Below are 100497 nucleotides of genomic sequence, written 5' to 3'. Positions count from 1 at the left end.
ACGCCCGGTCCCATTCCGAACCCGGAAGCTAAGACCCACAGCGCCGATGGTACTGCATCCGGGAGGGTGTGGGAGAGTAGGTCACCGCCGGACAATATTTGGCAGAGAAGTTCAGGCCCGCACATTGTGCGGGCCTGAACTGTTTAACACGGCAGATAACTCACAGTGCCCGTCGTCCGCTGTAAAAACGGCGCCGGGACGCAGCACCGGAAAGTGGAAGCAGGACCCGCGCACTGGAGCGGAACCGGGCTTTCGTCTACTAGGCTTGAGTGCATGCGTATTGCTCGATTTGTACTAGACAGTGACCCAGCGTTCGGCGTCGTGGACGGTGACGAAGGCCAGGAAGAGATTGCCGTCATCAAGGGTGATCCGTTCTTCTCCGGAGTGCAGCTCACGGGTGAGCGGCACAAGCTCGAGGACGTCCGGCTCCTGGCGCCGATCATCCCCCGCAGCAAAGTGGTGGGCATCGGACGCAACTACGCGGACCATGCCAATGAAATGGGCAATGAGGTGCCTCCGGCTCCGCTGATGTTCCTCAAGCCCAACACCTCGGTGATCGGCCCCAATGACCCCATCGTCCTGCCGGCCTTCTCCGACGAGGTCTCCTACGAGGCTGAGCTCGCCGTCGTCATCGGACGCATCTGCAAGGACGTCCCGCTGGAACGGGTGGACGAAGTTGTGTTCGGCTACACCTGTGCCAATGACCTCACCGCACGCGATGCCCAGCGCACCGACAACCAGTGGGCCCGGGCCAAGGGTTTTGACACGTCCTGTCCGCTCGGACCCTGGATTGAAACGGAACTGGACACCGATGATGTGGCCGTCCGCGGCTACCTCAACGGTGAGCTGGTTCAGGACGGCAACACCAGCGAGATGATCTGGGGAGTAAAGGAGCTCGTCTCCTACGTGTCACAGGCCTTCACTCTGCTCCCCGGTGACGTCATCCTTACCGGTACGCCCGCCGGCGTCGGCCTGATTTCCGACGGAGAGCGGTACGAGGTCTCCATCGAAGGCATCGGCCGCCTGTCGAACACCGCCCGCAGCTAAACGTGGGCACCCCCGGCGCCGGACCCGCGCGCAACCGCGCATCGGTCCGGCGCCTTTTGCCGCCCGGAGCCGTGTGGGCGGCTGCCCTTTTCGCCGCGCCTTTCCTGAACGACGGCGGGGCATCCGCGCTGATCTGGGGCGCAGGCTCCGCGGTGCTCATCGCACTGTTTCCCTGGGCCCTGGTCACCATCCTGGACCGGCGCGGAGATCTGCGCCGCGGAATCGAACGGCTGGGCGCACCCCCGGTCATCCTCGGAGGACTCGGCGCCGCGTACGTGGTCCTGCGCATCATCCAGTGGACGGACGGCCCGCGGGCCCTGGCCGCCGTCGTCTTTTCCCTGATCGCCGCCTACACCCTGACCCGGGTGCTGGCACGGGCGGTCCGGCTGGAATGGGCCAGCGTCACGTACGGTGCGGCCGCCGTCGTACTGCCTGTCCTGCTTTACCTGCTGATTCCCGGTGCCGCGGGCATTGCCGCGGCTGCGGCCGCGCTCGTCCTGTGCCTCGCCGGACTGCTGGGCAGCGGCCGCCATGCCGGAGGGAAGACTGCCGCAGCGGCTGCCGCAGGTGTGCTTGCCGGCGGGGGCGTGTTCCTTTGGCTGCTCTCCTACAGCTTCTGAACGTTCGGGCGAACGCAGCAAGAGACTAAACTGGAAGCATCATGACTAACCTGCCTTCACTTGCCGACCTGCCCACCGTCGATGACAACACGCCAGTGCGCGTGCGGTTCTGTCCCTCACCTACCGGAACCCCGCACGTGGGCCTCATCCGGACTGCCCTGTTCAACTGGGCCTATGCCAAGCACACCGGCGGAAAAATGGTGTTCCGCATCGAGGACACTGACACCGCCCGCGACAGCGAAGAGAGCTTCCTGCAGCTCCTGGACGCGCTGGACTGGCTGGGCATCACCTGGGATGAAGGCGTCAACGTTGGCGGCCCGCATGAACCGTACCGCCAGTCCCAGCGCGGCGAGATCTACCAGGACGTCATCGCCAAGCTCAAGGACGCCGGACACCTGTACGAGTCCTACTCCACGCCGGAGGAGATCGAGGCCCGCCACCGTGCCGCCGGCCGCGACATCAAGCTCGGCTATGACAACTATGACCGCGACCTGACGCCTGAGCAGATCGAAGCCTTCAAGGCCGAGGGCCGGCAGCCGGTGCTGCGCGTGCGCATGCCCGATGAGGACATCACGTTCAACGACCTCGTGCGCGGCGAAATCACCTTCAAGGCCGGCACCGTTCCGGACTTTGTGGTGGTCCGCGCCAACGGCGCCCCGCTCTACACGCTCGTGAACCCGGTGGATGATGCGCTCATGGGCATCACCCACGTGCTTCGCGGCGAGGACCTGCTGTCCTCCACCCCGCGCCAGATTGCGCTGTACCGGGCCCTGATCGACGTCGGAGTCGCCCAGTACATGCCGCTTTTCGGCCACCTGCCCTACGTCATGGGCGGCGGCAACAAGAAGCTCTCCAAGCGCGACCCGGAGTCCAGCCTCTTCCTGCACCGCGAACGCGGCTTCATCCCCGAAGGCCTGCTTAACTACCTCTCCCTGCTGGGCTGGTCCCTGTCCGCGGACGAGGACATCTTTACCGTTGACCAGCTGGTGGAACACTTCGACATCCACGACGTCCTGGCCAACCCGGCCCGCTTTGACATCAAGAAGGCCGAAGCCATCAACGGCACCCACGTGCGGATGCTGGATCCCGAAGACTTCCGCAACCGTTTGGTGCCGTACCTGCAGCAGGCCGGGCTGGTGGGGGAGACCCTGACCGCCCGCGAAGAGGAAATCCTCACCGAGGCCGCCCCGCTGGTCCAGGAACGCATCACCCTGCTGGGTGAGGCTCCGGAGATGCTCGGTTTCCTGTTCAAGGCCGACGACGCCATTGACGTGGCCGACGACGCGCGGAAGGGCCTGCCCGAGAACGTCACCGAGGTGCTGGACGCCGCCATCGCTGCGCTGGAGCCGGTTACTGAGTGGACGGCCGAGAACATCCAGGCCGCGCTGCGCACTGCCCTGGTGGAGGAGATGGACATCAAGCCGCGCAAGGCTTTCGGCCCGGTCCGCACCGCTGTCTCCGGCCGGCGCATCTCGCCGCCGCTGTTCGAATCCATGGTGATCCTGGGCAAGGACTCCTCGCTCGCCCGCCTGAATGCCTTCCGCAACGCAGGCTAGCAACATGTCCCGCCGCCCGCAGGTCCGCGGGGTGCTCTTCGACATCGATGAGACCCTCGTGGACCTGCGGGCTGCCATGGGTACCACCCTGCAATTGGTCAGTGCGGAGGACCTGGCGCACTTCACGCCGGGGGACTGGGACGCTTACACGTCCCTTTTCGCGGCCGATCCGCAGGGACACTATGACGCGTACCTTGCAGGGCATCTGAGTTTCGCCGACCAGCGGGTGCTGCGCGTGCAGCACGCCCGTAAGCAGGCAGGCCTGGCACCGCTGGACAGCGATGCCGCCCGGGTCTGGAACGAAGCCTACGAAGAGATGCTGCCGCTGCACTTTCGGGCGTTCGACGACGTCGTGCCGCTTCTGGATGAGCTGGACGCCCGCGGCATTGGCTACGGGGCGGTGAGCAACAATGTCCACGACTATCAACGGGCAAAGCTCGACGCCGCAGGACTGCGGCGGATCAAGATCCTCGTGGGCACCGACACCGTTGGGGCCGCCAAGCCGGATCCGGCAATCTTCCGTGAGGGAGTGCGGCTGCTGGGCACCGGGGCAGCGCAGACACTTTATGTGGGGGACAACCTGCGCGTGGATGCCGAAGGGGCCTGCGCGGCAGGTCTGCAGGGTATCTGGCTGGACCGTGCCGGAAATCCCTCGCCGGTAAGGGGTACCGGCAATGTCTTGGTTTCCGGGGATGTTGTCACCGTGCGCTCCTTGGCCGAAGTGCCGGATTTGCTCCCGGGCTGACCCGGACGGCAGCAGCCGAGAGGTGCAGATCAGTCGTTTTGTACTTCCTCCGGAAGGCGTGTATAGTTGTATCTCGTGCTGAGGGGTTGCAGCAGGGAATAACTTCTCTGAAGCCGCCGGAAAAGCGCAGTGGGATATGGTGTAATTGGCAACACATCGGTTTCTGGTACCGACATTCTAGGTTCGAGTCCTGGTATCCCAGCGGTTCTCATTCGATAAGAAATTATCGATTTGTTGAACAACGGTAAGTGTGAAAAACTTATTGAGCTCAATTTGAAGTTGAGCAAACGGAAAGCAGGACGCCTTCAGGGCAGATTGCTTGTACCTGGCCCCATCGTATAGCGGCCTAGTACGCTGCCCTCTCACGGCGGTAACGCGGGTTCGAATCCCGCTGGGGTCACAAATTAGCCGGCTCCGGACATTATGTCCGGGGCCGGTTTTGTTTTGCCCGGATATTTCTCCGTCCGCATCGTTGCGGCAGTGCCTGCGGGCTCCGCTTCGGGCATGCTAATTTCGAAACCTTATCCGCTCCGTAAACCCGAGGAACAGCCTGTGCCGTCCGATCCCCTGACCGTGGACCAGCTCGATGAAAAGGCGCTCCTGGCCCGGATCTTTCCGCGGCTGGGACCGGACACCGCGCTGCTGGGCCCCGGCGATGACGCAGCGGTGATAGCCGCCCCGGACGGCCGGTCGGTGATTTCCATCGACACCCTGGTCCAGGACGCTGATTTCCGGCTGGCCTGGCCTTCGGGCTACCGGACCACGGGGTTCGACGTCGGGTGGAAGTGCGTGGCGCAGAACGTTTCCGACATCCGTGCCATGGGCGCCGTCCCGACGTCCCTCGTCGTCAGCCTCACCCTTCCCGGCAGCACGGAAGTGGGCTGGGTGGAGGACCTGGCGGACGGGCTGGCTGCCGGCATCTCATCCCTGGCACCCGAGCGCTGCTCCGTGGTGGGCGGGGACCTGGGGCGAGGCAGCCAGATAGTGGTGACAGCGGCCGTCACGGGTGATTTGGAGGGCCGGGCCCCGGTGCTGCGCTCAGGAGCCCGGCCGGGCGACGTTCTGGCCCACATCGGCGCGCTGGGGCTTGCTGCGGGCGGACTGGCTGTGCTGGAGAGCGGCGTCGACATGACACATCCCGGGGGAACCGATGATCAGGAGCTTGCCGGCCTGCTCATGGCGCAGTGCCGGCCCCGGCTGCCCCCGACCGGATCCGGGCCCGCCGCAGCGGCTGCCGGCGCCACCGCCATGCTGGATGTTTCCGACGGGCTGGTGCGCGACGCCGGCCGGATCGCCCGCGCCTCCGGAGTGGGCATCGATCTCGACGCCGGCAGCCTCCGCACCAGGGCCGGGTCCCTGGCACCGGCAGCAGCCCGGCTCGGTGCCGACCCGCTGGCCTGGGTCCTGGGCGGAGGAGAGGACCACGGCCTCCTGGCGGCCTTCCCTCCGGACGCTGTGCTGCCCGAAGGTTTTGTCCGAATCGGCACGGTGCACGACGGCGGGGGCGTCACTTTCGGCGGACAGGCCCCGCCGGTGACCGGCTGGGACCACTTCGCCGGCTGACAGCTACCGCAGGATATGCCGGTTTCGGATCCGCTCCGCGAGGGCCAGGAGCTCTTCGCGGGAAAGGTCCGGCAGGTTTTCCATCTCGCTGATCAGTTCATCGAGGCTGGTGTTGGCGCGGGTGCGGAGGATTTCACTGTAGTAACCGACAATGACACCGGTGGCCAGCGCCACCACCAGGATGCCGTAGAGCGCCACGATAACTGTGATGAGACGGCCCAGCCCGGTGACCGGAACAATGTCGCCGTAGCCAATCGTGGTGAAGGAAACAAAAAGGAACCAGAGGGCATCACCGAAGTCCTCGACGTCGGGTTCCAGCCGGGGCAGCAGCAGCGCCGCTGCCCCGAGCACCACGAGGAATCCGGTGAAGACCCCGTCCGCTCCGGTGGTGCGGACAATGTTCCAGAGCAGGCGCAGCCGTTTCATGGGAACTCCTCGGAATCGGAAGAGTCCCAGACTAGGGCTAGTCGGCGCTCTTCCGCAGTGCTTCAGTCAGCTGTGCGGCAGCCTTGGAGACCACTTCGGCGTGGATCCGGCCGGGCTGGCGGGTCAGGCGCTCGATGGGACCGGAGATGGACACCGCGGCAATGACGCGGCCGGACGGGCCGCGCACGGGAGCGGACACCGAAGCCACGCCGGGCTCGCGTTCGCCCAGGCTCTGTGCCCAGCCGCGGCGCCGGACACCGGCCAAAACCGTGGGGGTGAACCGGGCGTTGTGCAGGCCTTCGAGGAGGCGGTCATGATCCTCCCAAGCCAGCAGGCACTGTGCGGCGGAACCGGCCTTCATGGACAGCTGCGTGCCCACCGGGATGGTGTCCCGCAGGCCGATCGGCCGTTCAGCGGAGGCCACACAGACCCGCCATTCACCCTGCCGCCGGAAAACCTGCGAACTTTCGCCGGTGGCGTCGCGCAGGGCCAGCAGCACGGGTCCGGCAGCAGCGATCAACCGGTCCTCGCCGGCGGCCGAGGCCAGCTCCACCAGCCGGCCGCCCAGCACAAACCGCCCCTGGATGTCACGGCCCACCAGCCGGTGGTGGGCCAGGGCGACGGCGAGCCGGTGCACCGTGGGACGGGCAAGTCCGGTGGCGGCTACCAGCTGCGCCAGGGTGGTGGGCCCGGCCTCCAGCGCGTCGAGTACGAGGGCCGCTTTATCAATCACGCCGACGCCGCTGGCCGAGGCTTCTGTTGTGTCCATAGCTTGATACTGCCGTCTCATTATTTGAGATGCAAATCGAAAAAGTAGCGCCCATGCAGCTGCGGCTGGTTGTGTTGAAAACATCGGCTTTGCGCGGCCCTCTTTTTGGTCCGCGGAAGACACTTCACAAGGAGCATCAGGCATGGGTGAGTACGCAGCAGGCAGGACGCTTGCAGAAAAGGTCTGGGACGAACACGTTGTCGTCAAGGGCGAAGACGGAGCGCCGGACCTGCTCTACATCGACCTTCACCTCATCCACGAGGTCACCTCACCGCAGGCCTTTGAAGGGCTTCGGCTGGCCGGCCGGAAACTGCGGCGCCCTGACCTCACCATCGCCACCGAAGACCACAACACCCCCACCCTGGATATCGACAAGCCCATAGCGGATCCCATCAGCCGCACCCAGATTGAGACACTGCGGGCCAACTGCGCGGAATTCGGCGTGCGGCTGCATCCCCTGGGCGACGCCGAACAGGGAATTGTGCACGTGGTCGGACCGCAGCTGGGCCTGACCCAGCCCGGTCTGACCGTGGTCTGCGGCGATTCCCACACCTCCACCCACGGCGCCTTCGGAGCGCTGGCCATGGGCATCGGCACCTCCGAGGTGGAGCACGTCATGGCCACCCAGACACTGTCGCTGAAGCCCTTCAAGACCATGGCCATCACCGTGGAAGGCACCCTCCGCCCCGGTGTCACGTCGAAGGACATCATCCTGGCCGTCATCGCCAAGATCGGCACCGGCGGCGGGCAGGGCTACGTGCTCGAGTACCGCGGATCAGCCATCCGTTCGCTGTCCATGGAAGCCCGGATGACCATCTGCAACATGTCCATCGAAGCAGGCGCCCGCGCGGGCATGGTGGCCCCGGACGAGACCACGTTCGCCTACCTCAAGGACAAGCCGCACGCGCCGCAGGGCGCGGACTGGGATGCCGCCGTCGAGCACTGGACGTCGCTGGCAACGGACGACGACGCCGTGTTCGACGCCGAAGTGTTCCTGGACGCCGACGCCCTGGAGCCGTTCGTCACTTGGGGCACCAACCCCGGCCAGGGCGTCTCGCTCTCGGAATCCGTTCCGGACCCGGCGGACTTTGGCGACGAGAATGCCCGTGCCGCCGCGGAACGAGCCCTGGCCTACATGGACCTGGCTGCCGGCACGCCCATGAAGGACATCCGGGTGGACACGGTGTTCCTGGGCTCCTGCACCAACAGCCGGATCGAGGACCTGCGCATTGCGGCGGACATTATCCGCGGCCGGCAGAAGGATCCGAACATCCGCATGATGGTGGTGCCCGGCTCCGCCCGGGTGCGGCTGGAAGCGGAAGCTGAAGGCCTGGACCGGGTGTTCAAGGACTTCGGTGCCGAATGGCGCTTTGCCGGCTGCTCCATGTGCCTGGGCATGAACCCGGACCAGCTGGCCCCGGGGGAGCGGTGTGCCTCCACCTCCAACCGCAACTTTGAGGGCCGCCAGGGCAAGGGCGGCCGCACGCATCTGGTGTCGCCGGTGGTCGCCGCTGCCACCGCCGTCCGCGGCACCCTGAGTTCACCCTCGGACCTCGAGCCGCTTTCCTCCGCCGGCTCTGCCGCCGCCCCCGCCTACGTCCAGCCCGCCCGCTAGGAGCCCGCCATGGAAAAGATCACCACCCACACCGGCATTGGGGTGCCGCTGCGCCAAAGCGACGTGGACACCGACCAGATCATTCCCGCCGTCTACCTCAAGCGGATTACACGCACCGGTTTTGAGGACGCCCTGTTCGCGGCCTGGCGCAAGGATGAGAACTTCATCCTGAACCGGGCGCCCTACAGTGCCGGATCCGTCCTGGTGGCCGGGCCCGACTTCGGCACCGGCTCGTCCCGGGAGCACGCCGTCTGGGCGCTGAAGGACTACGGGTTCCGCGCTGTGCTGTCCTCCCGTTTCGCGGACATCTTCCGGGGCAACGCAGGCAAGCAGGGGCTGGTGGCTGCGCAGCTGGCACAGGATGACATTGAACTCATCTGGAAAGTGCTTGAACACTCACCCGGCACCGAAGTGACAGTGGACCTGGAAGCCCGCACAGTGGTGTGCGGATCGGTGACCGCCCCCTTCTCCATTGATGAATACACCCGCTGGCGGCTCCTTGAAGGGCTGGATGACATTTCCCTCACCCTCCGGAAAGAGTCCAATATCACAGAGTTTGAATCCCGCCGCCCTGCATTCAAGCCAATAACGCTTCCGGCCCTCGCCTAAAGGGCGCTGCGGCAGGATTTGCGCCCCGCCCGGTTTCGTAGCCGGCGCGGAAAATCAGTATTATTGATGGGCCCCCAGCCGGGGGCCCATCGTCTTTTCCGCAACCGGTACACCTGCGCCGGAGTGCGGGCCGCCGGCCCGCCCCGGGGACGGCGATATTTCAGTATGCGGACGCTTGCTCCTATGCTTGAGTGCAGTCTCTCTTTGTTGATGGGGCATTCCAGGAAAAAGAAATTAGGTGTTCATGGGTAGCGTTCTAACCATCCGTGGTGGAGTTCCTCTGACAGGAAAAGTGCCCGTCCGCGGAGCTAAGAACCTTGTTCCCAAGGCCATGGTTGCGGCGTTGCTTGGCAATAGCCCTTCACTGCTGCGCAACGTTCCGGAAATCAAGGACGTTGAGGTTGTCACCTCGCTGTTGAAGCTGCACGGCGTTGAAGTAACCAAGGATCCCGTCACCGGGGACCTGACCATGGATCCGCAGAACGCCAAGACGGCTGCGTCCAAGGATATTGACGCGCATGCCGGCGATTCCCGCATCCCGATTCTGCTGTGCGGTCCGCTGATGCACAGCCTGGGTGAGGCCTTCATCCCGGACCTGGGCGGCTGCAAAATTGGTGACCGGCCCATCGACTTCCACCTGCAGATGCTGCGGAACTTCGGCGCCGTGGTGGAAAAGCGTCCCGGCGGAATCTCCATTTCCGCACCCAAGGGCCTGACCGGCGCCAAGCTGGAACTGCCTTACCCCAGCGTCGGAGCCACTGAGCAGGTGCTGCTGACCGCGGTGAAGGCCGTGGGCATCACCGAGCTGCGCGGTGCCGCTGTGGAACCCGAAATCCTGGACCTCATTGCCGTGCTGCAGAAAATGGGCGCGATCATCACGGTCCAGACTGACCGGGTTATCCGCATTGAGGGCGTCTCCGAGCTGACCGGATACAACCACCGTGCACTGCCTGACCGCAACGAAGCTGCCTCCTGGGCCTCCGCCGCACTGGTGACCAAGGGCGACATCTACGTTGAAGGCGCCTCCCAGCAGGACCTGACGGCGTTCCTGAACACCTACCGCAAGATCGGCGGCGCCTTCGACGTCGACGACGGCGGCATCCGCTTCTACCACCCGGGCGGGGCACTGAACCCCCTCGTGCTGGAAACCGACGTCCACCCGGGCTTCATGACCGACTGGCAGCAGCCGCTGGTGGTTGCACTGACCCAGGCGCAGGGTGTGTCCATCGTCCACGAAACCGTGTACGAGAACCGCTTCGGTTTCACTGATGCACTGATCCGCATGGGTGCGAACATCCAGGTTCACCGCGAATGCCTCGGAAGCGTGCCCTGCCGGTTCGGCCAGCGCAACTTCCTGCACTCGGCAGTCATCTCCGGCCCCGTCAGCCTCAAGGGTGCCGAGATCGACATTCCGGATCTTCGCGGCGGCTTCAGCCACCTCATTGCGGCACTGGCCGCGGAGGGAACCTCGCGGGTCACGGGAATCGAACTGATCAACCGGGGCTACGAGCACTTCCTCGAGAAGCTCGAAGCCCTCGGCGCCGATTTCGACGTCGAGGTCCTTCAGGCAAGCGGCAGGTAAGCGCAACCATGGCTGAGTCGGTCAAATCACGGGCGGCATTCGCCTTCCTGGCGGGCACCATGCGGCCGGTAATGAACCTCCTGCTGCGCAAGCAGTGGGAGGGACTGGAAAACCTTCCCCGGGACACCGGGTTCATTGCCTGCCCCAATCACGTGACGGAGATCGACCCGGTGGTAGTGGGGCACTTCTTCTACAACCAGAAGATCATGCCCCGCTACCTGGCCAAGGCCTCGCTCTTCAAGCTTCCGGTTCTGGGTGCCGCACTGCGCGCCACCGACCAGGTTCCGGTGCAGCGCGTCACCGCGGGCGCCTCGGCGTCGCTGAAGAGCGCCCGAACAGTGATCGACGCCGGCGGTGCGCTGATTATCTACCCCGAGGGAACGCTGACCCGCGACCCCGACCTGTGGCCCATGCGCGGACGCACCGGAGCGGCACGGCTTGCCCTGCAGACCGGAGCTCCCGTGGTGCCCGTGGCCCACTGGGGAGCCGAAGCGGTGCTGCCGCGCTACAGCAAGCGCATCCACCTGTTTCCCCGCAAGACGGTGCGGCTGCGCGTCGGCACGCCCGTGGACCTCTCGGACCTCCGCGGACAGCCGATGACCAAGACCGTGCTGGACACCGCCACGGAACGCATCATGGACAGCCTTACCGCCCTGGTGGGCGAACTGCGGAACGAAACTCCGCCGCCCGTGCGCTGGGATCCGGCCCTCAAGGGCCAGAAACCCACCGGCAGGGATTTTGATCAGAACGGAACGGACAAGAATGAGCTGGCGTAACAACACCTATCCAGGGGCGGTGGCCGTTCTGGGCGCCGGCAGCTGGGGGACCACCTTCGCGAAGATCGTCGCTGATGCCGGCGCCGCCCGCGGAAGGGACGCACTCGGCACGAGCGTCCGCATCTGGGCGCGCCGCCCGGAAATCGCCGAAGAAATCAACGGTCAGCACCGCAACAGCCAGTATCTGAAAGACACTGTCCTGCCCGCGGGCCTGACCGCGTCCGCGGACCCCGCTGAGGTGCTCGCCGGTGCCGAACTGGTGGTGCTCGCCGTTCCGGCGCAGACGCTTCGCGCCCAGCTGCGCAGTATCCGGCACCTGATTCCGGAGGGCGCCGTCGTCGTTTCCCTGATGAAGGGCCTCGAAGTCGGCACGGACTCGCGGATGAGCCAGGTCATTGAAGAGGAACTGCACTGGCCCCAGGACCGCGTGGCTGTTATCTCCGGCCCCAACCTGGCCATGGAGATTGCCAACCGGCAGCCCACCGCATCGGTGGTGGCCTGCTCCGACCTGGAGACTGCTGCCTGGATTGCCCGGGCCTGCACGGCACCCTACTTCCGCCCGTACACCAACACGGACGTGGTGGGCACCGAAATCGGCGGCATCGTCAAGAACGTCATTGCCCTGGCCGTTGGCATCTGCGAAGGCAAGGGCATGGGGGACAACACCAAGGCCTCGGTCATGACCCGCGGCCTGGCCGAGACCACGCGCCTGGCCCTGGCCCTGGGCGGCAACGCCGAAACCATGGCCGGCCTGGCCGGGATGGGCGACCTCATTGCCACCTGTTCCTCCCCGCTGTCCCGCAACCACACCGCCGGCCGGCTGCTGGCGCAGGGCCTGACGCTGGAGGAGGTCAACGCCTCCATGAAGCAGACCGCCGAAGGCATCAAGTCGGCGCAGGCCGTGCTGGACCGTGCCACCCAGCTGGGCGTCAACATGCCCATCACCGAAAACGTGGTTGCCGTCCTGCAGGGCGAAATCACCGTTGATGAACTGGGACCGCGCCTGCTGTCCCGCGAACTGAAATCCGAAGGTGTGCAGGTTCCGTGAGTACTAACCCCGTAATTCCCGATGCCGCCGGCGGCGGACGCCCCCGCGTGGCAGTCCTCTTCGGCGGACGGTCCAGCGAGCACGCGGTGAGCTGCGTAACGGCCGCCGGCGTGCTGGAAGCCATCGACCGCACCAAGTACGACGTCGTTCCCGTGGGCATTGCGCGCAACGGGCAGTGGTCGCTTGTCTCGGCCGACCCCGCATCATGGTCCCTGCGCTCCGAATCCCTCCCTGAGGTTGCCCCCGGCGCTGAGAGCATTGTCCTGTCCGCGGACAGCAACGGCTCCGAGCTGGTGGCCCACTCCGAGGGGTCGCTGCCGCGCAGCATGGGCCGCATCGACGTCGTCTTCCCCGTGCTCCACGGTCCGTTCGGCGAAGACGGGACGCTGCAGGGGATGCTGGAAATGGCGGATATCCGCTACGTGGGCGCCGGCGTCCTGGCATCCGCCGTGGGCATGGACAAGCACTACATGAAAGTGGTGTTTGAATCCGCAGGGTTGAAGGTGGGCCCGTACGAGGTCATCACGGACCGACAGTGGGAAAAAGACGCCCAGGCCTGCCTGGACCGGTCCGCCAAGCTGGCGTTCCCGCTGTTCGTTAAACCGGCACGGGGCGGTTCCTCCATGGGCATCACCCGGGTGGCGGATCCTGCCGGGCTGCGGGCCGCGATTGAAGCAGCCCGCCTGCATGACCCCAAGGTCGTGGTCGAAGCCGGAATTGTCGGCCGCGAAATCGAGGTGGCAGTGCTTCAGGGCCGCGGCACCGAGGACCCGCGCACCAGCTCTCCCGGCGAGGTGGCCGTCCAGGACGGCGGGCACGAGTGGTATGACTTTGAGGCGAAGTACGTCGACGGAACCGCCGCCCAGCTCAGCTGCCCGGCGGACCTTCCCGAAGACATTTCGGAGCAGGTCCAGAACCTGGCCGCTGCCGCCTTCGAGGCAGTTGGCGGGGAAGGGCTGTCCCGCGTGGACTTCTTCTACACGCCGGACGGCGAGCTGATCATCAATGAGATCAACACCATGCCCGGCTTTACGCCCATCAGCATGTATCCGCAGATGTGGGCCAAGTCCGGCCTGCCGTACACGGAACTGATCGATGAACTGATTTCCCTGGCGCTGGCCCGCAAAACCGGTCTGCGCTGACGCCGGCTGCCGGTGCTACTGCGCCGGCAGCTCGAGATCGCTGCTGCTCACGCAGCTGCGGGTGGGTTCGATCCGGGCCACCGAATTCTCCAGCTGCACCAGAAGTGTTGAAGAAGACACTTCCTCCGGATCGAAAATGACTTCAACCGCCGGTTCCCGGCCGTAGGTGGTGGCGGTCCACGTGGCATCGTCTTCGCGCAGGATCCAGTCGACGCCGTTAACCGTGGCGCACTCGTCGGTGGTTGGCCCGGGAACCGGAACTCCGCAGCGCAGAATGATCTTGGACGGATTTCCCCAGGCCGAGCTGGCCTGGCTGTCCGTTTTGCGCTGTTCCTGGCCGGCGAGTTCCGCGGGCAAAGCCACCATCACCTCGGCGCAGTCCGGGTTGCCGGCGTCCGGAGCCGCTTCAATGTCGGCAACCGGAGAGCAGGCGGTCAGGCCGGCGGCGAGGGCAAGGACGGCCGCCGTCAGGGCAGCGCGGGAGGAGAACATGCCTTAAAGGTTATCTTCCCCGGGTCCTCCCAAAGGAATCCGGGGTTTAGCCCCCGGGCCGCCAGGCTCATAGCTCGTTAGACTCAGGGAGTTTTTATGACGCAGTACGTTCACGGCCATGAGCAGCCGGCAGCCCGCCGGCGGCATCCGTTGCGCAACACCGTGATGGTTTTGCTGGTGCTCCTGATCACCGCGGCGCTGATAGCCGGCGGCTATCTCTGGAGCCTGGCCCGCAGCTTTGACAACGGCACCACCACCATTGAAAACGCCCTCCCCGCCAACAGTCCCCTCAAGGACCCGCGGGCGGGGAACTCGCAGAACATCCTGCTGATCGGCACCGATGAGCGCGACCCCGGGTCCGAGGCCGCCCGGTCCGACACCGTGATGCTGCTTCACGTTCCCAGCGACGGAAGTGCCGCCTACGTCATGTCCATCATGCGGGACACCTGGACGGACATCCCCGGCTACGGCGAGCACAAAATCAATGCGGCCATGGCCCTGGGCGGGGTCCCGCTGGTGGTGGATACCGTGCAAACCATGTTTGACGCCCCGGTTGACCACGTGGCCATTGTGGACTTTGAAGGATTCAAGGGGCTCACCGATGCGCTGGGCGGGGTGGAGGTGGATAACCCGCTGGAGTTCTCTTCCAGCATTGCCGACGACCATTTCCCGGCTGGAGTTGTCTCCCTGGACGGAGACTCCGCCCTGAACTATGTGCGTGAACGAAAAGCCTTCGCCGAGGGGGACTATCAGCGGGTCCGCAACCAGCAGACATTTGTCCGGGGATTGATCTCCTCGGCCCTGTCAAAGGAAACACTCCTGAACCCGGTCCGGGTCAGCCGTGCGGTGTCGGAAATTTCCCCCTACCTCAGCGTTGACGAGGACCTCGACGCCGCCGCTGCGGGCCGGCTTGCCTTTTCTCTGCGCTCAGTTCGCGGCGGAAATATTGAAATGTTTACCCTGCCCACGGTGGGCACCGGAACTTCAAGCGACGGACAGTCTATTGTGATCAAGGACGAAGCGTCCATTGCCGAGATTGCACAGGCACTGGACACTGACACAATGGCAGAATATCTGGCAGCTAATAGTGGGGGCATATAGCGTGAATGCAGGGCTCTGGCGGCGACGGGCCGGAACCGCCGCGGCGGTTGCCGTGCTTTTCTCATCCGTGGCAGCGGGACCGGCGCTGGCGGTTCAAACCCCGCCGCCGGGTGTGCCTACCCCAGGGCCCAGTGTTCCGCCGGCACCCACCATCCCTCCGCCCGTGGCCCCCGCCCCGGAGCCTCCCGTGATTCCGGTGCCTGCTCCGCCTCCCTCCACGCCCGCTCCGGCCCCCGTGCCGGACCCGGTCCCTGTTCCGGAGCCGGAACCCGCGCCGGAGCCCGCCCCCGCGGCCCCTGCCATTGATCCCGCAACCGGATACGTGATCGACGCCGCCACCGGCTATCTGGTGCATCCGGAGACGGGCTGGCTCATTGAAAGCGGAACCGGATATCTCATTGAACGCGGGAGCATGCTGTACACGGACTATCGGTGGGATCCGATGACCGGTGTGGTGCAGCTGGGGGCAGAAGCCACTCCTTCCCCCACGCCGTCGGCAGCTCCTTCCCCCACGCCGTCGGCCTCAGCAACCCGCGCCTCCACGCCCAGCCCTTCACCCACCCGGACAAAGGCCGGCGCGCCGGCAGCGGGAGCGGGATCGGACAAAACCCCGGTGGCTGCGGAATCGGCGGCGGCAAAAGATGAAGCCGGTTCGGACTGGGTGATTCGGAGTTTGGTTATTTTGCTGCTTTTGGCCGGCGGCGCTGTTTACTATTCAAAAATGCGCGGATCAGGCGCGGCGGAAACATTAAATCGTTCAACAAGACGAGAGTAGACTAGGCAGATAAATTATAGTCTCGGCGTAAGTCCGTAGTGCATTGGGGGAATGATTGTGCGGGTTCTGCTACTAACGCACTCGTATTCACCCGAACACAGCCCGCCCCAGCGGCGCTGGACCCAGATCATCCGTACCTTCCGGAAACTGGGCTGGGACGTCGACGTCGTCGCTCCGGTTGCGCATGCCCCGCACGGACGGCGCACCCTGCCGCGTACAGAAGCCGGCCGCGCCTTCCGCCGCGACACAGGCGTATACGGTGAACGGATCCGCCGGGTTCCCTACCTCTGGCACCGCACCACCCGGCTGGGACGGCTGGCGGACCATCTGGTGTCGGCAGCCTGCACCGTGCCCGCGGCGCTCATGGGCCCCAGGCCGGATGCCGTCATTGTCACCGTCCCCAGCCTGCCGATCCTGGGCTCCGGCTACGTGGCCGCACGCCTGCTGCGCAGGCCCCTGGTCGTGGACATGCGGGATGCCTGGCCGGACATCGCCCGGGACGCACGCCTGGTCCCCGGCGGCGCCAAGGGCCTGGCCGAACGCGCCATCACAGCCATCCAAAACCGCGCGGACCTCGTTGTCACCGTGACGTACGGTTTTGCGCAGACACTTCGGGACCGCGGACTGGGCAACGTAGCGACCGTCAGCAACGGCGTGGACGTGTCAGTGCGTGAACTGCTTCTGCCGCCGCCGGAGAAGTCGGATTTCCTGAACGTGCTGTACCTGGGCAACCACGGCGAGAGCCAGCGCCTGGACGTTGTGATCCGTGCTGCCGCCCTGGCCCGGGACTGCGTGCGGTTGAGCCTCGTGGGGCACGGAGTGCAGCGGCGGGAACTCATCGCGCTGGCGAAAGAACTGAATGCGCCGGTGGTGTTCCACGATCCGGCTGTGGGCGCCGAGGTGATGGAACACTACCGCCGCGCGGACACCTGTGTGGTCTCGCTGCGGGACGACTGGAAGTCCTTCGAAACCACCATTCCTTCCAAAACCTATGAAGTCCTCGCCGTCGGCCGGCATGTGACCGCGATTGTGCTCGGCGAAGCCCGCAAGATCATTGAGGAATCCGGAGCCGGGGACGTAGTTTCGGCGCACCCCGAAAAGGTGGCTGACCTGTGGCGGGAACTGGCGCAGGACAGATCCAGGCTGCTGACCGGTACCGCCGGACGTGACTGGGTGCACGACAACGCCAATGTGGATGCCCTGGCCGAGTCCTATGCGGAGCTGCTGACCACGCTGGTAGACGGGGTCTCCACTCCGTGAACCGTTTGGGAATCCTCCTGCGCAACCTCCGCCTGGCGGGAGGAACCGCCGTCGAGCATTTGGGCGATGACCCCGTGGTGCTGGCGCTGCAAGTTTCCCGCCGCCTGCCGCCGCGCATGCTGCAGCGGCTGCTGGACGCCGCCGCGCATATCCCCGGCCGCGGAACCCTGCCCTCACTGGAGGCACTGCTGCGCGGTGACATCTCCCGGCTTGAAAAAAACCTGCGGGACGGCTTGCAGAACCCCGCCCGTGACGGACGCCGGCTGCACCGGGCAGACCTGGCCACCGCAGCCGGACTGCCGGACCTGGCAGCCGAACTTCTGAAGGAAGTGCGGCCCGACGCTCCGGGACGCAGGGGAACCGCGGCCCGGCTGAACTGGTACAACGGTGACATGCAGGGCGCGGTGACCGCCCTGGACGGCGGGTCCGCCCGGGAAAGAGCGCAGCAACGGCGGCTTGCGGCCGAGGCACGTGTTTTTGCCGGCTGGCAGCCGACCCTGCCGCCGGTGCAGGGGTACCGCCCGCAGCCCCGCACCGTGCTCCACGTCCTTACGAATTCCCTGCCCCACACCCAAAGCGGCTACGCCCAGCGCACGCACTCCATCCTGAAGGCCCAGCTGGACCTGGGCTGGAACGTCCATGCTGTGACCCGGCTGGGCTACCCCGTACAGGTGGGCAAACTCCGTGCCCGCGACACCGACGTCGTTGACGGCGTGACCTACCACCGGCTCCTCCCGGCCCGCATGCCCTTTGGCATGGACCGCCGCCTGCAGCGCCAAGCCGAGGACCTGCTGGCACTGGCGCGCGTGCTGCGGCCAGCTGTGCTGCACACCACCACGCACTTCACCAACGGACTCGTGACCGCCGCCGTGGCCGAGGCACTGGGGATTCCCTGGGTGTACGAGGTCCGCGGACAGCTGGCGGACACCTGGGCCTCCACCCGGTCCGACGCCGCCCGCAGCACCCAGCGCTACCTCGAGTTCAAAGCCTGTGAGGGCCGGGTGATGAACCGTGCCTCGCTGGTGCCCACCCTGGGAACGGTGATGGCCGCGGAAATTGAGGCAGCCGGAGTGGATCCCGCCAAGCTCCTGCTCCTGCCCAATGCCGTGGGGGAGTACTACCTGTTGGAACCGCTGACGCCACGGCAGGCCCGCATGGAGCTGGGATTGCCCGCGGATTCGGCAATTATCGGAACGGTCAGCAGTCTGGTTGACTATGAAGGTTTGGACGACCTGCTGAGGGCGTTTGCCCTGCTTGCCCCCCGGCATCCGCAGCTGATGTGCCTCATTGCCGGAGACGGCACGGCTGCACCGGGACTTAAAGCCCTGGCCGCGGAGCTCAGGATTGACGGGCGCGTTCTGTTTCCCGGACGTGTTTCCCGCGAGCAGGCGCATTTGTACCATCAGGCACTCGATGTTTTTGTGGTGCCTCGGAAGGACTTGAACGTGACACGAGCGGTTACCCCGCTGAAACCGGTGGAGGCCATGGCCTGCCGCACCCCTGTGGTGGCCAGCAGGCTGCCTGCCCTGGCAGAACTGGTGAACGACGGCAACAACGGATTATTGGTGCAACCGGAAAACCCGGCAGCCCTGGCACAGTCGCTGGAGAGCCTGCTCCTGGACGGGGACCTGCGGAACCGGCTGGGACACAATGGCCGCACCGAAGTCCTCGCCACCCGCACCTGGCAGGCCAACGCCGGCCTCTGCCTGGAACACTACGAGAATCTGGGTGCTGCCTGATGAGTTCGGCACAAACTGACGCGTCAACGGCAGCCCGGGTCCAGCCGCTTTCCGTGAACGTGCGCGGCCTCCAGCGAGTCGGGGCGCGGCCCGGATTTGTGGACTATCTGGTCCAGGTCTGGAATTACCGCGAGTTCATCTTTTATGACGCCAAATCCCGGGTTCAAAGCGGCAACCGCCGGGACCGGCTCGGCAGCATCTGGCTGATCCTGAACCCGGTGCTCAACGGTCTGACCTATTTCCTGATCTTCGGGCTGATGCTGGGCACCGGTGCGGGGATAGAAAACTTTGTCGGCTACCTGGTCATCGGCATCTTCCTTTTTCAGTACAGCTCGCGCGCCATCACCAACGGCGCGCGGTCCATCCAGCAGAACCGGGCCGTGGTCCAGGCATTCAGTTTCCCCAGGGCGACCCTGCCCATATCGGTCAACCTGCGGGAACTGCTGGCCAACATCCCCGGGTTCATCGTCATGGTTCTCCTGGTGCTGCTGATGCCGCCCACGGAGAAAATCTCCTGGCTCGGCCTGCTGATCATCCCGGCCATTGCACTGCAAACCATCTTCAACCTGGGCGTCGGGCTGATTCTGGCCCGCGTCATCTCCAAGGTTAATGACGTGGTGCACCTCCTGAGTTTCGCCCTCCGGGCCTGGATGTATGCGTCAGCCATTTTTTATTCCTATGACCGGTTTATCGACCAGCCGGTGTTCCTGGAAATCATCAAGCTGAATCCTCTGTTCAACGTCCTGGACATCGTCCGCGACGTTCTGCTCTACAACACGGTGCCCAACTGGCAGTCCTGGGCCATCCTCAGCTGCTGGGCGTTTGGCGCGCTGGCCATTGGGGCCCTTTATTTCTGGCGGGCGGAGGAAACCTATGGACGCGGCTGAGGACCTGGACTATCTGCTGGAGGATCCCTGCATCGTCATCGATGAGGTGAGCATGCGTTACCGGGTGCCCTCAAGCGAGGCACCGGCCTACGCGGACAGCAGAAACACCGGTGCAAAGATGTTCCGCAGGCTGACGGCCAAGCCCAACCTCGTCACTGTCGACGCGCTGAACCCCATGTCGCTGGTGGCAGTGCATGGTGAATCCATTGGCATTGTTGGCCGCAACGGATCGGGCAAGAGCACCCTGATGAAGCTCATAAGCGGACAGATCAAACCCACCACGGGAGCCGTCTACGCGGTAAGCACCCCCGTCATGCTGGGGGTCAACGCTGCCCTGGTGCCGGAACTGCCGGGAGACCACAACGTGGTCCTGGGCTGCCTGGCCATGGGTCTGAACCGGGCGGAGATTGCCGAGCGCTACGACGAAATTGTTGAGCTGTCCGGCCTGGAGAAAGCCATTCACCTGCCGATGCGCTCCTATTCCTCCGGAATGGCCTCCCGCCTGCGCTTCGCCATTGCCGCCAGCATCGATCCGGAGATCCTCCTCATCGATGAAGCTCTCAACACCGGTGACGCCCAGTTTGCCGACCGCAGCAAAAAGCGGATGGACGAGCTCCGCGAGAACGCCGGCTGCGTGTTCCTGGTGAGCCACAGCCTGGAAACCATTCTGGAAATGTGCACCCGCGTCGTCTGGATGGACAAAGGGGATCTCATCATGGACGGCGAGCCCCAGGCAGTCGTCCAGGCCTACCGGGATTTCACGAAGCAGCTCTCACAGGGCAACAACATTACGGCCGGGAAAATGCGGAGGGCCGCCATCAATTCGCTGACGGTCACCCGCGTGGTGGGCCGCGGCACCGGACGCCGCAGCACGGAGATCCGGTAAATGGGACTGCTCGCCGAGGTCCGCACCGGGCTCTGGCACCTCAGGGCCGGCGGTCCCGCCCAGGTCCGCGACTGGAGAATCCGGAGCCGCGCACAGCGCAGCTTCGCTGATCCCGCCAACGCCCGCGGGGTGGAAGCAGGATGGATCGGCCGCGGTTCCGCCCGGCGGCTGTCCATTCCGGCTGCTTCCCTGCCGGCTCCGGCTCCGCGCAGGAGTGACCTGACGGTGGGCGTCATCCTCGACGAATTCTCCGCCATGGCCTTCGCCCATGAGTGGAACACCGTTGCCCTGGACCCCGCTTCATGGCGGCAGCAAATGACGGATGCCGGAGTGGAGCTGGTGTTCATCGAATCCGCCTGGGCCGGCAACAACCGGCTGTGGCGCGGAAAACTCGCCGGGCCGGCAGGTCCCGCCCCCGAGCTGGTGCAGCTGCTGCAGTGGAGCCGGCAGCAGGGCATCCCCACCGTCTTCTGGAACAAGGAAGATCCGCCGCACTACGAGGACTTCCTGCCCGCGGCAGCGCTCTTTGACCACGTGTTCACCTCCGATGTGCTCCGGGTGCCGTTCTACCGGCAGGACCTCGGCCACGACAACATCGGGGTGCTTCCCTTCGCCGCCCAGCCGGCCATTCACAACCCGGTCCGTCCCCGGCACGGCAGGCATTCCCGGGACATTGCCTTTGCCGGCATGTACTTTGCGCACAAATACCCGGAGCGCCGGGCACAGATGGACCTGCTCCTGGGCGGGGCGATGGATGCCTCGGCAAAGCTTCCCACGGGGTTGGAAATCTTCTCCCGGAAGCTCTGTGGGGACCCCAATTACCAGTTCCCGGCCCCGCTGAGTGCCCGCGTGGTGGGATCCCTGAGCTATCCGCAGATGCTCTCGGCCTATAAGGCCTACAAAGTGTTCCTGAACGTCAATTCGGTGGTGGATTCGCCCAGCATGTGTGCCCGGCGGATCTTTGAAATCAGTGCAGCCGGCACCCCAGTCATCAGCACGCCCAGCACAGCAGTGGAGCAGTTCTTCACTCCCGCGGAAGTTCCGGTGGCAGCCACCCGGGAGGAAGCGGCCGCGCTGAGCCGGGCTCTGGCCTCAAATCCGGAGTACAACGACCGGACCGTGCACCTGGCCCAGCGCCGCATCTGGGACCGGCACACCTACGCGCACCGGGCCGAAGCAGTTTTGCAGGCGGCCCTTCCCGCCCGCGCCCGCCCGGTGTCCCGCCCCTCGGTCTCGGCGCTGGTGCCCACCATGCGCCCGCACCAGCTGGATAGCCTGTTCAGCACACTGGGCCGCCAGCAGGGCGTGGACCTGGAACTGGTCCTCCTGACCCACGGTTTCGAACCGGTTCCGGAGCAGATCAAGGCGCTGCAGGTAAAGCACGGGCTGGCCAAAGTGACGCTGCTGACCGCTGACCGCACAGTATCCCTGGGCGAATGCCTGAACCGGTGCGCCGCCGCCGCCACGGGGGAGGTGGTGGCCAAGATGGACGACGACGACCATTACGGCCCGCACTATCTCAGCGACCAGCTGCACGCCCTGGAATATTCCAAGGCGGACATTGTCGGCAAGCAGGCCCATTACATGCACCTGCGCAGTTCCAACGCGACGGTGCTGCGCTTCGGAGCCCGGGAGCACCGGTACACGGATTTTGTCATGGGACCCACCATCGTGGCCCGCCGCAGCCTGGTCCTGGAGCTGCCCTTCCCCGCACTGGGCCTGGGTGAGGACACCGGCTTTCTCCGGCAGGCAGCCGCCGCCGGCAAGCGCATCTACTCAGCAGACCGTTTCAACTACTTTCAGGTCCGGGAAGCAACCGGGCACACCTGGCAGGTCGACGACGCCACCCTGTTGGCGTCCGGCGATCTGAGATTCTATGGGGGACCACATGAGCACACAGACATATAAGGCCGGCGAGGCCGCCACCGAAATCTCCGCCGTCGCCGTCGTCGGCCTCGGCTACATTGGGCTGCCCACCGCCGCCATCCTCGCGGCCAAGGGCCTGGATGTGATTGGAGTGGATGTCAATCCGCTCACCGTGGAGGCCGTCAATCAGGGACGGGTGCCGTTCATTGAACCCGACCTGGGCATCCACGTGGCCGGTGCAGTGAGCCAGGGCCTCCTCACGGCGCAGGAAACCATGCCGGAAGCGGACGCCTACATTGTGGCCGTGCCGACGCCGTTCCGGGAGGACAAGACCGCGGACCTCGTTTATGTGGCGCAGGCAGCCCGGAGCATTGCCGCCCGGATCCGGCCCGGCAACCTGGTGATCCTCGAGTCCACGTCACCTCCCGGCACCACCCGCCGGATGGCTGATGTCATTCTGGAACTGCGCCCGGACCTGGCCGCGGAAGCCAACGGCGGCAGGGACGCCGTGCTGTTTGCCCACTGCCCGGAACGGGTGCTGCCCGGACGGATCATGATTGAACTGGTCACCAATGACCGCATCATCGGCGGACTGACGCCGGAAGCGGCAACCGCCGCCGCCGGCCTGTACAGCACGTTCTGCCAGGGCAGCATCCACCTCACCGACGCGGCCACCGCTGAGATGGCCAAGCTGGTGGAGAATGCCTACCGCGACGTGAACATCGCGTTCGCCAACGAGCTCTCCGTCATCAGCGACAATCTCGGCATCGACGTGTGGAACCTGATTGAGCTGGCCAACCACCATCCGCGCGTGAACATCCTCCAGCCCGGCCCCGGTGTGGGCGGCCACTGCATCGCGGTGGATCCCTGGTTCATTGTGTCTGCGGATCCGGAGAACTCGCGGCTGATCCGCACTGCCCGCGAGGTCAATGATGCCAAGCCCGGACACGTGGTCGCCGAGGTAATGGCAGCCGTGGAAGGCATGGAAGCACCCGTCATCGCCGCCCTCGGCCTGGCCTTCAAAGCAAACATCGATGACACCCGTGAATCTCCCGCGGTGGAAATCGTCCGCCGGCTGGCGCTGGAAAACCCCGGCTACCGGATCCTCGCCGGCCGGTCCCTGCTCGGCGCGAAACTTCCGGAGGAGCTTGAACCGCTGCCGAACGTCACCTCGGTGCTCACGGACGACGCCGTAGCCGCCGCGGACGCCGTCGTCCTCCTGGTGGATCATGACGCCTTCCGGGAGATCCGGCCCGAACAGCTGGCCGGGAAGGCCGTCATTGACACCAGGGGATTCTGGCGCACCACGGCATGAAAAATCTTGCCCGGCGGTTCAGCGGTGCCGCCGCAGACCTGCATCCGGCGCTGAAGGCACGGATCCGGCGTGCCTCGGGGCGGGGGCGGCGTTCCGGCCGCTCCGACCACGGGCTGCTGAGCGTGGTGGTGCCGATGTACAACGTGGCGCCGTATCTGGACCGCTGCCTCACCAGCCTGGTGAACCAAAGCTATGCCCGCCTGGAAATTATCGTCCTCGACGACGGATCAACGGACGAGTCGGCAGCGCTGGCTGCCCGCTACGCCAGGTATGACCGGCGGATCCGCCTGATCAAACTGCCGCACGGGGGCAACGGGCGGGCGCGGAACACCGGCATCGCTGCTGCCCGCGGGCAGTTCCTCACCTTTGCCGACGCCGACGACGTCGTTCCTCCAGATGCCTACGAACTGATGATGGCCTCGCTGGCCGCAACCGGGTCGGATTTCTGCGTGGGTTCCTACGGCAGGATCCGCGGCGGCAGGAAGACTCCGGTCCGGCTGGCCGAGCAGCTCCATGCCCGGGCGCGGTCCCGGGTGAGTGTTACCGATGTTCCGGAGATCATCGACGACGTCTTTCTCTGGAACAAGGTTTTCCGCCGGCAGTTCTGGGACAAGCACGTGGGCGCCATGCCGGAGGACATCCGGTACGAGGACCAGGAAACCACCGCCCGGGCCTATCTGCGGGCCACCTCCTTCGATGTGCTGGCGGACGTGGTCTACTGGTGGCGGATCCGCGAAGACGGCTCCTCCATCACGCAGGCCAAGTATCTGCTCGAAGACCTCTGCGACCGCCTGACCGTGGCCGGTGACGTCACCTCCCTTATGGAAGCCGAGGCTCCTGCGCCGGTTGCGGCCCACTGGCACCGGCGGCTGCTCGGCTCGGACCTGATCCCCTACATCGAACAGGTCCCGGACGTCAGCGAGGAGTTCTGGCAGCTGCTCCGGGACGGCGTTCAAAAGTTCTGCACTGCCGGTGCGCCGTTCCTGCCGGATCTCGATCCGCAGGCGCGCGTGCTGCTGCATCTGAGCGCCGAAGGCCGGCGCGAGGACATCCGCCGCGCCGTGGCGGACCGGATCAACAACGGCACCGCGAGCCCTCTCGTCTTTGACCGGGAACGGATCTTTGCTGAGCCGCCGCTGCTTCGGGTTCTCGATTCCGCCGTGGACCGCGACCTCCTGGAAGTTCATCCGGAGGCCCTTGAACTCGTGGCCGCGCTGGAACCCCCGGTATTGGAGGACGACGGCGGTGCCTGCGTCCGGGGGCACGCCTACCTGCGCAACGTGGACCTGCGCCGCACCGTAGTCCGGCTTTCGGCCGGTGTCACCGGACCGGGTGGTTTCCAGGCACTGCCGATTCAGCACCGGACGGATCCGGACCTGGACGTTCTTTCCGGTGACCGGAACTGCAGCTATGCGGACTCGGCGTTCAGCCTGCGGCTGGACGCACCCGTGCCGCCGGAGCTGATCCTGCGCGCTGAAGTCGACGGACACTGCGTGGAACGAACGGTGCCCCTGCCAGCCGCAGCCCAAACGGCCCGGGAGATCCCCGTTTCCGGACCCGAGGTGACGGCCCTGCACACTGTACCGGACACCGACACGGTGGAACTGGTCCTGGCCGGCGCCCCCGCAACGGCGGGCTACGCCCTGGTCACCGCCCGCTTCCGGATACCGGCCGCAGCGGTCACCGCCCTGCCCGACGGCGGGCTGCGGCTGAGCTTTTCGATGGCCGCGCCGCGGTGGGGCAGGGAGCTGCCGGCACCGCCGTCGGGCGCCTACACACTGCGCTGGCAGGCCGGCGGAGGACAGCCGGGCCCCTCGGATCCGGCAGTGCCCGTTGCCGGCGGAACCGCTTCATCCTTCCGGTCGAGCCTGCTGAGCGCCGTGCGCGTACGCGGAATCCGGACCGCGTCGGGCGCCATGGCCGTGAGCATCGCCGCACCCCTGGCAGATGATGAGACCGGAACCTTCCACCAGTACCGGCTGCGCCGTGAGGTTTTCGGCGGGGATCCGGCACCCGAGCTTACGCCCGGAGTCCTCTTCGAGAGTTTTGGCGGAAAGAGCTGCTCGGACAGTCCGCGGGCCATTTCTGATTACCTTGCCGCCAGTGGTTTTAACGAACCCCTTTATTGGTCGGTCGCGGATCGTTCCGTGGAGGTGCCGGAGTACGCGGTGCCGCTGCTGCAGGGCTCGGCACAGTGGTACCGGAAGCTGGCGTCCACCCGGCGGTTGGTCAACAACAACAACTTCCCCTGGTACTTCCGTAAGTCACCCGGTCAGTTCTATCTGCAGACCTGGCACGGAACGCCGCTGAAAAAGATTGGCTTGGACGTGCCACAGCGGGTGCTCTCTTTGTCCTACCGGGATCTGATGGCCCGGGAAGCGCAGTGGTGGGACCTGCTGCTGGCGCAGAATGACTTTGCCGCCAAGGTTCTTCCGGCGGCCCTGGGCTACACGGGGGACGTGCTCACCATTGGATACCCCCGCAACGATTCGCTGCTGGATGCGGATGCCGGGGCAACCCGGAACCGGGTGCGCGGTCTGCTCGGCATCCCGGCCGGTCAGAAGGTGCTGCTCTACGCTCCCACCTGGCGCGACGCCGTGCGGGACGGTTCCGGGCGTTCGGACTGGACCGGGTTCCTGGACGTGGCCGAAGCCGGCCGAAGGCTGGGCCCGGGATGGACCTTCCTGATCCGCGGCCACCACAACGTGGCCGGCCAGCGGCGCCTGGAAGAGCACCCGCAGGCCGTTGACGTGACCGATTACCCCGAGGTGAATGATCTCTATCTCGCCGCGGACGTACTGGTCACAGATTATTCGTCAGCGATTTTCGACTTTTCCGTGCTCGGCAAACCAATTGTTTTGCTGGTTCCCGATCTGGCAGAATACCGGCAGTCCCGGGGGTTTTATCCGGATCCGGCGGATGTCTTCTCTCTGCTGCCGACGGTCTCTGATACAACCGAACTTACGGGCGTCCTCAGCGCTTTGGACCCGGGAAGATCCGGGTCCGGCAATGTCGCGGACCGGTATGCGTCCGCGGACCGGGGCGCAGCGGCCGAGGCAGCTGCCGCTGCACTGCTGGCAGTTCCCGTCCCGCTCGTCAATCCAACCGGAGGCCTACGTGGCTAAGGGCCAGTTTTCCCTCATAGTGGCGCTAATATGAAATTGAGCTTGATTATAAAGCGCTATTCGGAGGATAACAAGCCCTGAGCTCAGGGTCCTCTGATCATCAAATCTGAGTAAGATACCGCTATGAGAATAGCGATGAAATACATTCGGCCCTTGTTGGTGGAACACCGAATATTTCTAATGGGGCATGGGGTGGTGACTTTAGAAGCCAGTGGTAGTACTTACAAAGATGATGCGATGATCGATATTCAGCCCGGCGTCGTTATGGAGCCTTACTCAAGCTATTACGCTGGCAGCGGCACCCAGATGGTGACGATGGGATCCTTCTCCTATGTTCTTAGTCGCATGCACCCGGCAGTCAGTATCGGACGTTATACATCCATCGCTCTCGGTATGCGAATCATGGGAAACAAGCATCCATTGAAAAGAGTTTCTACCAGCCCTTCTTTCTATAAGTATGGTCTTGTGATGAAGACATTCGAAGCGGACCGAGGTGCAAAGTCTAAATATGAGCCATTTGATGAGGGCATTGAAAGAATTGTAATTGGAAATGATGTTTGGATCGGTGAAAACGTTACACTTGCACACGGTGTGACCATCGGAGATGGTGCCGTCGTCGCGGCTAACTCCGTAGTAACTAAAGACGTGGCTCCATACTCCGTTGTCGGTGGGGTCCCCGCTCGTAAGATCAAGGACAGATTCTCACACGCCGTCATTGCCAAGCTTGAAGAACTGCAGTGGTGGCGATATTCACCGGAATCAATATCAGACCTTGATCTCGAGAACCCTGAGTATTTTTGTGTAAAATTTGCTGACCGTATGAGTTCCAACGACATCGCGCCCTTTGTGCCATCCAAAGTGCTTACCTACAGCGACTTCGAAAACCTGCGGCCCTAGAGGTGTTCATGGTTAGAGATGCCGCCAAGTTATTGCGGGCAAGCGGGTTTGGACGGGTCTCGTCCAGTTCGGACGTGACAGAATACTTCGAGATGATTTACGTACGTACTGCCTTGGGTGTGGCGATTGGCTGCCCGGCGGGGCGACGCGGGACGATAGTATGTATTTAGACAGGGGCTGGTGGTGTTGATTGTGGAGCACAAAATAGTGCTGGTGCATCGGAGTGATGTCGAGGTCTTCTGCGCAATCCATAGAATGTGACTGGAGAGTAACGTGGCTAAGGGCCAGTTTTCCCTCATAGTGGCGCTGTACAACGTGGCCGACTATGTTCCCACTTTCCTCAAATCCCTGGATGCCCAGACCTACCCGGTGGGGGACTTGGACATCGTCGTCATCGATGACGGATCGACGGACGAATCTGCGCGGGTGGTGTCCGAATGGGCTCGCGGCCGGTCAAACGTGCGGCTGGTCCGCAAGGACAACGGCGGGCCAGCCTCGGCCCGCAATGTGGGGCTGGACCTGGTGCGGAACGACTGGGTGACGTTCTGCGATCCCGATGACGCCTTCCATCCGGGCTATTTTGAGCGGATTGCGGCGTTTCTAAGCCGTGACACCCAGCAATCGGCGCAAATGCTCACGGGCCGCCTCGTGCAGTTCAATGACGCTTCCCTGCGGACCTCCCAGGGGCACCCGCTGAACCGGAAGTTCCGTCAGGGTGACCTGCTGGTTGATCTTGATGCGAACCCGGAGTATTTCCACATGCACGGGCCCACCACCTTCCTGCGCAGGGATGTCCTGGAGACGCACCGCCTTCGTTTTGATGAGCGGATCCGTCCCAAGTTCGAGGACGCCAACCTCATTGGGCGTTATCTTGCCGTAGCGGAAAAGCCCGTGGTGGGCCTCGTTGCCTCAGCCACCTATTACTACCGCCGCCAGCGCGCCGGTGCAGCGTCCCTGGTGCAGGGGACGTGGGGAGATCCCCGCGCGTACAGCGACCTGCCGCAGTACGGCTGGCTGGGAATGCTCGAGGCCATCCGCTCCAGCGCCGGAAGGGTTCCCCACTGGGCGCAGTACATGGTCCTCTACGACCTGGTGTGGTTCTACATTGATGACAAACGCATGCACAGCGACACCGGCTCAGCCACACCCGAGCAGCAGGCCAGCATGCACGAACTGCTGGAACGCATCATCTCCCTGATCGACGAGGACGTCGTCAATACGTTCAGCGTGGTCAGCCAGGGATGGCTGTTCCACAACATTCTCCGTACCCATTACAAGGGCATCCAGTACGCCGATCCGCTAGTAGTGCAGGGCAAAACCGATCCGGTGCAGCAGGTCACCACGTATCACTACCTTTTCCAGGGGGACCTCCCGCAGGAAGGGTACGTAGTGGACGGTGTTTCCCGGACGCCGGTGGCCGCCAAGGTCATGGAACACCGGGTACTGGGAAGAATTTTGATCCGCGAGCGCATCCTTGTTCTTCCTGCGGGGGAGAGCACCGAGATCGTATTGGACGGGGTTGCGGCAGTTCCCACCACCGACAGAAGGGTGCCCCTGCAGCCAGGGCGCAGGCCCCTGCCGGCTCCCTATCTTGAACTGGCCGCCGGACCCGCTCAGGGGCGCCTGGCTCGGAGAGCCGCCGGAACCCGGGTTTCCCGGAGCCTGGCGCGGGTCCGAACGGGGCTGACGGCCCGGCAGATCCTGTCCGGACAGTCCCGCCCCCGCACCCTGGCAGCGGCAGTACTGCGGGTGCTGCGCCGGCAGCGCAAAGCCGCCGAAGCCAGGAAGCGGAAAGCTGCGGACCAGGCGCTGATCGCTTCGGCTGCCTCCGAACCGGTGCGCTCGCGGTACAAGGATGCCTGGCTGCTGATGGACCGGATTGACCGGGCCGACGACAATGCGGAGCACCTCTACCGGTACCTCATGAAGCACCGGCCGGACATCAACGCGTTCTTTGTCATCGAACAGGACTGCGAAGACTGGCACCGGCTGCGCGGTGACGGTTTCAAGCTGGTTCCCTACGGCTCGGACGAAGCGGTGCTCCTGGTGCTGAACGCCGCCTATAAACTCTCCTCCCACGCCAACTGGAACGTTGAATACCCGGTAAACCGGAAACGCTATGGCAGCGGCGACGCCAAATTTGTCTACCTCCAGCACGGCGTCATCAAAGACGATATGTCGCGGTGGATCAACGGCAAGGACATCGCGGCAATGGTCACGACCACCCGCAGCGAGCACGAATCGATTGCGGGCAACAACAGTGTGTACCGTCTGTCGAACCACCAGGCCAAACTCGTGGGGCTTCCCCGCTACGACGCCCTGCGCGCAGCAGCCCTGGCTTCACCTGTTCAGGAACGCCGTCAGGTCCTGATTGCCCCCACCTGGCGGCAGTACGTGAAGAAGGTCATCGAGGTCTGTGCCACGCCGGCTGAGGCAGCCCGGGCCTTTGAAGCGACGGACTTTGGCGGAACCTGGATGACATTGCTCCGGTCCGCCGAACTGAAGGAATTGAGCGTCAACCAGGGCGTGGACGTGGTCTTCATGCCGCATCCCGAGTTCGAATTCGTGGTGCCGTATCTGGACCTGCCCGAATTTGTGCGGGCGGCGCGGTACCGGGACGTGAGCGTCCAGGCTGAACTCACCAAAGCCCACACCCTGATCACCGACCATTCCTCCATTGCCTTTGACGCCGCGTATGCGGGGAGCAACCTTATTTACCTGCAGTTTGACGGCGACGAGATTTTCCGCGGCAAGCACGTGTACCGCAAGGGGTATTTCGATTATGCCCGGCACGGCTTTGGCCCGGTGACCTCCGATGTGGACGGAGCAATCAGGGAGCTGCAGCGGATCATCAGCGGGGGACTGGTGCGCGAGGAGATGTACGAGGCACGGGTGCGGGACACCTTCCCCTTCTGGGATTCGCGGTCATGTGAGCGGATCACCGCGGCGGTGGAGAACCTGGGACGTCCATGGGACCGGCAGCGAACCCTGGACGAACTTTCCGGCAGCGCCGCCGAATGAAGGCTGCGGGATGGCTCAAACGGGGTGTAAAACAGCTGCAGCGACGGTCTGACCAAGCCGCAGCGGCCCCGGTGCAACCGGCAGTGCCAGAATGGGCCGCCCCGCCCACGGCACCTTCGCCTTCTCCCGAAGCCGGTCGGGCCGAGCTGCACGGGTGGCTGCGTGAGGTGAACGCCGCTGCCGCCGTCGTCCATTCACAAGCTCCGGAGACTGAGGCGCTGCGCTGGTACGCACAGCGCCTCACCGATGTGGCAGCACACGTGGAATACGTGCAGCACAGCGAACCGGACCGGTTTGAGGTGCTGCAGGAGTTTGCGCAGGCCGTGCTGGAGAATCCGAGAGGCAAGCAGGCCCTGCAGACATTTCAGGGTGTCCATCAGCGGGTGCTGCTTTGGCTGACGGCACACGGCCGCCGCGGCGATGTTCTGAACGTCCTTGCAGATCTCCAAGACAATGGCCGGAACTATCCCCTGTCTCCGGGGCACCCGGTGCAGAGCATCAGCGATCTTACGGCCGCGCCGTCGTACCTGCAGGTGCTCAGCGAACCTGTTGACCCTGACCTGCTCGGTCTGGCTGAGGCGGACCTGCCCCTGGCGGCCCGACTGACCCGTTTCGCATGGACCGCGGAAGGGACCCTTCACCTCGGCGGATGGGCATATCTCCCCGGTATCGACCCTGCTGACTGTAGTTTGGAAGTCGGGCTGCGGCGCGGCGACTCAAGCACCCTAGCGGCGCTCGCCGTGTTCAGGGGACAGGATCCGCGGATTGACCTCGCCGCAGCTGACCGCTGGATGTCCTACGCGGGGGCAGCCTTCACTGCAACCGTGGATCCGCGCCTATTGGTGGACCTGAAACCGGACACCGGAGCCGCCGCACAGTGGGCGCTCCAAGTGACACTGCGTTTTGGTGGAATTGCCGTGACGGACACGATCCGCAGCAGGGATGCCGACACGGTTCCGCGGCGGCTTCCGGTGGGTCCGCTGGCCGACGAGCGCACCCGCGTCGTCGGGCTGATGGACCGCACCGATGGCCTGAGGCTGAGAACGGTTCGATACTCCTGCCGGACCGCCTCCGTAGAGGTGGCCGGAAGCGTGGTCACGGTGGGCTTCGGCGGTGCCGGCGGCACGACGCCGGCAGGACTGTTGCTTGATGTGCCGGGGGAGCAGCCCACAGAGTTTGAGCCGGTGCAGCCGGACGGGACCTTTACCGTTGATATGGCCGCTGTCCCGGGATTTTCCGGGGCCGGAAAAGACAAACGCTGGACCGTCACCGCAGTGCTGCCCAACGGGCGGACGGAACCGGTGGGCTGGGCCGGTTCCGGGCAAGAGCTGGCTGCATCCTCGAACCCCTCGGCTGCGCTGCGGGCGGAGTGCAGCGGGTTCGGTTACCTGCAGATGGTGGTTCGCCCGGCGCGTGTGACGTTGGACAGCGCCGAGATAAGCCTGGACGGGAGTGCGCTGATCCTGCAAGGGCGGACGATGCGCCCGGTGGGACAACCGGACCCTGGTCCTCCCCAAATGCTGCTCAGAACGGCCCGCAATGAAGTGCATGCGCTGTCCACTATGTGGCTGGACGACACTCATCGTTTCCGGACTGAGCTTCCCCTCGTCCAGAACAAGTGGGGACAGCAAGGCCGCGCGCTGGAAGCCGGCCACTACCGGGTGCTCTCCGTACTGTCCGATGGCCCCGGACCCGCCCGAACCGTCAGAGTGCAGGCGCTGGGACAGTTGCTTACCAAGCTGCCGCTCGCGGCGCAGCGGGGATCGGCATCGCTGGAACTAGTGGGGGAAGGCAACGATGAGGATTTGGTGCTTCGGGTTTCGGCCCCGCGAACACTCGTTGAACGCACGGCACTAAGCCGCAGCAACCTGGTCTCCGAGTATTCCGGTTACCGGGAAGCGGTGGACCAGCAGGCCGTGCTTTTCGAGACCTTCGACGGCAAGTCCTGCTCGGACAGCGGCCGTGCCATCAGTGATGTCCTGGGTACACGGAGGCCTGACCTGCGCCGGTACTGGACCGTCGCGGACTACTCCGTACCGGTCCCGCCGGACTGCACACCCGTGCTGCGGGAAAGCCGGGAATGGTTCCGCTTGCTGGCCACGGCCGGCTATCTGGTCAACAACAACAACTTTCCCCACTACTTCCGCAAGCGCCCGGGGCAGTTCTATCTCCAGACCTGGCACGGAACACCGCTCAAGCGCATCGGCATGGACACGCCTGTGTCCGGAAGCACCGCCTCCTACCGCGCCCTGATCCGCCGTGAATCATCCGCCTGGGACATGCTCCTCGCACAGAATGACTTCGCCGCAGACACTCTGGCGGCTGCTTTCGGCTACCGCGGCCGTCCCGCCGTTCTCGGGTATCCGCGCAACGATGCTCTGGCTGATGAATCAGCACCCCTGCGCCGGGAGGAGGCCCGACACCGGCTGGGAATCGCCGCGGGCCAAAAGGCGCTTCTCTACATGCCCACGTGGAGGGACGGCACATCCGCCATAAATCCGTACCTGGATTTTCAACTTGCGGCGACGCAGCTGGGCCCGGACTATGTGCTGCTCTACCGGGGGCATCACAAGATCGCGGGCCGCCGGCAGACCACGGGCCAGCGCCTTTACCAGGACGTCACTGCCTATCCGGAGGTCAACGACCTCTATTTGGCTGCGGACCTTTTGGTCACCGACTATTCATCGGCAATGTTTGATTTCTGTGTAACCGGCAAACCCATATACTTCCTGACTCCGGATCTGGAGCGTTACCGGGATACCGAACGGGGTTTCTACTTTGATTTTGAGGCTCAGGCTCCCGGGCCAGTAGCCCGCAGCAGTGAGGAACTGGTGGAAGCGATCCTGCTTGAGGAAGCGGCAGATGAACAACGATTCCTTCGCTACAAGGAATTCGCAGGCCGGTATGCGCCGGCCGACGACGGCACTGCCGCCGCTAGGGTTGTGCAGTCTGTGTGGACTAAGGCGCTGAACGGTACCGAAAACCACTAACGACTACAGACAAAGTGGTAGTCTCCCGTTTCCAAGCACAAGACACGGTCAGATGGACCCGCAAAAGCTATATTTCCCAAATGTTCGCCTTTTGTTCGCCTCCGAGTATCCTTTGGAGGGGGAATGCATGGTATCTAGATTTTGCGACGTACGGCGGACCAGCTGTGGGTCCTGACAGGGTATTCCCCTCAGGACACTTCTTCCGACGAACAGGAAAACACATGAATGTGCAAGCCGTTATTCTCGCTGCCGGTATGGGAACCAGGCTCGCACGGCCGCATCCCAAAGCGCTCACTCAGCTCGACGATGGCCGGACCATCATGACCCAGCAGGTGGAAAACCTGCACGCAGCCTTTGGGGACGACCTCCGCCTGACCATCGTCGTCGGTTACAAGCTCGAGCAAATTATGGAGCACGTTCCTAACGCGTCCTTCGTGTACAACGAAGCCTTCGATCAGACAAACACCTCAAAAAGCCTGCTGAAGGCACTCCGGAACTCCGCGGATGGCGGTGTCCTGTGGATGAACGGCGATGTTGTCTTTGATCCCGAACTGTTGATTCACATCGCTTCAAATGTTCACGATGACCGCTCCTTTGTAGCCGTCGATACCTCCGTTGTGTCGGACGAAGAGGTGAAGTACACCGTTGACACTGACGGACATATCAAGGAACTCTCCAAAGCCGTGGAAAACGCCCTTGGCGAAGCAGTTGGGATCAACTACATTTCATCGCGAGACAAGAAGCACCTCATCCAGCGACTTGACGAAGTTGAGGATCAGGAATACTTCGAGGGTGGCATCGTGAAGACGATTCAGGAGGATGGGGTTAGCTACCTTCCGGTAGCTATCAGTCGTTACTACGCCGTAGAAGTAGATTTTGCAGAAGATCTTGAGCGAGCCAACGATTGCCTCGCGGCTGACAGCCACGTAAAACAGTCCCCAGCAGCGTAAGGAAGGTATTCGGTCTCCGCCGAGCATTCACCTATGAGTCACACACCAATGATTAATGTTGCACGCTTGGCTGAGAAGGCTGGGCGGATTGGCTTGGCAACGAATTTTTACAACCGGGCCACCGCAGGACCTGCCCAACAACGGGCAGATGCCCTGTACCGTCTTGCCAACTTGGAGTCTCAAAAGGGTGATTCTTCTGACGTCCGGCGTTTGCTGGAGGAAGCGGTGGAACTCCAACCCGGTAACGCCTCGTGGCACTATCGGTTGGCAACGGTCCTCGAGAAACAGGGCGAAAACGAAAAAGCTCTGACGCACTATCGGACTGCAACAAGTCTAGAACCCGCAAATTCCACGTGGAGCCAGCGGCTTGAACGTTGCGAAAACGCCCAGCGGATAGCGAAGGCAAAGGCAGACGACGAGCGCGCCAAGAAGCTCCGGCGTGAAGGGGCACGCTGGCAGGAACTCGAAGTTCTGCTGGCAGCAACCCCTAATTTTGGCAAGTCACCCGACTGGTTCCTCAGGCTTGGCGATGCGTTGGAAACCATGAACCGGTTCGACGCTGCTGCCGAAGCCTTTGGGAAGGCAAACGCCCTTCGTCCACGCCGCTCGGACAGCCTTGCCCGCGAGGGTTATTGTTGGAAGATGGCCGGCTATTTCGAACGGGCGAAGGCCGCGTTCGATCGTGCAGTTGAATATGACAACGAGTACCAAAGCAAAACCTTGGGAGCCGGCGTCTTTTACGAGCGGCGCGGCATGTGGCACGAAGCCGCAGCGCAATATGAGCTGGACAGCGAAAACCGGCCAATGGATGCCGAGCTGCAATTCCGTGCAGGGAGGGCTTTGGAACGCAGCTACCGCTGGAAAGAGTCGGCCTACAGATACGAGCAAGCAACCCTGCTGGACCGTTCCGAAGCCCGAAATCATTTCCGTTTGGGCTACTCCTACGAGAGGATGAACGACTTCTCAGCGGCAGAAGACTGCTATGCATACGGGCTCGACCTCCAGTCCGCGGCTGCGAAGTACTGGTCGTATCGCTTGGGAGTTGTCCGTGAAGCCCAGGGGAGACTTGAAGAAGCCCTTGAAGCCTATACAGCTTCCCTCGACGTGCCGGTTGTTGCTGACCTGGCACTGGACGAGGATTCCGTTCCTCCTGTGAGTAAACGGACAGACTACGAATTAGCACTCCTTGATAAAGCAAAGAGGCTTGCACTCCGGTCGCCTGACGCTGATCATATTCTCTCTCTTGCGAGTGAATTTGAGCAGCGCGAACTGTGGGGGGAAGCCGTGGCCTGCCTCGAAGCTGCAATCGATAGAAAACAGGTCTTCACTCCGTCCATCTATCACAGGCTAGGCACTGCCTACGGGCATATGGGAGCGCTCGACGCAGCCTCGCAGGCATTCCGCATGACGAGGATCTCAGTCGCGCCGAGAGGAATCGATAATAATCGGTACAAGAAAGATGTAACTCTGCAGAAGTATTTCGAATATGCCGAAATGATGGAGAACTTGCCCCTCCGACGCAATGTAATCCTGTATGAGAGCTTCTTGGGAAAACAAATAACCTGTAATCCCTATGCGCTCTTTCAGCAGATTCTTGCAGATCCAAAATATGCAAACTTCACGCATGTTTGGTCCACTACTCCCGATACCCATATACCACATTGGATGAGGAACCTCGAAAATGTAGTCTTTGCTCAGCGGGGTAGTCATCTCTATCGCCGTTATTTGGCGACAGCAGGATTTCTCATTAACAATGTTACTTTTCAGTCATTTTTTGTTCGTCGTGAAGGCCAAAAATATCTGAATACCTGGCATGGAACACCCATGAAGACTTTGGGTAAGGATATTGGCACGGGAGTTCTGGAGCACCGGAATGTCGCTAGAAATTTTCTTCAGGCAACGCACATTCTCACTCCAAACTCACACACGACAAACGTCCTGCTCGAACGGTATGACGTGCAAACCCTCGCCACTGCCAAGGTTGGCTTCACCGGATACCCCAGGATTGACCGTACTCTGGGAATGGACGGAACTCGAAAGACCGAGATTCTTCGTGACCTAGGGATTGAGGCCGGTGACGGACGTAAAGTAGTTCTCTATGCCCCCACTTGGCGCGGCGGGGCAAAGGTCCAGCACTTTGATACGGACCGCCTGACCGCAGACCTCCAAGCGCTGTCTGAACTTGATTGTGTCGTCTTGTTCCAAGGTCACCACTTATCCGTGGAGCTGCTCCCCAAGGGTCTTCCGGTCCGTGTTGTGGCAGACGAAATTGATACGAATGAGCTGCTTGCCGTGGTCGACATTCTGATTACGGATTATTCGAGCATTCTGTTCGATTTCCTTCCCACCGGGCGCCCCGTAATCTGTTACACCTACGATCTGGATGAATACATAGCTGAGCGCGGGCTGTACTTCACTCCTAGCGATCTGGGACTCGCCGAAGCTCGTACGGGTTCGGCTCTCATTAGTTCTGTTCAACTGGCGCTTGCGAACCCCAATGCATGGGCTCCACCAAAGGATCTAATGGCCAAATTCTGCGGCCGTGAGGATGGTGAAGCGACCAGTCGGGCGAAGTCCTTCTTCTTTGAGGACGACAGCAGCGACGAGGTTCCTCAGCAGCCGACAGGAAAGCGGCGCTTCCTCTTTCATCACAGTATGATCCCCAACGGAATCTCATCTTCCCTTACCAATCTCCTCAGATCCCTTAACCCTGAGGAGTACGACATTACGGTTGTCGTGCCTGCCGGAGTGATCGAGAAGAGTGATGGCGGTGTTGGCGTACTCCGTGGGCTGCCCTCTTACGTAAAGGTTCTCGCCGATGCCGGACGTCAAGTCGTCAATATTGAAGAAAAATGGCTAATTGATTATTTCAATCGGTGGAATTTCCTGCCATCAGCGCCGCAGCGCGAGATGTATTCGGATGCCTTCACGAGAGAATATCGCCGGCTCTTTGGAGATACCAAATTTGATGTAATTGTCGAGTTTGAGGGGTACTCCCGCTATTGGACGTCCGTTTTATCCGCCGCGCCAGGCGATGCAAAGAAGATTATATACTTGCATAATGACATGAAGTCCGAGCAGCAGGTTCGGTTCCCGTATCTCCGAAGTGTTTTTGAACTATATGACAACTTCGATATTCTTGCGTCTGTGTCTCCAGCCTTGTCTGAACTAAATAAAATGGGCGTCGGGCACATGATACCGGGGGATCTCAGTAAATTTGTTCCTGTGATCAATCAGATTGATCCCCAAGGCGTGCTGCAGCGGTCCCTAGAGCCGCTGGACGAGGACTTAGCCCCTTGGTTCTCCGGGGAAACACCGACGTTCGTGACCATGGGCCGACTTTCAATGGAAAAGGACCAAGCGAAGCTTCTTCGTTCCTTGGCTAAAGTCATCAAAGAGGGATACCAAGCCAATCTCGTCCTTCTAGGTGAGGGGCCTCTGCGTCAAGACCTGGAACAACTGGTTGAGGATCTGAATTTGAGCGAACGGGTATACTTTGCAGGCCTGCGCGAAAACCCCTTCCCGGCACTGCGTGCAGCAGGATGCTTCGTCCTTCCGTCAAACCACGAAGGCCAGCCAATGGTGTTGCTTGAATCGATGGTTCTGGGTACTCCGATTCTGGCTACAGACATTCCCGGCTCACGGCAGGTCCTCTCCGAGAACTTGGATTGCATCGTCGAGAATTCTGTGGATGGTCTAGCGCGGGGAATGCGCCGAGTCATGGACGGTAAGCAGAGTGCTCGCGTGAATTTTGATGTCGAGGGCTACCGCCAAGCTGCTCGTGCGGCGTTTTTGGAAGTTGCCGGGTCGGGTAACCTCTAGGTGTTCGCAGTGACGGTGGATCTTCAGTTTCTGTCATGTTTTCTTGTCCCACACCTAGAGGAAAAGGTCTCCGGCGAATGACAAAGAATATTGCGGTTTATATCGTTGGTGATGCTGGTATCTTCTTTCCCGGGCTGGTCGCCTTACGAAGTATCCAAGACCACAACACCACAAACCCCTTTGATTACTTTATGTGTTTCGACGGGAAAGATCTTACCGGTGAAATGGATGCTGTGCTTAGTGAGAACAATATCCGTTTCGTGGATATTTCTGAACTTGAAGCATATGGATCCGTGGATGACCTAACCCCAATGAAAGAACAGCGTTGGCCGACGCACGTGTTCTGCAATTGGCTCTTCCCTTACTGGTTGGATGACCGCGGTTACCAGGAGGCCCTGAAAGTTGACTACGACCTCCTGTGTGTTGGGAGATATTACCTGCCGGAGCTGATGCCGGGAGACGCGACAGTATCCGCACTACAGTTCGACGCAGATCTTCTCCGGCTTGGGGTGACGCCGCCGGCTTTGGAAGAACTCAATATTCCAGTAATAGACGGCAAAGCCACCATTCCCTACTACAACGCAGGAGTCGTAGGAATAAACGTCAAAAGGTATGTAGGTGCCGGGACTTTTGGTTTTTTCCGGTATGCCTATTTGACGATCCAGCAAGAAGGTTCGTCAGTGGACGCCGCAGAGCAGGTGGCGCTTGCTATCGTGGCCTTCCATAGCGAAAAAGTGAAGTCAATCCCCACGTCATATAACCAAAGGATCACTATCCTGCCGGAAGTGGATTCAGATGGACGCCCGGTTTTGAAAAACATTCACTACCTCACGCAGAATAAGCCTTGGTTAGATCCCGATTACAGATATCTAAACGGATATGTTCGAGTTGGCAGGACTAGCGTTTATATCTACCGGGACATATGGCATCAGTATGCTAAAACAATTCCCGGGTACACGAAGTATGTGTCCGCTCATTCACCCGGGCCTTTGGACACTCTAGCAATGTACACTACAGTCCTTGCGGCTTATTCAAAGTCGTGATTTGAAAACAGCATATGGATTAGATGGTGAGCGTCAAAAAGGTAGCTTAAGTGTTGAGTCCCGCACGAGCACCAAATCCCATTCCATCAGGTGGCGCACACCGGCACATGTTTGTTTTCGGTTAGACGGATCTTCACCTGAGGCTTGCGATTGACCTTAGTGGTAACGGAGGAGGCAAGGCGACCAGTTCGCGGTCGCCTTCGCTGGTGGTAATGGCCTGACAAAGGACCTGCAACTTTCCGATAGCATCTGGGGCTTGAGGACCTAGACAGCGGACCATTCCTATGTCGTTATTGTGCTGGCTGAGGAGTTGCCGGAATTAGGCGGCAATGCGGCTTTCTCAGGCCCTGGACCCGTCTATGGAAACGGCAGGGCACGGACGCTGCGTCTGCAGCGCCTTGCTCAAAGTGGTTGCGGCATTGGTATCAGCATGCCCCATGCAACTGCTTGGGGGTGGGGGCATCCGAGGAGGCTGCATGCGGCACCGTGCACCCACGATCGTCCTCCTTGAGGCGTTTCCTGCTTGGTGCTCCATGGGGCGGCACTGACCGGAGGCGATGTTTACGACAGCCTAGCGTCTTGGCTGTCAGCGTATTCATGCTGGCGACGTATTGACCCTGGGGCACTGCTCGCAGGGTCAATGCCAGAAGTAGTTAATCGATGACGTAGAGACCCGCCGCGACAGGAATCGAGTATAGGTGAAAATTCATCAGTGCGGTTGCTGTATTGACGGTGTTTTGGCCAACTTGCGGGTGATCCGTGATCGCCGGATTGTGTGAGTCATAAAATGAGATTCGGGAATTTGCATTTTCTATCAGGGTGCGCGATATGTACTTATATTGAGGGGAATTGCCCGAGCAAATAACGCTCCACCGAACGGGCGCTGATTTAGGCGGTTCGGGTAACAAACTTATTTCGAGCATCATACGGTTAAATACGTCTTTTTTAGGTTCAGGGAATATGTTGTTCCCTGTGAAATGTGCATCATTGTATCGGACGATGTAATGCTCATCGTCGATGATGGGGTCGACAGCTACACATCGATAATGTCCCTTGATGGCGTGAAAAAGTGCCCCCGTGCCACCTTTTGAAGCGCCGTATAGCACCACGGAATCATGCCCTATTCCATGCTGGCGGCTAACATCTTGAATGACCTGCTGAATATTGTCAGCGTTTCGCGGCAGATGGGTCGTATTCATGTAAAACGCACCAACGACTCCGCCTAGGTCAGCAATACGCAGAATGGCAGTATCCGCGGGGAGAAACTTCTGAACTGACTTATAGTTTTGTTCAAAGTACCGCATCAAGCTAGGGGTGTTGATATTTCCACTAATGGAGGAAAATACGACTAGGAGCCTCTTCGGCCTGTCAGAACTTCTTGCTTCCGTAAGGGAATAGACTACTCCATTGGCGTGCCTTACAAATTCCTTGGACACCAGTTTAGTCCATAGTTTATCCAGGGACTTCTCACTAACAAAGCGAGTCGCATTTCCTTTGATCATGTATGAATAAAAACCGTTATTGGCGAGTGTGGCAATGAGCTCTCGAGCTTCATCACTTGTGCGAGCGAGTTTGACGAGATTGGTCCCGACCCCAATATTCTCGGGTCCGTGGTCAACGTGGATGAACCGTACGGGACAATCATCAGCCTTCAGCAGGGCGTTGAGCTGGGTCGCTGAATAGTGGTCATGCTTAATGGACAGAACGGCGTTAGACAATGAGACTCTCATTCGGTGCAGAAGTGATGTTGGAAGGTGGGCTGCCGGGCTCAGCGGGAAATTAGACGCTCGAGCGCGGTAAGACTTCGGGCAGCGGCTGACCCATCCCCGTAGGGATTCATGGCCCCGGACATGGAGCTGTAATGCTCCCGGTCATGCAGCAGGAGGCCCACTTCGCGGACAATGCGGTCCTCGTCGACGCCGATAAGCTTCACAACGCCGGCGGCGACTGCCTCGGGACGTTCGGTGTTTTCGCGCATCACCAGCACGGGCACTCCCAGGCTGGGAGCCTCCTCCTGAACCCCGCCGGAATCGGTGAGGACGATATGTGCCAGGGAAAGCAGCCGGGTGAATTCGCCGTACTCCAGCGGTTCGGTGATCAGGACGTTTTCCAGACCCTCCAAGTGCGGAAGCACTGCGCGGCGGACCACGGGATTGCTGTGGATCGGCAGGACAAGCGTCAGGTCCGGCTCTGCCCGGGCGATGCGGGCCAAAGCCCGTCCGATGCCCTGCATTCCTTCGCCCTGGTTTTCCCGGCGGTGGGTGGTGACCAGTAAGACCTTTCGTTGTGAGGCCGCAAGGTTTTCCAGCTCAGGATCGGCAAAGGGGACATTCTTTTCCACGGTGGCCAGAAGTGCATCAATGACGGTGTTTCCCGTCACCACGATGTTGGCCGGATTGATGTTCTCCGCGAGCAGGTTCTGCCGGCTGCTCTCCGTGGGTGCCAGATGCAAAGAGGCAATCTGCGAGGTGATTTTGCGGTTGCCTTCCTCCGGGAAAGGCGAGGAAGGATTGCCGCTGCGCAGGCCGGCCTCCACGTGCACAACGGGTATGCCGTGGTAAAACGCGGCCATGGCTGCCGCAGTGGACGTTGTGGTGTCACCCTGGACAATCACGGCATCGGGGCGGTTGACGTTGAAGAGTTTGTCCAGCCCGTCAATGGTTCGGGCCAGGATGCCGTTGAGGGACTGGCCCGGCTCAAAGATGTTCAGGTCATAGTCCGGCTCAATGCCAAACAGGTTGTTGACCTGGTCCAGCATGGAGCGGTGCTGGCCGGTCACCGTCACGAAGCAGTCAAGGGCGTCGGATTCCTTCAGGGCAGCCACAATCGGTGCCATTTTGATGGCTTCTGGCCTAGTGCCATAAATAGGCATGACGACTGGCATGAATTCCCCGCTTAGCTTGACAACAGCCCGATATCTCGGATCAGTCTAGCCGAAGCGAACTTTTTGGAAATAGGAAATTAATTTTAGGGTAATTCCAGTAAGTAGCCCCGCTCCGCCAGAGCTCAGCCGAAGAGAACCAGCAGCGTTATCAACGTGGGGACCGACAAGCCCACCACCGTGGTCAGCAGCATGGCGACCGCGCGCTGCTTCCGGTAGGCCTTTTCTGCCCCGGGGCGCATCGTCCGCCCGGTTGAGAGGGGACGTGGAACGGCTTCGTCCTGCTTGATACGGCGGGCGTTTCGTTCCGATTCGGGAGACGGATCCCTCAGGTGTCTCGCCGCGGGAATGTCCGCGTACCGCTTGGTGGCCATGCTTCAACCCTGCCACATTTGTGCAAATTGTTATCGGCCCGTTCAGTCTCCTGCGGTAGGCTTCCTACTGACCAAACCGGCACGACGGCAATGACGCCTCCTGTCCGGAGCAGGAGCGCCAGCATGGAAAAGGGATCACTTTGCAAACCAAAATCACCGCGAACGCACAGGCGCTGAAGCGATGGTTGAGCAAAGCGGAAGTCTCTCTGGGCAATCACAGTGACCGGCTCAATGCGATCAACATCTTCCCGGTGGCCGACGGCGATACCGGCAGCAACCTCTATCTCACGCTTTGCGCCGCCTCCCGTGCCGTGGCCGACGTCGACACCACGGACATAGGGGAACTGCTGGGAATTGCCGGCCGGGCGGCCATGGAAGACGCCAAGGGCAATTCGGGCACTCTGCTTTCCGTGTTCCTCACCGCCATGGCTGAGCCGCTGCAGGGCAGCACCCGCCTCTCGGCGCCCCTTCTGGCATCCGCGCTGCACCGGGCCCAGCTGCGCTCTTGGTCCGTCCTGAGCGATCCCGTTCCCGGAACCATGCTCTCGGTCCTGGAAGAAGCGGCCGGGGCCGCCATGGACGCTGAGGCCGCCAAGATGGGCGATGACAGCAACGCAGGCCTGGCAGCCGCGCTGCGCGGCGTCATGGACGCCGCCCTCGCCGCCGTCGTGCACACCGAAATGCAGCTGGACGCCCTGACCGAGGCCAAGGTGGTGGATGCCGGGGGAGTGGGCTTCCTGCTGGTGCTGGACGCCCTGCGCGCAGCGGCCCTCGGTGAGGAACTGCAGGAAGAGCTGCTGGACGGCCTGCACGGCTACGACGTGCAGGCCCCGCACATCCACGGTGAAATGCCCCGCATGGAAGGCGTGGAGGTGATGTGCACCATCAACCTCAGCCCGCTGGATGCGGCCACGCTGCGCCTGCAGCTGGACGAGCTCGGTGACTCGGTGATCATGAGTGCCGTGGACGCGGTGGGTGAAGGCTACCGCTGGCGGGTGCACGTGCACACGCCCGACGCCGGCAGCGCCATTGATCTGCTGCGCACCGTTGGCGAGCCCACCAACCTGACCATCACGGAGCTTTCCGCAGACGGTCACGAAACCAAGGAAATCATCGAGGACAGCGGGATCCACGAGGCCCATGAAGTCTAACGTTCCCCCCGAACTGGATTTCCCGCTCGAACGGCGGATCGGCAAGCCGTCCGCCACCAAGCTTGAGAAGCAGCTGGGCCTGAAAACCGTGGGCGACCTGCTGCACCACTTCCCGCGCCGCTACCTAGAACGCGGAGAGCTGACGCCCATCGCGGAAATTCCCTTTGATGAGGATGTCACCCTCATTGCCCGGGTCCAGAGCGCCAATGCCCGGCGGATGCAGACCCGCAAGGGCACGCTGCTGGAAGTGGTGGTCACCGATGACGCCTCCGGGGCGCTGGGCCAGCTGCACCTGACGTTCTTCAACGGCTGGAACGCGCAGAAGGAACTCACCGTAGGCACCCGGGCCATGTTTTCGGGCAAGGTGGGCGTCTACAAGAAGCAGCTGACGCTGACCAACCCCAACTATGTGGTGCTCAATGACGAGGCCGATGACGAGGAAATGGCCAAGCGCCCCATCCCCGTCTATCCCGCCACCGCAAAGCTCAACAGCTGGGACATCAAGAAAGCCGTGGACCTGCTGCTGGACACCATGGAGACCGAGCGGCTCAGCGATCCCATCCCCGAACCGGTCCGGGACGCGGAACACCTCATCGGACTGGTGGAGGCATACGAGAAAATCCACCGCCCGGCCGAAATCGGCGAGGCGTACAAGGCCCGCCACCGGTTCCGCTACCAGGAGGCCCTGGTCCTGCAGACGGCGCTGGCCCGCCGGCGCAGCGCCGCCGCGCAGGAAGACGCCACGGCCCGCCCGCCCCGCCCCGGCGGGCTGCTGGATAAATTCGATGCCGCCCTGCCGTTCACGCTCACCAACGGCCAGTTCGACGTCGGCCGCGAACTGGCCGATGACCTGGCGCAGCCGCATCCCATGAACCGGCTGCTGCAGGGTGAGGTGGGCTCGGGGAAAACCCTGGTGGCCCTGCGGGCAATGCTCCAGGTGATCGACGCCGGCGGGCAGGCCGCGCTGCTGGCCCCCACCGAGGTCCTCGCCGCCCAGCACTATGAATCGATCACCAAGACGCTGGGCCCGCTGGGACAGGGCGGCCGGCTGGGGAGCGACGACGACGCCACCCGGGTTACGCTGCTGACCGGCTCCATGGACACCGGCGGCCGCCGTGCCGCCCTGCTGGATGCCGCGAGCGGTGCCGCCGGCATCGTCATCGGAACCCACGCACTGCTTTCGGAACATGTGCAGTTCGCGGACCTGGGGCTCGTCGTCGTGGACGAACAGCACCGGTTCGGCGTTGAACAGCGGGACGTGCTGCGCACCAAGGGCCGCAGCACTCCGCACCTGCTGGTCATGACCGCAACCCCCATTCCCCGTACCGTGGCCATGACCGTCTTCGGCGACCTCAACGTGTCCACGCTGACCGAGCTGCCCGCCGGACGCGCACCCATCTCCACCTTCATGGCGCCGCTGGCCGAAAAGCCCGCCTGGGGGCGGCGGATCTGGGAGCGTGCCCGCGAGGAGATCGACGCCGGCCGGCAGGTGTACGTGGTCTGCCCCAAGATCGGGGACAAGGACGAGGAACCGGGCGCCGACCTGACCCTGCTCGACTACGGGCCGCCTCCGGAGGGAAAGACCGGAAAACCGAACCTGGCCTCCGTGACCGAAATGCACCAGCAGCTCTCCGAAGTGCCCGCGCTCGCAGGAGTGCGGATCGGCGTTCTGCACGGGCGGCTGGATCCGGTGGAGAAGACCGAGACCATGGCCGCGTTCACCCGCGGAGACATCGACCTGCTGGTGTCCACCACGGTCATTGAGGTGGGCGTGGACGTGCACAACGCCACGCTCATGGTGATCATGGATGCGGATCGCTTCGGAATTTCCCAGCTGCACCAGCTGCGCGGCCGGGTGGGCCGCGGCGGACTGCCCGGCACCTGCCTGCTGGTCACGAAGCTGGAACCCGGGCATCCCAGCCGGGAACGCCTGGAAGCCGTAGCTGCAACCACGGACGGCTTTGAGCTCTCCCGGCGGGACCTCGAGCTGCGCCGCGAAGGGGACATCCTGGGCGCCTCGCAGTCCGGCGGACGCTCCACTCTGAAGCTGCTGCGGGCCATTCAGGACGAGCCGCTGATCGAGAAGGCGCGCGCCGCCGCCACGGCCCTGGTGCAGGAGGACCCGGAGCTGAGCCGGTATCCGGCCCTGAACGAGGCGATTGAGGATTATCTGAATCCTGAAAAGGAAGCGTTCCTGGACCGCGGCTAACCTGTCCGGGCATTGATCCAAAGCCCGATAAAGTGAAGGCATGAGCCGCATCATTGCCGGAACCGCCGGCGGAACCTCCCTGACCAGTGTTCCCGGAACAGGAACCCGCCCCACCACGGACCGGGTGAAGGAAGCCCTTTTCTCCCGGCTGGAGTCCTACGACGTGCTGGCAGGGGCCCGCGTGCTGGACCTTTTTGCGGGATCCGGCGCCTTGGGCGTGGAAAGCGCCAGCCGCGGAGCCGTTTCGGTGGACCTGGTGGAACTGGCGGACAAAGCCGCCGGCACCTGCAAGCAGAACGCCAAGCTGATCAATGACGCCGCCGGCCGCACTGTAGTCAGCGTCCACCGTGCCAAGGCCGACACCTACCTGCTGCGGGTGCCCGCGGACGTCACCTGGGACGTGGTGTTTATGGATCCGCCCTATGACCTGGACGAGGATGACCTGAACTCCGTGCTCCGGGCACTGCCGCCGCACCTGGGCGAGGGCGCCGTCGTCGTTCTGGAACGCTCCACCCGCTCACCTGAACCCGCGTGGCCGGCTGGAATGGAACGCTTCAGCGAACGCAAGTACGGGGAAACCACGCTGTGGTTTGCCGAGCCGGCACAGGCCGACGACGACAATGCCGACGACGACGCCGCTGCGCAGGCAGACGGCGCCTCCTAGGAACCCGGCTAGGAACCCGACGCGAAGACGTCCAGCCGCTCACCGGTCAGGACGTCGGCCGGATGCGGACCTGCGGCAAGCAGCTGCGCCGTCCACTCTTCGGGCCAGGGGAAGGCCGTGGCAGCCAGCACAATGTTGCCCGGGAAACGTCCGGTGAACATGGATTTCTCGGCCAGCGCGGCCAGCCCCGCCCCGGGGATTGAGGACATGCCCTCCTGTAGGGCGCGGACCTGCCGGCGGGCAAACGCGAGCCCGGGATCATCTCCCACATTCACCAGCAAAACCCCGGCGGAGGAGAGCAGCGCTGCCGCCTCCGCATAGAACTCGGGCGTGGTCAGGTGCTCCGGTGCGTCCGCCCCGGCGAAGACATCCAGCACAATGGCGTCAAAGGACCCCGGTTCCCAGCGGGACAGCGCGTCGCGGGCGTCGCCGATGACGGTTTCCAGCACGGTGCCCTCCGGCAGCGGCAGATGCGCCAGCACAAAGTCCAGCAGCTCCCGCTCCAGCTCCACGGCCGCCTGCCTGGACCCCGGCCGGGTGGCCTGCAGATAGCGGGTGAGGGTCAGCGCACCGGCGCCCAGATGAAGGGTCCGCAGCGGCTGCCCGGCGGGGGCGGCCAGATCCAGCACGTTGCCGATCCGGCGCAGGTACTCGTAAAAGATTTCCTCGGGGTGGGCCAGGTTGACATGCGACTGCTCGGCACCGCCGATGCTGAGCACCCGGGCTCCGGGAGTGAATCCGTCGTCGGTGATGGTGGCGTGCGCGCCGATGTTGCGCAGCAGCCGTGACGGGGTTTTGTCCTGCGCGGCCATCAGAGCACCTGTCCCAGCTTGGAAATGCGGTTGGCTGCTTCCTGCAGCACCTCGGTTTTCTTGCAGAAGGCAAAGCGCAGCAGCGAGCTGGTCCGGCGGGCGCCGTCGTCGTGGCAGAACACCGCCACCGGAATCGCACCCACCCCCACCAGCTCCGGCAGCCGGCGCGCCAGCGCCGTGGCGTCAGTGATGCCCAGGGGCGCGACGTCGGCGTTGACGAAGTACGTTCCCTGCGGTTCGAAGACGGTCAGTCCGGCGGCGCGCAGCCCTTCGCTGAGGACATCCCGCTTGCCCTGCAGGGTCGAAGCGATGCCGGTGAAGAACTCATCCTCCAGGCCCAGCCCCAGGGCAATGGCGCTCTGGAACGGGGTGCCGGAGCTGTAGCTGAGGAAGGATTTGACGGCGCGGACGGCGGCCACCAGCTCCGCGGGGCCGGAGAGCCAGCCGATCTTCCAGCCGGTGAAGGAGAAGGTCTTTCCTGCAGAGGAGATGGTCAGGGTGCGCTCGGCGGCGCCCGGAAGGGTGGCCACCGGAACGTGCCGCGGTCCGAAGGTGAGGTGCTCGTACACCTCGTCGGTAACAATCACGGCGTTGTACTTGGCGGCGAGCTCCACGATCCGCTGCAGGGTTTCGGCGGGAAAGACGGCGCCGGTGGGGTTGTGCGGATTGTTCACCAGCACCATCCGGGTGCGTTCAGAGAAGGATTCCTCAAGGGTGGCCAGGTCCGGCTGGAAGTCCGGAGCTCGCAGCGGCGCCGTGGTGTGCGTGGCTCCGCTGAGCCCGATCATGGCGCCGTAGGAGTCATAGAACGGCTCGAAGGTCAGGACCTCGTCACCGGGGCCGGTGAGCGCGAGCAGCGCAGCAGCTATGGCCTCGGTGGCACCGGTGCTGATGATGATCTGGGTGTCCGGGTCCAGGGACAGGCCGTAGAAACGTTCCTGATGGGCGGCGACGGCGTTGCGCAGCACCGGCAGGCCTTGCCCGGGCGCATACTGGTTGGCTCCGGCACTGATCGCTTCGCGTGCCGCGTTGCTGATGACCGACGGTCCGTCCTCGTCAGGGAATCCCTGGCCCAGGTTGATGGCGTTGTGCTTGCCGGACAGGAGCGTGATCTCCTCGAAAATGGTCACCCCCAGGGCGCCGTCCGGGCCAAGCAGGTTGGCGCCGGCTGCGGTGCGCTGCCAGGGAGGGATTCCCGGCGCTGCATCGGAGCGGAGAAGCGGGGCGGGGCGGGGAGAACTCATGCCTTCCAGTATTACTGCTGGAACCGGGTAGATTCGATCTATGCGACGCGCTGTATGCCCCGGATCCTATGACCCCATCCATAACGGACACGTAGAGGTGATCGCACGGGCCGCCAGCCTGTTCGATGAAGTCCTTGTAGCGGTGTCCACGAATTACTCCAAGAAGTACCGGTTTTCCGGGACCGAACGCCTTGCCATGGCGCGGGAAACCCTCGGCGGGCTGCGCGGTGTCTCGGTGGTGCCCATGGGCGAGGGGCTGCTGGCCGACTTCTGCCGCCAGCAGGGCGTGGACGCCATTGTGAAGGGCCTGCGGTCGGTGCAGGACTACCAGTACGAGCTGCCGATGGCCGTCATGAACCGTCACCTCACCGGCGTCGAAACCGTGTTCCTGCCGGCTGAAAACCGCTACGCGCATCTGTCCTCCACCCTGATCAAGGAAGTTTCCTCCCTGGGCGGTGACGTGAAGGAGCTGGTGCCCCGCGCCTCCTACCGGCGGCTGGTCCAGGAACAGGGCGCCTAGCGGCATGTCCGGCCAGGTTCGACCCTTCCCTTCCCGCGTGTGGTCCCCGGCAAAGCCGGCCCCGGAGCCCGTGGTCCTCGAGCTGGCGGGCCTGCGGTTTCTGCTGGAGCTTGTGGAAGTGAACGACGGCGACCGCGGCTTTCGGACGGCGGTGTCCGTCAGGGCAGCGGGGGAAAGCGGCGGCGGGGTTGAAACGCCGGCACCGGATACCTTTCCGGGGGCCGCCCTGCTGCGCAGTGCACTGGTTGGCGCAGCCCGGCTGGTCCGCGATGACGGGGCCGCGGAATCCGCAGAGGCTGCGAAGACATCCGGCACTGAGCGGCACCTTTTTCCCTGCCTGCCGCAGGGGGCATCTCCCGGGGAGCAACAGGCGGCGCTCGCGGACGTCCGGCGGCGGCTGCCGGGACTGCTGACGCCGTCGGCCGGGGTGGCTGCGGGGAACCGGAAGGTGCCCGAGGGTCACGTGAACCTGCTGTGGTGGGACGAACGCAGCAACTTTGGAGACGCCGTCGGGCCCTGGTTGGTGCGTCGGATCACTGGGTTGAAGCCGGTCAATGGCTGGCGCCGGAGCCTTGACGTTCCGCCGCTGGCGGCAGTGGGTTCCACGGCAGGCTGGCTTGAGCAGGACGGCACGCAGGTATGGGGCGCGGGCCTGATGCGGGCGCTGGATGCGGCGGCGGTCGAACGCCTGGCAACACTGCGCGGAATCCGGATCCATGCCGTCCGGGGCAAGCTCACGGCTGCTGAACTGCGCTCGCAGCTGGGGTGGACAGTCCCGGAAATATACGGTGATCCTGCGCTGCTGCTTCCGCGTTTCCTGCCGGTGCCGGACGGGCAGCCGTCCCAGGGCAAAGTGGCAGTGGTGCCGCATCTTGATCATCGGGGAATCCTTGGCGCCGCCGGCCGCGGGCCTGTTGACCAAGGCCCGGATGCGCAAGACCTGGATGTGCGCGGCCCGGATGCGCGGGTCCACGTGGTGGACGCCCGGCAGGGGATGGAGCAGGTGGTCCGGGAGATCGCCGGAGCCAGGGCCTGCATCTCCAGCTCGCTGCACGGGATCATCGTGGCCCAGGCTTACGGGGTGCCGTGGACCTGGGTGCGCATCAGCGACGCCGTCATTGCGGGAGACACCTTCAAATTCCGGGACTTCTTCAGCACCATCCGGGAATCCGAGGTCTCCCGCGTTGACGTCACCGCGGCCCAGGCCGGGGAGCTGGATCCGATTTTGCTGGCACGCACTGCAACCCTGCCCCGGCTGCAGATTTCGCTGGACGCGCTGCTGGAGGCCTTTCCGCTGCCCCAGCGGGCATAGCCGCGGCAGCCGACGCCGCCGCCGTCGTGCCGCCCGCTGAGGAGGCCAGGATGTATTGCCGCAGGGGGATCAGATTCTGTTGGCGCAGGTTGGACGGAGCGCCGCGGCTGCGAGGCCGCCGGTTTCCTCCACGAACCTGCCCAGCCACTGCTTGGCCGAAAGGTCCGGATTCGTGGCCACCATGGTGATTTTCGCCGTCGAGCACTGGGAAAGGTTCGTTGCCGCACGCAGCAGGTGGTAGCGGGAGGTGACGACAATCAAATCGTCCCAGCCGTTGTCCGCGGCCAGGCGGGCTATGGCGCGGGCTTCGCCGCGTGTGGTCATGGGCTCCGGGAAGAAGCAGGTGACAGCGGCGCTGCCGGGGTCCTCGGAGACGGTGTCGCCGGCGGTGTAGTCACAGTACAAATCGGTGATTCGGTTGCCGGGGGTCTCGGTGCTGGAGAGCACCAGTTCCGGTGCCCGGCCCTCAAGGGCCAGTTGGCGTCCCACCGGGAAGCGTTCCGCCGCAGCTCCTGCGAGGACCACCACGGCGTCGGCCTTTCCTCCATCGCCGGCGTGCGCAAGGTCGCCCTCCGTCGGGTAATAAAAGAGGTTGAGGGAGGCGAAAAGCCAGATAAGGGCGGAGGAAACCACGGCGGCAACCGCCGCATCAACACTCCGCGGAACCCCGCGCTGGAGCCGCTGCACCAGGCGGTGCGGCAGGGCGCGGAGGAGGGGAAGCATGGCGTCAGCCTATGCGAGCTGGACCCCGGCCGGTAAACCGGCGGCCGCATGGGCTGTAAACTGGAACGAGCAGCCCGCACCTTGCCCTAACCGGCAGCGGAACGGCGCAGTTTGAGAGAATCGGCCGTATCAGGCTAAGATGATATGTCGGTCTATGTTCTACAGGAGTTCTCATTAGCGTTCAGTCGCGGATTTATCCGGGTTCGTCGCCCTTGGCCATTAGTGTCAAGGATCTCGGGCGCAGCCCGGGTGTCATGCGGACTATGCACGAACATGTTCCGGCACCGAAGGACTTCGGTGTTGCGCTTATCGGCGTGCCGGAAGGATCAGATCTTGATCTGGACCTGAGGTTCGAAGCCGTGCACGAGGGGATTTTAGTATCCGGAACCGTCATCGCTCCTGTTCAGGGAGAATGCGGACGGTGCCTGAAGCCCATCGCGTACGACGAAGAAGTCGATGTGCAGGAACTCTTCTACTACGAGGACGCTGAGTCTTTCGGAACAGAAGAGGAAGAAGAGCAACACCGGATCGAGCGAGATGTCATCGATCTTGAGCCGGTTTTGCGGGACGCAGTGGTCACCACCCTGCCGTTCCAGCCGGTGTGCCGGGAGGACTGCGAAGGCCTTTGCTCCGAATGCGGAGCGCGCCTTGAGGAGGATCCGGGTCACCACCACCAAACAGTGGATCCTCGCTGGGCAGCCCTCTCCGGGCTGGCTGGCAGCGCTGCAGAGAATTCTGCAGCAACAAGTACAGAGTCAGACGAGAGAGAAGAGAGTTAGTCGTGGCTGTTCCCAAGCGGAAAATGTCCCGCTCGAATACGCGTGCACGCCGGTCCCAGTGGAAGGCAACTGCCCCCAACCTGGTAAAGACCGTTGAGAACGGCCGCGTTACCTACAGCCTGCCTCACCAGGCCAAGGTCGTGACCGACTCAGCTGGTACCGCGCTGTTCCTTGAATACAAGGGCCGCAAGGTAGCGGACGTCTAAAACAGTGTTCTCTTTCCGGCACGGGCAGCCGGGCCGGGAGTTGAATACTGCTTTTCGGGTCAAAACCAAAAAGTGAAGAATACTGAAGAGCTTTTGAAGCGTCTCGGTGTCGATATCGACGCCGGGACGCTTCGTCTTGCACTCACACACCGTTCCTACGCCTACGAGCAGGGCGGCATCCCCACGAACGAGCGCCTGGAGTTCCTGGGCGACTCGATCCTGGGCTTCTCCGTGACCGACGCGCTGTACCGGGACAACCCGGACCTGTCCGAGGGGGAGCTGGCCAAGCGCCGCTCCGCCGTCGTCAGCACGCGCGCCCTGGCCGGCGTTGCCCGCGAACTCGAATTGGGCCAGTACATCCTGCTGGGCCAGGGTGAAAAGCTGACCAATGGCCGGGACAAGTCCTCCATTCTGGCGGACACCACCGAAGCCGTGATCGGCGCCGTTTACCTCTGCCACGGGATTGAAACCGCCCGTGCCATGGTGATGCGCCTGATTGGCCCGCTGCTGCGCGACGCCGACGCCCTGGGTGCCGGCACCGACTGGAAGACCTCCATCCAGGAGATCGCAGCCAGCCGGAAGCTCGGCGACATTGAATACAAGGTCACCGGATCCGGTCCCGACCACTCCCGCAGCTTCGTTGCCGTGCTCCACATCGGCGAGAAGCCTTACGGCAGCGGCGTGGGCCATTCCAAGAAGGAAGCCGAGCAGGAAGCTGCCGCCGCCACCTGGAAGATAATCTGCCCCTCGGGTTCTACGGCCGCCGGAGCCTAGCTCCGTGCCCGAACTGCCCGAAGTGGAAGTGGTCCGCCGCGGACTGGCCTCATGGGTCCGCGGCCGGACCATCACCGGCGTCGACATCCTCGACCCGCGCTCCGTGCGCCGCCATGCGGCCGGCCCCGAAGATCTGCGCGGCAACCTCGAGGGCGCCGTGGTCACCGATGTGGTGCGCCGTGGCAAATTCCTGTGGATGCCGCTGCTTGAGGACCCCGCCTCCCGTCCGGTTTCCCCTCCCTCCGCGGACCCGCACGACGACGGCGTACCCCGGCTGGCGCTGATGGCGCACCTGGGCATGAGCGGGCAGCTGCTCATGGAAGACCCGCACCTGCCGGATGAGAAGCACCTCAAGGTCCGCTTTCGCCTCAGCCCTGCCGTGTCTGCCGACGGAACCCCGATGCCTGCCGAGCTGCGCTTCGTGGATCAGCGGATCTTCGGGGGAGTCTTCCTCACTGATCTGCTGCCGACCCCCGACGGTGCGCCCGGCGGACTGTCCGAAACCGAGCTGCCGCTGATCCCCGAAGAGGCAGCTCACATTGCCCGGGATTCGCTGGATCCGGCGTTCTCCTTCGACGAGTTTTACGTCCGGCTGCGTAAACGCCGCACCGGCATCAAGCGGGCCCTGCTGGACCAGGGTCTGGTCTCCGGTGTCGGGAACATCTACGCGGACGAGTCCCTCTGGGCCGCGAAGCTGCACTTTGCCCGGCCCACAGACACCATGCGCCGAGCCGATGCCCTGCGCCTAATCGAGTCCGCCCGCGACGTCATGACCCGGGCGCTGGCCGCCGGCGGAACGAGCTTCGACTCCCTGTACGTGAACGTGAACGGCGCATCCGGTTACTTCTCGCGGTCCCTGAACGCCTACGGACGCGAGGGCGAGCCCTGTCCCCGGTGCGCGTCGCTGGGGCTGAATACCCTGATCCGGCGGGATTCGTTCATGAACCGTTCCTCGTACAGCTGTCCGGTCTGTCAGCCGCGGCCCCGGAACGGGCGCTGGTAAAGGACTTTCTTGGCTGCGGCGGGCCCCTCGTGAGTGCTTAGGGGCGCAGGGGCCGGAACCCGCCGTCTGCTGTACAGATAACGTGCTTATCCCCCCGGTTTAGGGCCGTTATCTGTACAAAGGACGCCGTCCTGGGCCCGTTACGCCCGTTATCTGTACACCGGACGCTGTGCTGGGCCGGTTTGGGCCGGTATCTGTACAACGGATGCCGTGCTGCGCCGGATACGCCCGTTATCTGTACAACGGACGCCGTGCTGGGCCGATTTGGACCGGTACGCCCGGGTTGAGGCCCTGCCCGCACCGAGTGGGATGCTCCGGCGGCGTGCCTGCGGGTGGATTGCTCGGTGGACAGCTCTGCTGACTTCTCCCTGTTCTCAACTGCCCTACCTGCACTCGGGAAGAAACGCCGACGTCTCCGCACGCCTAGGCTGCCGACCCGATCCTTCGTGCAGATAACGGCGTGTGGAAAAATCCTTCGTGCAGATGCGGGGCCTAAATCGTCGAAAATCGGCCGAATGAGCCCGGTATGTGCACGAAGGACTCCGGCAGAGCCCGAGTGAGCACTCACCGCCGGCCCGGAGGAACCGAATTAGGCGCCGCGAAGCTCCGCCAGCACACCGTCGGTGAAGGGCGGCCAGACCTCTGCGGCCCAGGGACCGAAGTCGCGGTCGGTCAGGGCGACGGCGGCAGCACCGGCGTCGGGGTCGACCCACAGGAACGTGCCGGACTGGCCGAAGTGCCCGAACGTCCGCGGTGAGCTGGTGGCACCGGTCCAGTGCGGGGATTTCGAATTGCGGATCTCGAAGCCCAGCCCCCAGTCGTTTTCCTTCTGGCGCCCAAACCCGGGAAGCACGCCCGCCAGACCCGGGAAGACCACCGTGGTTGCTTCGGCCAGACGCCCGGGAGCGGTGAGCACCGGCTGCTGCAGCTCAGCGGCGAACCGGGACAGATCGGCCACGGTGGATATTGCGCCGGCAGCGGGGGAGCCCTCCAACGCGGTGGAATTCATGCCCAGCGGAACGAACACACCCTCGCGCAGATAATCGGCCACCGAAATGCCCGTGGCCTCCTCCAGGGTTTCGCCCAGCACTTCAAAGCCCGCATTGGAATAGAGCCGGCGGGTGCCCGGGGCGAAGCGGACGGTGCGTTCGGCGAAGTCATACCCGCCCGAATGCGCCAGCAGGTGCCGGACAGTGGAACCCTCGGGTCCGGCCGGCTGATCCAGTTCCAGGGCCCCTTCATCCAGAGCGACGAGCATGCCGTAGGCGGTCAGCAGCTTGGTGACGGATGCCAGCGGAAAACGCCGCTCGACGTCGCCGTGCATGCCGGCCACGGTGCCGTCAGCCAGGACGACGGCGGCGGCAGCGTTCTCCACCGGCCAGTTGTCGATTGCCCTGACGCTGTCCATGAACATCTCCTGCTGTGTAGAGGGGTGAAATAGCCGCTTAGGCTGCGGTGCCGCCGTAGTGGGCCGCGAGCCGGCGCATGCCGTCCTCCACGGTCACTTCGGGTGTCCAGTCCAGCACTTCGCGGGTGCGGCGCTGGTCAAACCAGTGCGAGGTGGAAAGCTGCTCGGCCAAAAAACGCGTCATGGGCGGCTCATCGTGGACCAATCCGCGGGTGCCGGCGGCCAGCCAGGCCCGCTCGATCACGGATCCGGCGCTGCGGGCCAGCCAGCCCGGAACGCTCCACGCCGGCGGCGTGACTCCGGCGGCGGTGCAGATGCCGGCCAGCAGTTCTCCCACCGGACGCGGCTGGCCGTTGGTGACCACCAGGGCCTGCCCGTGCGCGTGGTCCATGCGTTCGAGGCCGCGGACAATCGCCGCTGCAGCGTTGGCAATATAGGTGGTGTCGATCAGGGCAGTACCGCCGTTGAGCAGCGGGAGCCGGCCGGACCGGGCACGGTCAATAACCCGCTCCACCAGCTGCGTGTCCCCGGGACCCCAGACAATGTGCGGCCGGATGGCTCCGACCCGGAACGACGGCGAATCCTCGGCCAGTGCGAGCAGCTCGGCCGCGGCCTTGGACCGGGCATAGAATCCGCGTGCGCGCTCCGGATCGGCGGTTCCGGCACCGGCACCGGCAATGGGTTCGCCAAAGTGGGCCACCGAGGGGGAGGAGACAAACACGAAGTCCCGGACACCGGCAGCCTTGGCCGCCTCAATCAGCGTGCGCGTGCCGGTGATGTTGGTGTCCACGAAGTCCTGCCACTCTCCGGTGAAGGAGACCTTCGCGGCCAGGTGTACGACGGCGTCCATTCCCTCCGCGGCGCGGGCTGCGGCCGCGGGGTCGGAGACGGAACCGGCAACGGATTCAATCCCGGCAGCCGCGTTTCCTGACGGAGCTGCTGTTCCGGCCGGAGTTCCGGCAGGAACAGCAGCGGCCATCGGAGTGCGCTGGAGCGTCCGGACCGTGTGGCCCTTTTCCGCCAGCAGCCGGGCTACGGCTCCGCCGAGCAGTCCGCTGGCGCCGGTCACCAGGACGCGCCGGCCGGCCAGGGGTGCGGCAGGCCCGGAAACAGAACTCATTTGCGTCCGCCCGTGCCGGGCACCTTGGCGCTTCCGCCGGCCAGGATTGTGTCAGCCCAGCAGGCCAGGGCAGTGCGGTCAATCTTGGAATTGTGCCGGATGTCGGTAGGCATGGCGGGAAGCACGAGCACGGCCGCGAGCTCGAGCCCGGCCCCGGCGGACACAGCCGTGCGCACGGCGGCGGCCAGGTCCTGCGGGGCAGTGCCGGGCCGGCGCACGGGATCTGCCAGTTCCAGCACGGCCACCGGAACCTGGATTCCGGCAGGGCCAACGCCGACGACGGCGGCACGCCCCACGGCGGCCACTGACTCGGCGGCCTGCTCGGCGGCCACCGGGGTGACCACGCCGTCGGCCGTGGTGAGGATATGCCCCAGGCGGCCTTCGACCCAGAGCCGGCCCTGCTCATCCAGATGCCCGACGTCGCCGGTGCGGTGCCAGCCCGGCAGCGACGCGCTCTTGGACTCGGTGATCCAGAGCCGGTCGTAGCGGTCCTTGACGTGCGGCGCGGAAACCAGGATTTCACCGGTGAGGCCGGGTTCCACGAGCGGAGTGTCGCCCACGGATCCGTCCGCTGACAGGGCCGCGATGGCCACCTGCGCACCGGAGACCGGCGTACCGACGCAGACACCGTTGCCGGCACCAGCGGCCCGGATTTCCTCGAGGCTGATGTCCGTCACCGGCAGTGCCTCGGTCATTCCGTACGGGGTATGCAGTTCCGCGTTGGGCGTGAGTTCGGAAACGCGTGCCAGCAGCGGCTCGGGAATGGGCGCGCCGGCCGAAAGCAGCAGTTCCACCCGCTGCAGGGCCTTGCGCTGGTCCGGATCCAGGTCCCCGGATGTGGCCAGCACGTTGACCAGGGCTGCCGGGGACGCAAACACCGTGGTGGCACCCACGGCGGCGGCGGCGTCGGCCAGTGCCGCAGCCGTGAGCGTCCGCGGCGAGGTGACGTCCATGTCAGGGGTCACCGAGGTGGCGCCCAGCGCCGGACCCAGGAGGGCAAACGGCGCAAACCCGGCGACCAGCGAGGTGCCGGCCTGCAGGTTGTAGGTGTTCTTCAGTGCGTCACGCATGGCCGTGAGCTGGCGGTGCGTGTAGACCACGCCCTTGGCCGGCCCGGTGGAGCCGGAGGTGAAGAGCACTGCGGCGTCCGCATCGGGATCGGTGTGCAGCAGCGGCACGTCGCTGTTCTCGCCGGCGGTAATCAGCTCGGGCACCGAGTGCTGAACGCCCAGGAGGCGGGCCTTCACGGGGGAGAGCGTTTCAGCGCTGATCCGGATACCCGGCCAGCCAAAGACCTTGGCACCGATCAGGGCACGCTCAATGCCGACAATGTAGGCCGGCCCGGCGCCCTTGATCGCACGTCCCATGCCCTTGGTGCCCAGTCCGGCGTCGGCGACCACAATCACTGCGCCCAGACGCAGGCAGGCGTAGATCAGGGAGGTGAGTTCAATTCCCGGCGGAACGAGCAGGTTCACGCGGTCCCCGGCTTTGACACCGGCGGCGGACAGGCCCGCGGCGAGGCGGTTCACGCGCGTGGCAAGCTCGGCCCAGGACAGGGTGGAGGGGGCGCTGCCGGCGGGGGAGCCCAGCGGTGCCATGTCGACGACGGCGGCTGTGGAGTCGTCGTCGCGCTCGTCCAGTTCGGCGAGCATGGGCCGGAAAACGGCGAGTCCGGCGGCGTCCCGGCCGCGGATCTCCTGGTTTTCCGTGCCCGGGCCCTTCTCCAGCCAGCTGAAGATGGGGGCGGTGATGTCCACGTCCTCCGGCAGCAGGTGGCTGGCGCCTTCGAAGCGGTGCACGTCCGCGTCGGGCAGGCGGTCCATCAGGTCCCGCAGGTAGCGGTCGGAGAAGACCGGATCCTTGGGGCCCCACAGCATAAGCGCGGGAACGTTCAGCGACTTGATTCCGTCGGCCACCCGGTTCAGGGTGCGCCAGCTCGGATGAGTGGACTCGGCGGGAATGTCGGCCACAAAGTTCGCGACGCCGGCACGGCGGGCAGCGCCGCGGTACGGCGCTGCGAAGGCTTTCCGCACGTCCGGAGCCAGCGCCGGTGAGGCCAGGGAATGGGTGACGCGGATGAAGGCATCGGTGGTTCGGGTGCCCCAGCCGTGGACGGCGGGATGCAGGGCCAGCTGCAGGGCCGGCGGAACGTTGAACCCGGCCGGGTGCACTGCTGTGTTGGTCAGGATGATGCCGGCGAGAGAGCTGCGGTGCTTCAGCGCCCAGCCCAGGGAAATGATGCCGCCCCAGTCGTGGCCGACGGTGATGACTTTGCCGGTCAGGTTCAGCGCATCGGTGAGGTTCCCGAGGTCGGTGATCCGGTCCTCAAGACGCCGGAAGACGCCGGTGCGGGCGGAGAAACCCATGTCCAGCTGGTCGACGGCGATGACCCGCCACGGCTTTTCCGCCGTGGCGCCTGCGGCCAGCAGGCTGCGCCAGAGGTAGGACCAGGTGGGGTTGCCGTGCACGCACAGCAGGGTGCCGGCCGGCTCGACGCCGCGGGCCGCGAGGTCCGCGCCGTTGTCCAGCACATGCCACTTGTGGACGGTTCCGGGACGGTCAACTGCCGCCGTCGAAGGCACCGGGACAAAAGAAGACCAGGATTCCGCAACGCCGGGCCAAAGCTCCGCTACCACGCAATCTCCATCATCGTGGTGTTCAGGCCCGAGCCCACGCCCATGCACAGCACCCGGTCACCCGGGTTCAGCGTGCGGGCTTCCTGGGCCAGGGTCATCGGCAGCGATGCCGGTCCCACATTGCCCCAGCGCGGGAACGTGATAGGCACCCGTTCGCGGACCAGGTCCACCGCCTTGATGATGGCGTTGGTGTAGGAGTTGGAGACCTGGTGGGTGACGTAGCGGTCCATGGAACGCCAGTTCCATCCCTGGTCATCATGGGCCTCGTTCCAGGCGTCCACCACGAGTTCCAGGCCGCCGTCCAGCAGGCCCTTGGTGTCGGTGTACATGCCGTCCACGCCGCCAACGCACAGTTCATGGTGCTGGGTTCCGGCACGGGAAACACCGCCCACAATGCGGTGCGAGCCCGGATGCTCGTCTGCCCGGCCGATCACCGCGGCGGCGGCGCCCGAGCCCAGGGTCAGCGTCGCGAACTCGCGCAGGTAGTCCTGACGCGTTGAGTCCGGGCTGTTCAGCCGCCGGAAGGTGGCTTCCTGCGTGCCCTGCGCATCTTCGCCGGCCACGATCAGGGCGTACTTGATCTGCCCGGACTCGATCATGTTGGCGGCCATGGTGATGCCGTTGACGAAGCCCAGGCAAGCATTGGCCAGGTCAAAGTTCAGGGCGGAGGAGGGCAGCCCAAGCTGATGGTGGATCTTCACCGCCACTGAGGGTTCAAGGTTCCGCCGGGTCACCGAAGTATTGATCAGCAGCCCGATTTCCGAGGGTTCCACCCCGGCTTCGGCAATCGCCTTGGCGCCCGCCTCGATGGCGGCGTCGTCGAATTCCGTGCCCGGCGCCCACCAGCGGCGTTCGCTGACACCGGCCACCCGTTCAAGGAGGCGTTTGGAAAGACGCAGCCGTTTGAGGGACGGTGCCAGCCGTTCGTCAAATTCAGCTGAGGTCATAACCACCGGTGCTTCAACGCTTGTGACGCTGAGAAGAGCCGTGTTGTTGTGCTGGAAGTTGAAGTTCCCGGTCAAAATGCCTGCCTTGTCTCTTGCTGAAGTGATCACACCTGCCGGCTGGGGGAAGCCTGGCTTCACGTCTTGATTCACTTGTTCCTTAGAGAATCCTACGTACCCCGTGAGGCCAAAGGGACGCACAGTGCGGGATTACGCTCTGCGAGTACTGCAGTTAAGTCTCAGGCACCAAGTAGATTGAGGGAATCACCCGACAGCAGGAAAGATTGGCCCCCCGTGCATTTAAAGACGCTGACCATGCGTGGATTTAAGTCCTTCGCATCAGCCACCACCTTCGAGTTTGAACCCGGAGTTACCGCCGTAGTGGGGCCCAACGGGTCCGGAAAATCCAACGTGGTGGACGCCCTGGCTTGGGTGATGGGGGAGCAGGGAGCCAAGACCCTGCGCGGCGGAAAGATGGAAGACGTCATTTTTGCCGGCACCAGCGGCCGCCCCGCCCTGGGCCGCGCGCAGGTCTCGCTCACCATAGACAACGCCGACGGCGCTCTGCCGATCGAATACTCGGAAGTCACCATTTCCCGGACCCTGTTCCGCTCCGGCGGGTCCGAATATGCCATCAACGGCGCCCCCGCCCGGCTGCTCGATATTCAGGAACTGCTCTCGGATTCCGGACTCGGCCGCGAGATGCATGTCATAGTGGGCCAGGGCCAGCTGGACCGGATTCTGCACGCCGGTGCCGCAGAGCGCCGGGGTTTCATCGAAGAGGCCGCCGGCATCCTCAAGCACCGCCGCAGGCGTGAGAAAACCGTCCGGAAGCTCGACGCGATGCAGGCCAACCTAGCCCGGCTGACGGACCTGACCTCCGAGCTGCGAAGCCAGCTTGGACCGCTGGGCAAGCAGGCCGCCGTCGCCCGCCGTGCCCGCACCGTGCAGCAGGACGCCCGCGATGCCCGGGCCCGGCTGCTCGCCGATGACCTGGTGACCCTGACCGGTTCCCTGGCCCGGGACGCCGCGCAGGAACAGGAACTGCTGGGCCGCCGCGACGCCGCTGCTGCCGCCCTGGCCGCCGCCCGGTCCCGTCAGGCCGAACTGGAAACCCTGGCCGCCCAAGCAACCCCGCAGGTCAACGCCGCCCGGGAGGCCTGGTACGCGCTCTCCACCCAGCGCGAACGGTTCCTGTCCCTGGCAGCCCTGGCACAGGAACGGCAGCGCCTGCTGGGATCCTCGGAACACCGTGAAGACACCGGCACCGATCCGGAACGGCTGCAGGCCTCCGCCCAGCGGGCCCGGGCCGAGGCGGCCGCGCTGCAGGAAACCATTGAAGAACGCCGCGGTGCGCTCGCCGGTGCCGAGGAACTCCGTGCCGGCGCCGAGAAGGCTGCCGCCGCCGAAGAACAGCGGCTGGCCGCAGTCCTCCGCGCGGCAGCGGACCGCCGCGAAGGCCTGGCCCGGCTTGCCGGTGCCGTGGGCTCCGCCCGGTCCCGGGTGGATGCCGCGGAAGCGGAACTGGGCAGGCTGCGCGCCTCCATCAGCGCCGGTGAGGAACGGCGCCGGATCGCCCAGCAGGAATTTACTGCCCTGGAGAACTCCGCGGCGGGCGCCGAGGAAGGCGAGGAAGGCCTCGACGCCGAGTACGAGGACGCGGTGGCCGAGCTGAACGGCGCTGTGTCCGCACTGGAGGAGCTGCGCCGCACGAAGCAGGACGCTGAACGCGAACGTGAAACCCTGACCGCCCGCCGGGATGCCCTGCGGGTGGGACTGGACCAGCGCGACGGGTCGGCGGTGCTGCTGGATGCCGGGGTGGAGGGCGTGCTGGCACCGTTGGCGGCGCTGCTCACCGTCCGGCCCGGCTGCGAACGTGCAGTTACGGCGGCCCTGGGATCTGCCGCGTCCGCCGTGGCGGTTGCCGATCTCTCCGCTGCGGTTGGCGCCCTGACGCACCTCAAAGAGGCCGACGGCGGGCAGGTGGACCTGGTGCTGGCATCGGGCGGGGATACTTCCGCAGGCACCGCTTCCGAACGCCCGGAGTCCGGGCGCCCCGAGCTTCCCGCCGGGGCAACCTGGGCGGCCGACGCGGCTCAGGCGCCGGCGGAACTGCGGCAGACCCTGGACCGGCTGCTGGACGGCGCGGTCATTGTGCCTTCCCTGACCGAGGCGGCGGCCCTGCTGCGCGAACACCCCGGCCTGACCGCCGTAACTTCCGGCGGTGAAGTCCTCTCGGTCTTCGCCGGCCGAGGCGGGTCCTCGTCGGCTCCCGGACTGCTTGAACTGCAGGCTGCGGTGGAGGAAACCGAGGCGCGGATCCGGGCCGCTGCCGCCCGCTCCGAGCAGGCGGGGTTTGCCCTGTCCGGAGCGGCGAACCGCCGGGACGCAGCGCAAAAGCGCGCCGACGCTGCCCTGGCCGCGCTGCATGACTCTGATGCCCGGCTGGCCGCCGTCGCCGAACGGCTCGGGTCCCTGGGGTCCGCCCTGCGTTCGGCCGTTGGCGAGTCGGAACGGCTGAAGCAGCTGGTGTCCGCGGCCGAAGCCAACCTCGCCGCGGAACAGGAAGCCCTGGCCGCTGCCGCAGCACGGCTCGCCGCGGCGGACAACACCCCGGCGGAAGCGGAACCGTCCACCGAACAGCGTGAGGCGCTTGCACTTGCCGCCGCGGCTGCCCGCCGGGCGGAAACGGACGCGCGGCTGGCCCTGCGGACCGCGGAGGAACAGCACAAAGCCGTGGCCGGCAGGGCAGCCGGGCTGGAACGGGCTGCGGAGAGTGAACGCCGGGCGCGGGCCGCAGCTGAGGTGCGCGCCCGGCGCCGCGCCCTGCAGGCGGCCAAAGCTACGGCCGTGGCAGAAGCTGCCCGAACCGTGCTGGGGTTCCTGGATGTTTCGCTGGCAGAGGCAGCGGCTGAGCGGGACCACGCGGAGGCCGTGCGCACCGCCTGGGACGAGGAACTGGCCGTCGTCCGCACCGCAGCAGCAGACGCTTCGGCGGAGGTCGCCCGGCTGACCGATTCCGTGCACCGCGACGAACTGATCCGTGCCCAGCAGCAGCTGCGCGTGGAGGCGCTGGAAGCACGCGTGATCGAGGAACTGGGCCTGACGCCGGAGCATCTGGTGGCTGAGTTCGGCCCGGACCAGCCGGTTCCGGTGCCCGTCGGCCCTGCCGCGGGAAGCTCCGGGGATAAGTGGGCGGCCCTGCACGCTCCGGTGGATGAGGAGGGAAACCCGCTGACCACCGGGGTTCCCTATGACCGGGCCGTCCAGGAGAAGCGGCTGAAGCAGGCCGAGCGGGACCTTGCTGCGCTGGGCCGGGTCAATCCGCTGGCTCTGGAAGAATTCGCTGCCCTTGAGGAGCGGCACACCTTCCTCAGCACCCAGCTGGAGGACCTCAAGGCCACCCGCCGCGATCTGCTGGACATCATCAAGGACGTGGACCGGAAGGTGGAGGAAGTCTTCACCGCGGCCTACCGGGACACCGCCGAACAGTTTGAGCGCGTGTTCGCCACCCTCTTCCCGGGCGGCGAAGGCCGGCTGGTCCTGACCGATCCCGAGGATATGCTCAGCACCGGCATCGAGATCCAGGCCCGGCCGGCCGGCAAGCGGATCAAGCGGCTGTCCCTGCTGTCCGGCGGTGAGCGCTCGCTGACCGCGGTGGCCCTGCTGGTGGCGATCTTCAAGGCCCGCCCCTCGCCGTTCTACGTGATGGACGAGGTGGAAGCTGCACTGGATGACACCAACCTCGGCCGGCTGATCACCATTTTCGAAGAGCTCAAGGAATCCAGCCAGCTGATCGTCATCACGCACCAGAAGCGCACCATGGAAGTGGCCGACGCGCTGTACGGCGTGACGATGCAGGGCGACGGGGTGTCCACCGTGATCAGCCAGCGCCTGGACAAGTCAGAGACCGGGGCGGTCGAGGCGGCGGGCTAAGTCCCGCGGCCCCTGCCGAGTGTAGAGCCCGTGCCTGATTCAGCCGCCGGGAACGGCATGAGCCCGGCTGTCGATGCTCCTACCGGGCGTAGCGGCGCACAAAGTTGCGCAGGATCAGCGGCGGCACACTGACGTCGGTGCCGCGCACGGACGCTTTGACGGCGTCGGCTTCCTCCGGCGGGAAGTAGCCGGCGTGCCGGTACACCGTGATGCGGGTCAGCAGGCCCGGAACGTCCAGCTCGGGATGGAACTGCGTGGCATAAAGGTTCTCCTTGATCCGGAACATCTGCACCGGGCAGGAGGAGGAACCGGCAAGGTTCACCGCGTTGGGCGGCAGCACGGAGACGGCCTCGCGGTGGCCCACAAACGCGGTGAAGGAATCCGGAACGTCCTCGAGCAGCGGATCCTGCCGCCCCTCACCGGTGAGCTTGATCTCCACGGCGCCGATGGCCTCACCGAACTGCCGGTCCACGGTTCCGCCCTGGTGCCGGCCCAGGGTGCCCACGCCGTAGCAGGCGCCCAGGAACGGGAAGTCCTGCTCGACGACGTCGTCCAGCAGCGTGCCCAGCTCACTTTCCACCCGCAGCTGCAGATCCGACTTGGAACTGTCCGGATCGCTGGCGTTGAAGGGACTGCCGCTGACAATAATGCCGCTGTAGTCCGTCAGATCAATGCGGGGCAGGGGACCGGCCTCCAGCCGGACACGGTGCAGCTGATCCGGCTCCAGGTTTCCAAAGCGGAGGAACGCCTCATATTCTTCGTCGGCGGCATCGTCTTCGGCCCGGGAGGCCAGCAGGAGGAAAGGCTTCATTCCTCGATCGTAGTGCGGTTGGGACCCGTCTGCGTGTCAGGCGTCACGGCCGGGGGTGCCGCGCTTTCCTGGGGCTGCAAGGTTTCGCGGGCACCGATCCAGGCAAAGCACGCCATGACCGCAATGGCTCCGGTCACGCCGAAGGCCCAGTTGAAGCCCAGCGAGTCCGCGAGCAGCCCGGCCAGGATGGGTCCCACAATGGCACCGCTGTCACTGGCCATCTGGAAGGTGGCGAGCACCTTCCCGCCGCTGCGGTCATTGCCCACCACATCTCCGACAGCGGCCTGCTGTGCCGGGTTCAGCAGCCCGGTTCCCATCCCGGCAACTGCTGAGACCACCAGGAACATGGGCACGTTGGTGCTGAAGCCGATGGCGGCTGTGGCTGCGGCGTTCACCGCCAGCCCGGTGATCACCATCGGCCGCCGGCCCCAGCTGTCGGTAAGCCGGCCGGAGAACGTCAGGACAACGGCGGTGCCGAGGGCGAAGGCGGTCAGCGAGATGCCGGCGATTTCCGGACCGGCGGTCAGAGCGGCGGCGGCGAAGAGCGGCAGCAGCGAGTTCCGCACGCCAAAGGAGGACCAGCCGTTGGCGAAGCTTGAGGCCAGTGCGGCCCGGTAGGCGGAGTCGCCGAGTGCTTCACGGACGGTGAGCACCGGACGGGCGGCGGGCTTGGGCTCGCCGCTGGCCAGCCGGGCGTCCTTGAGCTGCAGGGCGACGACGGCGGCCGCCACCACCAGCGCGCCCGCGTAGACCAGGAACGGAACGCGCAGCCCGAACCCGGCCATGAGACCGCCCGCGAGGGGCCCGGCAATGTTGCCCAGCAGGAATGAGGAGGCGTAGGCGCTGGACACCCGGCCGCGCACGGCAGGTTTGGTCAGCCGGATGATCAGGGCCATGGCCGAGATGGTGAACATGGTGGAGCCGATGCCGCCCAGCCCGCGGAAGACCAGCAGCTGCCAGTAACTTTCCGCGAAGGCACACGCTCCGGTGGAGGCGGCGACGATCAGCAGCCCCGCAATGTAGACCGGGCGCTCGCCGAACTTCTCCAGCAGGGCCCCGCCGGCCGGTGCGAAAATCAGCCGGGTGAAGGCAAAGGCGCTGACGATCACCGAGGACGCGGCAATGCCCACGTTGAAGCTCTGGGCAAACTGCGGCAGCACCGGGGCCACCAGACCGAAACCCAGGGCAATGACAAACGCCGCGGCAATAAGGACTTTGATTTCCCGCGGAATCGCGAGACGGGGTGCTCGAACCATGATGCTCTGATTCTCTCAGACCGCGGCCGCTCCCGGGCGCGGCTCGCCGCCGCCCGAAAATGGCCGGCGGGAGGGCCGTTCAGGCCATGCGGCGGGGGCTGTGCGGGTGCCCGGAAACACACCGGTGTGACATGCTAAAGAGCGTGAATGAGACTCTTGCGATTGTGATCTATGTGGTCATCGCCCTTGCTGTAGTCGGTTCCGTGGCAGCTCTGCTGGTCCGGACCCGACGAACCCCCAAGGGCATGTATCCCACCACCCGAGACGCCAATGATCCGGTAACCGGATCAGGCGCGCACGCCGCCGGGACGGACGTCCTGGACGCGCCCCCGGCGCAGACCGACGTCGTCGTGCCCGACGACCTCCGGGATCTGGACGCGACAGCGCCGGCCCCCGAGGCTCCGGCGCTGGAAACCCCCGACCCGGTGCAGGGCCGCCTGGCCCGCCTCCGCGCGCGCCTGGCCAAGTCCAACAATGCGCTGGGCAAGGCGCTGCTGGCACTGCTGGCCAGCGACAAGATTGATGAAGATGTCTGGGACGAGATCGAGGAAACGCTGCTCCTGGCGGACCTCGGGACCGAACCGACCATGGAACTGGTGGACGCCCTGCGCGAGCGGGTCAAGATTTCCGGCAGCCGGAATCCCGAGGAAGTGCACCGGATGCTCCGCGAGGAGCTCATCAAGCTCGTGGATCCGACCATGGACCGCTCGCTGGCCACCGCCCGGCATGCTGACAAGCCCGCCGTCGTGATGGTGGTGGGCGTGAACGGCGTCGGCAAGACCACCACGGTGGGCAAGCTGGCCCGTGTCCTGGTGGCCGAGGACAAGGACGTGCTCCTGGGCGCTGCCGATACCTTCCGCGCCGCCGCCGCCGAGCAGCTGGCCACCTGGGGACAGCGCGTGGGCGTGCCCACCGTAAAGTCCGACATCGACGGCGCCGACCCCGCCTCCGTGGCCTTCGAGGCCGTGAAGGCCGGAATCGACGGCGAGGTGGACGTAGTCCTGATCGACACGGCCGGGCGGCTGCAGAACAAGGTTGGCCTGATGGACGAACTCGGCAAGGTCAAGCGCGTCATCGAAAAGCAGGCCGAGGTGGACGAGGTCCTGCTGGTCCTGGACGCCACCACGGGCCAGAACGGCCTGATGCAGGCCAAGGTGTTCTCCGAGGTCGTCAACATCACCGGCATTGTGCTGACCAAGCTGGACGGCACCGCCAAGGGCGGCATCGTCGTCGCGATCCAGCGCACGCTGGGCGTGCCCGTGAAGCTGATCGGCCTGGGCGAGGGTGCCGATGACCTGGCACCGTTCGAAGCCGAGGGCTTTGTAGATGCGCTGCTGAGCTAGGCAGTCACAGCGCAAAAGGCTCCGCACTTCCGAGAGGAAGTGCGGAGCCTTTTTGTTGGTCTTTTGTGCCCGCCGGGGCCGGGGACGGGGCCCGTAAACCCGGGGTCCCGGCTCAGGCTAGAAGGTGAAGTTCAGGACCGTGACGGTGCCCGCGGTCAGGGGGAACGTCTGCGTGCTGGACCCGTACGTGAACCCCGGAACGGTCAGCCGTTCGGCGGCCGGGGTGCCCTCGGCGGCGGCGCCGTCGATCAGCGTGCCGTCTTCGGCGGTGTAGGAGGTGCCGGTCATCTGCGACATGGTCCCGGTCAGCGCCTTGCCCGGCAGTTCCAGGGTTACCGCGGCCGGAGCATCCTTTTCGGGGTTGTTGTTGTTGACCACCACCACGCTGACGCTTCCGTCCGCGTGGCGCACCGCGTACGGGTAGGCGAGCCCGCCGCCGGCGGTGTCCAGTTTGAGGAACTCGCCCGGCGGCATTTCGGCCACCATGGACATGCCGTAGTAGTTGGCGCGCTCATCCACTGCGCCGTCCGGCTGCAGGTACGCGCCGCCGGTGCAGATGGCGGACATGGGCGGGCCGCCCTTGCACGTGATCAGGGAGCTGTGGAAGGAGACCCGGGAAATGCCCATCTGCGCGGCGCTCAGCGCATAGTCGGCGCTCCACAGCGCCGAAGCGTAGGTCTTGGTGGTTTCGTTTGACCCCGGGCAGGCAGAGACACCGGTTTCCGGAATCCATGTTTCCAGGCCCGACTGCAGGGCCGGTTTCATGGCGGCGGCCCGGAAGTTGTTGGAGTGGTCATGCAATTGCCGGCTGGTTAGGTTGGCCAGGACCGGCTTTCCCAGCGGATCTGCCCCCTCGCAGGATGACAGGGGGTAGTGGTGGAAGGACAGGATTTTCCGCTGCGGCAGCTGCGTCTCGGCGAACGGCCCCCACCAGGTCTGCTCATAGGTTCCCGGACCCACAATGGGCACCTCGGGAGCGACGGCGTACATGGCTTCGGCGTAGGCCTTCAGCTCGGTCAGGTATTCGGAGATGCCGTAGCCGGAGTCGCGCAGCCCGGTCTTGGCGAACCCGTTGGGCTCATTGCCCACGGTGATGCCCACCAGACGCTCACCGAAGGCGGCGGCGGCGTACTTGGTCATGTCCGCTGCACGGGCGGGATCATAATTGCCCAGGTCCACGGTCAGGGCAATCTGCCCGTCCACGGCTTCCAGCAGCGTGTTGACCCGCTTCAGATCGGCGGGTGTCACGGCCCGGACCGGATGGGATTTGTCTCCGGAAAGGTTCCCGGGGATGGCCTCGCCGGTGGAGGTCCAGAAGAAGCGCCGGTCCACAGCGTTTCCGCCGAAGCGCAGCAGTGGCCGGCCGAGTCCTGAAATGGACTCGACCATTTCCGGGTTGTCGCCGGACAGGGACGGATCCGCCAGATCCGTGGCTTCCAGCGAGAGCCCGATCAGGCCCTCCGGCAGCGACGTGCCGGTGGTCTCCGCAGCGACCTTGATGTTCAGCGGCTCCACAGGGGTCTGCGGAGATCCGGCCGGAGGGCCCGCCTGGTTGTAGTAGGTCACGGCCGGAGCCGCAGGCAGGGTTTCAGGAGCGGGGGTCACGGTGAAGGGAGTGCCCGTGGGGGACGGCTTGGCCTCGCTTGATGCGGCGGGCACCGCTGCGGGAGCGGCGTCGTCGTTCATCACCAACGGGGCGACGACGGCGCCGGCAGCCAGCACGGCCGCGAGCGCGGTCCCGGAGATAATCCACTTCTTCTTGTTCTTGCCGGAATTTCGGTTGGGGCCGCCGTCGGCGGCCAGAGGATCTGGACCGCCCGGTGTCGGAAACTGCTCGGGCATAAAGGATTACCTCCGGTAGTGAGACTTAGGGACCATCCTAGCGGCGGGTGCCGCACCGCCAAGTGCTCCCGAAGAGGCGCGAAATGCTGCGGAAACTTTCCCGTTACGGACTTTTTACCGGGGACCGGGGTTTGTAATGTTCCGGCAACCTGCCCGGGCCGTTGCCGAAACCTTGCCCCGGCAGAGTTCTGTGTGCGGGAAGGGCCCGTGGTTGGTGAAGGGACGTGAAGATGGATCTGTCAGCAGGTCACGTCTGGGTGATGGTTTCGGCGGCACTGGTGCTGCTCATGACGCCCGGAGTGGCATTCTTTTACGGCGGCATGACCCGCGCCAAGGCAGCACTGAACATGATGATGATGAGCTTTGTGTCCATTGGCCTGGTGGGGGTTGTCTGGGTGCTGTGGGGCTTCTCCATGACCGGCGGGGACGGCGTGGGCGGGTTGTTCGGCAATCCCTTCGCCTCCTTCGGGCTTGAGCCGCTCATTGGCACCGAAGACCTCATCGGCGCCGGATTCGGTGCCACCTTTGCCATCATCACGGTGGCCCTGATCAGCGGAGCCATTGCGGACCGGGCCAAGTTCAGCGCCTGGGTGATCTTTGTGCCGGTCTGGGTCACCCTCGTCTACTGCCCGTTGGCCTTCATGGTGTGGGGCGGCGGGCTGCTGGGCCAAGAGGGAGCGGTCGGCTCCGTGGTCGGGGAGGCCATCGACTTTGCCGGCGGCACCGTGGTCCACATCAATGCAGGTGTGGCAGCCCTGGTGCTGGCCCTGATCATCGGCAAGCGCAAGGGCTTCGGCAAGGACCCGAGCCAGCGCCCGCACAACATCCCCTTTGTCATGCTCGGCGCCACGCTGCTCTGGTTCGGCTGGTTCGGTTTCAACGGGGGAGCCGCAGGCACCGCGGAGGAAGCGGGCCTGATCTGGATGAACACCATGGCCGCTCCGGCCGCCGCAATGGTTGGCTGGCTGCTGATTGAACAGATGCGCGACGGGCGCCCGACCTCCCTCGGCGCTGCTTCCGGAATTGTCGCCGGCCTGGTGGCCATCACCCCCGCCTGCGCCAACGTGAGCCCGCTCGGCGCCGTCGGCCTGGGCCTGCTGGCCGGAGTCCTCTCCGCGCTCGCCGTCGGGCTGAAGTACAAGCTCGGCTACGACGATTCCCTGGACGTGGTGGGCGTTCACCTGGTGGCCGGCATCGTAGGCACCCTGGCGCTGGGCTTCATTGCCCTGCCCGTGGACGGCGAGGGAGGCGGCCTGTTCTACGGCGGCGGTTTCGCTCAGCTTGGCGCACAGCTGGCGGCGGCCCTCATCGCGATCATCTTCTCGGCCGTCCTGACTCTGGTGATTGGCCTGGCCATTCACAAGACCATTGGCTTCCGGGTGTCCGAGGAACAGGAAATCAACGGCGTGGACCTGAGCGAACACGCTGAAACCGCATACGAATTCGGCGGCCTGGGCATGGGCGGTTCCTTCCGGCCCCTCCCTGAGACCGTCCGCACCGCCCCGAAGGAGAGCGTCAACTCATGAAACTTGTAACGGCCATTGTCCGGCCCGAGAAACTCGACGCCGTCCGCGGATCCCTGGAAAGCTACGGCGTGCAGGGACTGACCGTCAGCTCCGCCAACGGCTACGGCCGCCAACGCGGCCACACCGAGGTTTACCGCGGCGCCGAGTACACCGTGGACCTGCTGCCGAAGATCCGCATCGAAGTCCTGGTGGCCAATGAGTGGTTGAACGACATCGTGGACGTGCTGGTCTCCACGGCCAACACGGGCCGGGCCGGGGACGGCAAGGTGTGGGTGGTCAATGTGGAAGAAGCGCTCCGCGTGCGTACCGGGGAGCGGGGGGATTCCGCGCTGTAGGTTGTTGCTTCAGCCTTGGGCGGGAGCAGGAGGACCCCTTGGACCGGCCGTATGATTACGGCCGGCCCAAGGGGTTTTCTTTACAATCCCGAGCGGCTGGATTCCCACTCCGGCGGGCCCATGGTCCCGGCGGGATATGTCTCGAGCGGAACCTCGCCGTCAGCCCATGACCTCAGTACCGGATCCACAATCCGCCAGCATTCCTCCGCGATGTCCGCGCGCACGGAGACCAGCGGGTCACCCGAAAGGATGCCGTCCAGCACTTCGCCGTACGGCGTCATCGCCGATTTGTGCATGGGAGCGCTGAGCCCCGTGCGCTCCAGCTTGAACACGTTCTCCGGACCGTTGACGTTCAGCTCCAGTTCCAGCCGGGCCGGCGCGAAGGAAATCCGGAGGCGTGAGGCTTCGCCCGCGGAACCGGTGAATCCGTCGGGCAGATGGCTCACCGGCTTGAAGGTAATGACGGCTTCCTGCCGCGTTTTGCCCAGAGCCTTGCCCGAGCGCAGGACGAACGGGACACCGGACCAGCGCTCATTGTCGATCCGGATTTCCACTTCTGCGAGCGTCTCCGTCTCCCGGTCCGGATCCACCCCGGGCGATTCGGCATATGCCTCAACTTCTTCGCCGTCGATCTCCCCGGCGGACCACCGGGCCCGGCGCGTACTTCGCTTATAGTCCTCCGGCACACTGGATGCCCGAAGCGTGGCAGCGATCAGGTCCCGCACATCCCGCTGGCCGAGGGTTGCCGGAGCCCCCATCGCAATGACCGCCATGGTGTGCAGCAGGTGGCTCTGGATCATGTCACGCAGGGCACCGGCGCCGTCGTAATACTTCGCTCGGCCCTCAAGACCCAGCTTCTCGTCGAAAACAATTTCCACGCGCTCAATATGAAGGTTGTTCCACACCGGCTCCAGGATCCGGTTGGTAAACCGCAGCCCCAGGACATTCATCACGGTGGCCATGCCCAGGAAGTGGTCCACCCGGTACACGTCGCTTTCGGGCAGCAGCTTCGCCAGCATCCGGTTCAGCTCACGGGCCGAGGCTTCGTCGCCGGCAAACGGCTTTTCGAGCACCAGCCGCGTGTCCTCGGGCAGGTCTCCGGGTTTCAGCGCCGCCACGGTGGACTGCGTAACTTCCGGCGGCAGCGCGAAATAGACGGCCAGCGGTGTGTCCAGGCTGCGGATGTCATTTACCAGCCGCTCCGGATCCTTCAGATCCACCTGCAGGTAGCTGCCGTTCCGGACAGCGGCGTCGAGCGCTTCCTTCCCGTCGTCGCCGGCCTCGCCGCGGGCAGCGGCAAAGGACTCTTTCAGCAGGTCCTGCCAGGTGCCGTCGTCCCAGTCACGGGAACCGGAACCGATGACGCGGAGCTCAGCGGGGGCGCGGCTGCTGCCGATCAGCTGGCCCAGCCCCGGCAGCAGCAGCCGCTTGGAGAGGTCGCCGGTGCCGCCGAGAATCAAAAGGGTGCGCAGGGGGGAAGTTTCATTCATGGCTCCACCCTGCCATCGGGGCCGCACAACCGCTAAGGGTTTTGCGGAAGATTTCCAACTCGCCTTGGTACCCTTAACAGCTGGGCCTGCCAAACATGGCGAAGATCTGACGAAAGAAGTGCGCGGCACGTGTTCAATTCACTGTCTGACCGGTTGACTACAACCTTCAAGAACCTCCGCGGCAAGGGCAAGCTGACCGAAGCCGACGTCGACGCCACCGTCCGCGAAATCCGCCGGGCGCTGCTGGACGCGGACGTCGCCGTTCCCGTGGTCCGTGCCTTCACCGCATCCGTGAAGGAACGCGCCCTCGGCCTTGAGGTGTCCCAGGCACTGAACCCGGGCCAGCAGGTCGTCAAGATTGTCAACGAGGAACTCGTGGGCATCCTCGGCGGCGAGACCCGCCGGCTGCGCCTGGCCAAGAACCCGCCCACGGTCATCATGCTCGCGGGTTTGCAGGGTGCCGGTAAGACCACCCTGGCCGGCAAGCTCTCCAAGCACCTGAAGTCCCAGGGCCACAGCCCGCTGCTGGTTGCCGCCGACCTCCAGCGCCCCAACGCCGTCAAGCAGCTGCAGGTCAACGGCCAGCGCGCCGGCGTCCCGGTCTACGCCCCGCACCCTGGCGTTTCCTCCGAGTTTGAGGCAGCCACCGGTGATCCGGTTGCCGTCGCCCGCCAGGGCATCGAGGAAGCCCGCACCAAGCTGCATGACGTGGTCATCGTGGACACCGCCGGCCGCTTGGGCGTGGACGCCGAACTGATGCAGCAGGCCGCGGACATCCGCGCCGCCATCAACCCCGACGAAGTGCTCTTTGTCATTGACGCCATGATCGGCCAGGACGCCGTCAACACGGCCCAGGCCTTCAACGAGGGCGTGAACTTCACCGGTGTCGTCCTGACCAAGCTCGACGGCGACGCCCGCGGCGGTGCCGCACTGTCCGTGGCGTCCGTGACCGGCAAGCCGATCATGTTCGCCTCCACGGGTGAGGCCCTGACCGACTTTGAGGTCTTCCACCCGGACCGCATGGCCAGCCGCATCCTTGACCTCGGCGACGTCCTGACCCTCATTGAGCAGGCCGAACAGAACTGGGACAAGGACGAAGCATCCCGGATGGCGAAGAAATTTGCCGACCAGGAAGACTTCACCCTGGACGATTTCCTCGCCCAGATGCAGCAGATCCGCAAAATGGGCTCCATGAAGAAGATGCTCATGATGATGCCCGGCGCCGCCGGCATGCGTGAGCAGCTGGAAAACTTCGACGAGCGCGAAATTGACCGCGTCGAAGCCATTGTGCGTTCCATGACCCCGCACGAGCGGGTGGCTCCGAAGATCATCAACGGTTCACGCCGTGCCCGCATTGCCCGCGGTTCGGGCGTGCACGTTTCCGAGGTCAACGGCCTGCTGGAGCGTTTTGTGCAGGCACAGAAGATGATGAAGAAGATGGCTGCCGGCGGCGGAATCCCCGGCATGCCGGGCATGGCCGGCCCCGGCGGCTTCGGCGGCTCGCGGAAGAAGCAGCAGGCAGCCAAGGGCAAGAAGAAGGCCAAGTCCGGAAACCCGGCCAAGGCTGCACAGGAACGCGCCGAGGCGGAGGCACGGCGCGCCGGTGCCCGCAAGGCACTTCCCACGGGCAGTGCGTTCGGCGGCCAGGATGCGGACTTTGATCCGTCGTCGCTGAACCTTCCCAAGGGCTTCGAGAAGTTCCTGGGCAAGTAACAGGGAGATGATGCGCACCGCCGGGCTTTGGTCCGGCGGTGCGTGTTTAACGCATCGGCACTTTTATCGCTCCGGCCCCGCGGCGCCGGATACTGTGAGGGTGCACCGAGGAAGTCCGGTATCAGGGGGAAGAGCAGCGTGGCAGCACAGGGACTAAGCGGCTTTTACGGGTCGGTGTTCAAGCGCAGCACCGTGGCCTTTGTGCTGATCCGGACCAGTGACTGGAGAATCCTGACGCTTCGGGCCGGGTCCGGGTCCGCCGGGTCCGGGGACTGGGAGTTTCCCGGCGGTGTCGTGAAAGGCAGCGAAGACCCCCGTTCCGCCGCCCGGCGCATGGCGCGCGAGGCGCTGGGATTCCAGCTCGACGTCGGCCGCCTCCTGGTAATGGACTGCGTGCAGGGCAGCGCGGGGCAGGGCGATTCCATCGCTTTTGTGTTCGACGGCGGCACGCTGGCAACCTCCGTGACAGGCTTTACCGGAGCCGGCGGAGAGCGGGAAGCCCGGTTTTTCCCGGTCGGGGAATGCCCCGATGTTCTGGGCGGGTCCTCAGCAGTGCGGCTCGGGGCGGCACTGGAAGCACTTGAGCTGGGAACGGTGACGGAGCTGGTGGACGGCCGGCAAGTGAGTGGCGAACCCCTTGTGCCGCCGTCTTCGCAGCGCATGATGCCGCCCGTTGACGGCTTTTCCGGAGTTCTTGGACGTTAGGATTTTGCGCATGGCAGTGAAACCGGTGGTTGTGCGCCGCGCCGCGGAGACTGACCTGGCCCTGCTGCCCGCCCTGGAGGCTGCCGCGGACACCCTGCTGCACGGGCTGAGCCTGCCCGGTTCCGCCGGCGGATCCTTTCAGCTCGGTGAGCTTCCGCCGCCGGCCAGCGCCGCGGAACTGGCCTTCGCCCGCCACATCCTGGTGGCCGGGGAGCCGCCGGTTGGGTTCGCCCGCATCGAGGAAGTGGACGGACAGGCCCATCTGGAGCAGCTGTCCGTTTCCCCTGGCGCCGCGGGGGCCGGGCTGGGCCGCCGGCTGGTGAACGCCGCACTGGCCTGGGCCGCAGAGCAGGGATACCGGTCCATGACACTGTGCACATTTTCCGATGTTCCGTTCAACGCCCCCTTCTACCGGACCTGCGGATTTGAGGCGGTCCGGAATCCCGGAGGCGAGCTGGGCCGGCTCCGGGAGCATGAACGGCAGCTCGGACTGGATGCTCTGGGAAAACGCGTCGCAATGCGGTGTGAACTGCGGCGCGATCCGACGGCCACTGCGCCGTAGTCCGCTCCCGCCGTCGTCGTCCTTCTCCGGCAGCCTTGGGTTTACGTGAAGCTTCAAGTAAACTAATTGCATGAACCTTCAACTAAACCCGTCCGACCTGCTGCCCGCCAATCTGACCATGGGCACAGTGATGCTTCGTGTGGGGGACATGGCGGCGGTTTCCGCCTACTACCGCGGAGCCCTCGGACTGGAGGTGGTTGCCGAAGCCGACGGCGGCCAGTACCTGGGCCGCGGAGCCGTCCCCGTGGTTCACTTGGCACCCGCTCCCGGACTCCGCGTGGCATCGCGCGGCGAGGCCGGACTGTTCCACACCGCCATCCTCTTCGGAACGCAGGCCGATCTGGCGGCCACCGTGGCGGCGGCCGCGCAATACGATCCGGCCGCGTTTGTGGGATCTGCCGATCACCTGGTGAGTGAAGCGTTCTACTTCACCGACCCCGAGGGCAACGGCATTGAGCTGTACTACGACAAGCCCCGGGACACCTGGGACTGGGATGAAACCGCCTCCGGGCGTGAGGTTCGGATGGCCTCGCTCGCCCTGTCGCCGCAAACCTATTTCCGTGAGCATCTGACCGAGGAAGCGCTCAACTCCCTGCGCACTGCCGACGCGGGCGTGGGGCACGTGCATCTGCAGGTCGGGGATACGGCAACGGCGGCAGCCTTCTACGTGGACACGCTGGGGTTCGAACGCACCGCCGGGTTCCACGGCCAGGCACTCTTCGTTTCGGCCGGCGGCTACCACCACCACATGGCCATGAATGTGTGGAACAGCCGCGGCGCCGGACCCCGGAAGGACACCTTGGGCCTGGGTGAGGTGCTGATCAGCGTGCCAACGGCCGACGACGTCGCCGGGCTGGCTGACCGGCTGAAGGTTGCCGGTGTCTCCAACCACCACACCGGTGCTGAACTGCGGTTCGAGGATCCCTGGCGCAATCGCCTGCGCATCGCCGTCGGCTAACCCCGTCGTCCAGCGCGCTGTCGTCCAGCCGTGGGGTGTCGCCTTACCTTGCTTCCGTCGAGTGTTGAGCTCGCGCCGCTGGGGTCCGCCCAGTGTTGAGCTCGCGCCGGAATGCACCGCTGAGAAGGTCGTCAGCTCGACGATCGAATGGTCAAAGCGGCGTTATCCCGACACTCGGCACACGGTCCGCCCATGAAGTTCTGTACTGAAGCCCGCAGGGGTCGGGGGAGCATCGCCCGCCGCGCCGCCTGTACCGAGTCGCCAAAGATGAACTCATCTGGCACAATGGTCGAGTACTCGATCTGCGTGGCCCCTCTCTCCGCGCATGCATCTTGTCCTTTTTGAACCCCAACGTTATGGCCCGCCCCACGGGAGCAGAAGTACGGGTTCGCCCCATTTCAGATCAGGAGTGACCACAAAAGTGGCCGTAAAGATTCGCCTTAAGCGCCTCGGCAAGAAGTTCTCAGCACACTACCGCGTTGTTGTCATGGATTCCCGTGCCAAGCGCGATGGCCGTGCCATCGAGGAAATCGGACTGTACCGTCCGACCGAGAACCCGTCGTACATCGACATCAAGTCGGACCGTGCCCAGTACTGGCTCGGCGTCGGCGCCCAGCCCACCGAGCAGGTCGCAGTTCTGCTGAAGATCACCGGTGACTGGCAGAAGTTCAAGAACATCGAAGGCCAGGAGGGCACCCTCCAGGTCAAGGCTCCCAAGGAAGCTTTCGTGGCTCCCGAAAAGAAGTCCGTGATTGTTCCCGAGGCCATCACCCCGAAGGCCAAGAAGGACGAGGCTCCCGAAGCTTCCGCAGAGGCTGAGGCTGAGTAACTTGCTGGCCGAAGCGCTGGAGCATCTCGTCCGCGGAATCGTTGACAGTCCTGAGGACGTCAAGGTTTCCGCCAAGAGCAACCGCCGCGGGGAAACCCTCGAGGTGCGAGTTCATCAGGATGATCTGGGCCGCGTCATCGGACGCCAGGGCCGGACGGCACGTGCATTGCGCACCGTGATCGCCGCCCTCGCGAACGGAGAGCCGGTTCGCGTTGATGTAGTGGATACCGACCGCCGCCGCTGATAATCCGCGGCACGGCCGGACTGCATCAGCAGTTCACAGCACTTTTTCACAGCAGTACCAGTTGAACGCAGTTCACGGCATCCGGCCCCTGCACCAGATAATGGTGGAGGGGCCGGATGTGTTTCCGGGCCCGAAGCTGCCCAACCCCGGCTGCGGCCTTCCGCCGCACCAATACAAGGAGATCTCCCCATGCAGTTACAGGTGGCACGCATCGGCAAGCCGCACGGCATCCGCGGCGAAGTAACCGTCCAGGTTCTGACCGATGCCCCCGAAGACCGCTTTGTGCCCGGAACCGAGCTCATCGTCGAGCCTGCGTCCAAGGGTCCGCTCACGGTCATCAGCGCCCGCTGGAACAAGGACATCCTGCTGCTCGGTTTTGACGAAGTAGTGGACCGCAACGGCGCCGAGGAACTGCGCGGGGCCATGCTCTCCGTGGATACCGAAGAGCTCGACGGCGAGGATGACGACGAGGGCTGGTACGAGCATGAACTCGTCGGCCTGAAGGCCCGGATCGGCGACGACGTCGTGGGCACCGTCAGCGGCCTGCGCACCCTGACCGTCCAGGACCTGCTGGTCGTGGATGACAATGAGGGCCGCGAGGTGCTGGTTCCCTTCGTGGAAGCCATTGTTCCCGAGGTCAACGTTGAGGACGGCTATGTCCTGCTCACCCCGCCCGCAGGACTCTTTGAACTGAACCTGCCGGAAGACAAGCAGGACAAGCAGGAAAGCGCCGGTAAGGACAAGGACGCTCAGAACGAGGCCGGCCGCTAAGTGCGTATTGATGTAGTCAGCATTTTCCCGGAGTACCTGGCGGCGCTGGACCTGTCGCTGATCGGCAAGGCCCGGCAGGACGGCCTGCTGGATCTTCATGTGCATGACCTGCGGGACTTCACCACGGACCGCCACCGCACCGTGGATGACACCCCCTACGGCGGCGGCGCCGGAATGGTGATGAAGGCCGAGCCGTGGGCGCAGGCGCTGGCCTCCGTTGCGGATGCCGGGAACCCGGATGCCGCAGATGCGGCCGCGGGAAGTACGGACGCGGGAAATGACGACGGCGGCAAGCGTCCCGTCCTGATCGTCCCCTCGCCCGCCGGCGCGGTGTTCACCCAGGCCATGGCCTATGAGCTCGCTGAAGAAAAGCACCTTGTCTTCGCCTGCGGACGGTACGAGGGCATCGACGAGCGCGTGCTGGAATGGGCCGGCGAACGTTTTGACGTCCGTCCGGTCAGCCTCGGCGACTACGTGCTCAACGGGGGAGAGGTTGCCGTCCTGGCCATGGTGGAGGCCATTGGCCGGCTGGTGCCCGGCGTCGTCGGCAATCCCGAATCCCTGGTGGAGGAATCGCACTCGGACGGGCTGCTGGAGTACCCCGTCTACACCAAGCCCTCATCCTGGCGGGACCGGAACGTTCCGGAAATCCTGCTCAGCGGAAACCACGGCAAAATCGCCCAGTGGCGCCGGGACCAGCAGCTGCAGCGCACCGCAGCACGCCGCCCGGACCTGCTGGAGAAGATCGATGCGCAGCAGCTGAGCAAGGCTGACCGGGCCGCGCTCCAGGCGCTGGGATACGAAGTGACTGCGGACCGGGTCCTACCCCGCTCCTGATTGGTGGGGTTAGGTCCGGTATGGCAGAATAGATAACTGTGTCATCTGGGTCCGCACCTGCCACAGGGGGAGCGTGGCCAACAGAGTGCACACCGGCAGCCAATCCTCGGCTACGCCGGTCTCATAGCTTCGGCAGCATCTGTGCAGCCCTTCGTGGCTGCATCCTTGACTGCCGTTACCAAAGTGGATGACCTGTGGCGTTCACCAGGAGTGATAAACAATGCACATCCTAGATTCTCTTGATGCAGCTTCGCTGCGTTCAGACATCCCCGAGTTCCGCGCCGGTGACACGGTCAAGGTTCACGTAAACATCATTGAAGGCAAGAACACCCGTGTTCAGGTCTTCCAGGGCTTCGTCATGAAGCGCCAGGGCGACGGCCTGCGCGAGACCTTCACGGTCCGCAAGGTCAGCTTCGGTGTCGGCGTGGAGCGTACCTTCCCGGTTCACTCCCCGGTCATCGACAAGATCGAACTGGTCTCCAAGGGCGATGTCCGCCGCGCCAAGCTGTACTACATGCGCGATCTGCGCGGCAAGGCAGCCAAGATCAAGGAAAAGCGCGACTTCCGTCCCGCCAAGTAATCTTCTTGATCCACGCAGCATCCGCTTCCGGGGAATCTTCGGATCCTTCCCGGAAGCACACGAAACGCCGGTCCAGGTTTGTGGGCTGGCGTTTCGTGCTATGCGCCCTCGCCGCGGCAGTTGTGCTCGTGGCCCTGGTCCGCGCTTTTGTCGTGGACATCTACTACATTCCCTCCGAGTCCATGCAGCCGCTGCTGGATCCCGGGGACCGTGTGCTGGTCTCGCGCACCGAATACCACTCCGGCGGCATCCAGCGCGGGGACGTAGTGGTCTTTGACGGCCGCGGTTCCCTTGCCCCGCTCAACAACGGCGACGCTGCCCCGGTGGCAGCGGCAAAGTCCCTGGCCCGCTGGGTGGGGCTGGTTGGCAGCGACTCGGTGTATGTGAAGCGCGTCATCGGAATCCCCGGAGACCGCATCACCTGCTGCACAGCGGAGGAACCGCGGCTGCAGGTCAATGGAACTCCCGTGGGCGAGCCGTACGTTTATCCCGGAGACGCCCCAAGCGAGCAGAACTTTGACGTGATAGTTCCCGAGGGGAGACTGTGGCTCCTCGGAGACCACCGCTCCCGGTCAGCCGATTCCCGGTCCCTGCTGGGCGCCCCGGGCGGCGGGCTCATTTCCGAGGAACGCGTCATTGGGCGCGCAACGGCCATCGTGTGGCCGCTGGAGCGCAGTTCGGAAATTGAACGGCTAGAGTTAGGAGCCGAGTGGAACACGGCGAAATAAGAGGACAGCACATGGCTCAGAACGTCCCGGAAGAGCCCAGCCACAGCGCCGGACACAACAAGCAGCGCGGTTTCGGCGGATGGCTGCGCGAAGTGGCCACCATCATCGTCATTGCGCTGCTGCTCTCCTTCCTGATTAAGACGTTCCTGTTCCGGGCCTTCTACATTCCCTCCGGTTCCATGGAGGAAACCCTGGAAATCAATGACCGGATCTTCGTCAATCTTCTGGTTCCGGAACCTTTTGACCTCAACCGCGGCGACGTGGTGGTCTTCGAGGACACCAAGGGCTGGCTGCCCGAACTTGCCCCGGCCACCGAAGGCCCCGGCACCTGGATCCGCGACGCACTGATTTTCGTGGGCCTGGTTCCGGACACTTCGGAACAGCACCTGGTCAAGCGTGTGATCGGCATGGAAGGGGACCACGTCGTCTGCTGCGACGCCGACGGCCGGATCACGGTCAACGGCGAGCCGCTGAACGAGCCCTACATTTACCCCGGGGCAACACCGTCGGATGTCCCCTTTGACGTGGTGGTTCCCGAAGGCAAAGTCTGGGTCATGGGAGACCACCGCAACGCCTCCGCGGATTCGCGCGAGCATCTACAGGGTGAAGGCGGCGGTTTCGTGGATGTAGAGGACATTGAGGGCAAGGCAGCCGTGACAGCCTGGCCGCTGAACCGTGCAGGCTTTGTGGGCAGCTATCCGGAAGTCTTCGAAAACGTTCCCGATCCCTCAGCCTCCCAGCCGGCCGGCTCCAAGTGACGGCGGCTCCGGCCCGCCCCCGGACCAAGACGGGCGCCGGCAGCAAGGCCCCCACGCTGCGGCACGAGCGCTCCTTCGCCGCCGTCGGGCACCGGGTGCTGGCCGGATGCGACGAAGTGGGACGCGGAGCGCTGGCCGGCCCGGTCAGCGTTGGCCTGGTGGCCGTGGACCTGGCCACCGTGCGTTCCCTCAAGGGGGTGCGGGACAGCAAGCTGCTCTCCGAAAAGGACCGCGAACTACTGGTTCCCCAGATCAAGAAATGGGCCCGCAGCTGGGGAGTGGGCCATGCCAGCGCCGCGGAAATTGACCTGCACGGCATCATGGGCGCGCTGCGCCTTGCCGGCACCCGCGCCTGGGACCAGGTCCGCGCGGACCTGACCCCCGACGTCGTGCTCCTGGACGGCAACTACAACTGGCTCTCACCCGCGCGCCAGGCCAGCCTTTTTGACCTCCCGGGGAACGACGACGGCGGCTGCCGGGCGCCCGTGCACACCAAGATCAAGGCGGACATGACCTGCCTGAGCGTGGCTGCGGCCAGCGTACTCGCGAAGGTGGAGCGGGACACCATGATGGTGGACTACGCTATGACACATCCTCAGTACGGCTGGGAAGTGAACAAGGGGTACGCCACGGCGTCCCATCGGCTGGCGATTGACGAGCGCGGGCCCACGCCCCTGCACCGGATGTCCTGGCAGTTGGGGTCGCGTCCGGAAGCGGATGCCCGGGACCGTGAGAGCGTCGTTGGGGGATGATGGAAATATGAGTGCCGAAGACCTTGAGAACTATGAAACGGACATGGAGCTGCAGCTCTACCGTGAATACCGGGACGTGGTGGGACTCTTCAGCTATGTGGTGGAGACCGAGCGCAGGTTCTACCTGGCCAACCACGTGGACCTGCAGGCGCGCTCCGCGGACGGCGAGATCTACTTTGATCTGACCCTGCAGGACGCCTGGGTCTGGGACGTTTACCGTTCGGCGAGGTTTGTGAAAAGCGTCCGGGTGATCACGTTCAAGGACGTGAACGTGGAAGAACTGACCCGCAACGATGACCTGACCGTTCCCAAGCCGGAAGAACTGGCCTGAGCGTCCCGCCTACGGCTTGAGCAGCGGGCTGGTTGCCTCCGGCAGGCGGGCGGCGACGTCCTCCCACTGCGCCCACGCACCCGACGGGGACCGCGGATCCCCGGCAGCGAGACTGGAGACCCAGCCTTCCACCATCCTTCCCCGGTGCGCCAGAAAATGGGGAACGGCAATCGGCGGCGGAAACCCGTTGCGCCACACCGTCTTGTAGCTGCCGACGTTGCCGGCATTGGCGGACCACGTGACCACGTCCCAGCCCAGATCGTCAAAGGCGTGGGCAACGGCCAGACCCACGGCACGGGACATGAGCCCCCGGCCGCGGTATTCCGGAGCGGTGACGAAACCCAGATTTCCCGAGTTGGCCCCCTGGAAGCGCAGGTCAAGGGTTCCGGCATAGGAACCGTCCGCCTCCAGCGCCCAGGAAATCTCCGCCTCCTGCGGAACGGAAATCGCCGCCACGTAGTCCGAGGCCATCTCCCGTGTGTAGTCCAGGGGAACGGTGGTCCACTGCCGTGTCCGCGGGTCCACCGACCGGGCGAGGACGGGGTCGATGTCGGCTTCCCGGTGGGGCCGCAGGGTGAGGAAGCGGTCCGACAGGACCGGAATGGCGAAAGGCATGGCTCCACCCTAGTGCAGGTGTGAGCGGCATCTCCTAAACTGCTCCAATGGTGCTTCCCGACTCGCCGCTGGCCGGTTATCTCTCCGGCAACCGCAGACTCTATGCGCAGCTGCGTCCGGACGCTGAGTCGCTGGAGCATCTTCGGGAACTGCAGCAGGACCTGGCAGCCCGTCCGGAGGTGAACGACGGCGGCGCACCCCGGTGGATCCCCGAGCGGCAGGTCCACCTGACACTGATCCACTTCGGGAAGGTCCGGGATGTGTATGCCGTCATTTCGGCCGCGGCGGACATCTCCCGGGAGGAATACGAAGAGCTCCTGGCCGGCTACGTCGCTGAGACCGAAGCCGCCATGCCGCAGCAGCCCGTGCTGCTGGAGCCGGCCGTTTTGTCGCGGTTCGGCCGGCACGGACGGACCCTGGTCCTGGAATACTTTCCGTCCGCAGCGCTCCTGCATTCCCATACCCTGGCCTACGCAGCACTGGAGACGTTCCTGAATGCCTGCGGGATCACGGACGTCCCGGCCTTTACCGCTGAGGATCCCAACTTCATGTTTTCCTCGCGGCTGCGCCCCCACATCACGTTGGCCCGCGGGTTTACCGGTACCCTTCCCGCGCCGCAGCGCAGGCAGGACGTTCCATCCGACGGCTTGTTGCAGACGGGGCGCAGCATTACTCCTGCGCCCGTCCGGCTGGAGTCCATGCCGGTGGTCTACCCGGGAACTGCATAAGGCCGTCGTAGGATAAACCGACACGGCAGCCCGACTCTTGGGGACGGGCGGAACGGGGGAAAAGAGTGACGTCCGGATTCGGCGAGTTGGGCGCGAGGGCCGGCCGGCAGCGGGGAAACGGCGCGCAGCCGGAGTTGGCGCCTCTGGTTTTTTCGGTGTCGAAACTTCGCCTGATGGGGGTGGTACTTCTCTGCGTTCCCTTCACTGCCGCCGGCGTCTTCATGGTTTCCTCCAGCACGGACTGGGCGACTGTGCTCTTCGGCTGGCTGGCTGTGCTCTTTTTCGGCGTCGGCGGGCTCTGCATGCTCGTGGTAAAGCTGCGTAAACCGACAGTCCTCACGCTGACCGGGGAAGGCATCAGGCCGGAGTCCGGCGGTTTCATTCCCTGGGATGATTTCGACGGGGCGGGTACGGGACGAATCCCGGGCGGCCGCGGCGGAACCAGGATCATCGGGATCCGGCTGAAGTCCTACGAACGGTTCGTGCAGTCCTTTACCCCCGGAGAAGTCCGGCTGATCCGCGGAGCGAACACTGCGGCGAGACTTACGGCCGGGGTGTTGCCCAGGATTGCCGGCAGCAGCAGCAGACGCATGCCCCGGCAGGAGGCGGGCTCCGTTCCGCTGCGGGATGTGGCCCGTTCCCTGGAATGGAGCCGCGGCCTGTGCGGATGGGACATCACTTTCTCACCGATGATGTTCCGCGGCAGCAGTGCAGGAGTTGTTCAGGACATTGAAAGCTATCACCGGCGGGTTCTGGGTCTTCGCTCGCCGAAGAGCACCGGACATGCTCAGGATTCGGGCAAGGCCTGAAACCACCCCGTCCTCCACAGGCTGGTTGCGGCGCAGCGCAGGAGTAATGCTTCTCCACACCGGCTGGGCCGGGGGGTGCCGGACAGGTCTGTCCTCGGCGAGTGTGGCTGCATGAAAGCCAAAGACACCCTGGGCCGGCACGGCGAGCAGCTCGCCGCCACCTATCTGGCGGCAGCCGGAATTGAAGTGATAGACCGCAACTGGCGGTGCCCCGAAGGGGAAATCGACCTGGTGGGCATCGACCACGGCACGCTGGTGATCGTGGAGGTGAAAACACGGTCCTCCCTCGACTACGGCCATCCCCTTGAGGCCATCACTCCGGAGAAACTCGCCCGGCTGTACCTTCTGGCCGGTAAATGGCGGAAAGCGCAGGGACGGCAGTATGCCTCGTTTCGGGTGGATGCCGTCTCGGTTGTGGACGACGGCGCCGGCAACCCAGTGATCGAACACTTGAGGGAAGTGGCGCTGTGACGCTGGGGCGAACCTACGGGGTGGGGCTGATGGGATTGGACGGCCGCGTGGTGGAGGTTGAAGCGGACATCGGGCAGTCGTTGCCCTCATTTGTCCTTTTGGGGCTGCCGGATGCATCCCTGAACGAGGCCAAGGACCGGGTCCGGTCAGCAGCTAAGAACTCCGGCCTGCCGCTGAGCCGCCGCAGGATTACGGTAAATCTGATGCCGGCGGATGTCCACAAGCGCGGCTCCGGGTTCGACCTGGCCATTGTGATGGCGGCTCTTGCCGCTTCGGGAGACATCAGGTGCAGCGGCCGCCGCGTATTCATCGCAGAGCTGGGACTGGACGGCAGGCTTCGGCCGGTGCGTGGAATCCTGCCCGCCGTCATGGCAGCTGTGGACGCAGGGTATCCGGAGATCACCGTCGCCGAAGCCAACGCCGCTGAAGCCTCCCTTGTTCCGGGCGCCGCGGTCAACGGCTTTGGATCACTCGCAGAAGTGGCAGCCTTCCTCGGTGCGGATCCGGACCGGCTCCTGTTCCCTCCGCAGGCTCCGGGAGAGGAGGCGGACGCCGCTGACGATGAGCCGCCTGCGGTGCCGGTCCCCGCCCGCGACATGGCTGATGTCGCCGGGCAGTCGGAGGCTCGATTTGCCGTGGAAGTGGCGGCTGCCGGCGCCCATCACCTCCTGATGACGGGGCCGCCCGGCGCGGGAAAGACGATGCTGGCGGAGCGCCTTCCCGGGCTGCTCCCCGGTCTTTCCGACGCACACGCCATGGAAGTCACGGCCATCCACTCCCTGGTATGGGGCGGGCGTCCGTGTTCCCAGCTGCTGCGGCGTCCGCCCTTCGAGAGTCCCCACCACACAGCGTCCTCGGCAGCCATCATCGGCGGCGGCTCGGGCATCGCCCGTCCGGGGGCAGCTTCCCGGGCCCACCGCGGCGTGCTCTTCCTCGATGAAGCACCCGAATACGACAGGCGGGTCCTGGATGCCCTGCGCCAGCCGCTGGAAAGCGGAAAAGTTGATCTGCACCGGGCCGCAGGAACCGCCTCCTATCCGGCGCGGTTCCAGCTTGTCCTGGCAGCCAACCCCTGTCCCTGCGGACTGGCCTCGGGGAAGGGAATTGAATGCACCTGCACTCCGCAGCAGCGCCGGCGCTACTTCAGCAGGCTCTCCGGGCCGCTTCTGGACCGCGTGGATTTGCAGCTGACCGTACAGCGGGTCTCCCTGCGGGAACTGGCAGGTGACGGCACCGCTGAACCAAGCGCGGATATCGCCGGCCGGGTGGCGGAAGCGCGCAGGGTCCAGCACCAGCGGTTGAAGAAGTGGGGGTATGAGGCCAACGCGGAGGTGGCAGGGAACTTGCTGCGGGGCCCCCTGCGCCCGGCACCGCGGGCCACCGCCTCATTGGACCGTGCCATGGAGCGGCAAACACTGACGGCCCGGGGATACGACAGGGTGCTCCGGGTCGCCTGGAGCATTGCCGACCTCACGGGCCATACGACGCCGGACGCAGACGACGTGGGGCAGGCACTGGGATTCCGGCAGCAGGGGGCAGCAGCGTGAACAGTCCCCGGATGGAACAGCTGCTGACCCGGGCCGCCCTGTCCCGGGTCTTCGAACCTTCGGACAACGTTGGCTTGGCACTCGTAGCGGCCGCCGGACCGGTGGATGCCCTTCGGGTGGCCACGGGCAGCGTCCGTGCCGGGGCCGGCCTGTCCCGGGAGGTAACGGAAGTGCTGGCCGCTTTCGGTATTCCCGCATCCGGCAACAGCGTCGCTTCTGCCTTGGAACGCTGGGCACCACGGGTGCAGGATTTATCGCCTGAGCGTGATCTCGCCACGGTTGAACGGCTGGGCGGAGAGCTGCTGATTCCCGAGGACCCCCGCTGGCCGGAGGCGCTGCGCGGACTGGAGCTGGGGATGCCTCTGTGCTTGTGGACCAGGGGGAACCTCAACCGAGGCATCCCCGAACTCTGCCGAACGGCCGCCGTGGTCGGCTCCCGCGACAGCACGGGGTACGGAGCGTCGGTGGCCGGTGACATTGCAGCAGGTCTCGTGACCAGGGGATGGACGGTGGTGTCCGGCGGGGCGTACGGCATAGATGCCCAGGCCCACCGTGCGGCGCTGGCGACCGGCGGCACCGAACACATTCCCACTATCGCCGTGATGGCCGGCGGTGTTGACCGCTATTACCCGGCCGGGAACGAGGACCTCCTTCGCGAAGTGGCCCGCTGCGGTCTGCTCCTGTCCGAAGTTCCGCCCGGTTCTTCGCCCACCCGCTGGAGGTTTCTGCAGCGCAACAGGATCATCGCGGCCCTCGGTGCCGTGACGGTTGTCGTTGAAGCGCGCTGGCGGTCCGGGGCATTGAATACTGCGCATCACGCTGCGGTGCTGGGGCGCGAAGTGGGAGCGGTTCCCGGGTCGGTATATTCGGCCAACTCGGCAGGCTGCCACCGTCTGTTGCGGGACGGCAGCGCCGTGTGCGTGACGGACGCAGCCGAAGTTATTGAACTGGGCGGCCCCATAGGTGCAACAGACGAGGCGGCAGGGACTGCTCATGAAAGTCCCCGGGCCGTGCATGACGGCCTGACGATCGAAGACATGCTTCTCCTCGACGCTCTTCCGCTGCGCACCGGATCACCCGTGGAAAAGCTCGCCTCCGTTGCCGGGCTTTCGGTTTCATCCGTCCGGGCAGGCCTGGCGCGCCTGGAGCTCGAAGATCTCGCGGCCCGGGACAGACAGGGAACGTGGCGAAGGAGCCGCACATGAGCGGCAGCCGGGACGGAGCGGCAGGCTGCTGCAGAAGCCCTCCGGGACCGTCCGCGTCGCCTCCCATATCCCGCCCCTCCACGTTTCATCCCACAGTTAGGAACCATCGTGCGTATACATAAAAGCGTCGTTACACCCCTGGGCATCTTCACCCTCGCCTCTGAGGAGGGAGCCCTGTGCGCAGTTTTCCCCGGGGTGCCCGATCCGGCTGCGGACCACGGGCTGGGCCGCATTGTGGAAGACGGCTTTGAAGAGGCTGAGCTTCAACTCAGCCAGTATTTTGCCGGCCGCCGCTGCTGCTTCGAACTGGACCTGGAGGCCAAAGGGACCCAGTTCCAGCGCAGGGTGTGGGCCGAGGTGTCCGCCATCCCCTACGGCCAGACGTGCAGTTACAAGGAGCTGGCGATCCGGTTGGGGGACGCTGCGAAGGCGCGCAGCGTGGGGGCCGCCCTTTCGCGGAACCCTTTGAACATTGTCATTCCCACGCACCGCGTGGTCGGATCACGCGGCTCACTCACCGGTTATTCCGCCGGCATCGACTCGAAACGGTTTCTGCTGGAGCACGAGGGTGCGGAAAGCACCGCGGCACTGCGCGTTCAGTGTGCCGCTGCTGCCGGTGTGCCTGCTTGAGGACGGGGGATGAAGCGAGGACAGTAAAGGGGTGACACCCTCAAACATTGATCAAGCCGTGAACGCCGGCACCGGTTCGGGCAAAGCCCGGCGGCCGGCGGCAGACGCGGAGTCCGTGGCCGCAGCCCCGGCTTGGCCAAACGAATTCAGCAAGGCACTGCGCGGTTTCAGCCGCTACCTGTCCAGCGAACGGGGACGGTCGGACCATACAGTCCGGGCATACGAGGGCGACGTTGCCCAGTTGCTGAACCATGCGCTGGCCGGGGGAGTGCGCACACTGGACGGGATCGACCTGGGGGTGCTGCGCGGCTGGCTGGGTGAACTCAGCGCCGCCGGCCTGGCCCGGTCCACACTGGCCCGGCGCGCAGCAACCGCCCGCAGCTTCACCGGCTGGGCGCTGCGAGAGGAACTTATCAGCACCGACCCGGCGCTGCGGCTACGTGCGCCGAAGCGGGAAAAGACGCTGCCGTCGGTACTCCGGGCAGGGCAGGTGGGCGAGCTTTTCGAAGCGCTCGCCGAAGCTGCGGCTGAGGGTGACCCGTTGGCGGTCCGGAACCGGGCCCTGGTGGAACTTCTTTATGCCACCGGGATCCGGGTCGGGGAGCTCACCGGCCTGGATGTTGATGATCTGAATTCGGAGCGCAGGACCCTGACAGTGATCGGCAAGGGGAACAAGGAACGGACCGTTCCGTACGGCCAGCCCGCGGCTGCCGCAGTAGACGACTGGCTGCGCCGCGGCCGGCCGGCCCTGGCCAACGCGGACAGCGGCCCGGCTCTGTTCCTTGGCCAGCGGGGCAGGCGGGTGGACCAGCGGCAGGTGCGGTCGGTGGTTGCCGGGCTCTTCGAGGCGCTGGGCGACACCGGGGCAACGGGGCCCCACGCACTGCGGCATTCGGCGGCAACCCATCTGCTTGACGGAGGTGCGGACCTGCGGGCCGTCCAGGAAATTCTGGGTCATTCATCGCTGGCCACTACTCAGCTGTACACGCACGTCTCGGTGGACCGGCTGAAGGCCAGTTACCAGCAGGCCCATCCCCGGGCCTGAAGCGGGCGAAGCCAGCGGCAGCGGACACGTTCCGTTGCCCGAAGGTCCCGAACCCGGGATCACGGCTTATCAGGTCCAGACGCCGGAGGGCATGTGTGATGCCCACAATTTTATTGGCGCAATTAGTTAACTTGCGGCACAATAAGGCTAAGTCTGTACCGGATGAGAGTCTCAAGGGAACAGGAACATATTAGCCGAGAAAACAAAGCGCAGTCCGTAAAGAGGTCAGCAAAGCAGAAGCATTTCGCTCGGGTAGCAGGTCGTTGGGGAAGACGTACCTATACCTATGGAGGATGGAATGTCTGTTGTGATGGCTCACGGCGTGTTGTTCATACACTCCGCCCCGTCTGCGTTGTGCCCCCATATTGAGTGGGCCATTGGATCCGTCGTGGAAAAGCGAACGGATCTAAAGTGGACCCCTCAGCCGGCTGCCCCGGGAATGCTGCGCACGGAACTGGAATGGACCGGTGCTCAGGGCACCGGCTCGCTGCTGGCTTCCGCTCTGCGCGGCTGGGCGCACCTGCGCTACGAAGTCACTGAAGACCAAAGCGCCGGCGCTGACGGCAGCCGCTGGTGCCACACGCCCGAACTGGGGATCTTCCACGCCACCACCGATGTGCACGGCAACATCATGGTTTCGGAGGACCGCATCCGCTACGCCTATGAGAACGGTGCCGGGGATCCCTCGGCGGTGTACCACGAGCTTTCCCTCGCCCTTGGCGAGGCTTGGGATGACGAATTGGAGCCGTTCAGGCACGCAGCTGACGGCGCAAACGTCCGCTGGCTGCATCAGGTGGGCTAAGCGCCATATTCAAAGATCCCGCACAGCAGCAACAACAAAAGCCGCGGCAGTTTCCGGAAGGAAACCGCCGCGGCTTTTTGCCGGGCTATTAGCAGTGCCGGGCTATTAGCAGTGCCTGACTATTAGCAGCGCCGGGTATTAGTAGCTGCGCAGAGCGATGACTGCGTTGTGCCCGCCGAATCCAAATGAATTGCTCAGGACCACAATGTCGCCGCCGGGAAGGGACCGCGCGGAAGTGACGACGTCGAGCGGGATTTCCGGATCCTGATTGTCCAGGTTGATGGTGGCCGGAGCCTGGCGGTCGAAGACGGCCATGGCGGTCATGACCGCTTCCACGGCGCCGGAGGCACCGAGCAGGTGGCCGGTCTGGGATTTGGTGGCTGATACGGCCACGTTGTCCACATGGGATCCCAGAGCGGACTTCAGGGCGGTGTATTCCGGCTTGTCGCCCACAGGAGTGGAGGTGGCGTGTGCATTGACGTGCACTACGTCCTCGGCCTGCGCGCGGGCGTCGTACAGGGCGGCCTTCAGCGCACGGGTGGCGCCCAGGCCCTCGGGGTCGGGGGCAGTGATGTGGTAGGCGTCAGCAGTGACTGCCGTGCCGGCCAGTTCGGCGTAGATGCGGGCGCCGCGGGCCAGGGCGTGCTCTTCGGCTTCCAGCACCAGGGCGCCGGCACCTTCACCCATGACAAAACCGTCGCGGTCCTTGTCATAGGGGCGTGAGGCGCGTTCGGGGTCATCGTTGCGCTTGGACAGCGCCTGCATGGAGGCGAAAGCGGCAAGCGGCATCGGGTGGATGGCGGCTTCGGCGCCGCCGCAGACGACGACGTCGGCCTTGCCGGAGCGGATCAGCTCCAGGCCCTGGTGCAGGGCCTCAGTGCCGGAGGCACAGGCGGAAACAGGGGTGTGGGCGCCGGCGCGGGCGCCCAGATCCAGGCTGACGGCGGCGGCGGGGCCGTTGGGCATCAGCATGGGAACGGTCATGGGCAGAACGCGGCGGGGGCCCTTTTCACGCAGGGTGTCCCAGGCGTCCAGCAGGGTCCAGACGCCGCCGATTCCGGTGGCGAACGAAACGGCCAGGCGGTCGTGGTCAACGTCCTCGATGCCGGAGTCGGCCCAGGCTTCGCGGGCGGACACCACCGCAAACTGGGTGGACGGATCCATGCGCTTGGCTTCGACGCGGGACAGGACCTCGGTGGCGGGAGTGGAGACCCGGGCGGCGAAGGTTACGGGGAGGCTGTACTGGGCTACCCAATCGTCTTCGAGGGTTCGGGCGCCGGCGACACCTTTGAGCGCGTTCCTCCACATGGTGGGAACATCTCCGCCGATGGGCGTAGTGGCACCCAGGCCGGTGATGACTACTTTGCGGGCCATGATTCACTCTCTCGAAAGACGTTGGTGGTGCTGGAAATACATGCGCTGACTCGGCGGCCGCCGCCGGGAAGGCAGCGGCCGCCGGCGGATTACGCCTGAGCTTTGGAAATGAAGTCCACGGCGTCGCCGACGGTCTTCAGGTTCTTGACCTCTTCGTCCGGGATGCGCACGCCGAACTTCTCTTCGGCGTTGACGACGATCGTCATCATGGAGATGGAGTCGATGTCCAGGTCGTCGGTGAAGGACTTGTCCAGCTCGACGGATTCGGGGGCCAGGCCCGTCTCTTCGTTGACGATCTCGGCGAGGCCGGCCAGGATTTCTTCGTTGCTAGCCATGGTGGCTCCTTTTTTCTCGTGGTACCGGTATAAACCGGCGTGGATGGTCCAACCGCATAGCGGTGTGGTGTGTGGGGCGGACAGGTTACGGAAGAACGATAACCTGCGCGCCGAAGACGAGGCCCGCGCCGAAGCCGATCTGGAGGGACAGCTTGCCGCTGAGCTCGGGGTTTTCCTTGAGCAGGCGGTGCGTAGCCAGCGGGATCGAGGCTGCCGAGGTGTTGCCGGCGTCGGCGATGTCGCGGGCGATGATCACTGACTCGGGCAGTTTCAGCTGCTTGGCCATTTCATCGATGATGCGCATGTTGGCCTGGTGCGGAACAAAGGCGCCAAGGTCCTCTGCGGTGACGCCGGCGGCGTCGAGGGCGCGCTGGGCAACCTTCGCCATTTCCCAGACGGCCCAGCGGAACACGCTCTGGCCGTCCTGGCGCAGGGTGGGCCACAGCTTGGTGTCGCGCTCGGCAACCTCGGCCACGCCAACGGTGTCGCCTTCAGCTTCGGCGGCCAGGGACAGCTCGCGGATGTCCAGCATGGAGTGCGTCATGCCGATGGTGCTGGACTTGCTGCCGTCGGAGCCCCAGACGGACGGGCCGATGCCCGCAGAATCAGACGGACCGACAACGACGGCGCCGGCTCCGTCACCGAGCAGGAAGGAGATGGTGCGCTCGGTGTTGTCAATGAAGTCGGAGAGCTTCTCCACACCGATGACCAGCACATACTCGGCCGCGCCGGAGCGCACCAGTGCGTCCGCCTGGGCAACGCCGTAGCAGTAGCCGGCACAGGCGGCGGATACGTCGTAGGCAGGGGCGGGTGCGGCGCCGAGCAGATGCGCGATTTCGGCGGCCGCTGACGGGGTGGCAAAGGGGTGGGTCACGGTGGAGACGATGACGGCGCCAAGCTGGGAGCCGTCGATGCCGGCGCTCTGCAGGGCGTCGCGTCCGGCAGCTTCGGCCATGTCGACAACAGAGGTTCCCTTGTCCGCACGGTGCCGGGTGATGATCCCGGTCCGCTGGCGGATCCATTCATCGGAGGAATCGATCCACTGGCACACGTCTTCGTTGCTGACGATGACGTCGGGACGGAATGCGCCAATGCCGTGAATGCGGCTGAATTCGTGGACGGGGGACTGCTTCAGGGTGGGCGTGCTCACGCGTTACCTTCTCCGGTGGTGGTTGCTGCTGTTGCTGCGGCGGACGCGGGGGAGTGTTCGGCAATGAACTCCCGGGCGGCGTCGAGATCTTCGGGGGACTTCAGGGCCAGCGTCGGCAGGCCCTTGAGGCCGCGGCGGGCCAGTCCGGTGAGCGTACCGGCCGGCGGCAGTTCCAGCATGCCGGTCACGCCCATGGCTGCCATGGATTCCATGCACAGGTCCCAGCGGACCGGCCGGGAAACCTGGCTGATCAGGCTGTCCAGGTTGGCTTCGCCGGAAACGACGGCGGCGCCGTCATAGTTTGAAAGCAGGGTGGGCCGGGGTGCGGCGGGGCGCAGCTGCGGACGGAGGTTCTCCAGAACGCTGACGGCGGGTGCCATGTGCGCGGTGTGGAAAGCGCCGGCAACCTTCAGCGGGATCACGCGGGCCTTGGCCGGCGGAGCGGCGGCAAGAGCGGCGAGTTGGTCCAGGGTTCCGGCGGCGACGGTCTGCCCGCCTCCGTTGGCGTTGGCGGCGGTGAGGCCGGCGGCTGCCAGGACGGCGGCCACTTCCTCGGGATCCCCGCCCAGGACGGCGCTCATGCCGGTGGGTGTCTCGGCGGCAGCCCGTGCCATGGCATTGGCGCGTTCGCGGACAAAGATGAGGGCGTCGGGTTCGGTGAGTGCGCCGGCCAGGGCGGAGGCGGTGATCTCACCGACGGAGTGCCCGGCCACAACGGTGGACGCTGTGAGCGCCTCCGGGTCCACCAGCAGCCGCGCAGCCATCAGTCCCGCAGCGACGATCAGCGGCTGGGCCACGGCGGTGTCCTTGATGGTCTCCTCATCGGAGACCGTGCCGTGGGCGATCAGGTCCAGGCCTGCAATGGCGCTGAGCGATTCGAGGTGTTCCCGAACTCCGGGCAGTTCAAGCCACGGAGAAAGGAAACCTGGCGTTTGGGACCCCTGGCCGGGGCAGACAATTGCGAGCACTTATCAAGCTTTCCAAAGAGAGGGGCGGTTACCGGGTGTTTGCGTGAACCAAGCTCCCGGTGAGGCGTTGTAGGAAGTCTACAAGGGCGGAGAAGCGATGCAACTCAATTACGGACGGGTTGCGGGACGTTCCGGGACGGTTTTTCCGGGCGGGGAGAGCCGGCCGACCACCAGGGCGGTTTGCAGCACGAAGGCCTCCCGCGGGAGCATCGGATCCCAGCCGGTGACGTCGCAGACACGCCGCAGCCGGTACCGGACCGTGTTGGCATGGACAAAGAGTTCACGGGCCGTCGCCTCCAGTGAATGGCCCAGGGACAGGTAAGCCGAGAGTGTTTCTGCCAAGCCGTTGGATGCGCCCAGCAGCGGCCGGTAAATGCTGCGCACCAGAGCTTTCCGGGCACTGTCGTCTCCGGACATGACCCGCTCGGGCCACAGGTCGTCGGCGGCGACGGGGCGCGGTGCAGCCGGCCAGGCGCGGGCTGCCGTGAGACCGGCGAAGGCGGCCTGGGCTGACGGTCCGGCTTCCACCAGGGAGTCCGCCCGCGGTCCGTACACCACCGGTCCCGAACCAAAAAGCTCGGCCAGGCGGGTGTAGGAGCCGGCGCTGTCATCCATGCCGCCCAGCACGAGGATGAGGCGTTCGCCCTGGATTCCCACCAGGGCGTCCTCGCTCAGCCGTGCAGTGGCGCGGCGCAGCTCGTTGACGAAGGAGGCATTGGTGTCCGACGGCGAGCTTCCCACCATCACGGTGATCGGCGCTGTGGAGGTCCAGCCCACCGCCGCAATGCGGGAGCGCAGGGCATCCGAACTCTCCCCGCGCAGGATGGCGTCCACCACCAGGGCTTCGAGCCGCGTGTCCCAGGAACCGCGTGTTTCGGCAGCACGGGCGTAGACATCCGCGGCGGCGAAAGCCACTTCGCGGGAGTAACGCAGCACGGCCTCGCGCAGGGGGCCCTGGACGTTGTCCTCAGCCAGCTCCGGCACGAGGTCTTCGACCACCTGGACCACCACCCGGATCAGCTGCAGTGCTTTCTGCAGGCTGATGGAGCGGGTCAGCTCGGTGGGGGCGGTGCCGAAAACGTCGCTGAGCACCCAGGCGGGGGAGGCCGGGCGCTCATACCAGTTCACAAACGAGGCAATGCCCTTCTGGGCCACCATGCCCAGGGCCGAGCGTTCGTCAGGCCTAAGCCCCCGGTACCAGGGCAGCGAAAGGTTCAGCTGCTTCAGGGTGGCGGTGGAAAGTTTCCCGATGTTGTCTTTGAGCCGCTCCACTGTGGAGGGATCCGCTGGGACCGCATGCATCCCGTGTCGAGACGCGGCTGTGCTGCGAGTCACTGGCATAAAGCAGAGCTTACGGCGTTCGCCGGACATCCACCATTTTGTGCGAAGGCTACAACCCGGGGTATGGGATGGACTTTCGAATCATCCCGCTGAACCCAGTCTGCGGAACCGTGCAGTGCGCTGCGCAAGACGCTCGGCCGGAGGACTTTGACGCAGGGAGGAGAGTTCATATTCCACTGCTGCGGCCATTCTCCGGCAAAAAGCAGGGGCCTCGGCGGCCGCGTCGGGCTCCTCCGGGACAACATGATCCACGATCCCGTGGGCCGCCAGTGCGGCCACCGTCACACCCTGCGCCTCGGCCATTTCGGCCCCGTGATCCGTGTCGCGGTACACAATGGCGCTGGCACCCTCCGGCGGAAGTGAGGAAAGCCATGCGTGCTGTGCGGCCACAGTCCGGTCTGCCGGGAGCAGGGCCAGCGCCCCGCCGCCGGCGCCCTGGCCCAGGAGGACGGAGACGGTGGGAGAGTCCAGGCCCACCAGGTCATTCAGGCAGCGGGCGATTTCTCCGGCCAGCCCGCCTTCCTCGGCCTCCTTGGACAAGGCTGCCCCGGCGGTGTCGATCACCGTCAGCAGGGGAAGGTTCAGCTCCTCGGCCAGCCGCATTCCGCGGCGGGCCTCCCGCAGCGAGGCCGGACCCAGGGCCGGCCGGTGCGAACCGCGCTGCCGGTCCTGGCCCAGCACCACGCATGATGTCTGCCCGAACCTGGCCAGGGCAAGGAGCAGCCCCGGATCCTTTTCGCCTTGTCCGGTTCCGTTCAGCGGCAGCACGTCCTTGGCACCGAAATGCAGCAGCTGGCGCACGCCCGGACGCTGCGGATTGCGCGAGACGGTGATGGACTCCCACGCCGGCACTGCTGCCGGAGCACTGCCCAGGGATGCCGGTGCGGGCACCGGAGCGGCCTGCTCCGGAAGGAGCATGGACAGCGCGCGGTGCACGGTTTCGGCCAGTTCTTCCGGCGGAAGGACGGCGTCGACCAAGCCCCGGGCCTGGAGGTTCTCCGCCGTCTGGACTCCCTCGGGGAACGGTTCGCCGTACAGGGACTCGTAGACGCGGGGCCCGAGGAAGCCCAGGAGCGCTCCGGGTTCGGCCACGGTGATGTGTCCCAGCGAACCCCAGGAAGCCATTACGCCGCCGGTGGTGGGGTGGCGCAGGTACACCAGGTACGGCAGTCCTGCTTCCTTGTGCCGGCGGACCGCCGCAGTGATTTTGACCATGGACAGGAACGCCAGCGTTCCCTCCTGCATCCGGGTTCCGCCCGAGGCGGGGCCGGCCAGGAGGGGCAGGCCTTCGCGGGTGGCGCGTTCGACGGCGTCGGTCAGGCGGTCGGCGGCGGCCACTCCGATGGAGCCGCCGAGGAAACCGAATTCACAGACCACCAAGGCAACGCGCCGGCCCTGCACCCGGCCTTCGCCGGTCAGGACGGACTCGTCCTCTCCGGTTTTCTCCCGTGCCCGGGCCAGGTCTGCCTCATACGCTTCGCTGTGGTCGGTGTACGCCACAGGGGAATCCCAGGAGATGAAGGAGCCAGGATCCACCACCAGTTCCAGCAGCCCGCGGGCGTTGAGCCGCCGCGGCCGTGCCTGCACGCTCATGCCTTGCCGGCATCCGTGCCGGCCGGTTCCGCCTCGGCCGTGCCGGCCGGTTCTGCGCTGCCCTCAAGCCAGCTCCGAATCTCGCTGCCGTGCTGGTTCAGCAGCGGCGGAGCCAGATGCGAGCGGTTGGTGGTTTCGGTGCCTTCGGCGGCGTCGAAGAACCGCAGCGGCGGACCCGGCAGTGCCACCTTGCCCAAAACGGGGTGCTCCACATCCACCACCAGTCCCTGTGAGTGGACCTGCTCCCACTCATAGACCTCGTCCAGCGTGCGGACTTTTCCTGCGGGGATGCCGGCGGCCCGCAGCTTCTCCAGGAGGGGTTCGGCTTCGAAGTCCGCGAACGCTTCCTCCACGGCCGCTATCACGGCCTGGCGGTTGCGCACCCGCTGGGCGTTGCCGGCAAATTCCGGCCGCGAAGTGTCGATGCCAAACGTAGTGGCGAACGTTTCCCAGAGCTTTTCGCTGCCCACACTGATCTGGACCTTGCCGCCCCGGCAGGAAAACAGGCCGTAGGGAGCAATTGACGGGTGATGGTTGCCCTGTGCGGCAGGAACCTCGCCGGCGACGGTGTGCCGGGTGCCCTGGAAAGCATGAACGCCGACGACGGCGGCCAGCAGCGAGGTGCGGACCACCTGGCCCTTGCCGGTGCGTTCACGTTCCAGCAGCGCCGCCAGCAGACCGAAGGCGCCGTACATCCCGGAAAGCAGATCCGCGATCGGCACTCCCACCCGCTGCGGGTCCTCCGGGCCGGAACCCGTGAGGGACATCAGACCGGCCTCGCCCTGGACAATCTGGTCATACCCGCTGCGGGTCGCCTCAGGGCCGTCGTGGCCAAACCCGCTGATGGAGAGGATGACGAGCCGGGGGTTGATGTCATGCAGCTGCGCCGGCGAGAAACCGAGCCGGTCCAGCACCCCCGGGCGGAAGTTCTCCACCAGGACGTCTGCACGCCGGACCAGATCCCGGAGCACGGCGGTGCCGTCCTCGGACTTTAGATCAAGGCTGATGGATTCCTTGTTGCGGTTGCAGGAAAGGAAATATGTGGCCTGCTGGTCATCCTCCGGGCCCACGAACGGCGGACCCCAGCTGCGGGTGTCATCGCCCGTTCCCGGGGTCTCCACTTTGATAACCCGGGCTCCGAGGTCCGCAAGCATCATGCCGGCGTGGGGCCCGGCAAGGGCGCGGCTCAGATCAACAACGAGGTAGCCCTCCAGCGGGCCGCGGGAGGTTGGTGAGGTGGTCATGGGAGGGTCCTTTGTTCGGGGGATGGAGCTCTGGCTGCGCTGGCGGTCCGGCTTAGAGCCAGCCGGGAACCACCATGATGAGCCAGGCCACCAGCGGTCCTGCGACGACGACAATTCCGCTGTAGCTGAGAATCTGCTTGTAGAAGCGGTCCTTGTCCATGCCTTCCGGGGCGTTGGCCAGGACCAGCGCTCCGTTGGTGGAGAAGGGGGAGACATCCACGATCGTGGCGGATACGGCGAGGGCGCAGATGAGTCCGACGGCGCCAATCTCGCCGGAGGCAAGGAACGGAACGGCAAGCGGGATCAGGGCTGCAAGGATGGCGGTGGAGGAAGCAAAGGCGGAGACTACGGCGCCGATGTAGCAGATGAGCAGGGCAGCCAGCAGCGGCATTCCCAGTCCCACCACGGCGTCGGAAACGTATTCCACCGTGCCCGCTTCCTGAAGGACGCCCACAAAGGTGAGCATGCCGCAGATGAGCAGCACCGTGGTCCAGCTGATTTTATTGATGGCCCCCTTCTGGGCCTGCGGCGAAACGAGCGCCAGGATCATCGCAATGGTGATGGAGACAAAGCCCACGTCAACCTTGAAGCCGAGGGCAATCACTGCCAGGGCAATCAGCCCTGCGATGGTCACGATCTGCGGAAACAGTTCGGTGCGGGTCTTGGTGGCCGTGAGGCCGTCTCCGGCCGGGTCGCGCGGGCCGTAAATGTCCGAACCGAATCCCTTGAAGGCCACGTCGGTGCGGCCGGCGGCGCTGGCGTTCATCCGGGCCTGGGCAACCTCTTCCACGAAGCCGCCCACCTTGCCGCTGCGAAGCTTGCTGCCGCCCAGGACGAAGAACAGGATCAGGGCGATAAAGGTATTGAAGAGCAGGCTCGCCAGGAACACGGCCAGGGGGCTCGACTCCAGATCGGTTTCGCCGATGATGCCGTTGACCGTGACGCCGTAGACGGCGATGGGCGAGAATCCGCCGGCCTGCGCGCCGTGGATCACCATCATGCCCATCATCAGCGGGTTGATCTTGTGTTTGGCGGCAAAGCCCAGGGCAATCGGGGCAACGATGGCGACGGCGGCCGGCGACAGGGCGCCGACGGCGGTGATGATGGCCGTGATGGCGAACATGATCCAGGGAATCAGTGCCACCCGGTTGCCCACCATCCGGACGGCGCCGCGGACCAGCAGGTCAATGGTGCCGTTGTTTTGTGCGATGGCGAACAGATAGGTGACGCCCACAATGGTGAGGAAGAGGCCGCCGGGGAAGTTGGCGAGGATCTCGTCGGTGCTCATGTCCAGGAACACGAAGCCCAGCAGGAAGGCGCCCACGAAAGCCAGCGCCCCCATGTTCAGCGGAAGGACGGTGGCCAGCAGGAACATGGCCACCAGGATGAGGATGGAGAGGATTGGAGCGGACATATTGTTCCTAGGATTGATGGTCTCGGCGGTTATCCCGACGGCGGCCAGAGAGGAAAGTGATGCAGGCCACACCGGCACTGGACTAGCCTCTTAGACTCTGGGCCTCTTTGTCAATCCCGGATAGACTCTGTCCCGGACCGTGGGATTCCTGGGCAGGTCAGAGCCCGCAGGCATGGATCCCGTAGGCGGAGAAAGAGGATGCGATGCCCGAAAATGGTGAAGGCAAGGGGTTTGTCCGGGTGTCGAGGCCCCGGTTGTATGAGCGGCTCGTGGAACAGCTTCTGGGCTTTATTGCGTCCGCCGGGCTGGGTCCGGGGGATTTGCTCCCTGCGGAGCGAGACCTGGCGGAGCGCATGGGGGTGTCCCGGGCCACGCTGGCGCAGGCCCTGGTGGCGCTGGAGGTCCTCGGGGTCATCGACGTCCAGCACGGCACCGGCGCGGTGCTGGTCTACCGGCCAAGTGTGGCGGCGGTCCTGCGCGAACTGCGTGAGC

The 100497-nt window shown here is 64.8% G+C and carries 86 protein-coding genes, 2 tRNA genes, 1 rRNA gene and 1 pseudogene (1 of these 90 running past the window's edge); 64 read left to right on the top strand and 26 right to left on the bottom strand.

All coding sequences use genetic code 11. From position 1 onward, the window contains the following. The 8 genes from rrf to thiL all read left to right on the top strand — a co-directional run. Positions 1-93, top strand: a 5S ribosomal RNA gene (gene rrf, locus AC4D2Q_RS13650); the annotation flags it as partial. 180 nt (positions 94-273) lie between these two features. Next, positions 274-1047 (top strand): fumarylacetoacetate hydrolase family protein, encoded by a 774-nt coding sequence (locus AC4D2Q_RS13645; RefSeq protein ID WP_490925980.1) that lies wholly within the window; start codon positions 274-276, stop codon positions 1045-1047. A 2-nt stretch (positions 1048-1049) separates the two neighbouring features. Continuing rightward, a complete protein-coding gene (locus tag AC4D2Q_RS13640; RefSeq protein ID WP_490947050.1) occupies positions 1050-1667 on the top strand; it encodes a hypothetical protein in 618 nt (205 codons plus the stop codon). A gap of 41 nt (positions 1668-1708) precedes the next feature. After that, positions 1709-3223 carry a glutamate--tRNA ligase gene (gene gltX, locus AC4D2Q_RS13635; RefSeq protein WP_490947048.1) on the top strand — a complete coding sequence of 505 codons (1515 nt, stop codon included), beginning with the start codon at positions 1709-1711 and terminating at the stop codon, positions 3221-3223. Between the two features lie 4 nt (positions 3224-3227). Next, positions 3228-3968: an HAD family hydrolase gene (locus AC4D2Q_RS13630; RefSeq protein ID WP_490947046.1), complete on the top strand. Its 741-nt coding sequence runs from the start codon at positions 3228-3230 to the stop codon at positions 3966-3968. 130 nt (positions 3969-4098) lie between these two features. Further along, positions 4099-4170 (top strand) — tRNA-Gln (locus AC4D2Q_RS13625). Between the two features lie 125 nt (positions 4171-4295). Beyond that, positions 4296-4368: transfer RNA gene (locus AC4D2Q_RS13620), tRNA-Glu, on the top strand. A 152-nt stretch (positions 4369-4520) separates the two neighbouring features. Beyond that, entirely contained in the window at positions 4521-5531 is a 1011-nt protein-coding gene (gene thiL, locus AC4D2Q_RS13615; protein WP_490947044.1) for a thiamine-phosphate kinase, read from the top strand. 3 nt (positions 5532-5534) lie between these two features. Here thiL and AC4D2Q_RS13610 read toward each other — a convergent pair whose 3' ends face one another. Continuing rightward, positions 5535-5957 carry a potassium channel family protein gene (locus AC4D2Q_RS13610; protein WP_490947042.1) on the bottom strand — a complete coding sequence of 141 codons (423 nt, stop codon included), beginning with the start codon at positions 5955-5957 and terminating at the stop codon, positions 5535-5537. A 37-nt stretch (positions 5958-5994) separates the two neighbouring features. Continuing rightward, positions 5995-6726, bottom strand: coding sequence for an IclR family transcriptional regulator (locus AC4D2Q_RS13605; protein ID WP_490925974.1), 732 nt, complete (start codon positions 6724-6726; stop codon positions 5995-5997). Between the two features lie 142 nt (positions 6727-6868). On the opposite strand from AC4D2Q_RS13605, the gene leuC reads away from it, so the two are divergent. The 6 genes from leuC to AC4D2Q_RS13575 all read left to right on the top strand — a co-directional run bounded on the left by leuC (position 6869) and on the right by AC4D2Q_RS13575 (position 13498). Next, a complete protein-coding gene (gene leuC, locus AC4D2Q_RS13600) occupies positions 6869-8341 on the top strand; it encodes a 3-isopropylmalate dehydratase large subunit (RefSeq protein WP_490947040.1) in 1473 nt (490 codons plus the stop codon). Positions 8342-8350: 9 nt separating this feature from the next. Then, positions 8351-8950, top strand: coding sequence for a 3-isopropylmalate dehydratase small subunit (leuD, locus tag AC4D2Q_RS13595; RefSeq protein ID WP_490925972.1), 600 nt, complete (start codon positions 8351-8353; stop codon positions 8948-8950). Positions 8951-9194: 244 nt separating this feature from the next. Then, positions 9195-10532, top strand: a complete 1338-nt coding sequence (gene murA, locus AC4D2Q_RS13590) for a UDP-N-acetylglucosamine 1-carboxyvinyltransferase (protein WP_490925971.1) — start codon at positions 9195-9197, stop codon at positions 10530-10532. A gap of 8 nt (positions 10533-10540) precedes the next feature. Beyond that, positions 10541-11308 (top strand): lysophospholipid acyltransferase family protein, encoded by a 768-nt coding sequence (locus AC4D2Q_RS13585; RefSeq protein WP_490947038.1) that lies wholly within the window; start codon positions 10541-10543, stop codon positions 11306-11308. After that, complete coding sequence (locus AC4D2Q_RS13580) at positions 11295-12356, top strand: NAD(P)H-dependent glycerol-3-phosphate dehydrogenase (RefSeq protein ID WP_490925969.1); 1062 nt, start codon at positions 11295-11297, stop codon at positions 12354-12356. Before AC4D2Q_RS13585 ends, AC4D2Q_RS13580 begins: the two co-directional genes overlap by 14 nt. Next, positions 12353-13498 carry a D-alanine--D-alanine ligase family protein gene (locus AC4D2Q_RS13575; RefSeq protein WP_490947036.1) on the top strand — a complete coding sequence of 382 codons (1146 nt, stop codon included), beginning with the start codon at positions 12353-12355 and terminating at the stop codon, positions 13496-13498. The genes AC4D2Q_RS13580 and AC4D2Q_RS13575 overlap by 4 nt, the downstream gene beginning before the upstream one ends. 15 nt (positions 13499-13513) lie before the next feature. On the opposite strand, the gene AC4D2Q_RS13570 is transcribed toward AC4D2Q_RS13575, so the two are convergent. After that, complete coding sequence (locus tag AC4D2Q_RS13570) at positions 13514-13990, bottom strand: DUF3515 domain-containing protein (protein WP_490925967.1); 477 nt, start codon at positions 13988-13990, stop codon at positions 13514-13516. Between the two features lie 96 nt (positions 13991-14086). Between AC4D2Q_RS13570 and AC4D2Q_RS13565 the strand changes: the two genes are divergently transcribed. The 15 genes and pseudogenes from AC4D2Q_RS13565 (at position 14087) to AC4D2Q_RS13495 (ending at position 39667) form a co-directional block, all read left to right on the top strand. After that, entirely contained in the window at positions 14087-15091 is a 1005-nt protein-coding gene (locus AC4D2Q_RS13565; protein WP_490947034.1) for an LCP family protein, read from the top strand. A gap of 163 nt (positions 15092-15254) precedes the next feature. Further along, the gene (locus AC4D2Q_RS13560; RefSeq protein ID WP_490947032.1) at positions 15255-15866 is read left to right on the top strand and encodes a hypothetical protein; all 612 of its coding nucleotides are present in this window, start codon (positions 15255-15257) and stop codon (positions 15864-15866) included. Positions 15867-15917: 51 nt separating this feature from the next. Continuing rightward, positions 15918-17126 carry a glycosyltransferase family 4 protein gene (locus AC4D2Q_RS13555; protein ID WP_490947029.1) on the top strand — a complete coding sequence of 403 codons (1209 nt, stop codon included), beginning with the start codon at positions 15918-15920 and terminating at the stop codon, positions 17124-17126. Continuing rightward, entirely contained in the window at positions 17123-18865 is a 1743-nt protein-coding gene (locus tag AC4D2Q_RS13550) for a glycosyltransferase family 4 protein (RefSeq protein WP_490947027.1), read from the top strand. Before AC4D2Q_RS13555 ends, AC4D2Q_RS13550 begins: the two co-directional genes overlap by 4 nt. Beyond that, positions 18865-19752, top strand: coding sequence for an ABC transporter permease (locus tag AC4D2Q_RS13545; RefSeq protein ID WP_490947025.1), 888 nt, complete (start codon positions 18865-18867; stop codon positions 19750-19752). Before AC4D2Q_RS13550 ends, AC4D2Q_RS13545 begins: the two co-directional genes overlap by 1 nt. After that, positions 19739-20638, top strand: a complete 900-nt coding sequence (locus tag AC4D2Q_RS13540) for an ABC transporter ATP-binding protein (RefSeq protein ID WP_490947023.1) — start codon at positions 19739-19741, stop codon at positions 20636-20638. The genes AC4D2Q_RS13545 and AC4D2Q_RS13540 overlap by 14 nt, the downstream gene beginning before the upstream one ends. Beyond that, positions 20639-22546, top strand: coding sequence for a glycosyltransferase family protein (locus tag AC4D2Q_RS13535; RefSeq protein WP_490947021.1), 1908 nt, complete (start codon positions 20639-20641; stop codon positions 22544-22546). After that, a complete protein-coding gene (wecC, locus tag AC4D2Q_RS13530) occupies positions 22527-23819 on the top strand; it encodes a UDP-N-acetyl-D-mannosamine dehydrogenase (protein ID WP_490947017.1) in 1293 nt (430 codons plus the stop codon). The genes AC4D2Q_RS13535 and wecC overlap by 20 nt, the downstream gene beginning before the upstream one ends. Next, complete coding sequence (locus AC4D2Q_RS13525) at positions 23816-26944, top strand: bifunctional glycosyltransferase/CDP-glycerol:glycerophosphate glycerophosphotransferase (RefSeq protein WP_490947015.1); 3129 nt, start codon at positions 23816-23818, stop codon at positions 26942-26944. Before wecC ends, AC4D2Q_RS13525 begins: the two co-directional genes overlap by 4 nt. A 540-nt stretch (positions 26945-27484) precedes the next feature. After that, positions 27485-27647 (top strand): annotated as a pseudogene (locus tag AC4D2Q_RS13520) (DapH/DapD/GlmU-related protein); the annotation flags it as partial. A gap of 467 nt (positions 27648-28114) precedes the next feature. Next, entirely contained in the window at positions 28115-30862 is a 2748-nt protein-coding gene (locus tag AC4D2Q_RS13515; protein WP_490947012.1) for a bifunctional glycosyltransferase/CDP-glycerol:glycerophosphate glycerophosphotransferase, read from the top strand. 83 nt (positions 30863-30945) lie between these two features. Beyond that, positions 30946-33852, top strand: a complete 2907-nt coding sequence (locus AC4D2Q_RS13510) for a CDP-glycerol glycerophosphotransferase family protein (RefSeq protein ID WP_490947010.1) — start codon at positions 30946-30948, stop codon at positions 33850-33852. A 221-nt stretch (positions 33853-34073) separates the two neighbouring features. Continuing rightward, a complete protein-coding gene (locus AC4D2Q_RS13505; protein ID WP_490947008.1) occupies positions 34074-34802 on the top strand; it encodes a phosphocholine cytidylyltransferase family protein in 729 nt (242 codons plus the stop codon). A gap of 66 nt (positions 34803-34868) precedes the next feature. Next, complete coding sequence (locus AC4D2Q_RS13500; protein WP_490947006.1) at positions 34869-38624, top strand: CDP-glycerol glycerophosphotransferase family protein; 3756 nt, start codon at positions 34869-34871, stop codon at positions 38622-38624. A gap of 77 nt (positions 38625-38701) precedes the next feature. Continuing rightward, on the top strand, positions 38702-39667 hold the full coding sequence (locus tag AC4D2Q_RS13495; RefSeq protein WP_490947004.1) for a hypothetical protein: 966 nt from the start codon (positions 38702-38704) through the stop codon (positions 39665-39667). Positions 39668-40320: 653 nt separating this feature from the next. On the opposite strand, the gene AC4D2Q_RS13490 is transcribed toward AC4D2Q_RS13495, so the two are convergent. From AC4D2Q_RS13490 to AC4D2Q_RS13480, 3 genes are all read right to left on the bottom strand, one after another. Next, a complete protein-coding gene (locus AC4D2Q_RS13490) occupies positions 40321-41385 on the bottom strand; it encodes an XcbB/CpsF family capsular polysaccharide biosynthesis protein (protein ID WP_490947002.1) in 1065 nt (354 codons plus the stop codon). A gap of 50 nt (positions 41386-41435) precedes the next feature. Then, on the bottom strand, positions 41436-42551 hold the full coding sequence (gene wecB, locus AC4D2Q_RS13485; RefSeq protein WP_490947000.1) for a non-hydrolyzing UDP-N-acetylglucosamine 2-epimerase: 1116 nt from the start codon (positions 42549-42551) through the stop codon (positions 41436-41438). Between the two features lie 122 nt (positions 42552-42673). Further along, a complete protein-coding gene (locus AC4D2Q_RS13480; protein ID WP_490946998.1) occupies positions 42674-42922 on the bottom strand; it encodes a hypothetical protein in 249 nt (82 codons plus the stop codon). A 185-nt stretch (positions 42923-43107) separates the two neighbouring features. On the opposite strand from AC4D2Q_RS13480, the gene AC4D2Q_RS13475 reads away from it, so the two are divergent. Genes AC4D2Q_RS13475 through rsmD form a run of 3 tightly spaced genes read left to right on the top strand, consistent with a single transcriptional unit; the run spans position 43108 to position 46946 of the window. Further along, the gene (locus tag AC4D2Q_RS13475) at positions 43108-44073 is read left to right on the top strand and encodes a DAK2 domain-containing protein (RefSeq protein ID WP_490946996.1); all 966 of its coding nucleotides are present in this window, start codon (positions 43108-43110) and stop codon (positions 44071-44073) included. After that, positions 44063-46282 (top strand): ATP-dependent DNA helicase RecG, encoded by a 2220-nt coding sequence (locus tag AC4D2Q_RS13470; protein ID WP_490946993.1) that lies wholly within the window; start codon positions 44063-44065, stop codon positions 46280-46282. The genes AC4D2Q_RS13475 and AC4D2Q_RS13470 overlap by 11 nt, the downstream gene beginning before the upstream one ends. A gap of 40 nt (positions 46283-46322) precedes the next feature. Next, the gene (gene rsmD, locus AC4D2Q_RS13465) at positions 46323-46946 is read left to right on the top strand and encodes a 16S rRNA (guanine(966)-N(2))-methyltransferase RsmD (protein WP_490946991.1); all 624 of its coding nucleotides are present in this window, start codon (positions 46323-46325) and stop codon (positions 46944-46946) included. A gap of 8 nt (positions 46947-46954) precedes the next feature. On the opposite strand, the gene AC4D2Q_RS13460 is transcribed toward rsmD, so the two are convergent. Together AC4D2Q_RS13460 and AC4D2Q_RS13455 are read right to left on the bottom strand one after the other, a co-directional pair. Then, positions 46955-47758, bottom strand: a complete 804-nt coding sequence (locus AC4D2Q_RS13460; RefSeq protein ID WP_490946988.1) for a spermidine synthase — start codon at positions 47756-47758, stop codon at positions 46955-46957. Beyond that, the gene (locus AC4D2Q_RS13455; RefSeq protein ID WP_490946986.1) at positions 47758-49002 is read right to left on the bottom strand and encodes an aminotransferase class I/II-fold pyridoxal phosphate-dependent enzyme; all 1245 of its coding nucleotides are present in this window, start codon (positions 49000-49002) and stop codon (positions 47758-47760) included. The genes AC4D2Q_RS13460 and AC4D2Q_RS13455 overlap by 1 nt, the downstream gene beginning before the upstream one ends. 40 nt (positions 49003-49042) lie before the next feature. On the opposite strand from AC4D2Q_RS13455, the gene coaD reads away from it, so the two are divergent. After that, positions 49043-49522, top strand: a complete 480-nt coding sequence (coaD, locus tag AC4D2Q_RS13450) for a pantetheine-phosphate adenylyltransferase (RefSeq protein ID WP_490925944.1) — start codon at positions 49043-49045, stop codon at positions 49520-49522. A 37-nt stretch (positions 49523-49559) separates the two neighbouring features. After that, positions 49560-50834, top strand: a complete 1275-nt coding sequence (locus AC4D2Q_RS13445) for a polysaccharide pyruvyl transferase family protein (protein WP_490946984.1) — start codon at positions 49560-49562, stop codon at positions 50832-50834. A gap of 69 nt (positions 50835-50903) precedes the next feature. Here the strand turns inward: AC4D2Q_RS13445 and AC4D2Q_RS13440 are convergent, their stop codons facing one another. Then, on the bottom strand, positions 50904-51557 hold the full coding sequence (locus AC4D2Q_RS13440) for a YdcF family protein (protein WP_490946982.1): 654 nt from the start codon (positions 51555-51557) through the stop codon (positions 50904-50906). 212 nt (positions 51558-51769) lie between these two features. Between AC4D2Q_RS13440 and AC4D2Q_RS13435 the strand changes: the two genes are divergently transcribed. The 4 genes from AC4D2Q_RS13435 (at position 51770) to mutM (ending at position 54319) form a co-directional block, all read left to right on the top strand. Then, on the top strand, positions 51770-52336 hold the full coding sequence (locus AC4D2Q_RS13435) for a YceD family protein (RefSeq protein WP_400927882.1): 567 nt from the start codon (positions 51770-51772) through the stop codon (positions 52334-52336). Positions 52337-52338: 2 nt separating this feature from the next. Continuing rightward, positions 52339-52542: a 50S ribosomal protein L32 gene (gene rpmF, locus AC4D2Q_RS13430; RefSeq protein WP_055240805.1), complete on the top strand. Its 204-nt coding sequence runs from the start codon at positions 52339-52341 to the stop codon at positions 52540-52542. Between the two features lie 72 nt (positions 52543-52614). Then, on the top strand, positions 52615-53316 hold the full coding sequence (gene rnc / locus AC4D2Q_RS13425) for a ribonuclease III (RefSeq protein WP_490925940.1): 702 nt from the start codon (positions 52615-52617) through the stop codon (positions 53314-53316). A 4-nt stretch (positions 53317-53320) separates the two neighbouring features. Beyond that, positions 53321-54319 (top strand): bifunctional DNA-formamidopyrimidine glycosylase/DNA-(apurinic or apyrimidinic site) lyase, encoded by a 999-nt coding sequence (mutM, locus tag AC4D2Q_RS13420; RefSeq protein ID WP_490946980.1) that lies wholly within the window; start codon positions 53321-53323, stop codon positions 54317-54319. Between the two features lie 589 nt (positions 54320-54908). On the opposite strand, the gene AC4D2Q_RS13415 is transcribed toward mutM, so the two are convergent. From AC4D2Q_RS13415 to AC4D2Q_RS13400, 4 genes are read right to left on the bottom strand one after another with little or no spacing between them, the layout of a single operon-like run. Next, a complete protein-coding gene (locus tag AC4D2Q_RS13415; protein ID WP_490946978.1) occupies positions 54909-55727 on the bottom strand; it encodes a serine hydrolase domain-containing protein in 819 nt (272 codons plus the stop codon). A gap of 37 nt (positions 55728-55764) precedes the next feature. Beyond that, entirely contained in the window at positions 55765-56847 is a 1083-nt protein-coding gene (locus AC4D2Q_RS13410) for an NAD-dependent epimerase/dehydratase family protein (protein ID WP_490946976.1), read from the bottom strand. Then, on the bottom strand, positions 56844-59483 hold the full coding sequence (locus AC4D2Q_RS13405) for an alpha/beta fold hydrolase (RefSeq protein WP_490946973.1): 2640 nt from the start codon (positions 59481-59483) through the stop codon (positions 56844-56846). The genes AC4D2Q_RS13410 and AC4D2Q_RS13405 overlap by 4 nt, the downstream gene beginning before the upstream one ends. Then, on the bottom strand, positions 59477-60505 hold the full coding sequence (locus tag AC4D2Q_RS13400) for a 3-oxoacyl-ACP synthase III (RefSeq protein ID WP_490926034.1): 1029 nt from the start codon (positions 60503-60505) through the stop codon (positions 59477-59479). Before AC4D2Q_RS13400 ends, AC4D2Q_RS13405 begins: the two co-directional genes overlap by 7 nt. A 216-nt stretch (positions 60506-60721) precedes the next feature. On the opposite strand from AC4D2Q_RS13400, the gene smc reads away from it, so the two are divergent. Further along, entirely contained in the window at positions 60722-64363 is a 3642-nt protein-coding gene (gene smc, locus AC4D2Q_RS13395) for a chromosome segregation protein SMC (RefSeq protein WP_490946969.1), read from the top strand. 79 nt (positions 64364-64442) lie between these two features. Here the strand turns inward: smc and AC4D2Q_RS13390 are convergent, their stop codons facing one another. Together AC4D2Q_RS13390 and AC4D2Q_RS13385 are read right to left on the bottom strand one after the other, a co-directional pair. Next, positions 64443-65174, bottom strand: coding sequence for a glutamine amidotransferase (locus tag AC4D2Q_RS13390; RefSeq protein WP_490946965.1), 732 nt, complete (start codon positions 65172-65174; stop codon positions 64443-64445). Continuing rightward, the gene (locus AC4D2Q_RS13385) at positions 65171-66430 is read right to left on the bottom strand and encodes an MFS transporter (RefSeq protein ID WP_490946961.1); all 1260 of its coding nucleotides are present in this window, start codon (positions 66428-66430) and stop codon (positions 65171-65173) included. The genes AC4D2Q_RS13390 and AC4D2Q_RS13385 overlap by 4 nt, the downstream gene beginning before the upstream one ends. Before the next feature lie 143 nt (positions 66431-66573). Between AC4D2Q_RS13385 and ftsY the strand changes: the two genes are divergently transcribed. Continuing rightward, positions 66574-67773, top strand: a complete 1200-nt coding sequence (gene ftsY, locus AC4D2Q_RS13380) for a signal recognition particle-docking protein FtsY (RefSeq protein WP_490946959.1) — start codon at positions 66574-66576, stop codon at positions 67771-67773. Positions 67774-67890: 117 nt separating this feature from the next. Here ftsY and AC4D2Q_RS13375 read toward each other — a convergent pair whose 3' ends face one another. Next, complete coding sequence (locus tag AC4D2Q_RS13375) at positions 67891-69615, bottom strand: hypothetical protein (RefSeq protein ID WP_490946957.1); 1725 nt, start codon at positions 69613-69615, stop codon at positions 67891-67893. Between the two features lie 230 nt (positions 69616-69845). On the opposite strand from AC4D2Q_RS13375, the gene AC4D2Q_RS13370 reads away from it, so the two are divergent. Together AC4D2Q_RS13370 and AC4D2Q_RS13365 are read left to right on the top strand one after the other, a co-directional pair. Next, positions 69846-71141, top strand: coding sequence for an ammonium transporter (locus AC4D2Q_RS13370; RefSeq protein ID WP_490946954.1), 1296 nt, complete (start codon positions 69846-69848; stop codon positions 71139-71141). Next, positions 71138-71476, top strand: coding sequence for a P-II family nitrogen regulator (locus tag AC4D2Q_RS13365; protein ID WP_400927916.1), 339 nt, complete (start codon positions 71138-71140; stop codon positions 71474-71476). Before AC4D2Q_RS13370 ends, AC4D2Q_RS13365 begins: the two co-directional genes overlap by 4 nt. An 80-nt stretch (positions 71477-71556) precedes the next feature. On the opposite strand, the gene AC4D2Q_RS13360 is transcribed toward AC4D2Q_RS13365, so the two are convergent. Next, a complete protein-coding gene (locus tag AC4D2Q_RS13360) occupies positions 71557-72966 on the bottom strand; it encodes a glucose-6-phosphate dehydrogenase (RefSeq protein WP_490946953.1) in 1410 nt (469 codons plus the stop codon). 129 nt (positions 72967-73095) lie between these two features. Between AC4D2Q_RS13360 and ffh the strand changes: the two genes are divergently transcribed. The 13 genes from ffh to AC4D2Q_RS13295 all read left to right on the top strand — a co-directional run bounded on the left by ffh (position 73096) and on the right by AC4D2Q_RS13295 (position 82734). Next, positions 73096-74679 (top strand): signal recognition particle protein, encoded by a 1584-nt coding sequence (gene ffh / locus AC4D2Q_RS13355; protein ID WP_490946950.1) that lies wholly within the window; start codon positions 73096-73098, stop codon positions 74677-74679. A 138-nt stretch (positions 74680-74817) separates the two neighbouring features. Further along, complete coding sequence (locus AC4D2Q_RS13350) at positions 74818-75384, top strand: NUDIX domain-containing protein (RefSeq protein WP_490946948.1); 567 nt, start codon at positions 74818-74820, stop codon at positions 75382-75384. A 10-nt stretch (positions 75385-75394) separates the two neighbouring features. Beyond that, positions 75395-75946, top strand: coding sequence for a GNAT family N-acetyltransferase (locus AC4D2Q_RS13345; RefSeq protein ID WP_490946943.1), 552 nt, complete (start codon positions 75395-75397; stop codon positions 75944-75946). 70 nt (positions 75947-76016) lie between these two features. Next, complete coding sequence (locus AC4D2Q_RS13340; RefSeq protein WP_490946939.1) at positions 76017-76904, top strand: VOC family protein; 888 nt, start codon at positions 76017-76019, stop codon at positions 76902-76904. A gap of 421 nt (positions 76905-77325) precedes the next feature. After that, on the top strand, positions 77326-77733 hold the full coding sequence (gene rpsP, locus AC4D2Q_RS13335; protein WP_152217816.1) for a 30S ribosomal protein S16: 408 nt from the start codon (positions 77326-77328) through the stop codon (positions 77731-77733). 1 nt (position 77734) lies between these two features. Beyond that, positions 77735-77977 carry an RNA-binding protein gene (locus AC4D2Q_RS13330; RefSeq protein WP_104053842.1) on the top strand — a complete coding sequence of 81 codons (243 nt, stop codon included), beginning with the start codon at positions 77735-77737 and terminating at the stop codon, positions 77975-77977. 189 nt (positions 77978-78166) lie between these two features. Further along, entirely contained in the window at positions 78167-78748 is a 582-nt protein-coding gene (rimM, locus tag AC4D2Q_RS13325) for a ribosome maturation factor RimM (protein WP_400927933.1), read from the top strand. Beyond that, positions 78749-79585, top strand: coding sequence for a tRNA (guanosine(37)-N1)-methyltransferase TrmD (trmD, locus tag AC4D2Q_RS13320; protein WP_490946937.1), 837 nt, complete (start codon positions 78749-78751; stop codon positions 79583-79585). Between the two features lie 220 nt (positions 79586-79805). After that, the gene (rplS, locus tag AC4D2Q_RS13315) at positions 79806-80165 is read left to right on the top strand and encodes a 50S ribosomal protein L19 (RefSeq protein WP_490925922.1); all 360 of its coding nucleotides are present in this window, start codon (positions 79806-79808) and stop codon (positions 80163-80165) included. A 95-nt stretch (positions 80166-80260) separates the two neighbouring features. Further along, positions 80261-80893 (top strand): signal peptidase I, encoded by a 633-nt coding sequence (lepB, locus tag AC4D2Q_RS13310; RefSeq protein ID WP_490946934.1) that lies wholly within the window; start codon positions 80261-80263, stop codon positions 80891-80893. Positions 80894-80904: 11 nt separating this feature from the next. Then, positions 80905-81651, top strand: coding sequence for a signal peptidase I (gene lepB / locus AC4D2Q_RS13305; protein WP_490925920.1), 747 nt, complete (start codon positions 80905-80907; stop codon positions 81649-81651). After that, on the top strand, positions 81648-82403 hold the full coding sequence (gene rnhB / locus AC4D2Q_RS13300; protein ID WP_490946930.1) for a ribonuclease HII: 756 nt from the start codon (positions 81648-81650) through the stop codon (positions 82401-82403). Before lepB (AC4D2Q_RS13305) ends, rnhB begins: the two co-directional genes overlap by 4 nt. Before the next feature lie 7 nt (positions 82404-82410). Then, positions 82411-82734 carry a DUF2469 domain-containing protein gene (locus AC4D2Q_RS13295; RefSeq protein WP_400927948.1) on the top strand — a complete coding sequence of 108 codons (324 nt, stop codon included), beginning with the start codon at positions 82411-82413 and terminating at the stop codon, positions 82732-82734. A 9-nt stretch (positions 82735-82743) separates the two neighbouring features. On the opposite strand, the gene AC4D2Q_RS13290 is transcribed toward AC4D2Q_RS13295, so the two are convergent. Further along, on the bottom strand, positions 82744-83349 hold the full coding sequence (locus AC4D2Q_RS13290; protein ID WP_490946928.1) for a GNAT family N-acetyltransferase: 606 nt from the start codon (positions 83347-83349) through the stop codon (positions 82744-82746). Positions 83350-83396: 47 nt separating this feature from the next. Between AC4D2Q_RS13290 and AC4D2Q_RS13285 the strand changes: the two genes are divergently transcribed. From AC4D2Q_RS13285 to AC4D2Q_RS13250, 8 genes are all read left to right on the top strand, one after another. Continuing rightward, positions 83397-84077, top strand: a complete 681-nt coding sequence (locus AC4D2Q_RS13285; RefSeq protein WP_490946926.1) for a 2'-5' RNA ligase family protein — start codon at positions 83397-83399, stop codon at positions 84075-84077. A 65-nt stretch (positions 84078-84142) separates the two neighbouring features. Beyond that, a complete protein-coding gene (locus tag AC4D2Q_RS13280; RefSeq protein ID WP_490946924.1) occupies positions 84143-84886 on the top strand; it encodes an STM3941 family protein in 744 nt (247 codons plus the stop codon). A 111-nt stretch (positions 84887-84997) separates the two neighbouring features. Continuing rightward, positions 84998-85357, top strand: a complete 360-nt coding sequence (locus AC4D2Q_RS13275) for a YraN family protein (protein WP_490946922.1) — start codon at positions 84998-85000, stop codon at positions 85355-85357. Beyond that, the gene (locus tag AC4D2Q_RS13270) at positions 85354-86904 is read left to right on the top strand and encodes a YifB family Mg chelatase-like AAA ATPase (RefSeq protein WP_490946920.1); all 1551 of its coding nucleotides are present in this window, start codon (positions 85354-85356) and stop codon (positions 86902-86904) included. The genes AC4D2Q_RS13275 and AC4D2Q_RS13270 overlap by 4 nt, the downstream gene beginning before the upstream one ends. Before the next feature lie 11 nt (positions 86905-86915). Continuing rightward, complete coding sequence (dprA, locus tag AC4D2Q_RS13265) at positions 86916-88109, top strand: DNA-processing protein DprA (RefSeq protein ID WP_490946918.1); 1194 nt, start codon at positions 86916-86918, stop codon at positions 88107-88109. A gap of 108 nt (positions 88110-88217) precedes the next feature. After that, positions 88218-88739: a methylated-DNA--[protein]-cysteine S-methyltransferase gene (locus tag AC4D2Q_RS13260; protein WP_490925914.1), complete on the top strand. Its 522-nt coding sequence runs from the start codon at positions 88218-88220 to the stop codon at positions 88737-88739. Between the two features lie 115 nt (positions 88740-88854). Then, on the top strand, positions 88855-89784 hold the full coding sequence (locus tag AC4D2Q_RS13255) for a tyrosine recombinase XerC (protein WP_490926031.1): 930 nt from the start codon (positions 88855-88857) through the stop codon (positions 89782-89784). Between the two features lie 298 nt (positions 89785-90082). Then, positions 90083-90586 carry a DUF3145 domain-containing protein gene (locus AC4D2Q_RS13250; RefSeq protein WP_490925912.1) on the top strand — a complete coding sequence of 168 codons (504 nt, stop codon included), beginning with the start codon at positions 90083-90085 and terminating at the stop codon, positions 90584-90586. 138 nt (positions 90587-90724) lie between these two features. On the opposite strand, the gene fabF is transcribed toward AC4D2Q_RS13250, so the two are convergent. From fabF to AC4D2Q_RS13210, 8 genes are all read right to left on the bottom strand, one after another. Beyond that, positions 90725-91960 (bottom strand): beta-ketoacyl-ACP synthase II, encoded by a 1236-nt coding sequence (fabF, locus tag AC4D2Q_RS13245; protein ID WP_490925911.1) that lies wholly within the window; start codon positions 91958-91960, stop codon positions 90725-90727. Between the two features lie 89 nt (positions 91961-92049). Further along, positions 92050-92295, bottom strand: coding sequence for an acyl carrier protein (locus AC4D2Q_RS13240; protein ID WP_104053860.1), 246 nt, complete (start codon positions 92293-92295; stop codon positions 92050-92052). Positions 92296-92380: 85 nt separating this feature from the next. After that, positions 92381-93445 carry a beta-ketoacyl-ACP synthase III gene (locus AC4D2Q_RS13235; protein WP_490946916.1) on the bottom strand — a complete coding sequence of 355 codons (1065 nt, stop codon included), beginning with the start codon at positions 93443-93445 and terminating at the stop codon, positions 92381-92383. Next, positions 93442-94413, bottom strand: a complete 972-nt coding sequence (locus AC4D2Q_RS13230; RefSeq protein ID WP_490946912.1) for an ACP S-malonyltransferase — start codon at positions 94411-94413, stop codon at positions 93442-93444. The genes AC4D2Q_RS13235 and AC4D2Q_RS13230 overlap by 4 nt, the downstream gene beginning before the upstream one ends. Positions 94414-94521: 108 nt before the next feature. After that, on the bottom strand, positions 94522-95715 hold the full coding sequence (locus AC4D2Q_RS13225; protein ID WP_490946910.1) for a PucR family transcriptional regulator: 1194 nt from the start codon (positions 95713-95715) through the stop codon (positions 94522-94524). A 120-nt stretch (positions 95716-95835) separates the two neighbouring features. After that, positions 95836-97347, bottom strand: a complete 1512-nt coding sequence (locus AC4D2Q_RS13220) for a carboxyl transferase domain-containing protein (RefSeq protein WP_490946908.1) — start codon at positions 97345-97347, stop codon at positions 95836-95838. After that, complete coding sequence (locus AC4D2Q_RS13215; RefSeq protein WP_490946906.1) at positions 97344-98591, bottom strand: CaiB/BaiF CoA transferase family protein; 1248 nt, start codon at positions 98589-98591, stop codon at positions 97344-97346. The genes AC4D2Q_RS13220 and AC4D2Q_RS13215 overlap by 4 nt, the downstream gene beginning before the upstream one ends. A gap of 52 nt (positions 98592-98643) precedes the next feature. Beyond that, on the bottom strand, positions 98644-100005 hold the full coding sequence (locus AC4D2Q_RS13210; RefSeq protein ID WP_490946903.1) for an SLC13 family permease: 1362 nt from the start codon (positions 100003-100005) through the stop codon (positions 98644-98646). Positions 100006-100208: 203 nt separating this feature from the next. Here AC4D2Q_RS13210 and AC4D2Q_RS13205 point away from each other — a divergent pair, with 203 nt between their 5' ends. After that, on the top strand, positions 100209-100497 hold the 5' portion of the coding sequence (locus tag AC4D2Q_RS13205; protein ID WP_490946901.1) for a FadR/GntR family transcriptional regulator. 407 nt of this gene lie beyond the right edge of the window; 289 of the gene's 696 nt are visible here — the first part of the coding sequence; its start codon is at positions 100209-100211; the stop codon falls past the right edge of the window.

The organism is Arthrobacter sp. TJ-178, assembly GCF_058269275.1.
The sequence above is the reverse complement of the archived record's forward strand: the minus strand, read 5'-3'. Positions and strand labels throughout refer to the sequence as shown.

Excerpts from the sequence above, each read along its gene's own strand:
- AC4D2Q_RS13525 (WP_490947015.1), top strand. The coding sequence starts at position 23,816 with ATGAAAAATCTTGCCCGGCGGTTCAGCGGTGCCGCCGCAGACCTGCAT.
- wecB (WP_490947000.1), bottom strand. The coding sequence starts at position 42,551 with ATGCCAGTCGTCATGCCTATTTATGGCACTAGGCCAGAAGCCATCAAA.
- AC4D2Q_RS13630 (WP_490947046.1), top strand. The coding sequence starts at position 3,228 with ATGTCCCGCCGCCCGCAGGTCCGCGGGGTGCTCTTCGACATCGATGAG.
- AC4D2Q_RS13340 (WP_490946939.1), top strand. The coding sequence starts at position 76,017 with ATGAACCTTCAACTAAACCCGTCCGACCTGCTGCCCGCCAATCTGACC.
- AC4D2Q_RS13250 (WP_490925912.1), top strand. The coding sequence starts at position 90,083 with ATGTCTGTTGTGATGGCTCACGGCGTGTTGTTCATACACTCCGCCCCG.
- AC4D2Q_RS13480 (WP_490946998.1), bottom strand. The coding sequence starts at position 42,922 with ATGGCCACCAAGCGGTACGCGGACATTCCCGCGGCGAGACACCTGAGG.
- AC4D2Q_RS13645 (WP_490925980.1), top strand. The coding sequence starts at position 274 with ATGCGTATTGCTCGATTTGTACTAGACAGTGACCCAGCGTTCGGCGTC.
- AC4D2Q_RS13565 (WP_490947034.1), top strand. The coding sequence starts at position 14,087 with ATGACGCAGTACGTTCACGGCCATGAGCAGCCGGCAGCCCGCCGGCGG.
- leuC (WP_490947040.1), top strand. The coding sequence starts at position 6,869 with ATGGGTGAGTACGCAGCAGGCAGGACGCTTGCAGAAAAGGTCTGGGAC.
- AC4D2Q_RS13390 (WP_490946965.1), bottom strand. The coding sequence starts at position 65,174 with ATGAAGCCTTTCCTCCTGCTGGCCTCCCGGGCCGAAGACGATGCCGCC.
- AC4D2Q_RS13220 (WP_490946908.1), bottom strand. The coding sequence starts at position 97,347 with ATGAGCGTGCAGGCACGGCCGCGGCGGCTCAACGCCCGCGGGCTGCTG.
- AC4D2Q_RS13375 (WP_490946957.1), bottom strand. The coding sequence starts at position 69,615 with ATGCCCGAGCAGTTTCCGACACCGGGCGGTCCAGATCCTCTGGCCGCC.
- rsmD (WP_490946991.1), top strand. The coding sequence starts at position 46,323 with ATGAGCCGCATCATTGCCGGAACCGCCGGCGGAACCTCCCTGACCAGT.
- AC4D2Q_RS13410 (WP_490946976.1), bottom strand. The coding sequence starts at position 56,847 with ATGAGTTCTGTTTCCGGGCCTGCCGCACCCCTGGCCGGCCGGCGCGTC.
- AC4D2Q_RS13605 (WP_490925974.1), bottom strand. The coding sequence starts at position 6,726 with ATGGACACAACAGAAGCCTCGGCCAGCGGCGTCGGCGTGATTGATAAA.
- AC4D2Q_RS13505 (WP_490947008.1), top strand. The coding sequence starts at position 34,074 with ATGAATGTGCAAGCCGTTATTCTCGCTGCCGGTATGGGAACCAGGCTC.
- AC4D2Q_RS13385 (WP_490946961.1), bottom strand. The coding sequence starts at position 66,430 with ATGGTTCGAGCACCCCGTCTCGCGATTCCGCGGGAAATCAAAGTCCTT.
- AC4D2Q_RS13555 (WP_490947029.1), top strand. The coding sequence starts at position 15,918 with ATGATTGTGCGGGTTCTGCTACTAACGCACTCGTATTCACCCGAACAC.
- rplS (WP_490925922.1), top strand. The coding sequence starts at position 79,806 with ATGCACATCCTAGATTCTCTTGATGCAGCTTCGCTGCGTTCAGACATC.
- AC4D2Q_RS13545 (WP_490947025.1), top strand. The coding sequence starts at position 18,865 with ATGAGTTCGGCACAAACTGACGCGTCAACGGCAGCCCGGGTCCAGCCG.
- AC4D2Q_RS13360 (WP_490946953.1), bottom strand. The coding sequence starts at position 72,966 with ATGAATGAAACTTCCCCCCTGCGCACCCTTTTGATTCTCGGCGGCACC.
- AC4D2Q_RS13290 (WP_490946928.1), bottom strand. The coding sequence starts at position 83,349 with ATGCCTTTCGCCATTCCGGTCCTGTCGGACCGCTTCCTCACCCTGCGG.
- AC4D2Q_RS13215 (WP_490946906.1), bottom strand. The coding sequence starts at position 98,591 with ATGACCACCTCACCAACCTCCCGCGGCCCGCTGGAGGGCTACCTCGTT.
- murA (WP_490925971.1), top strand. The coding sequence starts at position 9,195 with ATGGGTAGCGTTCTAACCATCCGTGGTGGAGTTCCTCTGACAGGAAAA.
- rimM (WP_400927933.1), top strand. The coding sequence starts at position 78,167 with ATGCAGTTACAGGTGGCACGCATCGGCAAGCCGCACGGCATCCGCGGC.
- coaD (WP_490925944.1), top strand. The coding sequence starts at position 49,043 with ATGCGACGCGCTGTATGCCCCGGATCCTATGACCCCATCCATAACGGA.
- dprA (WP_490946918.1), top strand. The coding sequence starts at position 86,916 with ATGGAACAGCTGCTGACCCGGGCCGCCCTGTCCCGGGTCTTCGAACCT.
- AC4D2Q_RS13370 (WP_490946954.1), top strand. The coding sequence starts at position 69,846 with ATGGATCTGTCAGCAGGTCACGTCTGGGTGATGGTTTCGGCGGCACTG.
- AC4D2Q_RS13460 (WP_490946988.1), bottom strand. The coding sequence starts at position 47,758 with ATGGCCGCGCAGGACAAAACCCCGTCACGGCTGCTGCGCAACATCGGC.
- AC4D2Q_RS13365 (WP_400927916.1), top strand. The coding sequence starts at position 71,138 with ATGAAACTTGTAACGGCCATTGTCCGGCCCGAGAAACTCGACGCCGTC.
- AC4D2Q_RS13610 (WP_490947042.1), bottom strand. The coding sequence starts at position 5,957 with ATGAAACGGCTGCGCCTGCTCTGGAACATTGTCCGCACCACCGGAGCG.
- AC4D2Q_RS13580 (WP_490925969.1), top strand. The coding sequence starts at position 11,295 with ATGAGCTGGCGTAACAACACCTATCCAGGGGCGGTGGCCGTTCTGGGC.
- AC4D2Q_RS13285 (WP_490946926.1), top strand. The coding sequence starts at position 83,397 with ATGGTGCTTCCCGACTCGCCGCTGGCCGGTTATCTCTCCGGCAACCGC.
- leuD (WP_490925972.1), top strand. The coding sequence starts at position 8,351 with ATGGAAAAGATCACCACCCACACCGGCATTGGGGTGCCGCTGCGCCAA.
- wecC (WP_490947017.1), top strand. The coding sequence starts at position 22,527 with ATGAGCACACAGACATATAAGGCCGGCGAGGCCGCCACCGAAATCTCC.
- AC4D2Q_RS13470 (WP_490946993.1), top strand. The coding sequence starts at position 44,063 with ATGAAGTCTAACGTTCCCCCCGAACTGGATTTCCCGCTCGAACGGCGG.
- gltX (WP_490947048.1), top strand. The coding sequence starts at position 1,709 with ATGACTAACCTGCCTTCACTTGCCGACCTGCCCACCGTCGATGACAAC.
- AC4D2Q_RS13495 (WP_490947004.1), top strand. The coding sequence starts at position 38,702 with ATGACAAAGAATATTGCGGTTTATATCGTTGGTGATGCTGGTATCTTC.
- AC4D2Q_RS13415 (WP_490946978.1), bottom strand. The coding sequence starts at position 55,727 with ATGGACAGCGTCAGGGCAATCGACAACTGGCCGGTGGAGAACGCTGCC.
- AC4D2Q_RS13210 (WP_490946903.1), bottom strand. The coding sequence starts at position 100,005 with ATGTCCGCTCCAATCCTCTCCATCCTCATCCTGGTGGCCATGTTCCTG.
- AC4D2Q_RS13275 (WP_490946922.1), top strand. The coding sequence starts at position 84,998 with ATGAAAGCCAAAGACACCCTGGGCCGGCACGGCGAGCAGCTCGCCGCC.
- AC4D2Q_RS13540 (WP_490947023.1), top strand. The coding sequence starts at position 19,739 with ATGGACGCGGCTGAGGACCTGGACTATCTGCTGGAGGATCCCTGCATC.
- fabF (WP_490925911.1), bottom strand. The coding sequence starts at position 91,960 with ATGGCCCGCAAAGTAGTCATCACCGGCCTGGGTGCCACTACGCCCATC.
- AC4D2Q_RS13535 (WP_490947021.1), top strand. The coding sequence starts at position 20,639 with ATGGGACTGCTCGCCGAGGTCCGCACCGGGCTCTGGCACCTCAGGGCC.
- AC4D2Q_RS13225 (WP_490946910.1), bottom strand. The coding sequence starts at position 95,715 with ATGCATGCGGTCCCAGCGGATCCCTCCACAGTGGAGCGGCTCAAAGAC.
- AC4D2Q_RS13570 (WP_490925967.1), bottom strand. The coding sequence starts at position 13,990 with ATGTTCTCCTCCCGCGCTGCCCTGACGGCGGCCGTCCTTGCCCTCGCC.
- AC4D2Q_RS13240 (WP_104053860.1), bottom strand. The coding sequence starts at position 92,295 with ATGGCTAGCAACGAAGAAATCCTGGCCGGCCTCGCCGAGATCGTCAAC.
- AC4D2Q_RS13440 (WP_490946982.1), bottom strand. The coding sequence starts at position 51,557 with ATGCTTCCCCTCCTCCGCGCCCTGCCGCACCGCCTGGTGCAGCGGCTC.
- AC4D2Q_RS13345 (WP_490946943.1), top strand. The coding sequence starts at position 75,395 with ATGGCAGTGAAACCGGTGGTTGTGCGCCGCGCCGCGGAGACTGACCTG.
- AC4D2Q_RS13455 (WP_490946986.1), bottom strand. The coding sequence starts at position 49,002 with ATGAGTTCTCCCCGCCCCGCCCCGCTTCTCCGCTCCGATGCAGCGCCG.
- AC4D2Q_RS13295 (WP_400927948.1), top strand. The coding sequence starts at position 82,411 with ATGAGTGCCGAAGACCTTGAGAACTATGAAACGGACATGGAGCTGCAG.
- AC4D2Q_RS13585 (WP_490947038.1), top strand. The coding sequence starts at position 10,541 with ATGGCTGAGTCGGTCAAATCACGGGCGGCATTCGCCTTCCTGGCGGGC.
- lepB (WP_490925920.1), top strand. The coding sequence starts at position 80,905 with ATGGCTCAGAACGTCCCGGAAGAGCCCAGCCACAGCGCCGGACACAAC.